The sequence below is a fragment of the Nocardia acidivorans NBRC 108247 genome (assembly GCF_001625085.1).
Lineage (GTDB): Bacteria > Actinomycetota > Actinomycetes > Mycobacteriales > Mycobacteriaceae > Nocardia > Nocardia acidivorans.
This window is the reverse complement of sequence record NZ_BDAW01000037.1, coordinates 1-88,065: the sequence shown is the minus strand read 5'-3', so window position 1 is coordinate 88,065 and position 88,065 is coordinate 1. Positions and strand designations below refer to the sequence as shown.

Sequence of the window (88,065 nt, the reverse complement as noted above, 5' to 3'; positions counted from 1 at the left end):
CTGCGGGCCGCCGCGAGCGTCGGACTGCCGGAGTCGGCGGAGCGACGGCGGCGCGGAGCCTTTCTGCGACAGAGCAATCCGGATACCGCTGGGCGGCCTCGGCCGCGAGCGCCGGGGGTCTGCCCGGCCTGATCGTGTGCGCACGATCGGGTTCGCGGCTGCCCCGAATCGCTCCACCCGCGTCAGGACGCGGGTGCCTCGCAGTGAGGTTTTCCCATGCTCGACTTCATCTACTACCCCGTCTCCGGTGTGCTCTGGTTGTGGCACACGGCTTTCGCGGCGATGCTCGGCACCTCCAGCGGATTGGCCTGGGTGCTGGCCATCGTCTTCCTCGTCCTGACCCTGCGGGCGCTGCTCATCCGCCCGTTCCTGGCGCAGCTGAGATTCCAGCGCACCCTCGCCAAGATCGCTCCGGAAATGCGGGAGATCCAGCGCAAGTACCAGGACGACCGGCAGCGGCAGGCCGAGGAGGTGCGCAAGCTACAGCAGGAGCACAGCTTCAATCCGCTGCTCGGTTTCCTGCCGATGATCGGTCAGCTCCTGGTCTTCATCGGCCTGTTCCACGTGCTGAATTCCTTCCACGCGGGCGTGGCGAACTACGTGTTCTCGACCGAACAGGTGCGGTCGTTCCTCCGGGCGGAACTCTTCGGCGCACCCCTGTCGCTGAGCCTGTCCCATGCCGGGGACGCTCTCGGTTCGGTTGCCGTGGTGGCGATTCCGCTGGTGGTCATCGCCGCGATCGCCACGCACTGCACGGCGCGCTTCTCCGTGGCTCGACAGCGTGAAACCGCTCCCGAGACGGCTCAGATCCGGGTGATGAACCTGCTGTCCATGTGGGTCTTCCCCCTCGGAACCCTCCTGACGGGCGTGCTGTGGCCGGTCGCGATCCTGCTGTACTTCCTCGCCCAGAACGCCTGGACATTCGCGCAACAGAATCTGGTCTACCGCCGATTCGACGCGGAAATACCTGCGCCGTAGCCGAGCGGGGCGGTCTGGCGGTAAACCGGTGGCACCGACCCGATAGTCTGGTAGCTGGTCGCGGGCCGTTTCGACGGTCCGGCGGACCCCTTCGATGATCAGCACAGACAAGGACTTGACAGCGCTATGACAAGCCGCATCGAGCTCGCCCGCGTGGATCTGCGCGGACGTACTCCCACTGCTGCCGAACTGCGCGCGGCACTGCCGCGTGGAGGCGTCGACGTGGACTCGGTGCTGCATCATGTGCGACCGGTCGTGGAGGCCATCCGCGATCGGGGCGTCGAGGCCGCGCTGGAGTTCAGCGAGAAGTTCGACGGTGTGCGGCCCGCCTCGGTGCGCGTGCCCGCCGCCGAACTCGACCGGGCCCTGGCAGAACTCGATCCCACCGTGCGCACCGCCCTCGAAGTCGCCATCGAACGCACCCGCAAGGTGCACGCCGATCAGCGGCGCACCGATAAGACCACCCAGGTGGTGCCCGGCGGCACCGTCACCGAACGCTGGATTCCGGTCGAACGGGTCGGGCTGTACGTACCCGGCGGCAATGCCGTCTACCCGTCCAGCGTGGTCATGAATGTGGTGCCCGCGCAGACCGCGGGCGTCGATTCGCTGGTGGTGGCCTCACCGCCGCAGGCGCAGTTCGGCGGATTGCCGCACCCGACGATTCTGGCGGCGGCCACACTGCTCGGCGTCGAGGAGGTCTGGGCGGTCGGCGGCGCACAGGCGGTCGCACTGCTCACCTACGGCGGTATCGATACCGGCGGCGCGCAGCTGGAACCGGTCGACATGATCACCGGGCCGGGCAATATCTATGTCACCGCGGCCAAGCGGCTGTGCCGCGGTCTGGTGGGCATCGATGCCGAGGCCGGGCCCACCGAGATCGCCATTCTGGCCGATGCCACCGCCGATCCGGCGCATGTGGCGGCGGATCTCATCTCACAGGCCGAACACGATGTGCTGGCCGCGAGCGTGCTCGTCACCGACAGCGTCGAACTCGCCGATGCGGTGGACACCGCGCTCACCGCGCAGATGGCCGTGGTCAAACACCACGATCGGGTGAACGAGGCGCTGTCCGGTAAGCAGTCCGGCACCGTGCTGGTCGATGACATCACCCAGGGGCTGCGCGTGGTCAACGCCTACGCGGCCGAACACCTGGAGATCCAGACCGCCGACGCCTCCGCCGTGGCCGCCCGAGTACGCAGTGCCGGAGCGGTTTTCGTCGGCGCGTGGTCCCCGGTCAGCCTGGGCGACTACTGCGCGGGCTCCAATCACGTGCTGCCCACCGCCGGATGTGCCCGGCACTCTTCGGGTTTGAGCGTGCAGACCTTCCTGCGCGGCATCCATGTCGTGGACTACTCCGAGGCGGCGCTGAAAGACGTTGCCGGATATGTGGTCGCACTCGCCAACGCCGAGGACCTGCCCGCCCACGGTCAGGCCGTCCAGGCGCGATTCGGAGAACTGCGGTGAATGCTGTGACCGTCCCCGGATCCGCCCTCTCGCTGGACGATCTGCCGCTGCGGGAGAACCTGCGCGGTAAAAGCCCTTACGGCGCACCGCAATTGACGGTGCCCGTGCAGCTGAACACCAATGAGAACCCGCACCCGCCGAGTAAGGCGCTGGTCGACGATGTGGCCGAATCCGTGCGCGCCGCCGCCGCCGACCTGCACCGCTACCCGGATCGCGATGCGGTCGGCCTGCGCACCGATCTGGCCGCCTACCTGACCCGGCAGACCGGCGTCGCGGTGGATGTGTCGAATGTATGGGCCGCCAACGGTTCCAATGAGATCCTGCAGCAGCTGTTGCAGGCTTTCGGCGGACCCGGCCGCAGCGCACTGGGTTTCGTGCCGTCGTACTCGATGCATCCGATCATCTCCGAGGGCATCGACACCGAATGGGTCGAGGCCAAGCGCAATGGCGACTTCTCCCTCGATATCGACTACGCGATCCTGGTGATCGCCGAGAAGCGACCCGATGTGGTCTTCGTGACCAGCCCCAATAATCCGACCGGGCACAGCATTCCGATCGCCGACCTGGAGCGGATCCTCGATGCCGCGCCCGGCATCGTGGTGGTGGACGAGGCGTACGGGGAATTCTCCAGCGCGCCCAGCGCCATCTCGCTGATCGACCGGTTCCCGGCGAAACTCGTTGTCAGCCGCACCATGTCGAAGGCGTTCGCCTTCGCGGGCGGGCGGCTCGGATATCTGGCGGCCGCGCCCGCGGTCATCGACGCCATGCTGCTGGTGCGGTTGCCGTACCACCTGTCCGTGGTCACCCAGGCCGCGGCGCGGGCGGCGCTGCGCCATGCCGACGAAACCCTGGGCAGTGTCGCGGAATTGGCGACGCAGCGCGATCGTGTCATGGCCGCGCTCACCGACATGGGTTACGACGTCATCCCTTCCGACGCCAACTTCGTGCTCTTCGGCCGCTTCACCGAGGCCCCGCGCGCCTGGCAGCACTACCTCGACGAGGGTGTGCTCATTCGCGATGTCGGCATCCCGGGCTATCTGCGCACCACCATCGGCCTGGCCGCCGAGAACGACGAATTCCTGCGCGTGAGCGCGAAACTTATTGCGACCGAGGTGGTTGCCCGATGAGCACGGAAGCGAGCATGGACCGAATCGCCCGGGTGGAACGCACCACCCGTGAATCCAGCATCGTGGTCGAGTTGAACCTCGACGGCTCCGGTAAGACCGATATCTCCACCGGCGTCCCGTTCTACGATCACATGCTCACCGCCTTCGGCCAGCACGGCAGCTTCGACCTGACCGTGCAGGCCCAGGGCGATATCGAGATCGAGGCGCACCACACCGTCGAGGACACCGCCATCGTGCTCGGCCAGGCGCTCGCGCAGGCGCTGGGCGACAAGAAGGGCATCCGCCGGTTCGGTGACTCCTTCATCCCCATGGACGAGACCCTCGCCCAGGCCATCGTCGATGTCTCGGGCCGCCCCTACTGCGTGCACACCGGAGAGCCGGAACACCTGCTGCACACCGTGATTCCCTCCGCCGGTCCGGGCGCCTCCTACTCGACGGTCCTGAATCGCCATGTCTTCGAATCGATCGCGCTCAACGCCCGCATCGCCCTGCACGTGCGGGTGCTGTACGGCCGCGACCAGCACCACATCACCGAGGCCGAATTCAAGGCTGTCGCACGGGCTTTGCGCGCCGCGGTGGAGCTGGACCCGCGGGTGACCGGCATCCCCTCCACGAAGGGAAGCCTGTGACCAAGAAGCTGGCCCTGCTGGACTACGGCTCGGGCAATCTGCACTCCGCCGCGCGCGCCCTGGCGCGCACCGGCGCGGAGGTCACCGTCACCGCCGATCCCGACATCGCCTTGAACGCCGACGGTTTGGTCGTGCCCGGCGTCGGCGCGTACGCCGCCTGCATGGCGGGTCTGCTGGGCGTGCGCGGTGATCGCATCATCGGCAAGCGCCTGGCCGGCGGCCGTCCGGTACTGGGCATCTGCGTCGGCATGCAGATCCTGTTCGAACGCGGCGTCGAATTCGGCGTCGAAACCGCGGGCTGCGCCGAATGGCCCGGCGTCGTAGAGCGTTTGGACGCCACCATCCTGCCGCATATGGGCTGGAACACCGTCAAGGCACCGCAGGACAGCGTCCTGTTCGGCGGAATGGACGAAGCCACCCGCTTCTACTTCGTCCATTCCTATGCCGCGCAGAACTGGGAACTCGACGACAGCGGCCCGCTGACCCCGGCCAAACTCACCTGGGCCGAGCACGGCGTCCCGTTCCTGGCCGCGGTCGAGAACGGACCCCTGAGCGCGACCCAATTCCACCCCGAGAAGTCCGGCGACGCCGGAGCTCAGCTGCTGCGCAACTGGGTCGACTCGCTCTGATTCGCCGACCGCGCGGACTGTTGGTTCCACCAACAAGAGTTGTAGATTGCTCGCTATGGACAATGCGCGGATCGGGGGCTCCGGCAGGTTGCGCGCGCTGCCGACCCGGCTGGTCGGCCAGGTCGCCATCCTCGCCAATCGCGCCACCGAACGTGCCCTGGAGCCCACCGGCTCGCGTCGCTACCATTACGCGCTGCTCGCCACCCTCGACGAACACGGCCCGCTCAGTCAGGCCGAGGTCGGCCGCCGCACCGGCATCGATCGCAGTGATGTGGTGGCCGCGGTCAACGACCTCGCCGACCGCGGCTACCTCACCCGTACCCCCGACCCGTCGGACCGCCGCCGCAACACCCTCGCTCTCACTCCGGCCGGCCGCACCCACCTGCACGACCTCGACACCCGCCTCGAAGCCGCCCAATCCGAACTCCTGCCCGGCTTCACCCCTGCCGAACGAGCCAACTTCGTCCTCACCCTCACCCGCATCCTGGAACTGCACGCCCGCGACTGAATCAGTGGGTGGGTTCGGGGTGGAATGCGGGTTGATTCCGGATCCGGCTGCCGGGGCATGCGGCCTAGCGTCGAGGTTCGAGGAGGTCGTCATGAAATCCACCACCGCGCCGCTCCGGATCTCCGGAAACTATGCGACGGTCGCCTGTTTCGCCTTCGCGACCACCGCGGCGGACACAATGCTGCTGTACCCCAATATCTTTCACGATATCCCGGACTCGCTGGCGCTCACCCAGCAGTTCATGGGCACGGTCGCGGCCGGTGACATCATGCGTCCCCTCGGTGGTCTCCTGACCCTGTGCGCCCTGCCCGCCGCATACATCGCCGTGCGCTACCGCACCGCCCGCGCGTGGACCGCCGCCTCACCGGCCTTCATGATCACCGGCCAATTCCTGCTCTCGATCCTGTACCGGTGGCCGCGGGCCAATGTCCTGTTCGACGACCGGATCAGTACACCCGCGCGGAAATAGACCGAGCCGCAAGGGAATTCCTGATCGGCCAGGGCTTCCGCATCGCCGCCGGCCTGGCCGCCGCCATTCTCGCCGTCGCGGCCGCACCCACCTGGTTTCGAGCTCGCGTCCTGGGCGATATCGACCGCCTCCCGCCGCGGTCTCAGCTCGCATAAGGTCCCGGTAGCGATTTCCGCACCGGCGGCCGGCTCCGTCCGCGATGACATCCGGCCGATCGGGCAAGCGCGGGGCGACGGTGGGGGACCGGTCGGTAACCACTAGGATGCTCCCGTGAGTCTTGTGCTGCTACCTGCCGTCGATGTCGCCAATGGGGAGGCCGTGCGCCTGGTTCAGGGGGAGGCGGGGAGTGAGACCAGTTACGGGTCGCCTCGGGACGCCGCCCTGGCTTGGCAGCACGACGGGGCCGAGTGGGTGCATCTGGTGGATCTGGATGCCGCGTTCGGCAAGGGATCCAATCGCGAGCTGCTGGCCGATGTGATCGGTGAGCTCGATGTGAAGGTGGAGCTCTCCGGCGGTATCCGCGATGACGAATCGCTGAAGGCGGCGCTGGCCACCGGGTGCGCGCGGGTGAATCTGGGCACCGCGGCGCTGGAGAATCCGGAATGGTGCCGGCGCGCCATCGGCGAGTACGGCGACAAGATCGCGGTCGGTCTGGACGTCAAGATGATCGACGGCGAATACCGGCTGCGCGGGCGCGGCTGGGTCACCGACGGCGGTGATCTGTGGGAGGTGCTCGAGCGGCTCGAGCGCGACGGCTGCTCGCGGTACGTGGTCACCGATGTCAGCAAGGACGGCACGCTGACCGGGCCGAATCTGATTCTACTTCGCGATGTCGCCAATGCCACCGACTCGCCGGTAGTGGCCTCGGGCGGTATCTCCACCCTCGACGATCTGCGCGCCATCGCCACCCTCACCGAGGACGGTGTGGAGGGTTCCATCATCGGCAAGGCCCTGTACGCGGGCCGTTTCACCCTGCCCGAAGCTCTCGCAGCGGTGCGCTGATATCTGATGGCCGCCGAACTCGCCGAGCTGCTCACCATCGCCCGTGACGTACTCGACGCCGCCGCACCGCGTTTCGTGGAGGGCGTCGGCGCGCCCAGCGCGGTCGACAAGGGTCGCGGCGACTTCGCCACCGAACTCGACCTGGAGCTGGAGCGGACCCTCTCGCAGCAGCTGACCGAGCGCACCGGATTCGAGGTGCACGGTGAGGAATTCGGCGGCCCCCAGCTCGCCACCGGAACCGCCTGGGTGCTCGACCCCATCGACGGCACCTTCAATTACTCTGCGGGACACCCGCTTTCGGGCATGCTGCTGGCGCTGGTGCGTGAGGGCGAACCTGTCATCGGCCTGACCTGGCTGCCCGGTCTCAATCAGCGCTACGCCGCCACCGTCGACGGCCCGGTCCTGTTGAACGGCCAGCCGCTGCCGAAACTGGAGCGCGGCAAGCTCTCCGCCGCCATGATCGGCTTCGGCGCCTTCAATATCGATGGGGCGGGCCGGATTCCGGGCATCTTCCGCTTCAACCTGCTGGGCGCGCTGAGCCGGCTCTCCGGCCGGGTGCGCATGCACGGCTCGACCGGAATCGACCTGGCGTACACCGCATCCGGGGTGCTGGGCGGCGCGGTCGTCTTCGGTCATCACCCCTGGGACAATGCCGCGGGCGTGGCGCTGGTGCGCGCCGCGGGCGGCGTGGTCACCGATCTGCTCGGCCGCGACTGGACCATCGAATCGAAGTCGGTGCTGGCCGCCGCGCCCGGCGTGCACGAGGAACTACTGGACATGATCGGCGAGACCGTCAGGGCCGCCGAAGCGTCCGAGGAGAGGTAGAGCAATGACGTTGGCAGTGCGGGTCATCCCGTGCCTGGATGTGGACGCGGGCCGCGTGGTCAAGGGCGTCAACTTCGAAAACCTGCGTGACGCGGGCGATCCCGTCGAACTCGCCGCCACCTACGACGCCCAGGGCGCCGACGAACTCACCTTCCTGGACGTCACCGCTTCCACCGGCGACCGCGGCACCATGATCGACGTGGTCACCCGCACCGCCGAACAGATCTTCATTCCGCTCACCGTCGGCGGCGGCGTCCGCACGGTGGCCGATGTGGACCGCCTGCTGCGCGCGGGCGCCGACAAGGTCTCGGTCAACACCGCCGCCATCGCCAATCCCGAAGTCCTGCGCGAGATGTCGGAGCGTTTCGGCTCCCAGTGCATCGTGCTGTCCGTGGACGCCCGCACCGTCCCCGCGGGCCAGCCCCCCACCCCGTCGGGCTGGGAGGTCACCACCCACGGCGGTAAACGCGGCACCGGTATCGACGCCGTCGAATGGGCCGTGCGCGGCGCCGAACTCGGCGTAGGGGAGATCCTGCTCAACTCGATGGACGCCGACGGCACCAAAGCCGGGTTCGACCTCACCATGATCCGCGCCGTCCGCGCCGCGGTCTCGGTCCCGGTCATCGCCTCCGGCGGCGCGGGCAAGGTGGGCGACTTCGCCCCCGCGGTCCAGGCGGGCGCCGACGCGGTCCTGGCGGCCAGCGTCTTCCACTTCGGCGACCTCACCATCGGCCAGGTCAAAACCGCCATGCGCGACGAAGGTATCGTGGTCCGGTGAGTCTCGATCCCGCAATCGCCGCCCGCCTCAAGCGCAATGAGGACGGACTGTTCGCCGCCGTCGCGCAGGAGCGCGGTACCGGTGACGTGCTGATGATGGCGTGGATGGATGACGAGGCGCTGGCACGGACGCTGGAAACCCGCAAGGGGACCTACTATTCGCGGTCGCGGCAGCAGTACTGGGTGAAGGGGGAGACCTCGGGGCATACCCAGTACGTGCACGAGGTTCGGCTCGATTGCGATGGCGATACCGTGCTGCTCATCGTGGATCAGGAGGGCGCGGCCTGCCATACCGGGACGCACACCTGCTTCGATACCGATGTGCTGCTCGCGCGCGGGGACAAGCTGCTCGCAAGCGACGACTGAGAGGTGAGAGCCGCTGGGTGTCAGCGGTTTTCGCGGCGGTCGAAATCCAGATGGGAATTGGGCCGCCCGGAGCGGCCCACGCCCCGGGCCATACCCTTGTCGAGTTGCTGGAGCATGGCCTCGCCGAGTTCGAGGAGTTCGGTGGTCTGGTCCTTGTCGAGCCCGTCGAAGACGAGGCCGCGGACGGTTTCCAGATAGCCGGGGGCGGCCTCGGTGACCTTGCGGAAGCCTTCGTCGGTGAGGACCGCTTGCGCCCCACGGCGTCCGGAGATCGAGACACGCTCGGCCCAGCCCAATCGCTCGAGCTTGGAAATGACGTGCGAGAGTCGCGATAGCGATGCGTTTGCCTTTTGCGCAAGCTCACTCAGTTGCAACCGGTGGCCGGGTTCTTCGGAGAGCAGAGTCATCACGAAGTATTCGAAATGGGTAATCCCGGACTCGCGTTGAAGCTGGGTATCCAGGGCGGCGGGGAGCCGGGTCGTCAGCGCTATGACGGTACGCCAAGCTCGCTGTTCCATGGGGTTCAACCACTTCGTCACCGTGCCAGCCCTCTCGTAGCAGCCAAGTGACATATTGCGCTGGTCAGTCCGGCAGTCGGTGGAGCATCAACAGCGAGTCACCCGCAAAGCAAAGTTTGCCACGATTTCGCTCGTCAGTCACGGTGTTCATGAATGACGTGACATCGATCACGCGTGTCGCACGCCGAAATCAGTACGCGCCGGGTTCTGGAGGATTTGGCGGAGTGTCGACCGCAACCCGTGGCTTTTCCGGCCGCACCTGCTGCCGCACGGCGCGATGTTTGCGGATTCGCCTGCGCACCAACAGAAATGCCACCAGTAGGAAGAGCACCGCGGCCGCGATCGCACCCGTCAGCGCTGCGCCGCGAAATGCCGGAGCGTCGACGTCGAGAATGCGCTCCCCGGCGTGTGCGGCATTGGAGTTGCCCAGGACGACCGTCAGCGTCATCAAATTCGGGATGGCCGTGATCAGGGCGAGTAAGGCGGCGGCGCCCGCAATAAACGGACCGCCCCGTTTGCGCCAGGTCATTCCCGCGAACAACAGCAGGAAAAGCGGCAATGCGGTACAAACCGCACCCATCACCAATCCGGACCAGATGCCTTTGGAGAAACTCCCGTGCACGTTCTCGGCAATCCGCTGCGCCCACCACCGCGGAATGAATGCCGCCAGAATCAGATACGCCACCCACAGCACCACCGCCGCGATAACCAGCGCGATGATGCGATTGCGCCATGTGACGAACGACGATCGCTGGCGCTCGGGCAGTTCCTCACTCGGCGTCGTGCTGGGCATAGTCATAGCCACAGCGTATGCCGCCCGGTGCGGCGTGTCAGGGAGCGCCACTCCGGACTGAACGGATGAAAACGACACGGGCGAGAGGGCCGGCGCATCCGGCCCGGACAACTCGCCACGGTGCGGCGCAGTTCGACGGCGTGCGCCGGACGTCCGCCCCCGAAACGAAATCAGCCGCGTGCGCGCAGGAATTCCAGCGCCTCGTCCGCGTGCACATTCGCGCGCAGCTCGCTGTTGATCACCTTGGCGATGGTGCGATCCGGGTTGATGATGAAGGTCGTCCGCTTCACCGGCATGATCCCGCCGAGCAGTCCGCGTTTGACCCCGAACTCGGCCGCCACCTTCGCGCCCTGGTCGGACAGCAGCGGATAGCCCAGACCCTGCTTCTCGGCGAAGCCGGACTGCACCGCGACATCATCGGCGCTGATCCCCACGCACGAGGCGCCCAGCGCCTTGAATTCCCCTGCCAGATCCCGGAAGTGGCACGCCTCGGCGGTGCACACCGGCGTATTGGCGGCGGGGTAGAAGAACAACACCACGGGCCCGTCCGCGAGGAGTGCGTCGAGGGATCGGACGGTGCCGGACTGATCGGGAAGCTCGAACCGCGGGGCGAGCTGACCTGGCTTCATACGCAGCAGATTACGTGATTGCCCCCGCGCACGAATCAGCCCGTGGACGGACCTGTCTGTACGGTCCCGCCACGGGCTGTCCGAGAACGCCGGGTACACCCTGGAATCACACACCGATGAGCGCTGCGACCTCAGGATTCTTGATTTCCATGACATCGAGGATGCCGTGTGCGCGCAGGAACGGCTTGAGCTCCCGAATGCGATCGGTGTGCTCGGCGTACTCGTCCGGGAAACGCCGCGGATCGAGCGCCTCCATCGCCTTCACATAGGTGACGAACGAGGCGATGGCGCTGTACTTGCCGCCCTGCTGCTGGTTCATATTCATCATCCGCGGCGGCTGGCCGGGCATCGAGCCCTGACCCACCTGCGGAGCTGCGTGCCGTGGACCCTCCGGTGCTACCGGTTGCGAGGGGTACATCTGTGTTGAACTCCTCTCGATCGGGATACCGCGTGCGACCTCTCCATCTGCTGGAGGAGCAGAGTGCGGCGAGTGTGGTGATGAGCGCATCGAGTATTCGCCGCCGCCGGGCCTTCGGCTCTGTCCAACTTGCCCTTGGCTTCGCTACGGGCGGGTTCGCGGCCCCCGAAGCCGCGAAGGTGGATGTGGGCCTGGAATGATGGGTGGATGCCCAGCGCGTCTATCACCTCCACCACCTCCCGCGAACAGTTCCGGTTGCTCGCGGCCGATCATCGGGTTGTTCCGGTGACTCGAAAGGTGTTGGCGGACTCGGAGACTCCTCTCTCCGCCTACCGCAAACTGGCGGGGGACCGGGCGGGAACCTTCCTGCTCGAGTCCGCCGAGAACGGGCGCTCCTGGTCGCGATGGTCCTTTATCGGCGCGGGCAGTCCGACCGCGTTGAGCGTGGTCGATGGTGAGGCGGCGTGGCTCGGACAGAGTCCGGCGGATGCGCCGTCCGGTGGTGACCCGCTGCTCGCACTGCGCGAAACCCTGGAGTTGCTGCGCACCGAGCGACTGCCCGGTCTGCCGCCGTTGACCGGTGGCATGGTCGGCTACCTCGGCTATGACGCGGTGCGCCGGATGGAACGACTGCCCACCCTCGCCGCCGACGATCTCGAACTGCCGGAGATGGTGCTGCTGCTGGCCACCGACCTCGCGGCCTTCGACCATCACGAGGGTGCGATCACCCTCATCGCGAACGCGGTCAACTGGAACGGCACCGATGAGCGCGTCGACGAGGCGTACGACGATGCGCTGGCCCGCCTGGACCGCATGACCGAGGCGCTGGCCGCGCCCGCCGACTCCACCGTATCGGTCTTCGATCGCCCGGAACCGGACTTCCGCCGCCAGCGCACCTCCGACGAATTCGGCGCGGGCGTGCGCCGCCTGGTCAAGGAGATCGAGGCGGGCGAGGCCTTCCAGGTGGTGCTGTCGCAGCGCTTCGAGATCGAGTACGGCGGAACGCCGATCGACCTGTATCGCATGCTGCGCGCGTCGAATCCGAGCCCGTACATGTACCTCATGCACATTCCGGACGGCTCCGGCGGCACGGCGTTCTCCATCGTGGGCTCCAGCCCGGAATCGCTGGTGACGGTGAAGGACGGCGTGGCCACCACGCACCCCATCGCGGGCACCCGCTGGCGCGGGGCCACCGAGGAGGACGATCTGCTGCTCGAGAAGGGCCTGCTCGCCGATGAGAAGGAGAACGCCGAGCACCTCATGCTCGTCGATCTGGGCCGCAACGATCTGGGCCGCGTCTGCGAGCCCGGTACGGTGCGCGTCACCGAATACCGGCATATCGAGCGCTACAGCCATGTGATGCACCTGGTTTCGACGGTCTCGGGCCGTCTGGCCGCAGGGAAGATCGCCTACGACGCGGTGCAGGCGTGCTTCCCCGCGGGCACCCTCTCGGGAGCCCCGAAGGTGCGCGCCATGGAGCTCATCGAGGAGCTCGAACCCACCCGCCGCGGTATCTACGGCGGTGTGGTCGGCTACCTGGACTTCGCCGGTGACGCCGATACCGCGATCTGCATTCGCACCGCCCTGCTCAAGAACGGCACCGCGTACGTCCAGGCGGGCGCGGGCGTGGTCGCCGACTCCGATCCCGATTACGAGGACGTCGAATCCCGCAACAAGGCCATGGCCGTGCTCAAGGCCGTGGCCGCGGCGGAGACCCTGCGCGCCTACCGTCCGAACGGCAGCGATGATGACTGATTCGGAGCCCGACCCGAAAACCCCGGCGGCACAGCCGGATCCGGCGCCCGCTGCCGGGAAGCCCAAACCGATCGGCGCGGTGGCCCTGCTGGCCCTGGCCGCCGCACTGCTGTGGGTCTCCTCGCGCATGACCTGGGTGACCCTGGATGTGACCAGTGAACTCGGTACCGGTCGGACCGCGCACCTCAATGGCAGCACCTGGTTCGGCGCGCTGACCCCGCTGGCGCTGGTGCTGGTCGCCACGATCGCCGCGGTGTTCGCCGCGCGCGGCTGGTGGCGGCGCGGACTCGGCGTCATCGTGGCGGTGCTGGCGGCCGTCGCCGCGGTGCCCGCGTACGCGCTGCTCGAGGGGGCCGGGAAAACCGCGGACCGGGCCGGTCGGCTGGCCGAATTGCGCGACTGGGAACATGTATCGGGGGTGCAGACCTCCACACTGCCCGCGGTACTGACCATCGTCGGTGCGCTGGCGGCGTTCGGGGCCGGTGTGCTGCTCACGCGCATGCCATCGGAGAGCTCCGCACCCCTGTCGGGAAAGTACGACAATCCGGTCTTCCGGAAGTCGGAGGCGGCCGAACAGGTTGCCGAACATCACGCGGTCAAGCGCGCTGCGGAACCCGGGTCACAGTCGACCCCTGCCGAGCCCCTGTCGGGTCGTGTCCTGTGGGATGCGCTCGACGCCGGCGCGGACCCGACCGACGAGCAAACCAATACCCCTGCCGCACACGATGATCCAGAGCGCGGCAGCTCGGGCCACAAGCCCGCCTGAACAGTGATCAGGAGCAGTGTCGCTCCAGGTTCCGGCCCCGCCGACAGTGACGGGAACATAGCCATTTACTCTTTATCAGCATCGGTGAGACAGCGCCTGGGGGGATTCTCAGGCAGCAAGTCCGTCTCCCCAGAAAGGATTCGAGCCAGATGACGGTACTCGACTCGATTCTCGACGGGGTCCGCGCGGATGTGGCCGCTCGGGAAGCCCTCCTGGATTTCCAGGCTGTCAAGAAGGCCGCCGCGGCGGCGAAATCTCCACGTGACGCCAAGGCGGCGCTGCACGAAGAGGGTATCGGCGTGATCGCCGAGGTGAAGCGGTCTTCTCCTTCCAAGGGCGCCCTGGCAGACATTCCGGACCCGGCCGTACTGGCCCGCGCGTACGAGGACGGTGGCGCGCGCATCATCAGCGTGTTGACCGAGCAGCGTCGCTTCGGCGGATCGCTCGCGGATCTCGACGCGGTGCGCGCCGCGGTCGACATCCCGATCCTGCGCAAGGACTTCATCGTCGGCCCGTACCAGATCCACGAAGCCCGCGCCCACGGCGCGGATGTGATCCTGCTGATCGTGGCGGCGCTGCCGCAGGACGTGCTGTCCTCGCTCATCGACCGCACCGAATCGCTCGGGATGACCGCGCTGGTCGAGGTGCACACCGAGGAAGAGGCGGACCGCGCCCTCGAGGCCGGCGCCACCGTGATCGGTGTGAACGCCCGTAACCTCAAGACCCTCGAGGTGGATCGGGATGTGTTCGCGCGCATCGCCCCCGGCCTGCCCAGCGATGTCATTCGCATTGCCGAATCCGGTATCCGCGGCACCGCGGACCTGCTGGCCTACGCCGGTGCGGGCGCGGACGCCGTGCTCGTCGGCGAGGGCCTGGTGACCAGCGGCGATCCGCGTGCCGCGGTGGCCGAGCTGGTGACCGCCGGAACCCATCCGTCCTGCCCGAAGCCGGTTCGCCGGGGCCGGTGAAAGAGCCGATGACACAGACCAACGAATTGGGCAAGAACACGCTCGGCCTGCCGCAGGCCAGCGCGGGCGTCGCGCACAAGAGCGCGCACGAGCCGGACCTGGGTGGACACTTCGGTGTGTACGGCGGCCGGCATGTGCCCGAGGCGCTCATGGCCGTGATCGAAGAGGTCACCGCCGAGTACGACAAGGTGCGCGTCGACCCCAACTTCCTGAACGAACTGGACCGATTGCAGCGCGATTACACCGGGCGTCCCTCGCCGGTGTTCGAATGCAGGAACCTCGCCAAGCATGCGGGCGGGGCGCGCATCGTGCTCAAGCGAGAAGACCTGAACCACACCGGTTCTCACAAAATCAATAATGTGCTCGGGCAGGCTCTGCTGGCCAAGCGCATGGGCAAGACGCGCGTCATCGCGGAGACCGGCGCGGGCCAGCACGGCGTCGCCACCGCCACCGCGTGCGCGCTGCTGGGCCTCGAGTGCGTCATCTACATGGGCGCGGTCGACACCGCCCGACAGGCGTTGAACGTGGCCCGCATGCGGCTGCTCGGCGCCGAAGTCATCAGTGTGACAACGGGTTCGCAGACCCTCAAGGACGCTATCAACGAGGCGCTGCGGGACTGGGTCACCAATGCCGACGAGACCTACTACTGCTTCGGCACCGCCGCGGGCCCGCATCCGTTCCCGCTCATGGTGCGCGACTTCCAGCGCATCGTGGGCATGGAGGCGCGGGTGCAGATCCAGGCGCTGACCGGTCGGCTGCCCGATGCCGTAACCGCCTGTGTCGGTGGCGGTTCCAATGCCATCGGCATCTTCCACCCCTTCATCGACGATGCGGGCGTGCGCCTGATCGGTTACGAGGCGGCGGGTGACGGTGTCGAAACCGGCCGTCACGCGGCCACTTTCGCGGGTGGACGGCCCGGGGCGTTCCAGGGCGCGTACTCGTACCTGCTGCAGGACGAAGACGGTCAGACCATCGAATCGCATTCCATCTCAGCCGGTTTGGACTATCCGGGCGTCGGCCCGGAGCACGCCCACCTCAAGGACATCGGCCGCGCCGAATACCGGCCCATCACCGATGCCGAGGCCATGGACGCGCTCCTGCTGCTGAGCCGCACCGAGGGCATCATCCCGGCCATCGAATCCGCGCACGCCGTCGCGGGTGCGCTGAAGCTGGGGCGGGAATTGGGCGAGGGCGCGATCATCCTGGTGAACCTGTCCGGTCGGGGCGACAAGGATATGGACACCGCCGCCCGCTGGTTCGGGCTCTTCGACAAGAACGAGGGGGCCGAATGAGCCAGCAGTCCCGTCTCGCCAATACCTTCGCGGCCTGCCGCGAGGAGAACCGCGCGGCGCTGATCGGCTACCTGCCCGCCGGATACCCGGATCTGCGGGGCAGTATCGAAGTCTGCCGCGCCATGGTCGAATCCGGTTGCGACATCATCGAAGTCGGCGTCGCCTACTCCGATCCGGTGATGGACGGCCCGACCATCCAGGCCGCCGCCGAACAGGCGCTGGCCGGTGGTGTGCGGGTGCGCGATGTCTTCAAGGTCGTCGAGGCCATCACTCAGGCCGGTGGTAAGGCCGTGGTCATGACCTACTGGAATCCGGTGCTGCAGTACGGCGTCGACACCTTCTCCCGCGATCTGGCGGCGGCGGGCGGCCTCGGGCTGATCACGCCGAACCTGATTCCGGAGGAGGCCGACGACTGGTTCGTGGCCTCGTCCACCTACAACCTGGACCGCATCTTCCTGGTCGCGCCCTCCTCCACCGAGGAGCGGCTGGTCAAGACCCTGGAAGCCTCGCGCGGATTCGTCTACGCGGCGTCGACGATGGGCGTCACCGGCGCCCGTGACGCGGTCTCGGATATGGCTCCGGCGCTGTGCGCCCGGGTGCGCGCGCATTCGGATATTCCGATCGGCGTGGGCCTGGGTGTGCGCAATGGCGCGCAGGCGGCCGAAATCGCCTCGTACGCGGACGGTGTCATTGTCGGCTCGGCCCTGGTGAGCGCCGCGGCGCAGGGCCTGGGCGCGGTGCGGACGCTGACCGAGGAGCTCGCGCTCGGCGTGCGTTCGGCGGCCGTCGCCTCCTGACGAACAACCAATAGCATTGGGCGCGTATCGAATTCGGTACGCGCCCAATGCTATTGCGGTCCTTGCCGGTCGGCGCGCCCGCAAGCGACCGCGCCGCGCGCCCGCACTCTGCCGCCCGTCCCGATGTACGCGGCTCGCGGGGACTTCGCCCCGCGCCCGTTACCTGCGGCCATGAATTCGCCCGTCCGCCGCGAGCGTTGTTCGCCCGGGGTGTTCGCGGCGCGCCACCCGGGGCACATGCCCGCGCGGCGAATTCCGCTACGGTGGGGACTCGTGACCATTCGAGCCCTGGCCGACCAGCTTCCGGCCTCCGACGTGCTGGCCTACATTCCCAGTCCGCCTCGCGGCGTATGGGATATCGGTCCTTTCCCGCTGCGGGCCTATGCCATCTGCATCATCATCGGCATTGTCGTGGCCATCTGGCTGGGGGAGAAGCGGTGGCAGCAGCGCGGCGGTCAGCAGGGCATGGTGCTGGATGTGGCCATGTTCGCGGTGCCGCTGGGTTTGATCGGCGGGCGGCTCTATCACGTGGCCACCGACTGGTCGACGTACTTCGGGCCCGGCGGCAATTCGGGCGACTGGTGGAAGATCTGGCAGGGCGGCCTCGGCATCTGGGGTGCGGTACTGCTGGGCGCGGTCGGCGCGTGGATCGGCTGCCGGGTCTACAAGATTCCGCTGCCCGCCTTCGGTGACGCCATCGCGCCCGGCATTCTGCTGGCGCAGGGTATCGGGCGGATCGGCAATTACTTCAATCAGGAACTCTTCGGTCGCGCGACCACCATGCCCTGGGGTCTGGAGATCTACGACCGCTTCGACGCCAACGGCGGTCCGTCGCCGATGAACGGCAGCGCCGCAGGTCCGCCGGTCGCCATCGTGCAGCCGACCTTCCTGTACGAGCTGATCTGGAATCTGCTGGGCGTGGCGGCGCTGCTCTGGGCCGATCGCAAGTACCGGATCGGGCACGGGCGGTTGTTCGCGCTGTACGTGGCGATCTACTGCTTCGGGCGGTTCTTCGTGGAATTGCTGCGCGATGATCACGCCACGCATATCGCGGGGATCCGGATCAACTCGTTCACCTCGGCGATCGTATTCCTGTGCGCCATCGCCTATTTCATTTTCGCGACCAAGGGACGCGAGACGGCCGAGCAGGTGCGCGCGGGCGTGGAGCGACCGTGGCCGTGGCAGTTCGGCGCACTGCGCGCCTACGGTGCGGCGAGTGCCGGGACCGAGGTCGTGGTGGCCGAGTCCGGTGCTACCGCAGTCGATCTCGATAAGCCTAAATCGTCTGACTCGTCGGAATTGTCGGAATCCGAATCGGTCGGGACATCCGGCGATGACTCCGACTCCGAATCCTCTTCGGAAGGCAACGAATCCGCCGAGGTCCGCGATAACTCTTCAGAATCCGGCGATTCCGAGCCGGCGATCACGCTCGACGCGACGAAAGCGGTCGACTCGGGCAAGAATGGCTCCTGACCGCCGCGTATCGCAGTCGCACGGCGGGTTCAGCACACAGGGGGCCGTGCGGCCCGCGATTCAGGAGGACGCGAGTGACCGATCCATTCAACAAGCAGCCCGAGCAGGGCGGCCCGCAATACGGGGCGCCCGGCACCGGGCCGCAGTACGGCCAGCCCCAGCCGGGGTACGGCCAGCAGCCCGGATACGGTCAGCCGCAGCCGGGTTACGGTGAGCCGCAGCCCGGATACGGTCAGCCGCAGCCGGGTTATGGTCAGCCCCAGCCCGGTTACGGTCAGCAGCCCTACGGTGCGCAGCCCGCGTACGGTCAGCCCGGTGGGTTCGGTCAGCCGATGCCGTACGGCGCGGATGCCGAGGCCCCCTTCGGCCGCGATCCGTACGGCGTGCCCTACTCGGACAAGTCCAAGCTGACTGCGGGCCTGCTGCAGATTCTGATCGGCGGATTGGGTATCGGCCGCTTCTACCTCGGGTACACCACCATCGGTGTGCTGCAACTGATCACCTGCGGCGGGTTCGGCATCTGGTCGCTCATCGACGGCATTCTCATCCTCACCGGCAAGGTGCCGGACCCGCAGGGTCGTCCGCTCAAGGACTGAGCTCGGGTATAGCGACACACCGACTCCGGCGGGCACCACTGGGCAGGGAGGTGCCCGCCCGCCGCTATCATCACCGTCGTAATCGCACAAGGTTTGCGCGCATCCTGATGGTTGGCGTGCCACCCGGTCGGTATCCGGCGTACCCTTTGTCGGTTGTTCGTCGCGTGGGTCGACCACGCTCGAGGAGAGGTAGTCCCCGTGCGCCGTAAGCTGTTCGCCGCCGTACTCGCCGTAGTCGCCGCCACCGCGGCACTCACCGCGTGCAGCAGCAATGACGACCCGAATGTTCTCGCGGTCGGCACCGAGGGCACCTACTCTCCCTTCAGCTACCAGGACGGCGGCAGCCTCACCGGCTACGACGTCGAGGTCATCAAGGCCGTCGGCGACAAGCTCGGCCGCAAGGTGAAATTCGTGCAGACCCCCTGGGACGCCATCTTCGCGGGCCTGGAGTCCAAGCGCTTCGATCTGGTCGCGAACCAGGTCACCGTGAATCCCGATCGCGCGCAGAAGTATTCGCTCTCGCAGCCGTACACCACCTCCGAGGGCGTCATCGTCACCAAGACCGACAACGCCGGTATCCACGCGCTCACCGATCTGAGCGGTAAGACCTGCGCGCAGTCGGTCACCAGCAACTGGAACAAGGTCGCCGAGGGCGCGGGCTGCAAGGTCGAGGGCGTGGAGGGCTTCGTGCAGGCCATCCAGCTGCTCAAGAACGGTCGCGTCGACGCCACGGTCAACGACACCCTCGCGGTCGGCGAGTACACCAAGAAGACCAATGACGCCACCGTGCACGTAGCGGGCAAGACCGGTGAGACCAGCAAGCAGGCGTTCGCCGCGCGCAAGGATTCACAGGCCCTGACCGATCAGATCAATACCGCGCTCGATCAGCTGCGCGGGGACGGCACCCTGGCCAAGATCTCCGAGAAGTACTTCGGCACCGACGTCAGCAAGTAAGCGGCACAGGGCGATTGGACTGCTGAGCGACTAGACGATGAACGCCGCCACCTGGGAGCTGATCCGGGCGAATCTGTGGCCGATGCTCGTGGCCACGGTCGAGAAGACGCTGCCGCTGACCGCGATCAGCTTCGCGATCGGATTGGTGCTGGCGCTGTTCGTGGCGCTGGCCCGTATGTCGAAGCTGTGGCCGGTATCGGCGGCGGCCCGGTTCTACATCTCGATCATTCGCGGGACGCCGCTGCTGGTGCAGCTGTTCATCGTCTTCTACGCGCTACCGCAGTTCCACCTCGTCATCGACCCGTTCCCGGCGGCGGTGATCGCGTTCAGCCTCAATGTCGGCGGCTATGCGGCCGAAGTCATTCGCGCCGCTATTCTTTCGGTCGCGCACGGGCAGTGGGAGGCGTCCTATGCGGTGGGTATGACCTATGCGCAGGCACTGCGTTTGATCATCCTGCCGCAGGCCTCCCGCATCGCGGTGCCACCGCTGAGCAACACCCTCATCTCGTTGGTGAAGGACACCTCACTGGCCTCCACCATCCTCGTCACCGAACTGTTGCGGACCGCCCAACTGGCCGCCGCCCCGACCTTCGACTTCTTCGCGCTCTACGGTGTGGCGGCCCTCTACTACTGGGTCATCTGCCTGATTCTCGGCTTCGGCCAGACCCGTCTGGAAACCCGCCTCGCACGCCACGTCGCGCGTTAACCGAGCGGTAAGTTCGCGGCCCGCCCCGGGTCTGGACTGACGCAGCGGGGGAGCGAAGCGGAGCAGCGGAGGAGGGAAGACCCGAGGTCACGAGGGCCGCGAACAGCCGCAGTGCAGCGGAGGCAAATGAGACACAGCACGCTGACCGGCTGTTAGCTGAACGGGATGTGTATATCTTTCTTCGAGGTGTGTGCCCGTTCAGCGGGACACATGCGGCAGGTCTAGGGTTGATGCCGTGATGCGACGAACGAAGATTGTGTGCACTCTCGGACCGGCTGTGTCGTCCGAGGACCGTATTCGTGAACTCGTTGAGAGTGGAATGGACGTGGCGCGGCTGAATTTCAGCCATGGCGAACACTCCGACCATGCCGACAATTACAAGAAGGTGCGTCAGGCCAGCGATCTGCTGGGCCGCGCGGTGGGAATTCTCGCCGATCTCCAGGGACCGAAGATCCGATTGGGCCGGTTCATCGAGGGTAAGACCGTCTGGGCGACGGGTGAAGAAATCCGCATCACGGTCGACGACATCGAAGGCACTCACGACCGAGTTTCGACCACTTACAAGCAACTGGCGCAGGACGCCAAGGCCGGCGATCGACTGCTCGTCGACGACGGCAAGATCGGGATGACCGTCGAGCGCGTCGAGGGCAATGACGTGATCTGCCGGGTCACCGAGGGCGGCCCCATCTCCAACAACAAGGGCGTCTCGCTGCCGGGCATGGATGTGTCCGTTCCGGCCCTGTCCGAGAAGGACATCGACGATCTCGAGTTCGCGCTGAACCTGGGCGTGGACTTCATCGCGCTGTCCTTCGTGCGCTCGCCGTCCGATGTCGAGCTGGTGCACGAGATCATGGATCGCGTGGGCCGCCGGGTGCCGGTCATCGGCAAGCTCGAAAAGCCCGAGGCCATCGACAATTTGGAGGCCATCGTGCTGGCCTTCGACGCCATCATGGTGGCGCGCGGCGACCTCGGCGTGGAACTTCCGCTCGAGCAGGTGCCGCTGGTGCAGAAGCGGGCCATCCAGATGGCGCGCGAGAACGCCAAGCCGGTCATCGTGGCCACCCAGATGCTGGAATCGATGATCACCAACTCGCGGCCGACGCGCGCCGAGGCGTCCGATGTGGCGAACGCGGTGCTCGACGGCGCGGACGCGGTGATGCTGTCGGGTGAGACCTCGGTCGGCGACTACCCGATCGAGACCGTGCGCACCATGGCCCGCATCGTGCACGCGGTGGAGTCGGAGTCCTCGACCCGGGTGCCGCCGCTGACCCATGTGCCGCGCACCAAGCGCGGTGTCATCTCCTACGCGGCACGCGATATCGGCGAGCGGTTGAACGCCAAGGCGCTGGTCGCCTTCACCCAGTCCGGTGACACCGTGCGCCGCCTGGCCCGTCTGCACACCCCGCTGCCGCTGCTGGCATTCACCCCGAATCCCGCGATTCGCAGTCAGCTGGCCTTGACGTGGGGCACTGAAACGTTCATCGTCCCCACCGTCGATACCACTGACGAGATGATTCATCAGGTGGACACCGCGCTGCTGTCGATCGGCCGGTACAAGAAGGGCGATCTCGTGGTGATCGTGGCGGGCTCCCCGCCCGGTACTGTCGGGTCCACCAATCTGATCCACGTGCACCGCATCGGCGAGGAGGACCACTAAGTTGAGCGCGTCGCTTGGCGAGACCGCAACCGGGGCAGCGAAATCCGCCCCGGCCGATGATCTACGGGTGCTGCTCGAGCTGCTCGATCTCGAGGAGCACGGCCCGGACATCTTCATCGGACAGCACCCGGAGAAGGTGTGGAGTCGCACCTTCGGCGGGCAGCTGGTCTCCCAGGCGATCATCGCCGCGGGGCGCACGGTCGGCCCCGGCCGGCCGGTGCACGCGGTGAACGCGCACTTCGTGCGGGGCGGCGATCCTAAGAAGCCGATCGAATACCACGTCGATCGGCATCGGGACGGGCGCGCCTTCGCCAATCGCACGGTGACCGCACTGCAGGACGATCAGGAGCTGTTCGTCATGCTCGCGGCCTTCCAGGACTGGGGCAAGGGGCTCGAGCACAGCGCACCGCAGCCCGAGGTCGCCGATCCGGAAGACCTTCCGCGCGTGGAGGAGTCCTTCGTCGGGCTGGAGGACAAGCTCGAAATGTTCGTGAAGGCACCGCGTCCCATCGATATGCGGTACACGAACGATCCGGCCTGGATCCTCAAGGGCACGGGGGAGAAGCTCAACCACAATCGGGTCTGGATGCGCACCGACGGCGCACTGCCCGACGATCCGCTGATTCACGTTGCGGCGCTGGCGTATTCGTCCGACACCACGGTGCTGGACTCGATCATCACCACGCACGGACTGTCCTGGGGGCATGACCGGATCCTGGCGGCCACGGTGAACCACTCCATCTGGTTCCACCGGCCGTTCCGCTTCGACGACTGGGCGCTGTACGCCACCGAGTCGCCGGTGGCCTCGGGTTCGCGCGGTCTGGCCCGCGGGCATTTCTACTCGCGCGGCGGCGATCTGCTCGCCACCACGGTGCAGGAAGGCGTGATCCGGCATTTCCCGGGGCGCACCTGAGCCGACGGTAGCGAACTCTTTTCAGGCTGTACCTCGCTGAGGTACAGCCTGTTTCGTATTCACGAACCGGTGCGAACCGCTAGATGAGTTCGCGGTTCTCTTCGAGTTCGAAGTTCTCCCGCTGCAACGCGTGCACGATGTAGGGGATGGGCTCATCGGCCGACAGTTCCAGGACCAGCCGTTGCTCCAGGCGCGCGATTCCGGCCTTGGTGAGCTGGCGCGCCTCGCCGACCAGGCTGAGCGCTATCTCGTATGTGCGGCGCTCACCCGGGTCGGCGTCGGGATGATCCAGCCGCCACTGGGTTTCGAGCACCGTATGGGTGGGGTCGTCGCACTCCACCGGAAGGGTGAAGCGCCACGCGAAGATGTCGCGATCGTCCACGTATTCGTCCACGACGCGGCACACCGTTTCGGTGACGCGGTGGAGGATCTGCGGTGTGACGAAAACATGGAGCGAAACATCCGAAATGCGCTTCGGCATGTCCTGAGTCCTGTTCCTGTGTCGAACCACCGGCGGTGGTGTTCCGCGCGGAAGTGTAATCCCTTACCGGACTTAGCGGGCAGACAGGTGTATTGACACGCAGGACCCAGCGTAATCCTGGTTACGCCACAAAGGAAGTAGGACCGCGGGTTCGGTGACCGGAATCGGTGATCGGGTGGCCGAATTTCGCGCTGCGTCGATGGCCGGAATCCGCTCCTATCCGGCCGATTCCACCGAATGATGTCCGGGTTCGGCTGACCGCTTGGGCAATTCGGGTTGCGCGCCGGTATCGGCGCGTCCGCCGGGGAGCACCAGCAGGGCGGGGCGATGGGTTCCGGTATCGGTGACCGCCGAGCGGTGAATCGTGGCCTGCGGGTACTGATGTGCGTGCAGCGCGAGCAGCAGCGGCACCAGCGCCTCGGCGATGCGATCGCCGACCTCGCAGAACTGCTGGGCCTTGAGGCCGACCGGATCGGAGATGTTCTCGCGCCCCACATACGCCAGATCGTCGCGCGCGGCATGCAATCCGACCACGGTGCGCGCACCGCTGACCTTCGCGATGCGGTACGCCTCGAGCAGGGTGAAGGTGCGGGGGAGCGCCTCGGGCACCAGGTCGCGGATCTGGTCGCGGATCTTGTCCGTCATGGTGAGCACCAGGTCGGCGCGGTGCACCATCTCGGGTTTGATGCGCCGGGCCTTGAATCCGCTCGGATCGCCGCCGAGGCCGATGATCGTCTGGGCCGCAAGCGGTTCCACCGGGAAGCCGACCAGCGCCCGCACGCCCGCGCTCTCGGCGGACAGCTCTTGGAGACCGTGTTCGGCGGCCACCGCCAGCGTGAGGCGCTCGGCGATGACAGACCGGCAAACGTTTCCGCTGCACACGAAGAGCACATGCATGGGAGCAACGTATGCCCACGGCGGCGACACGAAAACGCCTGGAAGACCGAATCACACGTTTCGAGCGGTAAGTTCATCTTTCGGCCGAATGTCGGTCGCCTGCTGTTCGCTCGCGGGTACCGGATCGCTTCGCGGGCGAAGGGTCAATGCCCCTGGAATGTGAGCTTGCTGGTTTTCCGCCAGCAAATCAACAGTGCCGCGGGTTTGCTCGGCTAACGATTCGGATTCGATTGCGGCGCTGGAATGTTCGTCCTAGTGCCGGGGCTGTTCCGGCTCGCCGTAATACTCGTCCTCCTCGACCACCGAGGTGACCAACGGGGCCGCATCGCGCACCCGCTGCCGGGTCGAGAACATCCGGCCGCGCGCGGGCACCATCGGCGCGAAGCGGGTCAGGCCCGAGACCGGGGACATATCGTCGTACACCGAATCGATGCCGCCGCGCGCGAAGTACGCCTCATGCCAGAAGCCGGTGCCGCCGGAGTCCTTCAGGAAATCGCGCCACCAGATCCGATGCGGATCCGAGCGCGTCCAGCGCTCCAGGCTCTCCAGATCGCGCCAGTACTGGCGCGCGCCCCAGTGCGGTGGGAACAGTGACCAGATCACATCCTCGTGGGAGAGCAGTCCGTCGGGGCGATCACGATGCGATCGATAGAGTTTGGGTCCGACGCCCAGCAGGCGCAGTATCCCGCGTGGTTTGTGGACCCGCATTCCCAGCAGCACCACCACCAGATCCGGATATTGCGACAGATCCGCCGTCACCCTGTTCACCCGCATGCGCAGAGACCTCCACTCGACCCGAGGCCGTCGTCAGGTCTGTCTGTGCGGATGTACGAGATACCCACCGCGACGGTTCGGGCCTTCTTCAGTTACCCCTCATGGCCCAGCATGCTCCCCCGCCGCGAATCCGGCTATGCATCCGCCCGGTCTGTTCCGTCGTGTTCGCTCCGGATTGTCGGGGACTCCCGGGCGATTGTCAGGGACTCCCAGGTCGAGAGTGCCCTAATGCCATGCGGGGCCTGCTCCACCTTGGCTAATGTCCGGTAGGTGAGCTCCGAACCCGCCCCGCGTTCCTACTCCCTGCGCGATCTGGCAGAGACCTATGTACTCGCCCAAGCGAACTGGACAGACCCCGTCGGCGGCTACGACAAGGAGAACACCGCCTACAACGCCGCCCTCCGCAAGTACCGCGAGCGGCTGCTGGCGGCGCTGGAAGACCTCTACGGGCTGAAGCTCGATATGCGGGAAATGGTCGAGATCCCACGCGGGACAGTCCTTTTCATGCATTTCAAGCGCACGGTCAGCTCCTGCCTGGCGCTGCGTTCCCCCGGCTCGGCCTTCCTCGAACCGGGCCTACTACTACGTTCGCTGGAGGCAGCGGGCGAGCCGGGCCGCCGGGTGATGGACACCTCCGCCCGCATCGACAAACTCATGAATCTCTCCCGCGATGCGCACCTCGACATCCTGGAGGATCTACTACGTATCCTGGTGGGCGGCAACGCGGACCTGGTCTTCACCGCCGAGGAGGTGGGCTCCCTGGGCGTCGAGGCGGCACCGCCCGCGCTCGAGGAGTATGCCGCGGTCGCGGAGTGATCCCGGGTATCAGCCCTGCCAATCCATTACCGGCGCAAGGGCTTTGAACTGCGCCGCGGACGGGATCAGCCGCAGGGCGGTATCGCGCAGGCGGACCGCCAGTGGTGAGCCGAGCTGGGCTACCCGGCCGATTCCGTTCGACCGGGCCGCGATCATCTGCGTGCGCGGGCGGCGTTCGGCGTCGTAGCGGGTGAGGTCCCCGTCTTGGGCGGCGACGCGGGCCGGCACCGCCGCGTCCTCCAGGGCCTGGCACGCGCCCTGGCCGAGATTCGGGGTCATGGCGTGGGCGGTGTCGCCGAGCAGGGCGATGCGACCCTTGACGTAGGACTTCAGTGCGGGCAGTTCATAGATGTCGTTGTGCAGGACCGCGTCCGGGTCGGCCGCGGTCAGCAGGCTCGGAATCGGGTCGTGCCAGGCGGCGAAGCGCTGGCGTAGTTCGGGCAGGCCGGTGCTGGGTGTTCCGGCGGGCACGGTGGCGGTGGCGAAACAGATGCCGCCGCCGAGTATCCTGATAACGCATCGGTGGTGGTCCGACTCGGCGTCGAGGCTGAGGATGCGTTGCCTGCCCGTCAGGTGGGGGTGACCGCGCTGCGGGCGGCGATTCACAGCGTCGGCGACGGAACGCCCGGCTGGGAGGAGATGATCGAACGGATGGCTCAAGATCTTCGGATCGACATCGACGCGTGCGATAAATCCGACGAAAGTACATCTTGCACCTGAAGGGTTCGGGCGGATCGAACTCACGGCCCCCGCAACATATTTCGATCCCCAGCGAGATAGCTACCGAATCACCCGCGCGCTGTCGGCCGCTGTCGGGTGACGAGTTGGTCTGGTATGCGGCGTACGGGTCGAATCTGCTCGAGGCTCGGTTTCGCTTCTACCTCGAGGGTGGGATGCCGGAGGGGACCACGCGGAATTACTCCGGATTTCGCGATCGGCGGCCGCCGCGGCTTACGCGGGCGCTGATGTTGCCGGGTGCCGTCTACTTCGGTGGGGAGTCCAGCGTGTGGGGTGGCGGTATGGCTTTCTATGCCCCCGAGCCCCCGACTGGGTGGCCTCGCACTGCGGCGGCGCGCGGATATCTGCTCACCGCAGGGCAATTCGCCGATCTGGTGGCGCAGGAGATGCATCGGGCCGCGGACGGTGACCTGGATCTGACCCCGGTGCTCCGGCACGGGCGGGACATGCTGGGTTCGGGTCGCTACGAAACATTGGTCCGCGCGGGCGATCTCGACGGGCATCCGATTCTGACCTGCACCGCGCCGGGCGATCCGGCCGCCGCCGAACTTCGCGCGCCGAGCGCACGCTATGTGGGGATGATCGCGGCCGGTCTGTATCGAACCTTCGATTGGTCCGTGGGCCATATTCACGAGTATCTGGCGGCACTGCCGGGCATCGATGCGGTCTGGGACCGTGGCGAACTCACCGCCGTCATCGAGGATATGCATCAATCAGGTTGTCGGTAGCGGGTTTTCGGGTTGGCGTGCGGTGCGTGCTTCTACCATCGAAGTGCTCGAGTTTCAAGTCCTCGGAGGTCATCACATGGACGCTCATCTGAGTGTCGGACAACCCGCCGCGATATATGAATCGGCGCGCGCATTCCGGCACAACGTCTATACCGATATCCCCGGCAACCACCCCTATCACTATTCCTGGCACCAGAATTCGCTGATCGTCGTCGGAACCGGCGGCGGCCAACATCGGAACTTCACCTGCGCCATCAGCAACCGATTCGTGGTCACGCTACCGCAGCTCGGTGGCGCACTACCCGTGGGCGCGGGCGGCATCAACGTCGCCGCCCTGCTCACCAATGTCACCGCCATGCTCCACACCCGATTCCGCCTGCTGATCCAGACCGCGGCCTTCAACAACCTCGGCAGATCCCACCATCACCTGACCTTCCACAACAACGAACTGGTCAACCGCCACGAGACCCGAAAATTGCGCATCGGCAACACCACCATCGACCCCGGCCGCTCCCACACCTTCGCCGCCGGCACGATGAACGGCTTCACCGTCTTCCGCCACCTCCCCGGCCTGGACACCTACTACCGCAACTACGACTTCAACGAAACCACCGACGCCGCGGTAGACGAGCGCCTCCGCATCCAATACAACCCCGTAGTCCTCAACGGCACCCTCGCCCCCGCCAACTACAACATCCAATTACTCTGACCCGAAACATCTTTCGGGCTGCCCGGCCCACCCGTCGTAAGGCCTCGAACGCTGTCGCAGCGGCCACCTCACTCGGGCAGTAGTCGCCTGTCGAACCCGGCTTCAACCAAGCGCGAGAAGGCTTCCCGCACGCCGTCGCCCATCAGCTGCTCGACGGCCCACCCGAGCGCGGCATAGACGGGCACTTCCCGGTCCTGACTTCCGAGCCCGATCCCGACATCCACCGGCCGCGGCTCATGATGCATTCGGCCGTAGTCCCAAAGCGTTTCGAGGTCGCCGCGAAGTTCCGGAGGGACGATCGTCCTCAGCACGGCTCTCCCTACTTGGGAAACTCGAAGTCGTAGGTCCAAGCGAACCGCGATGCGGCGTAGATGCCCCTTGCGAACCCCACGATGAGGTCATCGGCGGTATGTCCGATGTTCGAGGACGATGAAGCGGCGATGAACGTGGTGACCGTCGCCAATCTCTCGCGAGAGATGTTGATGCCGGGAAGAATGATTCCATGAGCGATCTCGTGTTGACCGCAGAACGCCGTGACGAACTGGCTGCGTTGCTGGAGGATGCGCGGGGCCTCCGATCCAGGTTTCCGAGGGTGGCGGACTATCTCGAGACGGCGCCGATGCTTTCCGGCAGTGGGAATGTTCAGGCGGACAACGCGTTTGATCTCCGGTTCGTGAATTTCATGACCGGCGGTCCGTCGCTGAGCGGGAATCCCTACTGGGACATTGTCGAACCGTCGCTGTCCATCCGCGACGGCAACCGGCGGGTCGATGGTGGTCGGCCGAATGGGAGCGCGCGGCTCGGGTACGCACAGACGATTCTCCAAGCCGTCTACGCGTACGCCATCCCGGGACCGGAGACGCTCGCCTGGATCTCCGATTTCTGTGCTGGTCGGCCCCTCGTGGAACTTGGTGCGGGCCGCGGATATTGGGCCGCGCAGCTGGCCGGGTGCGGGCTGGTCATCGACGCCTACGATTCCGAGCCGCCGGACCGAGCGGAGAATCTCTCTTTCCCCGGGGCTGCCGGTCAGCAGGATGTCTGGTACCCGGTAGGCGACCTCGCGGAGTTCTCGGCACGTGTCGATGATCGCCCCGATCATGTGCTGTTGCTGTGCTGGCCTCCAGGGTGGGGCAGCACGATGGCATCGCAGGCGCTTGCGGAGTTCGAGCGCTCCGGTGGCGAGCGGTTGATATTCGTCGGAGAACCGAAGGGAGGAAAGACCGGTGACGACACCTTCTTCGATGCGCTCACCGCGGGCTGGCGGCTGGAATCGCAAGATCGTCAATATGTTTCGTGGTGGAACCTGTCGGATGTCGCTCAGGGCTGGGTGCGTCGCTGAGCGCCGCTCTCGGCCGGTGACTGCTTCGGCGGGCTGGTGAGGGCCATCCTGGAGACGAACGCGTCGTAGCGGTCATGCGGGTAGGAGATGTCCGAGATCATCAGCACCTGATCATCGGTCCCGAGGTAGCGCTGACGTACCACCTTGACGAGACCGCCCGTAGGTGTGCGAAGCCATTCGCCGTGCACGCTGGACGGGAGCCGATCGGCGACGGTTTCCTCCAGGAACAGTGCGGCTGAGATGTCTGGAACGCCGATCGGCCGGTAGGTGTCCGAGATGGAGATCGGTCGCCCGTTTTCCAGTGCGCGAGTGACGATGTGGGTCAGCTCCGAGTCGGAGTCGATTGCGAACTCCTCGGCCAGCTGCGGGGTCGCTCGCATACGTTCGCTCTCGCGCTCAAGTCGGATATCGCCGCCCGATTCGTGTCTGAAAGTGTCTTCGGGGTCCTCCATTTGACGTTCGGGGGCAACCCGAACCAGGTTGGGATGATCGGTCACGAAGGTGCCACGACTCGGGACAGTTCGAACGAGCCCCTGCCTCTCCAGCAGGCGAATGGCCTCGATGATCACGATCTTCGAAACGCTGTGCCGTTCCACCATCTCGTTGAGACTCCGCAACTGCGTTCCAGCGGGCAGTGAGCCGCTGCGGATCTGGTGGGCATAGTCCGCCGCGATCGCGACATACGCGGGATCCGTCACGGTTCGAGTCCTTCCGGTCAAGGCTTGAGTCGATCTCTTATTGAAAGTCATTCCAAGCATGCACAGCCGTGCATGTACGCGATGTTACCCAGTCTATCGGCTCTGCCCGGCGTTGTGCTTGTACATGTACAGTTGTGTATATACGATCTGATAGTCAGATCTGGTTTGGAATCTCGGAGGACCTGGGGTGTTGGATGATGGGAAGCGAGCGGACTTCTCGTTCGATGCGAGACGGCGATGGTTCGGCCTGGGTTCACGATGACTGCGAGAAGGGCTACGTCTACTCGATCGGTCGTGAACGCGCCGAAGGCATTTTGCGGATTCATGCCTCGTGCGAGCCTCCGTGTCCGCGCAAGCGAGCCGCCGGAGAGTATCTGGAGAGCGGTCTTTCAGCGTCGGGGGATTGAAGAATGTTGTCCGGCTTCGGGTTCGGGCGATCCGCGAGCAGGACTCGGGGGGGCGGCCGTGAAACGCGAAAGGGGTCTCTCGGAAAATCCGGGAGACCCCTGTGGTGCCGAGTGTGGGAATCGAACCCACACGTCCTTTCGGACAACGGTTTTTGAGACCGTCGCGTCTGCCTATTCCGCCAACTCGGCGCACCGCGTTGGAGAGCATAGCGGGTGGGGTGGCGGAAAGCCTAACCGGGGCGCGCGGGGGTGGGGGTGAGAACTACAGGTTTGTGATACTGGTCGGTTTGCGCTGGGTACGTGGGTTGTGAGCGGGGGCGGACGGTACTCTTTGGGTACTCGGGTACGTGCCGATCCGTCGAGGGTGGCTTCGGACCGATGTACGTCGGGTGTTGGTATCGGAGCGACAGGGGTTCATCTATGGGAACGACAGCAGGGGGCGGTTCGAAGAAGGACGGGGCGGCATCGGCACCCAAGCGGGTGGTGGTTGCCGAGGACGAAGCCCTCATCCGGATGGACCTGGTGGAGATGCTCTCCGAGGAGGGCTATCACGTGGTGGGTGAGGCGGGGGACGGTCAGCAGGCCGTGGACCTCGCCGAGGAGATGCGTCCCGATCTGGTGATCATGGATGTGAAGATGCCGCGTCGCGACGGTATCGACGCCGCGGCCGAGATCGCCTCCAAACGTCTTGCGCCGGTGGTCATTCTGACCGCCTTCAGCCAGCGCGACCTGGTCGAGCGGGCACGCGACGCGGGCGCCATGGCATACCTGGTGAAGCCGTTCACCAAGTCCGACCTGGTTCCGGCCATCGAATTGGCCGCCAGCCGCTTCCACGAGATCGCCGCGCTGGAGAGCGAAGTCGCGAATCTGTCCGATCGCCTGGAAACACGCAAGCTGGTGGAGCGTGCCAAGGGTGTGCTCATGCAGACCCAGGGCCTCTCGGAACCGCAGGCGTTCAAGTGGATTCAGCGCACCGCAATGGACCGCCGCACCACGATGAAGGCGGTCGCGGAGGTTGTGCTGGAAAATCTCGCCCCCAAGTAACATCGCTCGTCTGAGCGTTGCCCCTCTGTTGCCGCGAATGCGCTAGCGCAATTAACTCGCGAGTAACACGAGGGGCGCTTTCGTTTGTTGCGATGTCACATGAATGATGCGAATGTGATGCGGAGCTAACCTGGCGGGGATATGTTCTGTCCGGGCCGATCGATGGGGCGGCCCTCCTCGGCGAGCCGAGGGAGCACAGAACATAGAGGTGAATCGTGCTTGGTTCAGTGACAAACACGCGAGGCCCAGTGGCTCGCGCGGTAGTCATCGGAGCTGCCGCAGTACTTGCGCTTGGCATTGCCGGATGCAGCAGCAAGTCCACCGACAACAACAGTGGCGGTGGTGGAAACGGTGGTAGCAGTCTGACCATTTCGCCCCTTGTCCAGATCGACAAGGACGGCAAGGAAGTCGCCGGCGCCGACAATTCCGCCGCAGCGAATCCCGCCAGTGACGGCAAGGACAAGTGCGCGCCGCAGACGATCGCCATGTCGGGCCCGCTCACCGGCCCGAACGCCAACCTGGGCCTCAATATCGTGCGCGGTGTGAAGCTCGCACTGGACCAGCACAACAAGGCCAACCCGAACTGCCAGGTGGCGGTGAAGGAATTCGATACCGAGGGTGATCCGCAGAAGGCCACCCAGGTGATCCCGACGATCATCAACGATCCGTCCATCGTCGCCATGATCGGCCCGACCTTCTCGGGCGAGACCAAGGCGACCGGTCAGGTCGTCAGCGATGCGGGTCTGCTGTCGCTGACCCCGTCCGCCACCAATGTCACCCTCACCACCAATGGCTGGAAGACCTTCTTCCGCGGCCTCGGCAATGACGGTGTGCAGGGTCCGGCGGTCGCGAAGTACCTCGCGGGCACCGGTAAGTACAAGAAGATCTGTGTCGCGCAGGACAACTCCGATTACGGCACCGGTCTGGCCAAGACGCTGACCGAGGGCCTGGGCGCGATCGCCGATCCGAGCTGCTCGGTGCAGCTCAAGGCCGGTGACAAGGACTTCTCCGCCGCGGTCTCCAAGCTGGCTTCGGCCAAGCCGGACGCCATCTTCTACGCCGGGTACTACGCCGAGGCATCCCCGTTCGTGCAGCAGCTGCGCTCGGGCGGCGTGACCGCGACCTTCATCTCCGATGACGGCACCAAGGACGTCGAGTTCGTGAAGCAGGCGGGCGATTCGTCCAAGGGCGCGCTGCTGTCCTGCCCGTGTGGTCCGGCTCCGGACAAATTCGCCACCGACTACAAGGCGTTCAGCGGTTATGACGCCGGCACCTACTCGACCGAGGGCTACGACCTCACCACGATCGTGCTCAAGGGCATTGCCGCCGGCAAGGTTTCGCGCCCAGATCTGGTCGAGTACGTGAAGACCTACCAGGGTCAGGGCCTGGCCCGCGAATACAAGTGGGATGCCCAGGGTGAATTGGCGAATGCGCTGATCTGGATGTACGAGGTCAAGTAGTCACCTCCGACTCGAAGCGGCGCGGCCGGATTCACGGCGGGTCACAAACCCGTTCCGGCCCGCCGCTTCCCCTACGGCGAGAGTTTTGAATGTCTTCATCCCTATTGGCCGATGCGGCTCTGCTTGCCAACGGGTCCATCGATTTCAACGTCTCGGGTGTGGTCGACCAATTCTGGCGGCTCACCGTGGACGGTTTGGCTTACGGTTCGATCTATGCCCTGGTCGCGGTCGGCTATACCCTGGTATACGGTGTGCTGCGACTGATCAATTTCGCCCATTCGGAAATTTTCATGGTGGGCATGTTCGGTCAGTACATCGGTCTGATGGTGGTCGGTTTCAGTCCCAGCGGAAATGTGTACTCCGAAGGCATTGTCCTCACCGTCGTCTATCTGTTGGTGGCCATGATCTTCGGCATGCTGGTCTCGGGTGCGACCGCGGTCGGCCTGGAGCGCATCGCCTATCGCCCGCTGCGTAGACGCGGGGCCAAACCACTCATCTTCCTGATCACCGCGATCGGCATGTCGTTCGTGCTGCAGGAATTCGTGCACTATGTGCTGCCGAAGATCTCCACCAAACTCGGCGGGACGAATGCGCAGCAGCCGATCATGCTGGTGCGCCAGACCGAACAGTTCACGATTTTCGGGGCCTCGGTCACCAATGTGACCCTGGTGATCATCGTGGCCGCGATCATCCTGGCCGCGACCACCGAAATCCTCATCAACAGAACGAAATTCGGCCGCGGTATTCGCGCCGTGGCGCAGGATCCCGATACCGCGACCCTGATGGGCGTCTCGCGCGAGCGGATCATCATGCTCACCTTCCTGCTCGGCGGTCTGCTCGCCGGTGCGGCGGCCATGCTGTACACCCTGAAGATCCCGAACGGCATCATCTACTCGGGCGGATTCATCTTGGGCATCAAGGCATTCAGCGCCGCGGTGCTCGGCGGTATCGGCAATCTGCGCGGTGCGCTGCTGGGTGGTCTGCTGCTCGGCTTGGCGGAGAACTACGGGCAGATCCTGTTCGGCACCCAGTGGCGTGACGTGGTCGCGTTCGTGGTGCTGGTGGCCGTGCTCATGTTCCGCCCGACCGGCATTCTCGGCGAGAGCCTGGGGAGGGCGCGGGTATGACGCTATCGAAATCCGCCGCACCACAACCGAAGTCGCCGCCCGCCAAGTCCAAGGGCCGCGGTATCGGCGATTCACTGCGTGATTGGTGGGGCGGGCTGTCCCGTCCGGCGCAGTGGGGCCTCGGCGTGCCGGTCATCATCCTGCTCGCACTGCTCCCGTTGTTCCCGCCACCGCTGCTCGATACGCCGGGCACCAGTTTCTCCGGTGTGATGGCGCAGTTCGCCATGACGGCCCTGATCGCCGTCGGCCTGAATGTCGTTGTCGGCCAAGCCGGTCTGCTCGATCTCGGCTATGTCGGCTTCTATGCCGTCGGTGCGTACACCGTCGGCCTGCTCACCAGTCCGAACAGCCCGTGGAATCAAACCGACGGCTGGTTGAAGCCGAGCTGGGCGTGGATCGTCTGTGTTCCCTTGGCAATTGGCGTCACGGCCGTCTCCGGTCTGATCCTGGGCACGCCGACGCTGCGCCTGCGCGGTGACTACCTGGCCATCGTCACCCTCGGTTTCGGTGAGATCGTGCGCCTGCTCGCCGACAATCTCGGCGATATCACCAATGGCAGTCTCGGTCTCTCGCGGATCGCGTATCCGCGCGTCGGTGTCTCCGACTCGCATCCGGACGGGTATTTCTCCTCCGGCAATCTCGGCGACAGGCACAGCTGGAATCTGCTGGACCGCGCCAATTCCGGAGCCTGGTGGTTCTGGATCGGTATGGCCCTGGTGATCATCGTGCTGCTGTTCGTCGGCAATCTGGAGCGCAGCCGGGTCGGCCGCGCCTGGGTGGCGATTCGCGAGGACGAGGACGTCGCCGAGATGATGGGCGTCCCGACCTTCAAATTCAAACTATGGGCGTTCATGATCGGCGCGGGCATCGGCGGTATGTCGGGTGCGCTCTATGCCGGTCAGGTGCAGTTCATCAATCCGACCGGATTCAACATCATCAATTCGATGTTGTTCCTGTGCGCGGTGGTGATCGGCGGTCAGGGTAATAAACTGGGCGTCATCGTCGGTGCGTTCCTGATCGTGTATCTGCCGAACCGGTTCATGTCGGTGAATATCAGCGGCCAGTCGCTCGGCGATTACAAGTATCTGTTCTACGGCGTCACGCTGGTGGTGGTCATGATCTTCCGGCCGCAGGGTTTGTTCCCGGTGCGACAGAAACTGCTCGCCTACGGGCGCACGGTCTACCGCGCGGTGCATCGCACCCCCGAAACCCCTGGAGGACAGCGATGACCGGGCCGGGCGCGGGTGGCGCGCTGTTCGACAATGAGGATATGGGGGCGGGCTATACCGCCGACGAGGTCCGCGAGGCGGCGGGCACCCTGGATGTCACCGAGGTACTGCCGATCTTCGCCGATGCCGAGGTCGTCGCGGAAGTCGTTGCGCCGCATCGGGAAATCGAGACCGCAGTGGGTGCGCCGCTGCTGCGCACCGACGGGCTGACGGTGAAATTCGGTGGCCTCACCGCACTGGACAATGTCAGCTTCGAGATCCGCCGCGGTGAGATCCTGGGCATGATCGGACCCAATGGCGCGGGCAAGACCACCTGCTTCAACGCCATCACCGGCGTCTACCGGCCCACCTCGGGCACGGTGTCGTTCGACGGTCAGCCGCTCACCAAATCCAAGCGCAATGAGATCACCCGCCTGGGCATCGCCCGCACCTTCCAGAATGTGCGGCTGTTCCAGGAGATGACGGCGCTGGAGAACGTGGTGGTGGGAACCGATGCGCGGCACCACACGTCGATTCCCGGCGCGGTCTTCCGAAGCGCCCGGCATCGCCGTGAGGAGAAGGACGCCATCGAACGCGGTATGGCGCTGTTGGAGTTCGTCGGCATCGCCCCGCGCGCGGTGGAGAAGGCGCGCAACCTCTCCTACGGCGATCAGCGCCGCCTGGAGATCGCGCGCGCCCTGGCGACCGAACCGAAACTGCTGTGCCTGGACGAGCCCGCGGCCGGATTCAATCCGAGCGAGAAGTCCGCACTCATGGATCTGATCCGCAGGATCCGCGACGACGGGTTCACCGTGCTGCTCATCGAGCACGATATGCGCCTGGTCATGGGCGTCACCGATCGCATCGTGGTGCTCGAGTTCGGCCGCAAGATCGCCGACGGCCTGCCCGCGGAGATCCGCGACAATCCCAAGGTGATCGCCGCCTACCTGGGCGTCCCCGATGACGAAGTGGAGGCAGCACAGTGACCCCGCCGACCCCGCCGACCCCGCCGCAGGCCGAGGGCGAGCAGCCCGGTACGGATTCCGAACCGCTGTTGCAGGTCGACGATATGGTCGTCAGCTACGGCAGAATCCAAGCGCTGCACGGTATTTCGCTCACGGTCGCACCCGGTGAACTGGTCACCCTGCTCGGCGCCAATGGCGCGGGCAAGACCACCACCATGCGTGCGCTGTCCGGTCTGCTTCCGCTGGGTGGCGGCCGAATCCTGTTCGAGGGCCGCGATATCACCCGGGTGAAGGCGCATGAACGCGTCGGCCTGGGCCTGATCCAGGCTCCGGAAGGTCGCGGCGTCTTCCCCGGTATGACGGTTCAGGAGAATCTCGATATGGGCTGCTACTCACGCCCATTCAAGACCAAGGCCGAGTACAACGAAACCTTGGAGTGGGTCTTCTCCCTCTTCCCCCGGGTCAAGGAACGCCAGAAGCAGGTCGGCGGCACCCTGTCCGGCGGCGAACAGCAGATGGTCGCCATCGCCCGCTCCCTGATGGCCCGTCCCAAGCTCCTGCTGCTCGATGAGCCGTCAATGGGCTTGGCCCCCATGGTCATCCGCCAGATCTTCCAGATCATCGCCGATATCAACGCCCAGGGCACCACGGTCCTGCTGGTCGAACAGAACGCCCAGCAGGCCCTGACCCGCAGCGACCGCGCCTACATCCTGGAGACCGGCGAGGTGACCAAAACCGGCTTCGGCCGCGACCTGCTGCACGACCCGGCGGTCAAATCCGCCTACCTCGGCGTCGGCTGAATCAGCCTGCGCGGGAAAGCATTCGGGCCGGTCACCCAGTGGGTGACCGGCCCGAAGTATTGCAGGGGCGACAGGACTTGAACCTGCAACCTGCGGTTTTGGAGACCGCTGCTCTGCCAGTTGAGCTACGCCCCTTGGCGTGTTGTGCGCGGCAAGATTATCAGCACCGGCCGCCGACGCGAAATCGGATTTGCGGGGGCGGGTCCTGCCCGGGTGTCGGCCGGTGGACGCGGCGAAAGTGCCCGCTTCCCCCATGTGTCGGTGCACGTCCCTAGACTCTCCTGCGTGACCCCTGCCTCTACCGATCAGCGGCCGAGCGCCGTCTCCGTCCCCGGCGCCTCCGAGGCGCAGCCCACGCTGCTGCTGTTGGATGGGCATTCGCTGGCCTATCGCGCCTTCTACGCGCTGCCGGCGGAGAACTTCAAGACGGCGGGTGGGCAGACCACCAATGCGGTGTACGGGTTCACCGCCATGCTCATCAATCTGCTGCGCGATGAGAAGCCCACGCATGTGGCGGCGGCATTCGATGTGAGCCGTAAGACGTTCCGGACCGAGGCGTATCCGGAGTACAAGGCGAATCGGGCCACCACCCCGGACGAGTTCCGGGGGCAGGTGGAGACCACCCAGGAAGTGCTGGGGGCGCTGGGGATTCCGGTCATGGCCATCGACGGGTACGAGGCCGACGATGTGATCGCCACCCTGGTCACGCAGGCGGAGCCGCAGGGCTTCCGGGTGCTCATCGTCACCGGCGACCGCGATTCGCTCCAGTTGGTCAGCGATAACGTCACCGTGCTCTACCCGAAGAAGGGCGTCTCGGAGCTGACCAGGTTCACCCCGGCGGCGGTGGAGGAGAAGTACGGGCTCACCCCGGCGCAGTACCCGGATTTCGCGGCGCTGCGCGGTGACCCGAGTGACAATCTGCCCGGTATTCCGGGCGTGGGGGAGAAGACCGCCACCAAGTGGATTCGCGAATACGGCGATCTCACCGCACTGGTGGACAAGGTCGACACGGTCAAGGGCAAGGTCGGAGATGCCTTGCGCGCCAACCTGTCCAGCGTGATCCTGAACCGGCAGCTCACCGAGATGGTGAAGGAGGTGCCGCTGCCGTACACCCCGGACCAGTTGAGCATGCAGCCGTGGGATCGGGACAAGATCCACCGGCTCTTCGACGAACTCGAATTCCGGGTGCTGCGCGATCGGCTCTTCGACACCCTCGCCCCGGTCGAGGCCGAAGCCGAGATGGGCTTCGAGATCAGCGGTGCGGCCGTCGCGCCCGGCGCACTCGCCGCCTGGCTGGCCGAGCATGCCAAAGCCGGTGCCCGGCACGGCGTTTCGGTCGTCGGCGTGGGCACCCCGGTACACGGTGACGTGAAGGCCATCGCCCTGGCCGCCGCCGACGGTGAGGGCGGCTACCTCGACGTGCACACCCTGACCCCCGAGGACGAGGCCGCGCTGGGCGCCTGGCTCGCCGATCCGGAGACCCCGAAAGCCCTGCACGAGGCCAAATCCGCCATGCACGCGCTGCGCGGGCGCGGCTGGACCCTGGGCGGGCTCAGCAGCGATACCGCCATCGCGGCGTACCTGGTCCGCCCCGGCCAGCGCACGTTCAATCTCGACGATCTCTCGCTGCGCTACCTGAGCCGCGAACTGCGCGTGGAGGACAGCGGCGAAACCCAGCTGTCCCTGCTCGATGACGAGGATCAGGTCGACGAGGAGATCGCCAAGGCCGAAATGCTGCGCGCCCGCGCGGTTTTCGACCTCGCCGACGCCTTCGACGCCGAACTCGAGCGCATCGAATCCACCGCCCTGCTCGGCGATATGGAGCTGCCGCTGCTGAGCGTGCTGGCCGATCTGGAGGCCGCCGGAATCGCCGTCGACTCCGCACAGCTCGAGGAACTCCAGGGCGAGTTCGCCGACCGCGTCGCCGAGGCCGCGCAGGCCGCCTACGGGGTCATCGGCAAGCAGATCAACCTGGGCTCGCCCAAACAGCTCCAGGTGGTGCTGTTCGACGAACTCGATATGCCCAAGACCAAGCGCACCAAGACCGGCTACACCACCGATGCCGATGCGCTGGAAGGGCTTTACGAGAAGACCCAGCACCCGTTCCTGCAACATCTGCTCGAACACCGCGATGCGACGCGGCTGAAGGTGACCGTCGACGGCCTGCTCAAAGCGGTCGCGGATGACGGGCGAATTCACACCACCTTCAATCAGACCGTCGCCGCGACCGGACGCCTGTCCTCGACCGAGCCGAATCTGCAGAACATTCCGATCAGGACCGATATGGGCCGCCGCATTCGCGATACCTTCGTGGTCGGCCCCGGCTTCGAATCGCTCATGACGGCGGATTACAGCCAGATCGAAATGCGAATCATGGCGCACCTGTCCAAGGACGAGGGGCTCATCGAAGCCTTCAACTCCGGCGAGGATCTGCACAATTTCGTGGCCTCCAAGGCGTTCGACATTCCGATCACCGAGGTCGATCCGGAGCTGCGCCGCCGCATCAAGGCCATGTCCTACGGCCTGGCGTACGGCCTGTCGGCCTACGGCCTGTCCCAGCAGCTCAAGATCAGCGCCGAGGAAGCCAAGGCGCAGATGGACGTCTACTTCGAGCGGTTCGGCGCGATTCGCGAATACCTGCGCGAGGCAGTGGAATTGGCCCGCAAGACCGGCTACACCGAAACCCTCTTCGGCCGCCGCCGCTACCTGCCGGACCTGGACTCCTCGAACCGTCAGCGCCGCGAGGCCGCCGAACGGATGGCCCTGAACGCCCCCATCCAGGGCACGGCCGCCGACATCATCAAGGTCGCCATGATCGACACCCAGCGCGCCATCGCCGCCGCAGGCCTCAAATCCCGCATGCTGCTCCAGGTCCACGACGAACTCATCTTCGAAGTGGCCTCCGGCGAACGCGAACAACTCGAAGCCCTTGCCCGCGAACACATGTCGAACGCCATCGAACTCTCGGTCCCGCTGGAAGTCTCCGTCGGCGTAGGCCGCAGCTGGGACTCCGCCGCCCACTAGTCCCGCGCCGTCACAACCAGGCCCCGTCATCCCGGCATGCTTTCGGCCGGGAACCACACCCGCAGGTGCTGCGCTGATCGTGTGGATCCCGGCCGAAAACGCGTCGGCTGACGAAGGGTCAGTCCGCGAGCTGAGCAGCGAGGGTTGTCAGTACGTCGGCGGTCTCGCGGCAGGTGCGGGCGCAGATCTTCTCGTCGAGCTGTTCACAGCTCTCGGCGGTGGCCGTGCACACCTGGGCGGTGAGCTCGCACAGCGCCGGCGCCCAGGGGGAGCGCCGATCCAGGATGTCGGCGGTGAGCCGGCAGATGGCCGCGCAGTCCATCAATTGCGCGATATGCGCACGCGCCGCGTGATCCCCGCTCAAATCCAGGGATTCCCCGGTTTGCCGGACGCAGGTGCGGTGACAGCCGAACAAATGATTGATGGTGCTCATGATCTTCGGATCGGTCATCGTATGGCTCCCGGGTGTTCACGGAGGATTGGAGCGAGCGTCCGGCACGGTTTGCCCATTGTGACATCCGCCGGTGCCCTCGCCCGGAACCATGGATGCCGTGCCACACGAGGCTGGTTGCTGTGCTTGCCGACACCGAGCGGTATCGCCCGCACCACACACCTGATGACCTGCGACAAAGTTACCCGTGGGTCGAATGCGAATATGGTTGCCAATGCGAGGGTCTGCCCTTATGCTCGGTGCCGTGCCGAATCCCCTCAACAGCCGCAACGCTGCGCTCGAAGTCGCCGACCGCGACCGCGCCGCGATTGTTCCGCTCACCGCGACGGTGGCTGTCGAGCGCGTACTCGTAGTTCTCCGCCGTAGCGGGGTCTGATTCGGACCGGCCCCTCGCTGCGGCCGTTTAGAACTTTTTTTGCGCTGGTCCCCTCTGCCAATTTCTGAGAAGAAGTCGGGAAGACCTAGTTCAATGACACTCACCATCGATACACGCGCGTTCATTGCCGCTGCCCCCGCGAGCCTGCGGGCCGAGAGCGCCGGTCTGAGCCCCGCCGAGTTCCACGATCGCTACTGCCGTGACACGGGTGCGATCAAACTCGGCGAATGGACTCACCTCTGCGCCGCGGAATTCACCGCGACCCTGGAGTTCGCCGATCACCTGCGTACCGTCACCTCGTCGGGGAGCCCGGTCGCGGCGCTCACCTCGGCCCTGTACGACGAGGGCTTTCCGGTCGAGATCCTGCAATTCCATCAGCGCCGCACCGAATCCGGCACCGCCACCTTCGTGCTGTGCGAATTCAACGGCCGGCGCGGCTGGGGTGCGGCCATCGCCGACGACAGTGCGGAGTCCACCATCCGCGCCATGATCGCCGGAATCAACACCTTCGCGTAAACGAATGCGCCGCAACCCTTTCCAGGGTCGCGGCGCATTCGATGCGTGAATCACCGGCGACGTCAGTGCTTTTCGGCATCCGAGCCGAAGCTCAAGCCTTGGCCTGCTGCTCGGCGAGCTGCTTGCGGACCTCGTCCATATCGAGCTCCTTCACCTGCCCGATGAGATCCTCGAGCGCGGCGGGCGGCAGCGCACCGGGCTGTGCGAACACCAGCACGCCCTCGCGGAAAGCCATGATGGTCGGAATCGACCGGATATTCGCGGCGGCGGCCAGGCCCTGCTCGGCCTCGGTGTCGACCTTGCCGTGCACCACATCGGGGTGCTTCTCCGAGGAAGACTCGAAGGTCGGGGCGAACGAACGGCACGGACCGCACCACGCAGCCCAGAAGTCGACGAGAACCACGTCGCTCTTGGTGACGATGTCATCGAAGTTCTGCTCGGTCAGTGTCTGGGTGGCCATGACGTCCTCTCATGTCGATTTTCCCGGTCCAACACCGGGCCGTCGCGTTCTCTTCCCTTTACCCACTACGGTAGCGGCCAACCGCGTGCCGCCGTATGGCCGCCGTGGCGTTTGCGCGAGGATGACTGCCATGAGTGACAGCGAGACTCGGCTCCGGCTGGGCCTGATCGAGGGTGACGGCATCGGCCCGGAGATCGTGCGGGCGACCCGCGATGTGGTGGACGACGCCTTCGCGGTGGTCGGGCTGACTCCGGTGGAATGGGTGCCGTTGCCGATCGGTCACGCCGCCATCGCGGAATTCGGTGACCCCATGCCCGAGTCCACGCTGAAGACCCTCGAGGGTCTCGAGGGCTGGATCATGGGCCCGCACGACAATGCCTCGTACGCGGCCGAGCATCGCCTCGGCCTGCCGCCCGGGGGCGCGGTGCGCAAGCGTTTCGGTCTGTATGGAAACCTGCGCCCCTCGCGCACCATCGAGGGTGTGCGGTCGGTCGCGCCGGAGATGGATCTGGTCATCGTGCGGGAGAACAGCGAGGGCCTGTACGCCGATCGCAATATGTTCACCGGCTCCGGCGAGTTCCGTCCGACCGCCGATATGGCGATGTCCATCGGCGTGTTCACCCGCACGGCCATCGAGCGTGTCGCGCGGCTGGCCTTCGACGGCGCGAGCAATCGCCGCAAACGGGTCACCATCGTGCACAAGGCGAATGTGCTGCCGGTGACCATGGGCCTGTTCCGGGACGTGTGCTACGAGATCGCCACGGAGTATCCCGATATCGAGGTGAACGATGAGCACGTCGATGCCGCGGCGGCGCATCTGGTGCGCGCGCCGGGGGATTACGACGTGATCGTCACCGAGAACCTCTTCGGCGACATCCTCTCGGATCTGGCCGGGGAGCTGAGCGGTTCACTGGGTCTGGCCGCCTCGCTGAACTGTTCAGATGACCAGGCCATGGCGCAGGCCGTGCACGGCGCCGCGCCCACCCTCACCGGGCACAATCGCGCGAATCCGGTGGCGCTCATGCTCTCTGCGGCGCTGCTGCTGCGCTGGCTGGCGACCCGCTATTCGCACAGTGCGCTGCGACGGGTGGCCGAGCGAATCGAACATGGGGTTGCGGAGACGTTGCGGGCCGGAGTCGCCACATCCGATTTGGGTGGGTTAGCATCTACCACCGAATTCACCGAGCAGGTGCGCGCCCGGCTGCACCGCTGGTGAAGCGCACTTCCGGAACCGGGCGTGTATCGGCCACGCTACGGCGTGTCGCCGATTAATGTTCGGTTACCGACCGGCATGGAATGTACGACTCGCCTACATTTCAAAACGGCGGGCGACGTCCGGATGTCGCGTGACCGAACTGTGGAGGACTGCTGTGTCTGTTCGTAACTCTCTCCGCGGGCGTGCCCTGCGGGCCGTCTGCGTGCTCGCGGGCGGCGCCCTGGTGCTGACCGCGTGTACCAGCAACTCGGATTCCAACGCGCCCGATGTGGCCAAGGTGGATGTGACCAAGGTCGACAGCATCGCGGCCAAGGTCCCCGCGGACATCAAGAACGCGGGCAAGCTGCTGGTCGGCGTGAACACCCCGTATTCGCCGAACGAGTACAAGGATCCGGGCACCGGCAAGATCGTCGGCTACGACGTGGATTTGATGGACGCGGTCGCCAAGGTGCTCGGCCTCTCGGCCGAGTACAAGGAAGCCGACTTCGAGAAGATCATCCCGGGTATCGAGGCCGGTACCTACAACCTCGGCATGTCCTCGTTCACCGATAACAAGGAACGCGAGAAGACCGCCGACTTCGTCACCTACTTCACCGCGGGCAGCCAGTGGGCCCAGCAGAAGGGCAAGACGATCGACCCGAACAACGCCTGCGGTAAGCGAGTCGCGGTGCAGCGCACCACCGTTCAGGACACCGACGAGATTCCGGCCAAGAGCGCGGCCTGCGTCGCCGCCGGTAAGCCGGAGATCACCAAGGTCGCCTACGACGAGCAGAGCGCCGCGGCCACCGCACTGGTCAACGGTCAGGTCGACGCCATGTCCGCCGACTCCCCGGTGACCGCGTACGCGATCAAGCAGAACCAGGACACCATCGAGGCCTCGGGCGCCATGTTCGACTCCGCACCGTACGGCTGGCCGGTCAAGAAGGGCTCCGCACTGGGCCCGGTGCTGCAGGAGGCGGTGCAGTACCTGATCGACAACGGTCAGTACAAGAAGATCGCCGAGAACTGGGGCGTGCAGGACGGTGTGATCGCCAAGTCGGTCATCAACGGAGCGCAGGGCTGATAACCCACCATGTCGCAGGACGAGAGTAATTCCGCAGCCTCGGCTGTGACGATGTCGAAATCCACCGAGCCCGAGCCGATCAAAGCGATTCCGCTGCGCCGGCCGGGCCGGTGGATCGCCGCGGCGGTGCTGCTGATCCTGGTGGGACTGTTCCTCTACGGCGCCGGGACCAATCCCGCGTATCACTGGGACACCTACTGGAAGTACTTGCGGGACAGCAAGATCGCCTCCGGTGCCATGGTGACCCTGGAGCTCACCGTGCTGGCCATGGCCATCGGCGGGCTGCTCGGTGTGGTGCTGGCCGTCATGCGGCTCTCGCCCAATCCGGTGCTGCGCTCGGTGGCGTGGGTGTATCTGTGGATCTTCCGCGGGACGCCCGTCTACGTGCAATTGGTTTTCTGGGGCCTGTTCCCGTCGCTGTACAAGACGATCACCGTCGGCGTGCCGTTCGGACCGTCGTTCACGCACTTCGATGTGCAGCACTGGTCCGCGCCGTTCTTCTTCGCCATGGTCGGCCTGGGTTTGAACGAGGCCGCGTATATGGCCGAAATCGTCCGTGCCGGAATCAATTCCGTAGACGACGGGCAGCGCGAGGCCTCGACGGCGCTGGGCATGTCGTGGTCGCAGACCATGACCCGCACGGTGCTGCCGCAGGCCATGCGGGTGATCATCCCGCCCACCGGCAATGAGCTGATCTCCATGCTCAAGACCACCTCGCTGGTCACCGCCATCCCGCTCACCACCGATCTGTACGGCCGGGCGCGCGATATCTACGGTGTGAACTTCCAGCCGATTCCGCTGCTGCTGGTCGCGGCCACCTGGTACCTCGCGGTCACCAGTGTGCTCATGGTGGGCCAGTTCTACCTGGAGCGGTACTACTCGCGCGGTTCCTCGCGCAAGCTGACCGGTAAGCAGTTGAAGGCATTGGCTGCCGTGCAGCAGCGTTCGGGGGTGGAAGGGCATTGAGCGGCAACGATTTTCCGAGTACCGGCGACTCGTCGACGCCCATGGTGCGCGCCGATCGGGTGTGCAAGAACTTCGGCGCGCTCAATGTGCTGAAGGGGATCTCGCTCGAGGTGGAGCGCGGTGAGGTGATGTGCCTGATCGGGCCGTCCGGCTCGGGCAAGTCCACCTTCCTGCGGTGCATCAACCATCTGGAGGATGTGAACGCCGGAAGGCTCTATGTCGACGGTGAACTCGTCGGCTATCGCGAGAAGGCGGGCAAGCTCTACGAACTGCATCCCCGTGAGGCCGCCCGGCAGCGCCGCGATATCGGCATGGTGTTCCAGCACTTCAACCTCTTCCCGCACCGGACCGTCCTCCAGAATGTCATCGAGGCGCCGACCCAGGTGAAGAAGGTCAAGAAGGCCGACGCCGTGACACGCGCGCGCACGCTGCTGGATCGAGTCGGCTTGGCGGACAAGGCCGATTCGTATCCGGCGCAGCTGTCGGGCGGACAGCAGCAGCGCGTCGCCATCGCGCGCGCACTGGCCATGGATCCCAAACTGATGCTGTTCGACGAGCCCACCTCGGCGCTGGATCCCGAGCTCGTCGGTGAGGTGCTGGGTGTCATGCGCGAACTGGCGGCCGACGGTATGACCATGATCGTGGTGACGCACGAAATGGGCTTCGCCCGCGAGGTCGCCGACCAGCTGGTCTTCATGGACGCGGGCGTGGTGGTCGAAGCGGGCAACCCGCGCGAGGTGCTCGCCAACCCGCAGCACGATCGCACAAAGGCGTTCCTGTCCCGCATCCTGTAGCAGGACAACACCTTTCAGCCCCCGCTCCGAGATTCGGAGCGGGGGCTGGGGTGTGCGAGCAGGAAGTCCAGCACGGTATCGGTCTGATCGAGAATGGCGTGACCCACGCCGGGCAGCATGCGCACCGTGGCGTCGGGGACGAAACGGTGTATGCGGCGGGCGGTTTCGGCCGAGTCGAACATGACATCGCGATCGCCGACGAGGACCAGCACCGGCATGCTGAGGCCGCGCAATTGCGCATCGGTGAACAGCGGCAGCCGTTCCCGGCGCGGATTGAAGTGGGTGAAGGTCGAGGCGATCTCATCCACCACCGCGTCGAGGTGCGCACCCTCGAGGCCGGTGACCGTGCGCGCCGAGCTGCGCGGATCGTGGCGGCCGAGCAGGCGCGGGATGATGGCCTTCAGAATCCATCCGTAGCGCTGTTTGCCGACACCGCCGGGGCACAGCAGCGCCAATTGGGTAATGCGTTCGGGGCGGCGAATGGCGTAATCCAGTGCGGTCCAGCCGCCGAGCGAGATCGCCGCCATGGCGGTGCTCGAAATACCTAGGCCCGCAAGGACATCGTCGAGCCAGAGTGCGACCGCTTCGGAGCCCAGGGCGGGGCGGGACGGTGCGCTGCCGCCGGGCTCGCCGACCATATCGACGGCATACACCCGGAATTCCCTTGCCCAGGAGGCGATATCGCCCCGCCACATGCCCGAGTTGGCCCCCGATCCGTGCAGCAGCACCAGCGGCAGCGCTTCGCGCGGGCCGCTGACAAGGACGAAGGTGTCACCCTCGCGGGTCGGCACCAGGATCTGTTCGGCGGGAATCGGCCAGTCGCGCAGGACCTCTCGATACCGCTCCGCGATGGCGGCCGCGCCGGCGGCGGATTTGTAGATGGGCGCGACCGGTCGCACGGTGTTGTCCGTCGTGCTCGTGGTGTCGTCTGTCGTGCTCATGAGGCGAGCACTCCTTCCAGGTATTCGAGCAGCCGGGCGGTCTCGCCCAGGCTGCCCACGATGATGATCTTGAGTCGAGCGCGTTCGGCGTCGTAGAAGGTCTGGAATCGCAGGGGTTCGTCACCGGCCTGCCGGTTCCCCGTCGCGCCGGTGAGCAGGGACGACACTCGATCCACCGTCGCCCGATCCACCGCGTCGACCTCGACAATGCTCGACACCTCGGCATGACGCTCACGAGAGACGCTCTCGCGCAGCGCATCCGGGACCGGGCGGCCGGTGAATGCCTCCAGATCCGCCTGCGCGATGCGGTACTGCTTGCCGATGCGCACCGCCGGGAGCTTTCCGTCGCGGACGTAGCCGCGCACGGTCCGCACATGTAGGCCCAAGCGTTCGGCGACTTCCTCCACGGAGTACAGACGATCGTTCACGTGAACTACTCTAAACAACCCTATCAGACTTCTCAATAGGGTCGTTTAGGGAAATATTGGTAACCAAATGTGAGATCGCTATCGCTCGACGAAAATGGTCTCCTCGCCCTTCCAGCCGCCCATGGCGATCCGGACCTGCCCCAACAGCACCTTCGCGGCCGGACTCAGTGGCCGATCCCGGTTCCACGCCAGCGCCAGCCGCCCGCGCATCGGGGGATCGATATCGAGCATGCGCACCCCGAGCGCGACCGCGTCCGCCTCGCGCAGCGGCGGCACCACCGCCACACCGAGTCCATAGCGGGCCAGGCGCAGCAGCAGTGGCGGGGCGGCGCCCTCGAAGGCCACCTCCGGCGTCAAACCGGCCGCCGCACAGGAGTTTTCGAGCACCCCTCGAATACCGGTGCCGCGCGGCAGGCAGATGAGCTGATGCTCGCACAGTTCGGCGAGGGTGATGCGATCACCGAATCCGGTGGCATCGGCCGCCACCGCCGCGACGATCACCGAGTCGAAGACCGTCTCCAGCGCGACCGCCGGATCCGGGAGGTCGCGGGTGATTCCGAGCAGCGCGATATCGAGTTCGCCGTGCCGCAGCGCGGCGTACATGTTCTCGGAGGTGTCCTCGGTGAGTGAGATGGCGATCTGCGGATGGTCGCGATGGTAATCGGCCAGCACCCGGGCGAAATCGACCTCGTCATTGGCGGCGCCGGAGATCATCCCGACGCGTACGTGCCCGCGCAGCAGGCCGGTGAATTCGTCCACCGTATGGCCGATGCGCTCGGCGGCCTCCAGGGCGGCCCTGGCATGCGGCAGTACCGCCGCGCCCACCGGAGTGAGACTGACCGTGCGCGTAGAGCGATCCAGAAGTTGTTGTCCCAGTTCGCGTTCCAGCTGCCGTATCTGTGCGCTCAACCCCGGCTGGGCCAGATGCAGCCGGGCCGCGGCGCGGGTGAAATTGGCCTCCTCGACAACGGTGACGAAGTAGCGCAGCTGCCGAAGTTCCATAACTGTTGATTCTAGCTACTAGAAAAACTATCTGTTGGAGTTCTCAATCTGATCGGAGCAGAGTCGTTGACATGACGAAGAACGCGAAGATCGAACTGCCCACCACCACCGGCCCGGTGCGACAGCCGGGCGACAGCGGGTACGACGCCGAGATCGCCGGTTTTCAGACCGCGTACACCCACCGCCCAGCGCTCGTCGTCACCGCCGCGCACGCCGAGGATGTCCGCGCCGCCGTGGAGTACGCGGCCCGCCATGGCCTCCCGGTCGCCGTGCAGGCCACCGGACACGGCCTGTCTGTGCCCGCCGATGGGGGAGTACTCGTCAATACCCGTCGCTTGACCGATATCAAGATCGACCCCGCTACCCGCACCGCCCGCGTCGCGGCCGGGGTGCAGGCCGGTCAGCTCATCGAGGCGGCTGTGGCGCACGGACTCGCGCCGCTGAACGGCTCCTCGAACACCGTCGGCGTCGTCGGCTACACCCTCGGCGGCGGGCTCGGCCTGCTGGCCCGCGAATTCGGTTATGCCGCAGACCATGTGCGCGCCATCGAGATGGTCACCGCGGACGGCCGCCTGCGCCGCCTGGAGCCCGGGGACGAACCCTTCGGCGCGGTGCTGGGCACCGGTGGCAATTTCGGCATCGTCACCGCACTCGAACTCGAATTGGTGCCGGTGACAACGGTGTACGGCGGCCAACTGCAATTCGACGCGGCACTGGTGCCGCAGGCCCTGGAAGGCTGGCGGGTGTGGACCCAGGACCTGCCCGAACAGCTCACCTCCGCCTTCAACATGATGACCATGCCCGATATCCCGCAGCTCCCGCCGCACCTGCGCGGGCGCTACCTGGGGACGATCAATATCGCCTGCACCGGCTCCGAGGCCGAGGGTGAGCGCCTGGTCGCACCGCTGCGCGCGATCGGCGCGCGCTTCACCGACAACCTGAAGGTCATGCCGTATCTGGATACCCATGCCATCCACAGCGATCCGCCGCAGCCGCATCCGTACACCGGCACCGACGCACTGCTCTCGGAGCTGCCCGCCGATGCCACCGACGCCTTCCTGGAGGCCACCGGTCCGGGGTCGGACCTGCCGGTCGTCGCCGGATTCCGGCATCTGGGCGGGGCCCTGGGTCGTCCCGGGCCCTACGAGACCGCGGTCGATCATCGCGATGCCCACTACGTCGCCCGCGCCATCGCCCTGCCCGGCGCGGACGACCGGAGCATCGCCGATGGTCTGGCCCGCATCCGAAAGACCTTGGAGCCCTGGACGATTGGAACAAACCTCAACTTCCTCTACGGCGGCGGCGATCGCGGCGAGGCCGAAACCCGTGCGGCCTACCGCGATTCCACCTATGACCTGCTGACCGCCCTGAAGTCCGAGTACGACCCGCACAACCTCTTCCGCTTCAACCGCAATATCCCGCCGCGCTGACCGGCCCGCGTCGGTGAAACCCCGTGCCCGCGATCGAATCCGATCGCGGGCACGGCCTCGTCGATGGCGAGACCCGTCGTCACCGCGATCAGCGGTGGCGCTCCGGCGGCGCACAAGGGCGCGCCGGCGCTCATGGTCGGCGGCAGTGAGGCCGCCTTCGGGGCACCGTGCGCGCCCGTTCTCCGGTTTCGCCTGGCAGGCTCGGGTGTGGACGGAACCTCGGCGACAGCGGCGTGGGCCTTGACGGGCTCGTGTTCCGCGGCCCGCCTCCTCGCGATATAGCATGCGGCGGTATCGGATTCATGCGATCGCGACAGCGCTGATCACCTGGGTCGCGACCTCGGCGGGGTGCGTGAGCTGCGGGTAGTGCCCGGCCCCGGGGATTTCGATCACCGGGTGGTCGACGGTGGCGGTCAGTGGATCGAGCGAGCCGGTGATGATCCGGACCGGCACGCGCACCCGATCGAGTAGTGCGCGCGATCGCGAGCGGTCGGCGATATCGGCGCGCAGTGCGGCGAGTACCCGGCGGGCTACGCCCGGACGGCCCAGATCCGCTGCGGCGCTGCGCACTTCCTCGCCCCCCGGAATCTCCAGCGTGCGCGCCAGCCGTTCGGCGGATAGGCGGCGCAGCATCGGCGCGGACCAGCGGGTGAGCCATCCGGCGGGTTTCTGGAGAAAGGCGGGGGAGATCAGGACCAGTCCACCGAGGCGGTCCGGATGTTCGGCCGCGAAGCGCAGGGCGGGCGCGCAGGCGGCGGAATGCGCGATGAGCACCGGGCGGGTCCGTACCGGACCGAGCAGATCCACCAGCCACGCATCAACCGAAGGGGCGGCGGACGAGCGACCTTGACCGGGCAGATCGGCGGCCAGGACCGGGCCCGGCAGTTGCGCCGCGAGGGACTCCCACAGGTCGGCGTTCATCGGCAGGCCGTGCAGCAGCACATATTCGGGGCGTTCGCGCTCGCCGATCACCCAGGTGCGACTGCCCGCCACCTCGTGAAATCCGTAGGGGCTCAGCCATGGTGCGGCGGCCCCGAAGCGAGCGGCCACCAGTTCATCGGCCCATTCGCGCAAAGCGACTGCGGCGGAGGGCATTTCCAGGCCCGCGTCGGCGGCGAGCGCGCGGGCGGAGGCGGTCGGATAGCGGTCGGTCGACAGGAATGACAGCGTCTCGGGATCCGCACCGGTCAGTGCGCGCGGCAGGCGGCGCAGCAGCCCGACGGGAATATGTCCCCGTGGTGCTGGCACGCCGAGGTGTTCGGCGACCGTCACGATCAGCTCGGGGAGTGCGGGGGTGGTGTCGTCGAGCACCCAATAATGTTCCCCCGCAGGCGATCCGGGGATTTCGGGGAGGAATTGCGCCAGATAGTCGACCGTGACGATCGGCACGAAGGTGTCGGGACCGCCGGGCAGGGCGGGCAACCGCCCGCCCCACAGCTGTTCGATGAGGGTCGCGGGGCCGATGTACTGGCCCGGGCCGATCACCGCGCTGGGATTGGCGATGGTCAGCGGCACCCCGAGCTGGTGCGCCCGGGCGCGCAGCGCCAGATCGCCCTCGAACTTGGACGCCTCGTACGCGCCCAGCCGGGCATAGTCGGGCTCACCCGTGGCCGCGCTCACCCGGTAGCCGCTGATATGCACCAGTCGTCGCAGCTCGGGAAGTGTTGCGGCCCATTCCAGTACGTGCAGTGCACCGGTGACATTGGTCGCCCGGGCCGCGGTCGCGTCGAGTCCGAAGGCATAGCGGCCCGCGGTGTTGTAGACGTCGCGGACCTCGGGCAATCCGGTGAGCGGATGCCGGATATCCGCGGTGACGAGCGTCAATCCTCCGATATCGCCGCCCCGGTCGAGCAGCCAGGGTGTGAGGGTGTCGGTGCGCACCGCGGCCGCCACCCGCTGTCCGCGCGCCAGTAGTTCGGCGACCAGGGAACGCCCGAGAAAGCCGGTGGCGCCGAAGACGAGTGCATCCATCGCATGTCCTTAATAGATCGGTCTACATATTTTGTGACGAACAAGCGGCCCGCCGGTGCGGGCGGGCTCAGCTCAGTAGGGTGTTCAGTTGGCGGGCAACGCTGTTCAGTGGTTCCCGGCTCCGGTGCGCACGGGCGAGCAGTAGCGCGCCCTCGATCAGCGCGAGGAGGGTGACCGCGAGGTCCTCGGCATCCGGGCGGTCCGCCAGTCGGGTGCGCAGCGTGGTCTCCCAGTCGGTGTAGACCTCCGAAACCGCCTGTTGCAGTGGGTCATTGGTGGCCGCGGTCTCGAGGGCGACGGTCGCCACCGGACAGCCCTTGCGCCAGCCGGAGTCCTCCAGCCGGTCGCCGAGTTGGCGCAGGATCGCCGCCAGGAATTCCCGAGCCGAGCCGGTGGTGTCGGCCAGGGCGGTGAGGCTGTCCCCGATCGCCGTTCCGGCCCGCCGGATCGAGGCGCCGACCATCTGGTCCTTACCGCCGGGGAAGTGGAAGTACAGCGAACCGCGCGGTGCGCCGCTGGCCGCGACGACCTGATTGAGTCCGGCACCGAAATATCCGGAGGTCTCCATCAACTCCTGCGTCGCGTCCAGTAGTCGGTCCCGCGTTTCGGCGCCCTTCTGTCCCATAGCGGAAAACTAGACCGATCTACATATTTTGGCAACCCGCCGTCCGGGAACGCCCTTGGCGGCGACCCGTTCGCGCGCTATCGTCGTGATATCACTTCGATACTAGGAGAGTGTCATGGAGATGCGTCGGGCGTTCCGCGTGAACGGGTTTCTGATGCTGGGCTTGTTCATACTTTTCGGGGTGCTGATCGTCGTCGCGCTGTCGGTGATCGGCAAGAACGCGAACGGTGAGGGTGGTGCGGCGCCCGCCGGGATCGCCCTGCTGATCATCGGCATACTCGGGGCCATCGTTGTCCTGACCGGGTTCATCGTGGTGAATCCCAACCAGGCCAAGGTGGTTCAGTTCTTCGGCCGGTACATCGGCTCGGTGAGCGAGCCCGGCTTCCACTGGGTGACGCCGTTCAGCAGCCGGCGCGGCATCTCACTGCGGGTCCGGAACTTCGAGACCCAGAAGCTGAAGGTCAATGAGGCCGACGGCAATCCGGTGGAGATCGCCTGCGTCGTGGTCTACCGCGTCGTCGACAGCTTCAAGGCCGCCTTCGCCGTCGATGATTACGAGCAGTACGTGGAGACCCAGTCCGAGGCCGCGGTCCGCCACCTCGCCACCACGCACCCGTATGACGCGCACGACGACAGCACCCGGATCAGCCTGCGCGACGGCGCGACCGTGGCCGAGGAGCTGACCGTCGAATTGCGCGAGCGCACCGAGCTCGCGGGTATCGAGGTGCTGGAGGCCCGCATCACCCACCTCGCGTACGCCCCGGAGATCGCGCAGGCCATGCTCGTTCGCCAGCAGGCCTCGCAGATCGTCGCGGCCCGCACCCGTATCGTCGAGGGCGCGGTCGGCATGGTCGGCCTGGCCCTGGATCGCCTCGCCGAACAGGGCATGGTCGAACTCGACGAGGAGCGCAAGGCGGCAATGGTCTCCAACCTGCTGGTGGTCCTGTGCGGCGATCGCGCCGCCCAGCCCGTCGTCAACACCGGCACCCTCTACAGCTGATGTCGGCGGCCAAACGCGAGCCGAAGCGAGTCCTGCTGCGGCTGGACCCCGCCGTCCACGACGCCATCGCCAAATGGGCCGCCGACGACCTCCGCAGCATCAACGCCCAAATCGAGTACGCCCTCCGCGCAGCTCTCAAAGCCGCTGGGCGAGAAGCGAAATAGCGGAATCCGACGCCCCGTCGCACCCATCGTGCGGCGGGGTTCTTCCCGGTGTGCGGCCGGTGCCGACCTCCGGCCGTACCGGCTCGCGGCCGATCGGTGCACGAACTGGGCCTGCCGCACCGGCGGTCAGGAAATCGGGTCGGCACTGTCGATCACGAGTGTGTCGCCAGTGCGCACCAGATGGGCGCGGCGCTGTTCGGCGGCGGCCGGTGTGCCATTGTTGTAGCGGAACGACAGGCGATAGGTGACCGTCATCGAATTCGGATCGGCGGTCACATCCGAGATCGTGACGGAATCGACTGTGCCCCAGAAGGATCGGTAGACATCGTAGCCGCCGATATAGCCTTGGTAGCGCGGGGTCAGCCGCGCCCATGCCGCCGCCGGATCCCCCGGCAGCAGGGCGTAATGCCCCCGGACGAAATCGGCCAGGGCGCTCGCGGTATCGGCCGGGGGCGGGGTGATCACGGGGCTCGCCCCGGTCAGCGGACCCGTACCGGGGGCCGCGCTCCCGGTGTGCACCGGACTCGGGGGAACCATGGTGGTGGCCTGAGGACCGGGCGCGGTCGCGGAATTCGATGAGGTCGAGCCCTGGCGCACCATGGGGACCACGACCACCCCGATCGCGATGAGCACCGCCATGGCGGTGGCGGCCCACAGCAGCGCGCTGAACGAGCGCTTGGCCGGGTCGGGGGCGGCCGCGCGCACCACCTGGGTGTCGGCGGTCGAGACGGGTGTGGTGTGCGGCCCGACCCGCGGTGGCTGAAGCGAATTGACCTGCGTGACAGCGGTATTCGGCTCCGGCGCGGCGAACCCGGCAGCAGACCGCCGCGCCGCGATGCGCGCCGCCTCGGCCAGCGCGCCCGCCGTCGGATAGCGATCGGCCGGATTCTTGGCCATACCGCGGGCGATGACCGCGTCGAAGTCGACGGCGATGCCCGGGCCGCTCACCGAGGGCCTGGGCGGCGGCGCGGACAGGTGGGCGGCGATCTGGCGTTCGACGCTGTTGCCCGGAAACGGTTTCGAGCCCGCCAGGCATTCGTACAGCACGCAGGCGAGCGAGTACACATCCGCGCGACCGTCGTACGCGTCATTGGCGAGCCGCTCGGGAGCCATATAGGCGAAGGTGCCGATGGCCGCGCCCATGGTGGTCAGGTCGGAGTCGTTCTCGCCCCGGGCGATTCCGAAATCGATCAGGTAGGCGAACCCGTCCGGGGTGGTGAGGATGTTGGAGGGCTTCACATCTCGATGCACCAGACCGGCTCGATGCGCGGCATCGAGGGCGGCGGCGATCTGCGCGAGGGTCTCGACGGCGCGCACGGGGGCGAGCCGTCCGGAATCGGCGAGCACCGTCGCCAGGTCGATCCCCTCGACCAGCCGCATATCCAGGAAGAGTCGCCCGTCGATCTCCCCGTACCCGTGGATCGGAATGATGTGCGGTTCGCTCAGCCGCGCCGCCGCCTGTGCCTCGCGCCGGAACCGCTCCCGGTACACCGGATCATGCGCGAACTGCGGCGGCAGCACCTTGAGCGCCACCACCCGCTCGGTCTCATTGTCGAAGGCGCGGTAGACCCGCCCCATACCCCCTTCGCCGAGCAGCCCGAGAAGCCGATACCGCCCGAACGGACTTTCCTGCACCTGGTACGCCTACCACACCCGGGCTCGACACGGCAGTCCCGGCGCGATGGCCGGGATCGTTCAAGCGGGTTTCTCGGTGACGAAAATGGCTGTGCCGGGGAAGATCTCACCCCGCAGCGGACTCCACTGACCCCATTCGCGCTCCAGCCACTCCGGCCATTCGGGTTCGATGATGTCGACCAAAGTCAGTCCGGCGGAGACGATCTCGCGCACCCGATCGCCGATGGTGCGGTGATGCTCGACATAGGTGGGCTCCCCGTCCCCGTCCAACTCCACGTACGGCGTGCGGTCGAAGTACGGGATGGTGGCGCGCAGCCCCTCCGGTCCGGGATCGTCCGGGAAGATCCAGCGCATGGGGTGGTTGACGGAGAACACCCACCGCCCACCCGGCCGCAGCACCCGCGCCACCTCGCTCATGACCTGTCCCGAGTCGGCCACGAACGGCACTCCGCCGAAGGCCGAGCACGCCAGATCGAAGCTGGCGTCCGTGAACGGCAGCGCCTCCGCGCCCGCCTGCACCAGCGGCACCCGCGGACCGCCCGCCGCCATGGCGCTCCTGCCGCGTTCGAGCATCTGCCGCGAGATGTCGAGTCCGACCGGATGCGCCCCGTGCGCGGCGAGCCAGCGCGAGCACGGCGCGGACCCGCAGCCGATCTCCAATATGTGCTTGTCCACAATGTCGCCGAGCAGTCGCCAGTCACCCTCGTGCATGCCCTCCGGACACCAGATGAACTCGCCCGCAGCCGAATCCACGCCCAGGAAATCCGCGTGCGTCTCGTGGTAGGCCGCGGCGTCCGCGTCCCACCATCGGCGACTGGCTCTTTCGCTGGCGGTGGAGTCAATCTTGGTGCGCGCCACTCCCACCGTTCCGAGCAGGGAATTCGCCTCGGCATGACGGGTATCATCGGGGGGCGTGGGGAGATCTTCGGCCATTGCGTAACCCTATCGACTCGCGCCGGGGGACCCGTGTTTGCTTGGTACAACAGACCTCGCGTACGCTGTTTCCCGCGAGTGTCTTCTGTACTCGATTCTCTGGGGTAACTCACGGGGGCGAGCAGAGCAGACAATCGTGCTGTGAGTCCGCATGCTTTTCAGGGCAGCGTTGTGCTCCGCCACAGCGATGTGCTGTCGCATGACCAACGTTAGTTCCATCAGCTGTGTGTTCGCAGCAATACCGAAAGCCCACATGCCCACTACCGACCACAATCCGTCCGGAGCAACCTCACACATGCCCACTACTGTGACCTCGCCGCAGGTAGCCGTTAATGACATCGGCACTGCCGAGGACTTCCTCGCCGCTATCGACAAGACGATCAAGTACTTCAACGACGGCGATATCGTCGAAGGCACCATTGTCAAGGTCGATCGTGACGAGGTCCTTCTCGACATCGGTTACAAGACCGAAGGCGTCATCCCCTCTCGCGAACTCTCCATCAAGCACGATGTCGACCCGAATGAGGTCGTTTCCGTGGGTGATGAGGTCGAGGCCCTCGTTCTCACCAAGGAGGACAAGGAAGGCCGCCTGATCCTGTCGAAGAAGCGCGCGCAGTACGAGCGGGCTTGGGGCACGATCGAGGAGCTCAAGGAGAAGGACGAGGCCGTCAAGGGCACCGTCATCGAGGTCGTCAAGGGCGGCCTGATCCTCGACATCGGTCTCCGCGGCTTCCTCCCCGCTTCGCTCGTCGAGATGCGTCGTGTCCGCGACCTCCAGCCGTACGTCGGCAAGGAGATCGAGGCCAAGATCATCGAGCTCGACAAGAACCGCAACAACGTGGTGCTCTCGCGTCGCGCTTGGCTGGAGCAGACCCAGTCCGAGGTCCGCTCCGAGTTCCTGCACCAGCTGCAGAAGGGCCAGGTCCGCAAGGGCGTCGTGTCCTCCATCGTCAACTTCGGCGCCTTCGTGGACCTGGGTGGCGTCGACGGCCTGGTGCACGTCTCCGAGCTGTCCTGGAAGCACATCGATCACCCGTCCGAGGTTGTCGAGGTCGGCAACGAGGTCACCGTCGAGGTGCTCGACGTCGACCTGGACCGCGAGCGTGTCTCCCTGTCGCTCAAGGCGACTCAGGAAGACCCGTGGCGTCAGTTCGCCCGGACCCACGCGATCGGTCAGATCGTCCCGGGCAAGGTCACCAAGCTGGTTCCGTTCGGCGCTTTCGTGCGCGTCGAAGAGGGCATCGAGGGCCTGGTGCACATCTCCGAGCTGGCCGAGCGCCACGTCGAGGTCCCGGACCAGGTTGTCGCAGTCGGCGACGACGCGATGGTCAAGGTCATCGACATCGACCTCGAGCGTCGTCGTATCTCGCTGTCGCTGAAGCAGGCGAACGAGGACTACAACGCCGAGTTCGATCCGTCCAAGTACGGCATGGCGGACAGCTACGACGACCAGGGCAACTACATCTTCCCCGAGGGCTTCGATCCCGAGACCAACGAATGGCTCGAGGGCTTCGACAAGCAGCGTGAAGAGTGGGAAGGCCGGTACGCCGAGGCCGAGCGTCGCCACAAGATGCACACCGCTCAGATGGAGAAGATGGCGGCCGACGCCGCCGCTGAGGCCGCCAACGGCGGACCGCAGAACTACTCCTCCGAGACCGGTTCGCAGGCCGCCGCTTCGTCGTCGTCCTCCTCGCCGACCGAATCCGCCGGTGGCTCGCTCGCGAGCGACGCCCAGCTGGCCGCACTGCGTGAGAAGCTGTCGGGCAACGCCTGATTCGCAGCTGACGCGGTAACGCGATAGTCGACAAGTCCCCGAGTCCCTTTGGACTCGGGGACTTTCGCTGTTCGCACCGCGGTGAGAGGTAGCTCTCGCCCCGGGAAACCCCGGGGATACCGGGGATTCGCTGTCCGGACATCGCCGGCGGGTTGGATGCAGGTGTCGTGCCGGGACCGAAGGGACTCGGCACGCTAACGTGTCTCTGATTCTGGCTTCTCAGGAAAGGCGCTACCGAAGCATGGGTGTGTTCGACGGCATCAACAGGCGTGACTTCATGGCCAAGGCCATGGTCGCGGGCGGGGCGGGAATGCTGGCCTCCTGGGCCAATCCGATTATCGATCGCGCGTACGCCGCCGATCCCGCGGGGATGGGCGGACTCGGCGATATCGAGCACTTCGTGCTGCTGATGCAGGAGAACCGATCCTTCGATCACTACTTCGGAACCCTTTCCGGCGTACGCGGATTCGACGATCCGTCACCGGCGTGGAACCAGTACGGGTACGCGCCCGGGGTGGGGCCCACCCCAGACGGTTTCATCAACCCGTTCCGGCTGGACACCGAACGCGGCCCGTCCCTGGACGGTGAGTGCATCAACGATCCCGACCACACCTGGGCGGGCATGCACAGGGCGTGGAACAACGGGAAGAACGACGGCTGGATGCCGATGTCCATCGCCTCGGTCGGCGCGGCGAACGGTCCCGCGGCCATGGGCTACTACACCCGCGCCGATATTCCGGTGCACTACGATCTCGCCGACGCCTTCACCATCGCCGACAACTACCACTGCTCGGTGCTCGGACCCACCGATCCCAATCGGCTGTACTGGGTTTCGGCCACCATCGACCCGGACGGCGTGGCCGGTGGACCGCTGCTCGAGACGCCCACCATGATTCCGCAGAACGCGTACAGCTGGCGGACCATGCCGGAGAACCTCTCCGATGCCGGGGTGAGCTGGAAGATCTACAACAATCGCGATGTGGGGCCGTTGTCCTCGGTGATCCTGGACGGCATGATGGGGTGCTTCAAACAGGCCGCCGATCCGGCCTCGGAGCTGGCGCGCCGGGGTAAGGCCCCGGTGTACCCGAGCGATTTCGCCGCCGATGTGGCCGCGGATCAGCTGCCCAATGTCTCCTGGGTGATTCCGTCCCTGCTCAATTGCGAACATCCCGCGCTGCCACCGGCTTTGGGCGCGGTCGGCATCATGCAGGTGCTGGACATCCTCACCTCGAATCCGAAGGTGTGGGAGAAGACCGCGCTGATCGTCAGCTATGACGAGAACGGCGGCTTCTTCGATCACGTGACGCCACCGACCCCGCCGCCGGGAACCGCCGGTGAATACCTGACCGTTCCCCTGGACCAGGCGCACAAATCCGAGGGCATCGCCGGACCGATCGGCCTGGGCTATCGCGTGCCGTGCTTTGTCATCTCGCCGTACAGCCGCGGTGGACTCGTCGCCTCGGAGACCTTCGACCACACCTCGCAGCTGCGGCTGCTGGAGCGCCGCTTCGGGGTGGACGTGCCGAACCTGACCGCCTGGCGGCGCGGTGTCACCGGCGATATGACCTCGACCTTCGACTTCCGGTCGTCGCCGGACGCGGCGAAGCCCGCCGTCGGCCCGGCGGACCGAAAGCTGAATGCCGCACTGGCGCAGTGTGGTCCGAACCTCGCCCTGGGTACGGCGAATGCCGGTACGCCGTATCCGGTGCCGCCCAACGCCATGCCCGCGCAGGAGCCGGGGACCCGTCGCAGGCCCAGCGGTCTGGTCTGACCCCGCGCCGCGCACGCGTTAGTGGCCCAGTCCCGGAAGGGGCTGGGCCACAAGCGCTTTCGCACGTCAGACGGCGGTGGCGGGTACCCATTGGACGGCGGCGGGGCGCTCGGCGCGTTTTCGCATGGAGGCGAAGCTGTGCCGGGCGGGGCTGAGCAAAGCGGAAAGCCAACCGCGGCGATGCTCGGCGAGCGCCGCTGCGACCGCGGGGATCTCGATGCAGTGCATCATGCCCGGCAGTCCCAGACGGTGCCGACCCGTCTGGATGTTTCTGGTGCCCAATGGTGTTCCTTCTCCTACGTGTTTCCCGGCCCTGGATCGCCTGCGGCGAACCTTAGCGGAACAAAAGTGTGCGACGCCGTATTTTGCACGACATTCGCCCCGGCGTGTCGGAATGTTGCCGACAAACGGTTCGGATTGGCCGAAATAGTTGCGAATTGGTCTCGTGAATATCACGGAATGGGCAAACTCTCCGCCCGGTGGTGAATTCGCCCGAGTCACTGGGTAATCGGTACTTTCGGCAGGTGAGGGGTGGTGTGCGCGATCACGGGCGCGGCTGTCAGACTTGTCGAATGTTGCGAATCGGTCTCACCGGAGGCATGGGAGCGGGCAAATCCACCGTGGCCCGCATTCTCGTCGAACACGGCGCGTTGCTGGTGGACAGCGACCTTATCGCGCGCGAAGTAGTGGCGCCCGGCACCCCGGGATTGGCGGCCTTGGTCGCCGCATTCGGGGACGATATCCTCGCCGCCGACGGCAGCCTGGACCGACCGGCCCTGGCAGCCAAGGCCTTCGCCAGCGACGAGGCCCGTGCGACCCTCAACGGCATCACCCATCCGCTGGTCGGTCAGCGCACCAACGAACTGGTCGCCTCGGCTCCCGCGGACGGCATTGTAGTGCAGGACATTCCGCTGCTGGTGGAGAACGGGCTCGCCCCCTTCATGAATCTGGTGGTGGTGGTGGACGCCGCGCAGGAACTGCGATTGCGCCGCCTGGTGGAGTTCCGCGGGGTCGACGAGGCCGATGCGCGGAGTCGAATCGCCGCGCAGGCCACCGATGCGCAGCGCCGGGCCGTCGCCGATGTGCTGCTGGACAACAATGGCGACGAGGGGGCGGTCGCCCCCGCGGTGCACGCGCTCTGGACCGAGCGGCTCATCCCCTTCGAACGCAATCTGCGCACCCGCACCCCCGCCGCCCGTCCGGCGGAATCGGCTGTGGTCGAGGCCAATCCGGGGTGGCCGGTCCAGGCCGAGCGCATCATCGCGCGGCTCGCGGTGGCCTGTGCGGCCGATGCGCTGCGCATCGAACATGTGGGGCCCACCGCCGTCGCGGGCAAGCCCGCCGAGGATATCCTCGATATCCGTATCACCGTCGCCGATGCGACCGTGGCCGAGGGGCTGCGAGATCGGTTGGCCGATGCCGGGTTCCCGCGCGACACCGGTCGCCCGGCCGCTGCGGGGGAGTGGCCGCACGCCGGCGCCGACCCGGGGCGGCTGGTGAATGTGGTTGTCGCCGTGGGTAACTGACGCACGCGACAACCGATACGAGGTCGCCGTGGCGCACTCGGCCGCGGCTAACCGGAACTACATCCACGTCAGGGTGATATCCCGTGCGCGCAGCCAGTCCTCGAAACTGTGCCCGTGCGCGGCGATTCCGTCGATGACGGTGGTCGCGGTCTCGATGGCGCGCTGCGCCTCGGTGAGTTCGAGATAGCCCGCGGCGTGCGCGGCGAGCAGTTCGTCCACATCGAGCAGCTCGACCTCGCGGCTGCTGCGCACCACCAGATCCAGGTAGTGGTCGACCGATCTCCACTTCTTCGGGGCGACCTGCGCGTATTCACCGATATCGATGTAGTAGTCCTGATCGCGCAGGTGCGCCGGGGTGAAGTGGAAGACCGTCGCGCGAATGGACAGGCTTGGCAGCAGCCAGGATTCGATGTAGTGGAACTCGGGGTGATCCGAGGTGCGCGCCATGTACAGCCCCCACGGTTCGACGTGGTAGCGCTCGACCTGTCGCACGAAGCCCTTGGGGTCGATATTGGTGAGTTCCTCGACATTGAAGTACTCAACCTTGGGTCGGTGGAGGTCAACCGCGGAAGACTGAGTCATGCGGTAAGCATTGCGTGTCGCGGCGGCATCGTCCAGGGGACGGTGACGGATTCGGCCGAGTTTCGGCGAAACCCAAATGTGAAACACTGCCTTCCGTTACGGTGCGGCTACCCATAACTGCCGTGGGTAGTTCGAATCAAGGGAAGTAATGATGAAGGTACAGAGCGTTCGCGCTCGCCGGGCCGGGATGGGAGTCACCGCCTTCGGCGTGATGGCCGCCACCATGGTCCTGGCCGCACCCCAGGCCGGCGCGTGGGTCGGCAACCTCGAGGTCTCCGGGGGGTCCGAACACAAGACCGGATGCAGCTACACCATTACCGCATCGGTCGAGATCGACCGGCTCTCGACGGTGAAGTTCACCGACAACGGCGCGGACATCCCGGGCAGCCCGGTCGCCCCGTCGCTGCTGAGCAATAAGGTCACCATCAAGTGGACCCCCGCCACCGCGGGCAACCACAGGCTGGAGGCCCGGCAGATTCTGATCAGCGACTCGATCGACGTCCAGGTGACCGCGGGCAGCGGCACCGGCAGCCTGGGCTGCGGCGGCGGACTCGGCGGACTGCTCCCCAGCTTCTCCGGCTAACCGCGCGCGAGAACCTGCCGCACGCGAAAGCCGCCCGGGCCGAACACAATACGAACCGGGTGGTTTTTCGTGCGTAGCGGGCCCAAGCGCCCCTTACAGCCAGCTCAGCGCGAGTCCGTGGGTGGCGAGCCAGCGATCCACATCGTGACCGCATCCGGCGATACCGTCCACCACCGCCGCGGCCCGCTCGATGGCCAGGTGCGTGCGGACGGTGTCGAAGTGCCCGGCGGCGTGGGCGGTGAGCAGCTCGTCGATGCCCAGGAGTTCGGGCACCTGCCCGGGCCGCGCCACCACGTGCAGGTAGTGCCCCTCGGCACGCCACTTCTTCGGTCCGACCGGGCCGTAATCACCGATATCCAGGTAGTAGGTCTGACCGCGATCGTGACCGGGTCGCAGATGATAGACCGTCACGCGCAGGTGAAGTTCCGGCAGCAACCAGGATTCGATGTAGTGGAAACGGGGATTGTCCACTATCCGCTCCATGTACAGCCCCCACGGTTCGGCGTGCAGCCGTTCCACCGAGTGCACGTAACCGTGATAGTCGGTCCAGCACAAGTCCGCCAGATTGAAAAACTCGAGCTTGGGGCGATGCGGGGTCGCCGGGGGAGCGGTACGACTGATCCCGCGGGGATCAGCGCCGTTGGTGGAATTGCGCTGTGGCATATGCAGACCGGTCATGGCCTTGCCTCTTTTCCGACTCGTCCGAACCGCCAGCCCAGGTTACACCTGGACGCCGTGAAACGGACCTTCCTGTGCCACGCGGAAATTCGGTGTTCGTCACATGGGAATTCTTTGAACTTCCTTGGGACAAACGATAATTCAGACAATTAGTACATGAGAAAGAGGAACGCTCCTGCGTCACGACGAGCGCGGTGTGGAGGGCGGCCGTCCGCGGGCCGCTCCGGAGCGCCCGGGCGACCCCTCGACCAGTGGGCCGCGCTCCGCGTGAACCTGTCGGTGGGTCGTCCTAGGCTGTGAACATGGCATTCGCAACCGAGATCCCGGACGATCGGCCGCTGGCACATTCGGACTTCCGGCCCATCGGCGATATCGAGCGGGTCGAGGGTCGGTTCCAGGTCGTCAGCGAGCACGTTCCCGCAGGTGACCAGCCCGCCGCAATCGCGGAGCTGGAAAAGCGCATCAACGCCGGTGAGCGTGATGTGGTGCTGCTGGGCGCCACCGGCACCGGTAAATCGGCCACCACGGCCTGGCTCATCGAGAAGTTGCAGCGGCCGACCCTGGTCATGGCCCCCAACAAGACCCTGGCCGCACAGCTGGCCAATGAGCTGCGCGAGATGCTGCCGCACAATGCCGTCGAGTACTTCGTCTCGTACTACGACTACTACCAGCCCGAGGCGTATATCGCGCAGACCGACACCTATATCGAGAAGGACAGCTCGATCAACGACGATGTGGAGCGGCTGCGCCATTCGGCCACTTCCAGCCTGCTGTCGCGGCGCGATGTCGTGGTGGTGGCATCGGTATCGTGCATCTACGGTCTCGGCACCCCGCAGTCCTATCTGGATCGCTCGGTCATGCTCGAGGTCGGGCACGAGGTGGAGCGGGACAAACTGCTGCGACTGCTGGTCGATGTGCAGTACACGCGCAATGACATGTCCTTCACCCGCGGCAGTTTCCGGGTGCGCGGTGACACCGTCGAAATCATTCCCTCCTATGAGGAATTGGCGATCCGGATCGAATTCTTCGGTGACGAGATCGAGGCGCTCTATTATCTGCATCCGCTCACCGGTGACGTGGTGCGGCAGGTGGATATGGTTCGCATTTTCCCGGCCACCCATTATGTGGCGGGCCCGGAGCGAATGGAACGCGCGGTCCGCGATATCGAGGCCGAACTCGAAACGCGACTGGCCGAATTGGAGAAGCAGGGCAAACTGCTCGAGGCGCAGCGTTTGCGCATGCGCACCCAATACGATCTGGAGATGATTCGCCAGGTCGGTTTCTGTTCCGGAATCGAGAATTACTCGCGCCATATCGACGGCCGCGACGCCGGTTCCGCGCCCGCCACCCTCATCGATTACTTCCCGGACGATTTCCTGCTGGTCATCGACGAATCGCATGTGACGGTGCCGCAGATCGGCAGCATGTACGAGGGCGATATGTCCCGCAAGCGGAATCTGGTGGAGTTCGGTTTCCGGTTGCCGTCCGCGGTGGACAATCGCCCGCTCACCTGGGAGGAGTTCGCCGACCGCATCGGGCAGACGGTGTACCTCTCGGCGACCCCGGGCAAGTACGAATTGGGCCAGACCGGCGGTGAATTCGTCGAACAGGTGATTCGCCCGACCGGCCTGGTGGATCCGCACGTGGTGGTGAAGCCGACCAAGGGCCAGATCGACGATCTGGTGGGGGAGATCCGCAAGCGCACCGAGCGCGATGAGCGGGTGCTGGTCACCACCCTCACCAAGAAGATGTCCGAGGACCTCACCGATTACCTACTCGGCCTTGGCATTCGGGTGCGCTACCTGCATTCGGAGATCGATACGCTGCGCCGGGTGGAGCTGCTGCGGCAGCTGCGCCTGGGCGAGTACGACGTCCTGGTCGGCATCAACCTGCTGCGCGAGGGCCTGGACCTGCCGGAGGTCTCACTGGTCGCGATTCTCGATGCCGATAAGGAGGGCTTCCTGCGCAGCGGCACCAGCCTCATCCAGACCATCGGCCGCGCGGCCCGCAATGTCTCGGGCGAGGTGCACATGTACGCGGACAAGATCACCGACTCCATGGCGCACGCCATCAGCGAGACCGAGCGCCGCCGCGCCAAGCAGATCGCCTACAACGAAGAGCGCGGTATCGATCCGAAACCGTTGCGCAAGAAGATCAATGACATTCTCGACACGGTCTACCGCGAGGCCGAGGAAACCGAGGTCGAGGTCGGCGGTTCGGGCCGCAATGCCAGTCGTGGCCGTCGCGCCCAGGGTGAACCCGGCCGCGCCGTCTCGGCCGGTGTCTACGAGGGCCGCGATATCAAGTCCATGCCGCGCGCCGAACTTGCGGACCTGGTCAAGGATATGACCGCGCAGATGATGAACGCCGCCCGCGAGCTCCAGTTCGAGCTCGCAGGTCGCCTTCGCGACGAGATCGCCGATCTCAAGAAGGAATTGCGCGGTATGGACGCCGCCGGATTGCAATGAGCACGGGGTAATGGGATCCGCCGTCACGGCATTCGACTCGCCCCGTGCGACAGTGCCCGCCCGCGCCGCCGAGGCGGTATTCGCATACCGCTCCGGCCGCACGATCGAGCGGCCGGTGAGCTCAGCCCTGCTGCGCCATCCATTCGTTGACGCGGCGCTCGGCCTCCTCGCGGGAGACCTCCTCGACCCGGGTCATACAGACCCAGCGGTAGCCGAAGGGGTCGTAGAGCACGGCGTAGCGGTCCCCGGTGACGAAGGTGGCCGGTTCGTCGGCGATGCGCGCACCGAAGCCCCGGGCTCGCTCGATGACGGCGTCCACATCGGGGTTGTAATGCACGATGCTGGTGTTCAGCCATTCGCCATTGGGGGCGAGCAGGCCGTTCTCCGGCATTTCCATGCCGATCTGCAGGGTGGAATCGCCGATCAGCAGTTCGGCATGGGCGGGCTGGCCGTCGGGAAGGTCATTGCGGCTCAGCACCTTCGCGCCGAAAACGGTCGAGTAGAAGTCGATGGCCTTATTGCCGTCGGGAACGGCCAGGAAGCAGGTGATGGAGTGGTAGTTCTCCGGAATGGGATTCACTTTCTCGCTCATGAGCACCACTCTGCCCATCCGGCCGCCGTGGATCTTGTAAGAAAGCGACACCGTCATGCCCGGCGCTGATCCCGCGCCGATCCACCGCCGGCCGGTGCCGCCGCCGGAGACCGCGAAGGGCATTCTGCGCCCGCGCGAACATCAGGCGGCCAGCAATCACCGTCGATTGCCCGCGGGGGAGCAGGTCGCCCGCTATGTCGAGTTCTACTGGTCCGTGCGCTGGGATCGTCGCGGTCTGCCGCCGTATTCGGCGGAGGTGCTCGGCTTTCCGGTGGTCAATATGACTTTCGAGAAGGAGCGGGGCCGCCGCGGCGGTTTCGTCACCGGCGTCTGGACCACCAAGTACGTGCGCGAATTGGCCGGCGTCGGTGAGACATTCGGGGTGAAATTCCGCTCCGGCGGCTTCGGCGCCTGCATCGGGATGGATGTGGGCGCGCTGCGTGATACCGCGCTGCCGCTCATCGAGGTGCTGCCCGAGGCGGAGGGGCTGGCCGACAAGGTGCTGGCCACCCCGGAGCTGGAGCAGCGCCGAATCCTGGTGGAGGACTTCCTCATCGAGGCCATCACCCGCCGCGGCGTCGCCGATGACGCCTCCTACCACCTGGTGCTGCGCATCATCGACGCCATGGAGCTCGACCGCGAGCTGGCCCGCGTGGACCAGGTCACCGAGCGTTTCGACATCCCCATTCGTACCCTGCAGCGCCTGTTCCGCCGCTATGTCGGGGTCGGCCCGAAATGGGTGCTGCGCCGGTTCCGGCTCCAGGACGGCGCGCAGCTGCTCGCCGAGGGTCGCACCTCGGATCTGGCGGCGCTCGCGCTGGACCTGGGTTACTTCGATCAGGCGCATTTCTCCCGCGAGTTCGCCGCCGAGATCGGAATGCCTCCGCTGGAATATGCCCGATCCTCGCTAATGTCCTGAACAGCACAACGATCGGGAATAAGCTTCTCCCACAGGCGGTTGGTTGCCATGTCACCAACATGGCGATCATCGCAATCGAGCAAGGAGCAGGCCATGGATGTGCTGGTTTTGATCGGACGCATTCTGTTCGTCCTTCTGTTTCTCTCCTCCGGCGTCGGGCACCTCACCCAGACCGACGCGATGGCGCAGTACGCGCAATTCAAAGGTGTTCCGGCGGCCAAACTCTCGGTGCTGGGCTCCGGGGTCCTGCTGGCGCTCGGCGGGCTGAGCGTGCTGCTCGGCGTCTGGGCCGATCTCGGCGCCCTGCTCCTGTTCATCTTCCTGGCGCCGACCGCGTTCCTCATGCACGCGTTCTGGAAGGAGACCGATCCGCAGGCCAGGCAGACCGAGATGATCTCGTTCAATAAGGACCTGTCGCTGGCGGGCGCGGCGCTCATGCTCTTCGCCTTCTTCGCCTATGTCGGCCACGACCTCGGATTGACGCTGACCGGACCGCTTTTCAGCCTCTGAGCAGGGGCCGGACGCGCTACTATTGCGCGTCATCGATCGGCCCGTGGCGACAGGAGTGAGGATGACCATCCTCTGCGTGATTCTCGGCTGGATCTGGGCCGACTATCGCTCGCTGTGAGGTAGCGGTTTCACGGCCCATCCGGTGCGCGCCGCGTACCGGATGGGCCGCCCCGTATCCCCGGAAAAATCGGATCTGTGACGAAAGTCCCAGGCGCGCAATACCGTTGGCGAATTCTGGGAAGTATCACAACTATCCGGGAATTCGCTGGTAGCCAGGGTTGTATCCGGCCACGTCACAGAATGTGTGGTTGCGCCGACACGGCGCGTGAGTGTGATGTGTTGCGATATCGAAAATTTCCGCCTGTTATGCCGCTATTGTCAGGCGAAGTTGCCGCGGCGGTAACCATGAAAGTGGACGCTGCGGCCCCGACCTTTGTACTTGGAGGAGAGAATGACCGCCTACCGGACGATTGTCGTCGGTACCGATGGCTCGGACTCGTCGTATGTAGCCGTTGAGCGGGCCGCTGCTCTGGCAGGTTCCGAGGGGGCGACCCTGTACATCGCCTGCGCGTACTACCCGACCGACGACCGCGATGTGGCCGCCGCCGCCGATGTGCTCAAGGACGAGGCCTACCAGGTGCGCGGTTCCGCACCCACCAGTGAGATCCTGCGCGTCGCCCGTGACAAGGCCGTCGCCGCCGGAGCCGTCAACGTGGTCGAGAAGGCCGTTGTCGGTGAGCCCGTCGAATCCCTGCTCGCCCTGCTCAAGGAGGTCGACGCCGATCTCCTGGTGGTCGGCAACCGGGGTCTGAACACCCTCGCGGGCCGCCTGCTCGGCTCCGTCCCCTCGGACGTGGCCCGCAAGTCCCGCAGCGATGTGCTGATCGTGCACACCGTGCGGTAAGAAGCACCGACCGGTGAAGTGGCCGTGCCCAGTTGGGCACGGCCACTTCGCTTTTGCGCGGCTTTGCCGGGGTGGGTGTGTCAGCCCCATTTCCGATCTCACTCCAGCCGCCGCAGGACCGCGGGGAGGTCCTCGGTGTGCACCACGGCCAGGCGCTGGGTGGCGCGGGTCAGGGCGACGTAGAGGTCGTTCATACCGCGCGGGGACTCGGCGAGGATGTCCTGGGGCTCGACCAGGATGACGGCGTCGAATTCCAGGCCCTTCACCTCGTGCACGGTGAGTACACGCGCCGAATCCACGCTCAGGTGGGCTAGTTTCGACGCCAGGTCGTGCGGCACGATGACCGCGGTGGTGCCGGGATGCGCGGCCTCGGTCTCCACCAGGCGGGCGACCTCATCGGCCAGCTGTCCGGCGGTGACCCGGTGTGCGGCGGGCGCGAAGCCCGAATCGCGCACCGAGCGCGGGATGGCCGCGCCCGGATCGATCTCGGCGAGCACATCCGCGGCGACCGCCATGATCTCGGCGGGGGTGCGGTAGTTGACGGTCAACTCGGTGAGCTTCCACCGTTTGGCCACATACGGTTCCAGCACCTGCTGCCAGGAGGAGGCCCCGGCCGGATCGCCGGTCTGCGCCACATCCCCGACCGCGGTGATCCAACGATTCGGGATGCGCCGCATGACCATTCGCCACGCCATCTCCGAAAGCTCCTGCGCCTCATCGACGATCACATGCCCGTAGGTCCAGGTGCGATCCCCGGCGGCGCGTTCGGCGGTGGTCTGGCTGGTGCGCACCTGCTGGCGTTCGGCGAGCTGACTGGCGTCGATGAGGTCGTACGCCATGAGCAGTTCGGGATCGAGCTCGTCCTCGAGATCCTGTGGCGCGGAACCGGTCAGGATGTCCAGGGCGTCCTGCGCCTCGGCGATCTGGGCTCGCCAGCGCCGGCGCGAGCGCTCGCGCTCCTCACTGTCGTCGATGCCGAGCAGTTCGGCGAGTTCGTCCAGCAGCGGCGCGTCGGCATCACTGAATTCACCACTGTCGGCGCGCCGCAACTCGGCCCGGTCCTCGGCGCTGAGATGCCCTGCGGCACTGGCCAATCGCTTGGGGTCGGCCCACAGTCCGCCCAGCACGTCCTGCGGGGTGAGCAGCGGCCACAGTCCGGCGATGGCGCGCTGGATATCGGCGTCGGCCCGCATCTCATCGCGGATCTCGGTGAGATCGGTCTGGCTCAACAGGTTCCGTCCGCCCAGCGGATCCGAGCCGATGATCTCGGCCAGCTGATCGGTGAGCGCGTCCACCACGCCCGCGGCGAAGATGGGCCTGGCCAGGTTGTGCGGGCGGCGCGAGGAGCGGGCGCGCCCGCGCGCCTTGGTGACAATGCGCCGGTCCAGGGTGAGTTCGCGCCCGTCGAAATGCAGCCGGATCGGATTCTTGGGAATCTCCTGCCATTCCCGCACGGCCTTCTTGAGTACCTCGAGCATGTCCAGGGAGCCCTTGAGTTCGCCCGCGCGCAGCGAATCCTCCAGGGTGGCCCGCACTCCCGGATACAGATCGCCGATGGTGGACAGCAGCACACCGGTCTCACCGAGCGAGGGCAGCACCTGTCCGATGTAGTCCAGGAAGGTCGAATTCGGCCCGATGATGAGCACACCGGCCTTGTCCAGCTGCTGTCGATAGGTGTACAGCAGATACGCCGCGCGATGCAGGGCGACCGCGGTCTTGCCGGTGCCCGGGCCGCCCTGCACCACGAGCACGCTCTTGTGCTCGGAGCGGATGATGGCGTCCTGTTCGCTCTGAATGGTCTCGACGATGTCGTTCATATGCCCGGTGCGGGCGGCGTTCAGCGCCGCCAGCAGCGCGCTCTCACTACCCACCCCGCCGTCGCCGTTGATGACGCCGTCGCGGCGCGCGGTCTCCAGATCCAGGTACTCGTCATTGACCGAGGTGACCTTGCGATTGCGGGTGCGGATATGCCGCCGCCGGGTGACGCCGTCCGGTGCGGCGGTGGTGGCGAGGTAGAACGGCCGCGCCAGGGGCGCACGCCAATCCAGCAGCAGCGTCTCGTAATCGGCGGATTCGTCGAGAATGCCGATACGCCCGATGTACCGCTTCTCGGCCTCGCCGCCGGAGCCGTTCGCGTTCGCTCCGCCGCCGTCCTCGGCCTCGGGCGCGAGATCGATTCGGCCGAAACACAATCCATGTTCGGCCGCATCGTACTTGGATAGGTCTTCGGAATAGAGCTGGGTGAACGATTCGCGTTCACTGCGGGCCTGCGGCGTCCCGCCGGTCTCCAGCAGCACGGTGCGCAGCCGTCGCTGCGCGTATTCGCGCATTCCGTCGAGCCGCTCGTAGAGCAGGGTCAGGTGCTGCTGTTCGCGCTCCAGATCCGCCGTGGTCTTGGCATCGGAGGTGGACGCGGACACAGAACGCTCCTCGGTGAGGTCGGGCAAAACGGAACTCCTTGTCACCACGCGGTGCCGTACGCGCACTGCGCGCGAACCATCGAGAACAGAGTTATCGAGTCTAGTTCGCGTTTGCCCGACTCGCCGTACCGGCAGGTCAACCGTGCCGTGCGCGTCGGCCCGCGCGGTATCGGGCCAGTTCAGGAGGCGTGCGTGGAATCGCTTCTGCGACTCAGCGTGCTGTCCCGGTGCCCGGGCGGTTTGGCCCGGTACATGGCCAGATCCGCATCGTGCAGGACCGCTTCGGGGGTGCGGCCGTCACCGGGATGCAGCGGTGTGATGCCGACCGAGGCGTTGACCTGGATGCGATGCCCGCGCGCGATGATCGGCTCGGCCATGGTTTGGCGCAGCCGGGTGATCAGCGCCTCCAGATCCTCGCCGAGTGTGCGCCCGGAGAGCAGTACCAGGAATTCGTCGCCGCCGATGCGCCCGACGATATCGTCCGAGCGCAGTCCGCGCTGGAGCCGCTGCGCCACGATCTGCAGCACGGTATCGCCGATGGCATGTCCGAGCGTGTCATTGATGCTCTTGAATCCGTCCAGATCGATGAACAGCACGGTGGAGACCGGCAGCGATTCGCTGGTGCCCAGCGCCGCCGCCAACCGCGACAGCACCAGTGACCGATTGGCCAGCCCGGTCAGTGGATCATGGGTGGCCTGATACTCCAATTGCCTTCTGCTGGCCCGGAATTCGGTGATGTCATTGAACGACGACACCGCCGCGGAGTTCGGATCCTCGGGATTGAGCAATCGACTGCTCGCCGACAACCAGCGCCGCTGCCCATCGGGGCGATCCACCCCGAAGACGAAGCGCGTCACCGTCTCTCCGGTCGCCAGCGTGCGGATCACCGGATACCAGGACGGCGACATGGGCTGGGCGTTGGCGTCCAGCAGACACAGCGGAATGTCATTGATATGGGTGCCGACGAGATCGTCCGCGTCGTACCCGAATATGCGCCGGGCCGCGGGATTCGCCGATTCGATGCGCCCCTCCCGGTCGATCACGACCACGCCCTCCTCCAGTTGCGACACCACGGTGGTGAAGAACTGTTCGGCCCGCGCCTGGGCGGCCTCGGCGCGCCGCTGCGGGGTGAGGTCGTGCACCACCACCTGATAGGCGAGCCGATCGTGCCAGGCGGTGAGCACCGACACGGTCTCGGCCTCGACGGTGCTGCCGTCGCAGCGCACGAGCACCAATTCGGCGGGCTCGGAAGCGGTTCCGGCAATGGTGAGCCGGCGGATGCGCTCCAGCATGGCGGGCACATCGCGCGCCATCACGAAATTGGCGACCGGCTGGCCGATGACCTCGTCGTTCCGCTCGGCGCCGAGCAGTCGCAGCATGGCCGGATTGGCGTACACGATCGTGCCGCGTTCGTGGACCACAACCCCGTCGGGGCTGTGCTCCACCAGCGTGCGGTACCGCTGGGCCAGCTGTTCGGCATCGGTCGGGGTATTTGCCCGATCGTTACCAACCACCTCAAGCACCCCCTGATCGTCGTTGAAACACGTCGCTGGAGCACGGCACTAAAGTGTGAGCGGCAGGGTTTGCTGGAAACCCCGCCGAACCTATTGGATCAATCACAGCCCCGCACAGCATCGGCCTGCTGATGGTGATCATTACAGGCAGAGGCTCTGGGAAGGAGCGATGCAATGCCTGGCACCAACCCCGTCCCGAACACTGCGGTAGAGCACCAAGATCATATGACCATTGCCGGAATTGGCGCCGTCACCGGGTACGGCTGGGGTCGAGACACCCTCTGGGAGGGTTTGCTGAGCGGTAAGCCCGCAGCCCGGCTCCATCCAGGGTACGGCCCCGAACGCGATCGGCATGGATGGGTTGCCCGCGTGCCGGACGGCGGCGATCCCGAGTTGGGACCCAGTCGCTATGTGCGCGCGGTACAGGAATCGGTGCGCGAGGCGGTCGCCGACGCGACCGCCCGTGGCTGGCGGCCCGGTCGCACCGTGGGTCTGCTGCACGCCATCGTGCTGGGCAATGTGTACGAATGGCGGGACTTCTACGTCGAGGATCACGGGCGCCGGCGTGCCCGGGACTATCTGCGATTACTTCCCTCGACGCCGATTTCGAATCTGATGGGGGAGTTCGGTTTCCACGGCCCGGCCATGAATGTGACCGCGGCCTGTTCCTCGGCCAATGCCGGGTTGATCACCGCGCGGATGTGGCTGGCGCAGGGTGTCGCCGACGATGTGGTGGTGGTCGCCACCGATCTGTCCGGCACGCCCGACATGGTGGAGCATTTCGAGGCGCTGGGGGCCGCGGTCACCGATGTGGAGCCGCTGGTGGCCTGCCGCCCGTTCCAGGAGGGCAGTCGCGGCTTCAGTTGGGGCGAGGCCTCGACCGCGTTCGTGGTGACCCGCGAGGCCGATCGGCCCTACGCGGCGCTGCTGGGCGGGGCCATGACCAATGACGGCTATCACGTGATCTCGGTGGATCCCTCGTACGAGCAGATCTTCGAATGCGTCCGGCGCGCGCTCGCCGGCGCCGATGTGCGGCCCGAGGAGGTGGCGTATCTGAATTCGCACGGCTCGGGCACCCAGCAGTGTGATGACGCCGAAACCGCGCTGCTGGCGGACCTTTTCGGCAATCGTCCGCTGGTCTGCGCGATCAAGCCGTTGACCGGGCACTGTCAGGCGGCGTCGGCGGGGGTCGAAGTGGCCGCGGTGGCAATGGGTTACGAACGCGGCGTGGTGGTCTCCGCCCCGGTCGTCGCGCCCGCGCACGCCCGGCTGGTGGACGGGGTGATCCCCGGCGGTGCGGGGATCACCGTGAAGATCGCACTCGGTATGGGCGGCAACAACTCCGCGCTGGTGCTGGGTCCCGTCGGCTGAGTTCCGGTCCGCCACTGGTCAATGCAGGGGGACCGACCAGTGCAGTTTGGTGCCGGTCTGATCGCCGTCGGTGTCCCGCCGCGGATACACCGCCAGCCGCCCGCCGGACTCCTCGGCGCGGAACGCGAGATTGGTGAGCCCGCTGGGGGTGATGCCCTCGGGAATCCCGCAGCCGTTGTCCGCGACCACGATGGTGAGATCGTCCGCCACCCCGATATCGACGGTGATGGTATCCGCGCCGGAATGTCGCACGGCATTGCTGACCGCCTCGCGCACAACGGCTTCCGCGTGGTCGGCGAGTGCGGGCTCCACCACCGACAGCGGTCCGGTGACATGCATGAGCGCGCGGATCTCGGTGGCGGTGGTCTGCTGTTTGATGGCGCGCTCCAGCCGCTGGCGCAGCCGCGTGCTGTGCCCGTTGCCGCCGTGCAGATCGAAGATGGAGGTACGGATCTCCTCCACCACGTCCTGGAGATCGTTGATGGTGTCGGTGAGGCGCTGCGCCACTTCGGGAACGCGCGTCCGAGGCACCGTGCCCTGTAGTGAGAGTCCGATGGCGAACAGGCGCTGGATCACATGATCGTGCAGGTCCCGGGCGATGCGATCCCGATCGGTGAGAATGTCGAGTTCGCGCATACGGCGCTGCGCCACCGCCAATTGCATTGCCAGCGCGGCCTGATCGGTGAAGGCCGCGATCAACTCCACCAATTCGTCGGTGTACGGGGCGGATTCGGCCGAGCGCAGCGTAATCAGCACGCCCAGTGTGGAATCCGGGGTGTGCAGCGGCAGCAACAGCGCGGGGCCGATGACCGCGATGCGCGCGCCCAGACGCACCCGCCGGGAATTCTCGAAGCGCAGCGGTGTGCGGGTGGTGAGCGCCTCGCCGATGGCGGTGCCCACCGTGTCCACGGTCGCGCCGACCGGATTGTCCCCGGGTCCGGACCACTGCGAAATCACCATTTCGGTGACCTCCTCCGGCGGCGTCTCGGGATCGGCCACCACCGCCAGCAGCGCCTGATGTGAGGCGGTGAGTTCGCGCGCGTGCTCCACCACGTGGGCGAGCACGGTGCCGGGATCGGTGTCGGCCAGGAATTCGGTGGCGATATCGCGGGTGGCCTCGATCCACGCCTGCCGGGTGCGCGCGGATTCGTAGAGCCGGGCATTGTCGACGGCGATGCCGGCGGCCGCGGCCAGCGCCTGCATGAGCACCTCGTCGTCCTCGGTGAAGGGATGCCCGCCGGATTTCTCGGCCAGATACAGATTGCCGAACATCTCCCCGCGAATGCGCACCGGCACGCCGAGGAAGGTGTGCATGGGCGGATGGTGCATGGGGAAGCCGATGGCGTCCGGATGTCGCGTAAGGTCTTCCAGCCGAACGGGTTCGGACTGTCCGACCACGAGTCCGAGGACGCCTTTGCCCTCCGGTGGCGCGCCGATGTGCACCCGGGTCCGATCGTCGATGCCGTGCGAGATGAACTGGGTCAGCTGTTGATCGTGACCGCGCACCGCGAGCGCGCCGTAGCGGGCGTCGACCAGACTGGTGGCCACCCGCACGATGGTGCGCAGGGTCTGATCCAGGTCCAGCCCGGAGGTGACCGCGAGCATGGCTTCCACCAGCCCGTCGATGCGGTCGCGGGCGTCGATGATCTGCTCGACCCGATCCTTGACCTCGGTCAGTAGTTCGCGTAATCGCAGCTGCGACAGCGTGTCACGTACGGAGTAGGGACCGGTGCGATGAGCGTCATGCATGGTGGTCCTGGCTGTCCGGCGGATGCGCACACGGCACCCGGAATGGTACTCGCGGGCTGTTGCCGAAAGGTTGTCGTTGCGGATGCACTTGCAGCGCAGCCGAATTCATCCCATGCAACCATCCGCCAACTTTTTAACGGAAGAATTTCCAAAAAATAGCCCGGATTGGGACCTTCGCCCCTGTTCGCCGTCGCGACCGGCGTGTTGTCATAGGAGCGGGTTGCCGGGTCGGAATCGGGAAAGTGGGTCGGCTATGGGCGGGTTCGATGTGTGGTCGAGTGGAACCGATGAGGATTTCGTGGTGACCACCCGCGGACCGGTCCCGGCCGCCGAGGTCACCCGTGTGGTGCGCGGACTGGGCAGAATCCTGCGCCGCCACGGGGTGGAAGGGCCGGTGCGGGCACGCCTGCACTGGCCCGACTCCGACGAGGAGCACACCCTCGCGCAAATATCGATCCGGACGCTGGGGAAGGCGTTCCGGGTACAGGTCGCCGGGCCGGGACGCTTCGCGACCACCTTCGCCTTGGAACGCCTCGACCTGCGGCTTGGCACTCCACCGGAGGAAGCTTCCCGGCCCTGGCCCGACCCGGCACGGCCGACCCTGGCCGTGGTCACCGGTCCGCGCCCCATCGTGCGGCGCAAGGACTGTCGATTACAGGTGGCCACGGCCGGGGCGGCCGCGCTGACCCTCGATGCCATGGACTATGACGCGCATCTCTACATCGACGCCGAGACCGGTGCGGATGCCGTGGTCTGCTGGAGCGGGCCGCTCGGTGCGCGCCCGCTGCGCCGGCATCGCGACGGCGTCCCGGCGCTGCACGAGGACGAAGCCGCCGCGCGGCTGTGCCTGGGCGGGGTGCCGTACCTGTTCTTCACCGATCCCGACACCCGCCGGGGCCGTCTCCTCTATCGCCGATTCGACGGCGACCTGGCCTTGGTGACGGCCGCGGGGTCCGAGGACCGCTCGCGCGAGCGGTCGACACCATTGCGCGCGGTAACAGGATGTGTGCGCCGCACCACAATTGGACCGGTCGGTCTGATCAAGGCCACAGAGCCTTTGGTGTAATTCGTTTGCCCAGGTGAAGAGTGATTTCGTTCCGATCGGGGTAACTTCGGGGGTACCCCCGAAACCGGCGACGCTCGTGAACCGGTGGCACGCGTGCCCGATAGTTTTGGCTCTTAGCCGTGCGCTGAAGTTCCGGAGAGGCGGAATTGTCGGTGGGCGCGCCTAGCATGGCGTCGCGGGGGCTATGTCTTGATGCCGAAACGTTGGAAGGATGGCCGGTGGCGGATCGCCTGACGGTGCGTGGAGCGCGGGAACACAATCTCAAAGGGGTCGATCTCGACCTACCCCGCGACAGTCTCATCGTGTTCACCGGTCTGTCCGGGTCCGGTAAGTCGTCGCTGGCGTTCGACACCATCTTCGCCGAGGGTCAGCGGCGATATGTGGAATCGCTGTCGGCGTACGCCCGGCAATTCCTCGGGCAGATGGACAAGCCCGATGTGGACTTCATCGAGGGCCTCTCGCCCGCGGTGTCGATCGATCAGAAGTCGACCAACCGCAATCCGCGGTCGACCGTGGGCACCATCACCGAGGTCTACGACTATCTGCGCTTGTTGTTCGCGCGCGCGGGCACACCGCACTGCCCGACCTGCGGTCACCTCATCGAGAAGCAGTCGCCGCAGCAGATCGTGGATCAGGTGCTCGCCATGGAGGAGGGCATCAAATTCCAGGTGCTCGCACCCGTGGTGCGCACCCGTAAGGGCGAATTCGTCGACCTCTTCGAATCGCTGAACGGGCAGGGCTACTCGCGTGTGCGGGTCGACGGCGTGGTGTATCCGCTGACCGAACCGCCCAAGCTGAAGAAGCAGGAGAAGCACGATGTCGAGGTGGTCGTCGACCGTCTCGCCGTGAAGCCCACTTCCAAACAGCGCCTGACCGATTCGATCGAGACCGCGCTGCGGCTGGCCGACGGCATCGTGGTGCTGGACTTCGTGGATCGCGATGAGCACGCGCACGATCGGGAGCGGCGCTTCTCCGAGCGGCTGGCCTGCCCGAACGGGCATCCCCTGGATATCGAGGATCTCGAACCGCGCTCGTTCTCGTTCAACTCGCCCTACGGCGCGTGCCCGGACTGCACCGGTCTCGGCATTCGCAAGGAGGTCGATCCGGATCTCGTGGTGCCCGATACCGAATTGAGCCTCGGTGAGGGCGCCATCGCGCCCTGGTCGCGCGGCCAGACCGCCGAATACTTCACCCGACTGCTGTCGGGATTGGCCGAGGCCATGGGGTTCTCCATGGACACCGCCTGGCAGGATCTGCCGCCCAAGGCGCGAAAGGCCGTGCTGGAGGGCAGTTCCGAACAGGTGCACGTCTCGTACACCAACCGGTACGGCCGCAAGCGTTCGTACTACGCCGATTTCGAAGGCGTCATGCCGTTCCTACAGCGGCGCATGGAGAACACCGAATCGGAATCGGCCAAGGAGTACTACGACGGGTATATGCGGGATATCCCGTGCCCGGTCTGCAATGGCGCGCGGCTGCGGCCGGAGATTCTCGCGGTCACGCTGCGAGCGGGCGACGCGGACAAGTCGATTGCCGATATCTCCGATCTGTCCATCGGCGACGCCGCGGACTTCCTGAACTCGCTCACCCTGGACGAGCGGCAGGCCGCGATCGCCGCGCAGGTGATCAAGGAGATTCAGGCGCGACTGGGCTTCCTGCTCGATGTCGGCCTGCAATATCTGACGCTCTCGCGGGCGGCGGCCACGCTGTCCGGCGGTGAGGCGCAGCGTATTCGGCTCGCCACGCAGATCGGCTCGGGTCTGGTCGGTGTGCTGTACGTACTGGACGAGCCGTCCATCGGACTGCATCAGCGCGATAATCGGCGGCTCATCGAAACCCTTACGCGGCTCAAGAAACTCGGCAATACGCTGATCGTGGTCGAGCACGACGAGGACACCATCCACGCCTCGGACTGGGTGGTCGATATCGGCCCGCTCGCCGGTGAGCACGGCGGTGAGGTGGTGTACTCAGGGCCGTACCCGGGGCTGCTGACCGATAAGCGATCCCTCACCGGCGCTTATCTTTCCGGGCGCGAAAGCATCGAGATTCCGCTGGTGCGGCGGCCCATGGACAAGAAGAAGCAGCTCACCGTGGTCGGCGCGGTCGAACACAATCTGCGCAATATCGATGTGAGCTTCCCGCTGGGCATTCTCACCTCGATCACCGGCGTCTCCGGCTCGGGTAAGTCGACGCTGGTGAACGACATTCTGGCAACCGTGCTGGCGAACAAACTCAATGGCGCGCGCCAGGTTCCGGGCCGCCACACCCGGGTGAACGGGCTCGATCATCTGGACAAGCTGGTGCAGGTGGATCAGTCGCCCATCGGCCGCACCCCACGCTCGAACGCGGCCACCTACACCGGTGTGTTCGACAAGATCCGCACCCTGTTCGCCGCCACCACCGAGGCCAAGGTGCGCGGCTATCAGCCCGGCCGCTTCTCCTTCAATGTGAAGGGCGGTCGCTGCGAAGCATGTTCGGGCGACGGCACTTTGAAGATCGAGATGAACTTCCTGCCGGACGTGTACGTCCCGTGCGAGGTCTGCCACGGCGCGCGCTACAACCGGGAAACCCTCGAGGTGCACTACAAGGGCAAGACCATTGCCGAGGTCCTGGATATGCCCATCGAGGAGGCCGCCGAATTCTTCGAACCGGTCACCTCCATCCACCGGTATCTCGCGACCCTGGTGGACGTCGGCCTCGGCTATGTGCGCCTGGGCCAGCCCGCACCGACCCTGTCCGGCGGTGAGGCCCAGCGGGTGAAGTTGGCCGCCGAACTCCAGAAGCGTTCGACCGGCCGCACCATCTACATTCTCGACGAGCCCACCACCGGTCTGCACTTCGAAGACATCCGCAAACTCCTCAAGGTCATCAACGGCCTCGTCGACAAGGGCAATTCGGTCATCGTCATCGAACACAACCTGGACGTCATCAAAACCTCCGACTGGGTCATCGATATGGGCCCCGAAGGCGGTTCCGGTGGCGGCATGGTCATTGCCGAAGGCACCCCGGAAGACATTGCCGCCGTAGCGGACAGTTACACCGGCCAATTCCTCAAGGGCGTCCTGGAAGCCCGGCCCGCGGCCCCCGCCAAGGCCGCCCCCGCCAAGAAGGCCCCGGCCAAAAAGGCGACCACCAAGGCCACCGCGAGCAACGGCACTACCGCCAAGAAGTCCACCGCGGCCGAGAAGAAGCCCGCCGACGCCGCGGCGAAGAAGGCCGCCGCAGCCCGCCGCAAGGCCGCCGCCCTCCGCTGACCACCGCATCGGAAAGCACGCCACACCCGTAAACCGACGAGCGGCATGCCGCCACTCCTCACCCCGGCGAGACGCACCTCCCCTCGCAGACCCGCCGCGTGGCGTGCTTTGCCTGGTCATCCCGTCGCGCGGCGTGCTTCCCCCGTCATCCCGGCGCGCTTTTGGCCGGGATCCACACCCACGGCGGATCAGCCGACCGGCTGGATCCCGGCCAAACCCATGCCGATGACGAAGTGGGTTCTCCCACCAACGTGCATGTACTCACGCGGGCAAACGTCGAGAGGACCCCTGCGCCGGTACATGCACGTCCAGGCGGAGGCGGCTACAGCATGGCTGCGGGGGTGGCGGCGGCCAACTGCTCGGGCTCGCACGGCGCGGCATGGCCCGCCCACAGGTCGCCCTGAAACTTGCGACCCGCGCTCGGGACCTCATGCGTGGCACGCCGCCGGGTCGAATTCATGCTCTCATTGCAGTACGCGAGGCGCAGGCGTACGGACTCCCGTGTGAGCGTTCAGCATTCGAGCGCGCCATTGCCACCGCATGGCGAGAGATGGATCAGGCATCCGATCTCGAGCCTCTCGACGAGTGTCCGCGCTGGCTGTGGGCCGTCACCCCGGCCGAGATCGCCGCGCACGAGGCGCGAGGCCGTGCCGAATTCGAGGACTACGACCGTGCGATAGCGCTGTTCGACTCGGTCGCAGACATCGAGCGCTTTCCGCGAAATGCGAACAACATTGCCGCCTGGCGAGCGGTCATCCGGGCGCGCGCCGGTGATCTTCGCGGGGCCGTCGCCGAGGCGGTGCCAGTCCTCGACACGCTGAACGGTCTGACGTCGATTCGCACGCTGCGTAACCTGGAGCCCATCCGTGCATCCGTCGATGAGAACCCCGCCGGCGGCGAGTTTTCCGACATGTTCGACGCCCTCCTGACGAAAGCAACCACAGCATGACTACTCTGCCCGTCGGCCTGGAATTCGAGCACCACGACAAGGCACAGGCGCGCGAGGTGCGCGCCGTCGTCGAAGTCATCTACCGGCGGTAATACGTCGAGGCCATCGCATCCGGCGACACGTTCGACGACCCCGAGTCATTCATGGCCCGATCCGATGCGTACACCAACCCGGCCCAGATGTCGCGACTCGAGTTGGTCATCGCGCGAATTGATGGCGAACCAGTCGGCCAGACTTGGGGCTGGCCGCTTCGCCCCAACGCTGCATGGTGGGGCAATCTCGAACTCGACGATCCAGACGCCGACCGTGACGAGTTCATCGCCGAAACCGGTAGGCGCACATTCGCACTCAGCGAACTCATGGTGTGCGCCGAGCACCAAGGCCACGGAATCGCACGCGCCCTCCTTGATGATCTACTCAATCGCCGACCCGAGGAACGAGCGACACTGCTTGTCGAACCGGACAATTCGCGCGCATACGCCAAATGCCTCAAATGGGGCTGGCGTCGAGTGGGCACGTTGCGCCCACGATGGCCCGATGCCCCACGCCTTGACGTTCTGATTCGCGACCTGGGGTGAGACGCGACCGGCCACTGCGGAGCCGGGCCGTACAGTCAGGTCAGAGCAAGTTTCCGTAAGCCGCTGGTCTGGGGTCATGTAGCGGTTAACAGACATGTCACCCCGGCGAGCAGTGCGACCTCCTCCCGGCGCAGCCCGGGGGTGCGTCGGGTGCCCGCCGGTGGGAGACCGACGTCGCCGGGCGTCAGGCGCGCCCGGCGGGTTCGCGGGAAGTCGCGGAGCTGTTCCCGCTGCTGTCGCACTGCCGATGATTCGCTGACCATGCGGTGCGCAACAGCGGCGGGGCCGGTGTTACTCCGCGCCGGGGGCCAGTGCGGCCGTGGCGCTCGCCTCGGTGAGCTTGCCGAAGTCGAGTTTGACCAGTTGGTCGGCGAGGTGGAAGTAGCGATCGTCGTGCGTGATGACGATGACCGTCTTGTTGCGCGCCTTCAACTCGGCCAGGATCTCGGTGTAGAACACATCGCGGAATTTGGGTTCCTGATCGGCGGCCCACTCGTCGAAGAGATAGATCGAGCGATCTTCCAGCAATGCGGTCAACAGCGCCAACCGCTTGCGCTGCCCCTGCGACAGATCGATGGTCGACAGTTTGCCGTCCTGCACGGTCACCTTGTGCGCGATCTGCAGCTCTTGGAGATAGTGCCGCACCTCCTCGTCGATGCCGGGGCGATCGAAGCCCAGGTAATCCTCGAAGAGATGGAAGTCGGTGAAGATGGCCGAGGCGTTCTGCCGGAACCACTCGATGTTCTCGTGGTCGATCAGTTCGTCGTTCAGCTTCACCGTGCCGGTGCGCGGCACGTACAGCCCGGTGATGAGCTTGGCGAGCGTGGACTTCCCACTGCCGTTACCGCCCACGATGAAGGTGATCTGACCGGGTTCGAAGGTGAGATCGATGGGCCCCAAACGGAATCCGTCGCCCTCACCCGCCTCCGGCATCGCGGTCATCGGCACCGGCCGGGCATCGCGTCCACCGTGATCGACCCAGCGGTGCCCGTTCACATCCGGTCCGGTGGGATGCCCACCGCGCCGCGGCGGACCGCCGGGCCGATGCGCGCCCACACCACCGGGATGGCTGCCCGGCGCGCCACCGGGATGTCCCGGATGTGGCGGCGCCCCTTCGGGTTTCGCGTCCTCGGGATGCGGTCCAGCGGGCGGCGCGCCCGCCCGATCGGGCCGTGCGCCCGGCCGCGCCGCCCGCCCACCCGGATGCTGTCCGGTCCCCGGCGGCGGTGCGCCGGGCCCCTCGTCCAGCGGTGACGGCGCTTCGAACCGGTAGTGGTATCCGACTCCCACCAGTTCCAGCCGCGCCTCGGTGGCCGGGGCCCGATCGGTGTAGGGCAGCAGATCCTCGTTGTGCATGGTCTCCATGGACAGGTTCATGCCGCGGATCTTGGCCAGTGCCACATCACCCCGGAGCAGGTCCGGAATGCGATGCATGAAGTTCTGCATGGGCATGGCCAGGAACGTGGTGACCAGGACGTAGCCGACCATCACATCCTGTTTCACGCCAAGGGATTTCGCGACGGCGAACAGGATCAGCGCCATGGTGGCCAGCTGGAGCGCCTGGCCGAGTCCCTGGCCGATGGAGAACCGTGATCCGGCCTCCACATTCTGATCCCGCAGTGCCCGAGCGGATCCGAGCAGATGCCGCTCCATGAAATCGCGCCGCCGCCCGCGATGAAGTTTGAGTTCCTTGATGCCGAGCGTCACCGCCTGGAACGACCGCAGCAGCGCGTCGTCGTTCTCCCGCGCCTCGCGGTAGAGCACCCGCACTCGCTTGAGGAACAGCTCCACCGAGGAGATGCCGATTATGGTGCCCACCAACGTGATCGCGAAGATCGGCCCCGAGAGCACCACCAGGAAGACGAAGCAGCCGATGATGGTCGCCACATCGACGGCAATGCTCGGAATCGCGGTGACCGCCTGCGACAGCGAGCGCACATCCTCGGTGAGGGTGGCCATCAGCCGGTGCATGCCGAGGCGTTCGAGGTGCTCCAGCGGAGCCGAGACGATGCCCGAACTCAGCTCCGCCCGAAGCCGGTAGATGGCGTCCTGGGCCAGTCGCACCAGCAGCACCTGCGAGAGCACGCCGCTCACCAGGATCACCAGTCCGGTGAGCGCGAAGCTCGCGATGGTGACCCGCGGATTCGGTTCGGGCGATACGACACCGCGGATCAGGGTCACCAGGTACGTGTTGGCCGCGCCGCAGATCAGACCGGCGGCGATGACGGCCACGATCCGCATCCACGAGATGGAGATGAGGAATCTGATGAGTTGCATGACTTGCTCTCTGAAAGATGCTGTGCGCGAATACGTTCAGCGGACGATGTCGAAGATGACGCCTTCGAGCGTCACTCCCGGCGCGAAGGAGAACGCGACGCCGGTGGAGAGGGGCTTGGGCGAATCCGCCTGGCGCGCCATCTCTTCCAGCACGAAGATCAGCGAGACGCTCAGCATATTGCCGTAGCGCGCCAGCACGTCCCAGCTCACCGCGGCCTGTTCGACCGGGATGCCGAGCGAGGCGGCGGACTGCTCGATGATCTTGGGTCCACCCGGGTGGATGGCCCACAGGTCGATATCGGACTTGTCGAGTCCGTTGCGCCGCAATACCTCCGAGACCACCGGATCGACCCCGCGCAGAATGTACTGCGGCAGGTTCTCGGACAGCTCGCAGGTGATGCCGTTATCGTTGACGCCCAGCACGATGCCGTCCTCGGCCCCGTCGAACAGGTAGCTGAAGCTGTCCCGGATGACGATCTTGCCGGGGGCGAGCTGCTGATGCGGCTGGCCCGCGCCGATCACGACGGCTCCGCAGCCGTCGCCGAAGAGGCTGTGCGTGATGACATCATTGATATCGTCGTCGAAAACCGCGTTCACCGAGCTGATTTCGATGCAGATGAGCATGGCCTTCTTGTCCGGATGGGCCCGGACGTAATCCACGGCGGTCCGCATACCGTTCATGGCGGCGGCGCAACCCATGAAATTGACCACCACGCGGCTCACCGCGGGGGATAGGCCGAGTGCCTTGACCACGGCCACATCCACACCGGGCGCGATGAATCCGGTGCTGGTCACGAAGATCAGCTGCCCGATCTGCGCGGCCGGATCGTCGAGTCCGGCGACCGCGCGCCGGGCCACATCGATGGCCAGCGGTGCGGCGTGCTCGTAGAACAGATTCATCCGCTCGCGAATGGTCGCGGGCTGGGAGCTGAACGGCAGGAACTCCGCGTCCAGCGGATCGATGGCCAGGCGGCGGGTGTCGATCCGGGTTTTCTGATAGATCCGCGGAATGCGGACCTGCTGTGCGGGATCGCTGAAGCGTTCGGCGACCCGCAGCGCCGCCTCGGCCTGATCGATGACCGGCAACGGCGATCCCGTCGCAATGGCCTCGATCACCCCGACGGTGGTCGGCGGGGCCGGCGGCAGTGCCGTCCCGACCATGCCGTACCCGCGCTGACCCCCCGTGAACGGAGTGGTCTCTACAGGCGCGGCGCCCCCCTCGTTGAATGTGATAGTCACGAAATTACTCCCCTTCTTTCGGTGAAAATGTGTGCGCGCCGGTCCACGAAATCGGTTCAGACCGTGCCGATTCCGGTGAATCCCTGGACGGTGTAGACCGCACAGGTCTTCAGGGCCGACGGCGCGAAATGCTCGCGGAAGAACCCCCAGTTCTGTTCCTTCGCATCGTCCGAGGCCGAGAGCAGATAGGTCCGGATCTGCTTCGGGAAACGATCGGTGAAGAAACTCTTCGCGGGCAGCCATTCGACCCCGAATTTGGCTGCCTCCTCCCGCAAGACGTCTTCGGTGGCGATATTGGCGAAACCGCTGCGCTGATAAGGCAATACGTGGTGCACGCGGTGCGAGCTGAGCCCGGCCGACAGGAAGCAGTCCACGTAGCGGTTGCCGATCACCTTCAGGTCATAAGCCTGTTCGATCTGGTTGATACCCCAGTCCTCGGTATCGACCTCGATCTCCTCGACCTCCTCCTCGAAGTCGTGGCTGGCCACCACCAGGAAGGTGCTGATCCACAGGGAGATCACGAATTGCAATGCCCAGGCCCAGAAGTCGCCCATGATGATGAAGGCGATCAATTCGCCGAGCAGCAGGAAGCGCACGCCGAACGAGCCGATGAAGTGCGGCAGCGCCCCGCCCCAGGTGCCGTACATATCCTTGATGCCGACCTTTCGGGTGAGGCGGCAGACATCGAGCAGCCGGATGGTCATACCCGTGACCGTGTGCCCGAACTTGTGGATGGTGTGGATCGGCATCCGGTAGAGCCGGGGGATGCGCGTCATCATGGTGAAGACGTTCTTCTTGATGTCGACTTCACTCTGGGTGTGCGGATGGTGCAGCAGTGCATGGCCGTCCGCGGTCACGAAAGCCAGTGCGACATAATTGAAGTCGAAGGCATTCGTGTAGATCTTGTTCATGCCCTTCTGGGCGCGATGGATGGCGTAGTGCCCGAAACCGGCCAGCGAACTGCGCAGCAGCACCATGGCGATCACGAATATCGGCAGCGGCATCCAGCTGCGCTCGAACAGCCGCAGCCCCTGCACCGCGAAGTACGAAATCGCAAGCAGCGCAACGACGATATTGAAGAGCCGGTCCATCCGCTTGATGCGGGCGGCCAATTCGGGTTCCTTGAGCCGCTTCTTGACCTGGTGCAGCAGGTCGTCCTTGTTGTCGAAGCGGTACTTGGGGGTGTCGCGCCAGCTGTCGAACCCCTCGGTGAACAGAAAATCCGGCGCGTTGGCCTTGGGGTGGATATCCTCGGGCAGCGCGACCCGATCGAGTGAGTAGCGCTCGATCAGCTTGCCGATGCCCTCCGGATTCTTGTGGTACGAACCGATAATCGAGGTGATGTCACGGTTTTTCGTTCGCCCGATGAAGAACTCGCCGCCCGGATGCTTGGAAATCCAGTCGCTCAGGTCGTAGGCTTTGCCGTTGTAAACCCACACGTTCGAGATCGGAGGTGGGCCGTCCGGCGGAGGTTGACGGAGTTCCCGCTCCTCGATTTCTGGGCGGTCGTCGGTCGTCATCTCATTCCTCCATGTCTGATCGGCTGCTGCTCGGCCGATCAGGTTCATCGCTGCCCCCGGAAAGCCATACGCACACACAGCGTTTGAGCGTTGTGTAGGTATCGTCCGTGCTGAGGCTTGCATTTCACTGAAAAACTTCTTAAGCGAGACGTGCGCTGCGAGCGTGTCGAGACGTTACTCGAGAGTCGCCCAGACGCGACCGGTCCGGGACCGCGGACGGCGTCATTGCCGCCGTTCGCTTTCCCGGACCGGGGTAGAGCTCGATAGCCGATCTGGTGCCGCGGTTTATCCCGCGGGCTTGACCACGTTCACGGACTTGCCCCAACCCGAGAGGGTCAGGTTCACATTGCCGGAATCCTTGGTGACGATGGCGCGCACCAGGTTCGGGCCGGTGCCCGGCGAGGCCGCCGAGGACGGCAGTGCCGAGGCCGAGGTGGTCGGCGGGGCGACATCGGCGATCCACAGCGTGATGGGCAGGACGCCGCCGGCCTGGCCGATACGCGGCACGACCGGGTCGATGACCGCGGTGTCGATGGTGCCGGTGACCTTGACGGTGTTCACGCCGTTGATGGTCTCGCGGGATTCCACCTTCGGGTTCTGCACCTCGGCGATGACGTGCGCCAAACCCTTGTCCTTGTCCAGGATTACGCCCGGATCGTAGATCTTCTCGGCGGGGCCGACGGGGGCGTACTTGGTGCCGTCACCGGCGTACAGGGTCTTGTCCACGACCAGGAACTTGGTCTCGGTCCAGTTCGGATCGCCCTCCTTGACCTTGACCTTGGCCTCGCCGACGGCCTGACCGCTGCCCTGGGGCTGATTGGTGATGTCGGCCTTGACATAGTCGACCGGCAGGTTCTCCAGGCCGGTGGCCTTGAGATCCAGGTGCACCGACTGCAGGGTCTGGGTGGTGCGCGAGCATTCGGCGACCAGCTGACCGCCATCGGGCAGCGGACCGGTGGCGGGCGCGGCGGCCGTGGTGGTGGAATCGGTGGAATCGGAAGAGGAGCAACCGGTTACGAGGGCGCCGAACAGGGCGGCCGCCGCGATCATGGCCGGGACGAGTGCCCGGCGTCGCCGGTGCACGGAGATTTCGTGTGGAATCGAGTCGAGCATGTACAACCCCCGAAGGTTCGTGATCCGTGACGGACAGCTTGCGCTGCCCGCGTCGTAGTATGCAGCCTTCACTGATACAGCGCTTGGTCGGCGCTACTCCGGCATCCAACCAGCACTGCGCTTGTGACGCCACGACTTTCCATCGCGAAATCGCCAAACATCGTTTACGCGAAAAGGTTTCGCTCGGAGACTACAAACCAGCAACCGATTCGCTAACTGCCGGTTAGCTATTCCCTTCACTCGCTTCCCGCGCTCTTCGAGCCGGGCGGGCAAAGGCAACTGTCGAGCAACGCGCACAGTGAATTCACAGCAGATCGTGACGAATCGGGCCCGGAATCCGGTACCGTGCGTCAGAATCAAAACTGAGACCGGACCGGACCACATTGATTTCACGAGGGACGACAACGATGACGACACCCCGCCGAAGCCCGTGCCGCACGGTCATGTTCATGGCGGCGCTCGCCGCGCTCACCGCCGCCGCGATCCCGCCCGCCGGAGCCGCCCCGGCCGACG

The 88,065-nt window shown here is 66.0% G+C and carries 88 protein-coding genes, 2 tRNA genes and 2 pseudogenes; 58 read left to right on the top strand and 34 right to left on the bottom strand.

Going from position 1 to position 88,065, the window contains the following annotated elements:
- The 12 genes from NA10_RS39205 to hisI all read left to right on the top strand — a co-directional run bounded on the left by NA10_RS39205 (window position 1) and on the right by hisI (window position 8,774).
- A complete protein-coding gene (locus NA10_RS39205) occupies window positions 1-132 on the top strand; it encodes a DUF6412 domain-containing protein (protein ID WP_307188406.1) in 132 nt (43 codons plus the stop codon).
- 84 nt (window positions 133-216) lie between these two features.
- Complete coding sequence (gene yidC, locus NA10_RS21195; RefSeq protein ID WP_067570643.1) at window positions 217-978, top strand: membrane protein insertase YidC; 762 nt, start codon at window positions 217-219, stop codon at window positions 976-978.
- A gap of 126 nt (window positions 979-1,104) precedes the next feature.
- A complete protein-coding gene (gene hisD / locus NA10_RS21190; protein ID WP_067570642.1) occupies window positions 1,105-2,442 on the top strand; it encodes a histidinol dehydrogenase in 1,338 nt (445 codons plus the stop codon).
- Window positions 2,439-3,569, top strand: a complete 1,131-nt coding sequence (locus NA10_RS21185; RefSeq protein ID WP_067570641.1) for a histidinol-phosphate transaminase — start codon at window positions 2,439-2,441, stop codon at window positions 3,567-3,569. The genes hisD and NA10_RS21185 overlap by 4 nt, the downstream gene beginning before the upstream one ends.
- Window positions 3,566-4,198 carry an imidazoleglycerol-phosphate dehydratase HisB gene (hisB, locus tag NA10_RS21180; RefSeq protein ID WP_067570640.1) on the top strand — a complete coding sequence of 211 codons (633 nt, stop codon included), beginning with the start codon at window positions 3,566-3,568 and terminating at the stop codon, window positions 4,196-4,198. The genes NA10_RS21185 and hisB overlap by 4 nt, the downstream gene beginning before the upstream one ends.
- Window positions 4,195-4,827: an imidazole glycerol phosphate synthase subunit HisH gene (hisH, locus tag NA10_RS21175; RefSeq protein WP_067570639.1), complete on the top strand. Its 633-nt coding sequence runs from the start codon at window positions 4,195-4,197 to the stop codon at window positions 4,825-4,827. Before hisB ends, hisH begins: the two co-directional genes overlap by 4 nt.
- A 55-nt stretch (window positions 4,828-4,882) precedes the next feature.
- Window positions 4,883-5,335 (top strand): MarR family winged helix-turn-helix transcriptional regulator, encoded by a 453-nt coding sequence (locus NA10_RS21170; RefSeq protein WP_067570638.1) that lies wholly within the window; start codon window positions 4,883-4,885, stop codon window positions 5,333-5,335.
- 91 nt (window positions 5,336-5,426) lie between these two features.
- Window positions 5,427-5,804 carry a hypothetical protein gene (locus NA10_RS21165; RefSeq protein WP_067570637.1) on the top strand — a complete coding sequence of 126 codons (378 nt, stop codon included), beginning with the start codon at window positions 5,427-5,429 and terminating at the stop codon, window positions 5,802-5,804.
- A gap of 270 nt (window positions 5,805-6,074) precedes the next feature.
- Window positions 6,075-6,806: a bifunctional 1-(5-phosphoribosyl)-5-((5-phosphoribosylamino)methylideneamino)imidazole-4-carboxamide isomerase/phosphoribosylanthranilate isomerase PriA gene (gene priA / locus NA10_RS21160; protein WP_067570636.1), complete on the top strand. Its 732-nt coding sequence runs from the start codon at window positions 6,075-6,077 to the stop codon at window positions 6,804-6,806.
- A 6-nt stretch (window positions 6,807-6,812) separates the two neighbouring features.
- Entirely contained in the window at window positions 6,813-7,631 is an 819-nt protein-coding gene (locus tag NA10_RS21155; protein ID WP_067570635.1) for an inositol monophosphatase family protein, read from the top strand.
- Between the two features lie 4 nt (window positions 7,632-7,635).
- Entirely contained in the window at window positions 7,636-8,409 is a 774-nt protein-coding gene (gene hisF, locus NA10_RS21150) for an imidazole glycerol phosphate synthase subunit HisF (RefSeq protein ID WP_067570634.1), read from the top strand.
- Window positions 8,406-8,774 (top strand): phosphoribosyl-AMP cyclohydrolase, encoded by a 369-nt coding sequence (gene hisI / locus NA10_RS21145; protein WP_067570633.1) that lies wholly within the window; start codon window positions 8,406-8,408, stop codon window positions 8,772-8,774. Before hisF ends, hisI begins: the two co-directional genes overlap by 4 nt.
- Window positions 8,775-8,794: 20 nt before the next feature.
- On the opposite strand, the gene NA10_RS21140 is transcribed toward hisI, so the two are convergent.
- The 4 genes from NA10_RS21140 to NA10_RS21125 all read right to left on the bottom strand — a co-directional run bounded on the left by NA10_RS21140 (window position 8,795) and on the right by NA10_RS21125 (window position 11,033).
- Window positions 8,795-9,292 (bottom strand): MarR family winged helix-turn-helix transcriptional regulator, encoded by a 498-nt coding sequence (locus NA10_RS21140; RefSeq protein ID WP_245677627.1) that lies wholly within the window; start codon window positions 9,290-9,292, stop codon window positions 8,795-8,797.
- Between the two features lie 190 nt (window positions 9,293-9,482).
- Window positions 9,483-10,085, bottom strand: a complete 603-nt coding sequence (locus NA10_RS21135) for a permease (RefSeq protein ID WP_067570631.1) — start codon at window positions 10,083-10,085, stop codon at window positions 9,483-9,485.
- A gap of 170 nt (window positions 10,086-10,255) precedes the next feature.
- Entirely contained in the window at window positions 10,256-10,714 is a 459-nt protein-coding gene (locus tag NA10_RS21130; RefSeq protein WP_067570629.1) for a peroxiredoxin, read from the bottom strand.
- Window positions 10,715-10,820: 106 nt separating this feature from the next.
- Window positions 10,821-11,033 (bottom strand): hypothetical protein, encoded by a 213-nt coding sequence (locus tag NA10_RS21125; protein WP_245677626.1) that lies wholly within the window; start codon window positions 11,031-11,033, stop codon window positions 10,821-10,823.
- Between the two features lie 131 nt (window positions 11,034-11,164).
- Here NA10_RS21125 and NA10_RS36950 point away from each other — a divergent pair, with 131 nt between their 5' ends.
- The 12 genes from NA10_RS36950 to NA10_RS21070 all read left to right on the top strand — a co-directional run bounded on the left by NA10_RS36950 (window position 11,165) and on the right by NA10_RS21070 (window position 23,009).
- Window positions 11,165-11,332, top strand: coding sequence for a hypothetical protein (locus tag NA10_RS36950; RefSeq protein WP_157556653.1), 168 nt, complete (start codon window positions 11,165-11,167; stop codon window positions 11,330-11,332).
- A 7-nt stretch (window positions 11,333-11,339) separates the two neighbouring features.
- Window positions 11,340-12,887, top strand: a complete 1,548-nt coding sequence (locus NA10_RS21120) for an anthranilate synthase component I (RefSeq protein WP_067570650.1) — start codon at window positions 11,340-11,342, stop codon at window positions 12,885-12,887.
- Window positions 12,880-13,653: a TIGR02234 family membrane protein gene (locus tag NA10_RS21115; RefSeq protein ID WP_067570625.1), complete on the top strand. Its 774-nt coding sequence runs from the start codon at window positions 12,880-12,882 to the stop codon at window positions 13,651-13,653. The genes NA10_RS21120 and NA10_RS21115 overlap by 8 nt, the downstream gene beginning before the upstream one ends.
- A 149-nt stretch (window positions 13,654-13,802) precedes the next feature.
- On the top strand, window positions 13,803-14,621 hold the full coding sequence (gene trpC, locus NA10_RS21110; RefSeq protein WP_067570623.1) for an indole-3-glycerol phosphate synthase TrpC: 819 nt from the start codon (window positions 13,803-13,805) through the stop codon (window positions 14,619-14,621).
- Between the two features lie 8 nt (window positions 14,622-14,629).
- Window positions 14,630-15,913, top strand: a complete 1,284-nt coding sequence (trpB, locus tag NA10_RS21105) for a tryptophan synthase subunit beta (protein WP_067570621.1) — start codon at window positions 14,630-14,632, stop codon at window positions 15,911-15,913.
- The gene (trpA, locus tag NA10_RS21100; RefSeq protein ID WP_067570619.1) at window positions 15,910-16,710 is read left to right on the top strand and encodes a tryptophan synthase subunit alpha; all 801 of its coding nucleotides are present in this window, start codon (window positions 15,910-15,912) and stop codon (window positions 16,708-16,710) included. Before trpB ends, trpA begins: the two co-directional genes overlap by 4 nt.
- A 273-nt stretch (window positions 16,711-16,983) precedes the next feature.
- Window positions 16,984-18,183 (top strand): prolipoprotein diacylglyceryl transferase, encoded by a 1,200-nt coding sequence (gene lgt / locus NA10_RS21095; protein WP_067570617.1) that lies wholly within the window; start codon window positions 16,984-16,986, stop codon window positions 18,181-18,183.
- A 74-nt stretch (window positions 18,184-18,257) separates the two neighbouring features.
- Complete coding sequence (locus tag NA10_RS21090) at window positions 18,258-18,779, top strand: TM2 domain-containing protein (RefSeq protein ID WP_067570615.1); 522 nt, start codon at window positions 18,258-18,260, stop codon at window positions 18,777-18,779.
- 198 nt (window positions 18,780-18,977) lie between these two features.
- Window positions 18,978-19,733, top strand: a complete 756-nt coding sequence (locus NA10_RS21085) for a transporter substrate-binding domain-containing protein (RefSeq protein ID WP_067570613.1) — start codon at window positions 18,978-18,980, stop codon at window positions 19,731-19,733.
- Window positions 19,734-19,770: 37 nt separating this feature from the next.
- Window positions 19,771-20,439: an amino acid ABC transporter permease gene (locus NA10_RS21080; protein WP_067570611.1), complete on the top strand. Its 669-nt coding sequence runs from the start codon at window positions 19,771-19,773 to the stop codon at window positions 20,437-20,439.
- 235 nt (window positions 20,440-20,674) lie between these two features.
- Window positions 20,675-22,096, top strand: a complete 1,422-nt coding sequence (pyk, locus tag NA10_RS21075) for a pyruvate kinase (protein ID WP_084515069.1) — start codon at window positions 20,675-20,677, stop codon at window positions 22,094-22,096.
- A gap of 1 nt (window position 22,097) precedes the next feature.
- Entirely contained in the window at window positions 22,098-23,009 is a 912-nt protein-coding gene (locus NA10_RS21070; RefSeq protein ID WP_067570607.1) for an acyl-CoA thioesterase, read from the top strand.
- Between the two features lie 79 nt (window positions 23,010-23,088).
- Here NA10_RS21070 and NA10_RS21065 read toward each other — a convergent pair whose 3' ends face one another.
- From NA10_RS21065 to NA10_RS21055, 3 genes are all read right to left on the bottom strand, one after another.
- On the bottom strand, window positions 23,089-23,490 hold the full coding sequence (locus tag NA10_RS21065) for a hypothetical protein (protein WP_067570605.1): 402 nt from the start codon (window positions 23,488-23,490) through the stop codon (window positions 23,089-23,091).
- Window positions 23,491-23,706: 216 nt separating this feature from the next.
- Window positions 23,707-24,387: an arsenate reductase/protein-tyrosine-phosphatase family protein gene (locus NA10_RS21060; RefSeq protein ID WP_067570603.1), complete on the bottom strand. Its 681-nt coding sequence runs from the start codon at window positions 24,385-24,387 to the stop codon at window positions 23,707-23,709.
- Between the two features lie 252 nt (window positions 24,388-24,639).
- Complete coding sequence (locus NA10_RS21055; RefSeq protein WP_067570601.1) at window positions 24,640-25,161, bottom strand: monooxygenase family protein; 522 nt, start codon at window positions 25,159-25,161, stop codon at window positions 24,640-24,642.
- Window positions 25,162-25,431: 270 nt separating this feature from the next.
- On the opposite strand from NA10_RS21055, the gene NA10_RS21050 reads away from it, so the two are divergent.
- Entirely contained in the window at window positions 25,432-25,977 is a 546-nt protein-coding gene (locus NA10_RS21050; RefSeq protein ID WP_067570599.1) for a hypothetical protein, read from the top strand.
- Between the two features lie 9 nt (window positions 25,978-25,986).
- Here NA10_RS21050 and NA10_RS38785 read toward each other — a convergent pair whose 3' ends face one another.
- Window positions 25,987-26,448: an FAD-dependent monooxygenase gene (locus tag NA10_RS38785; RefSeq protein WP_067570597.1), complete on the bottom strand. Its 462-nt coding sequence runs from the start codon at window positions 26,446-26,448 to the stop codon at window positions 25,987-25,989.
- A 51-nt stretch (window positions 26,449-26,499) separates the two neighbouring features.
- On the opposite strand from NA10_RS38785, the gene NA10_RS38780 reads away from it, so the two are divergent.
- The 3 genes from NA10_RS38780 to NA10_RS21030 all read left to right on the top strand — a co-directional run bounded on the left by NA10_RS38780 (window position 26,500) and on the right by NA10_RS21030 (window position 28,152).
- Window positions 26,500-26,697 (top strand): hypothetical protein, encoded by a 198-nt coding sequence (locus NA10_RS38780; protein ID WP_245677625.1) that lies wholly within the window; start codon window positions 26,500-26,502, stop codon window positions 26,695-26,697.
- Window positions 26,698-26,942: 245 nt separating this feature from the next.
- Complete coding sequence (locus tag NA10_RS21035) at window positions 26,943-27,443, top strand: histone deacetylase (protein WP_157556651.1); 501 nt, start codon at window positions 26,943-26,945, stop codon at window positions 27,441-27,443.
- A gap of 76 nt (window positions 27,444-27,519) precedes the next feature.
- Window positions 27,520-28,152: a hypothetical protein gene (locus NA10_RS21030; RefSeq protein WP_067570593.1), complete on the top strand. Its 633-nt coding sequence runs from the start codon at window positions 27,520-27,522 to the stop codon at window positions 28,150-28,152.
- A gap of 68 nt (window positions 28,153-28,220) precedes the next feature.
- On the opposite strand, the gene NA10_RS37980 is transcribed toward NA10_RS21030, so the two are convergent.
- A complete protein-coding gene (locus NA10_RS37980; protein WP_067570591.1) occupies window positions 28,221-28,463 on the bottom strand; it encodes a hypothetical protein in 243 nt (80 codons plus the stop codon).
- Between the two features lie 191 nt (window positions 28,464-28,654).
- On the opposite strand from NA10_RS37980, the gene NA10_RS21020 reads away from it, so the two are divergent.
- Complete coding sequence (locus NA10_RS21020; protein ID WP_067570589.1) at window positions 28,655-29,491, top strand: hypothetical protein; 837 nt, start codon at window positions 28,655-28,657, stop codon at window positions 29,489-29,491.
- Here the strand turns inward: NA10_RS21020 and NA10_RS21015 are convergent.
- Together NA10_RS21015 and NA10_RS21010 are read right to left on the bottom strand one after the other, a co-directional pair.
- Window positions 29,470-30,189, bottom strand: a complete 720-nt coding sequence (locus NA10_RS21015) for a GntR family transcriptional regulator (RefSeq protein WP_067570587.1) — start codon at window positions 30,187-30,189, stop codon at window positions 29,470-29,472. The two genes, NA10_RS21020 and NA10_RS21015, sit on opposite strands and share 22 nt — an antisense overlap.
- A gap of 509 nt (window positions 30,190-30,698) precedes the next feature.
- Window positions 30,699-30,785 (bottom strand) — tRNA-Leu (locus NA10_RS21010).
- 231 nt (window positions 30,786-31,016) lie between these two features.
- On the opposite strand from NA10_RS21010, the gene NA10_RS21005 reads away from it, so the two are divergent.
- The 6 genes from NA10_RS21005 to NA10_RS20980 all read left to right on the top strand — a co-directional run bounded on the left by NA10_RS21005 (window position 31,017) and on the right by NA10_RS20980 (window position 37,200).
- Entirely contained in the window at window positions 31,017-31,640 is a 624-nt protein-coding gene (locus tag NA10_RS21005; protein ID WP_067570586.1) for an ANTAR domain-containing response regulator, read from the top strand.
- 248 nt (window positions 31,641-31,888) lie between these two features.
- Complete coding sequence (locus NA10_RS21000) at window positions 31,889-33,100, top strand: branched-chain amino acid ABC transporter substrate-binding protein (RefSeq protein ID WP_067570584.1); 1,212 nt, start codon at window positions 31,889-31,891, stop codon at window positions 33,098-33,100.
- A gap of 89 nt (window positions 33,101-33,189) precedes the next feature.
- Window positions 33,190-34,227 (top strand): branched-chain amino acid ABC transporter permease, encoded by a 1,038-nt coding sequence (locus tag NA10_RS20995; protein WP_067570582.1) that lies wholly within the window; start codon window positions 33,190-33,192, stop codon window positions 34,225-34,227.
- Window positions 34,224-35,456 carry a branched-chain amino acid ABC transporter permease gene (locus NA10_RS20990; protein ID WP_067570580.1) on the top strand — a complete coding sequence of 411 codons (1,233 nt, stop codon included), beginning with the start codon at window positions 34,224-34,226 and terminating at the stop codon, window positions 35,454-35,456. The genes NA10_RS20995 and NA10_RS20990 overlap by 4 nt, the downstream gene beginning before the upstream one ends.
- The gene (locus tag NA10_RS20985; RefSeq protein ID WP_067570577.1) at window positions 35,453-36,421 is read left to right on the top strand and encodes an ABC transporter ATP-binding protein; all 969 of its coding nucleotides are present in this window, start codon (window positions 35,453-35,455) and stop codon (window positions 36,419-36,421) included. The genes NA10_RS20990 and NA10_RS20985 overlap by 4 nt, the downstream gene beginning before the upstream one ends.
- 83 nt (window positions 36,422-36,504) lie before the next feature.
- The gene (locus tag NA10_RS20980; RefSeq protein ID WP_067570648.1) at window positions 36,505-37,200 is read left to right on the top strand and encodes an ABC transporter ATP-binding protein; all 696 of its coding nucleotides are present in this window, start codon (window positions 36,505-36,507) and stop codon (window positions 37,198-37,200) included.
- Window positions 37,201-37,262: 62 nt separating this feature from the next.
- On the opposite strand, the gene NA10_RS20975 is transcribed toward NA10_RS20980, so the two are convergent.
- Window positions 37,263-37,335 (bottom strand) — tRNA-Trp (locus NA10_RS20975).
- A 150-nt stretch (window positions 37,336-37,485) separates the two neighbouring features.
- Here NA10_RS20975 and polA point away from each other — a divergent pair.
- A complete protein-coding gene (gene polA / locus NA10_RS20970; protein WP_067570575.1) occupies window positions 37,486-40,224 on the top strand; it encodes a DNA polymerase I in 2,739 nt (912 codons plus the stop codon).
- 118 nt (window positions 40,225-40,342) lie between these two features.
- Here the strand turns inward: polA and NA10_RS20965 are convergent, their stop codons facing one another.
- On the bottom strand, window positions 40,343-40,675 hold the full coding sequence (locus NA10_RS20965) for a four-helix bundle copper-binding protein (RefSeq protein WP_067570573.1): 333 nt from the start codon (window positions 40,673-40,675) through the stop codon (window positions 40,343-40,345).
- Between the two features lie 244 nt (window positions 40,676-40,919).
- Here NA10_RS20965 and NA10_RS39200 point away from each other — a divergent pair, with 244 nt between their 5' ends.
- Entirely contained in the window at window positions 40,920-41,051 is a 132-nt protein-coding gene (locus NA10_RS39200) for a hypothetical protein (protein ID WP_281180216.1), read from the top strand.
- 93 nt (window positions 41,052-41,144) lie between these two features.
- A complete protein-coding gene (locus tag NA10_RS20960) occupies window positions 41,145-41,567 on the top strand; it encodes a 2-isopropylmalate synthase (RefSeq protein ID WP_067570571.1) in 423 nt (140 codons plus the stop codon).
- Window positions 41,568-41,658: 91 nt separating this feature from the next.
- On the opposite strand, the gene trxA is transcribed toward NA10_RS20960, so the two are convergent.
- Complete coding sequence (trxA, locus tag NA10_RS20955) at window positions 41,659-42,027, bottom strand: thioredoxin (protein WP_067570569.1); 369 nt, start codon at window positions 42,025-42,027, stop codon at window positions 41,659-41,661.
- Between the two features lie 130 nt (window positions 42,028-42,157).
- On the opposite strand from trxA, the gene NA10_RS20950 reads away from it, so the two are divergent.
- The 4 genes from NA10_RS20950 to NA10_RS20935 all read left to right on the top strand — a co-directional run bounded on the left by NA10_RS20950 (window position 42,158) and on the right by NA10_RS20935 (window position 46,066).
- A complete protein-coding gene (locus tag NA10_RS20950) occupies window positions 42,158-43,243 on the top strand; it encodes an isocitrate/isopropylmalate dehydrogenase family protein (protein ID WP_067570567.1) in 1,086 nt (361 codons plus the stop codon).
- A gap of 154 nt (window positions 43,244-43,397) precedes the next feature.
- Window positions 43,398-44,306, top strand: coding sequence for an ABC transporter substrate-binding protein (locus NA10_RS20945; RefSeq protein ID WP_067570565.1), 909 nt, complete (start codon window positions 43,398-43,400; stop codon window positions 44,304-44,306).
- 51 nt (window positions 44,307-44,357) lie between these two features.
- Complete coding sequence (locus tag NA10_RS20940) at window positions 44,358-45,272, top strand: amino acid ABC transporter permease (protein ID WP_157556649.1); 915 nt, start codon at window positions 44,358-44,360, stop codon at window positions 45,270-45,272.
- A gap of 41 nt (window positions 45,273-45,313) precedes the next feature.
- Entirely contained in the window at window positions 45,314-46,066 is a 753-nt protein-coding gene (locus NA10_RS20935) for an amino acid ABC transporter ATP-binding protein (protein WP_067570561.1), read from the top strand.
- A gap of 14 nt (window positions 46,067-46,080) precedes the next feature.
- Here NA10_RS20935 and NA10_RS20930 read toward each other — a convergent pair whose 3' ends face one another.
- The 3 genes from NA10_RS20930 to NA10_RS20920 form a co-directional block, all read right to left on the bottom strand.
- Window positions 46,081-47,007: an alpha/beta fold hydrolase gene (locus NA10_RS20930; protein WP_067570559.1), complete on the bottom strand. Its 927-nt coding sequence runs from the start codon at window positions 47,005-47,007 to the stop codon at window positions 46,081-46,083.
- Window positions 47,004-47,435, bottom strand: a complete 432-nt coding sequence (locus tag NA10_RS20925) for a helix-turn-helix domain-containing protein (protein ID WP_067570557.1) — start codon at window positions 47,433-47,435, stop codon at window positions 47,004-47,006. The genes NA10_RS20930 and NA10_RS20925 overlap by 4 nt, the downstream gene beginning before the upstream one ends.
- A gap of 78 nt (window positions 47,436-47,513) precedes the next feature.
- On the bottom strand, window positions 47,514-48,437 hold the full coding sequence (locus tag NA10_RS20920) for a LysR family transcriptional regulator (protein WP_067570555.1): 924 nt from the start codon (window positions 48,435-48,437) through the stop codon (window positions 47,514-47,516).
- Window positions 48,438-48,508: 71 nt separating this feature from the next.
- On the opposite strand from NA10_RS20920, the gene NA10_RS20915 reads away from it, so the two are divergent.
- A complete protein-coding gene (locus tag NA10_RS20915) occupies window positions 48,509-49,867 on the top strand; it encodes an FAD-binding oxidoreductase (protein ID WP_067570553.1) in 1,359 nt (452 codons plus the stop codon).
- A 300-nt stretch (window positions 49,868-50,167) separates the two neighbouring features.
- Here the strand turns inward: NA10_RS20915 and NA10_RS20905 are convergent, their stop codons facing one another.
- Complete coding sequence (locus NA10_RS20905; RefSeq protein ID WP_067570550.1) at window positions 50,168-51,838, bottom strand: alpha/beta fold hydrolase; 1,671 nt, start codon at window positions 51,836-51,838, stop codon at window positions 50,168-50,170.
- A 67-nt stretch (window positions 51,839-51,905) separates the two neighbouring features.
- On the bottom strand, window positions 51,906-52,463 hold the full coding sequence (locus NA10_RS20900) for a TetR/AcrR family transcriptional regulator (RefSeq protein WP_067570548.1): 558 nt from the start codon (window positions 52,461-52,463) through the stop codon (window positions 51,906-51,908).
- Between the two features lie 115 nt (window positions 52,464-52,578).
- Here NA10_RS20900 and NA10_RS20895 point away from each other — a divergent pair, with 115 nt between their 5' ends.
- Window positions 52,579-53,463, top strand: coding sequence for an SPFH domain-containing protein (locus NA10_RS20895; RefSeq protein WP_067570546.1), 885 nt, complete (start codon window positions 52,579-52,581; stop codon window positions 53,461-53,463).
- Window positions 53,463-53,627, top strand: coding sequence for a type II toxin-antitoxin system antitoxin (locus NA10_RS39760; RefSeq protein ID WP_507763261.1), 165 nt, complete (start codon window positions 53,463-53,465; stop codon window positions 53,625-53,627). Before NA10_RS20895 ends, NA10_RS39760 begins: the two co-directional genes overlap by 1 nt.
- Before the next feature lie 126 nt (window positions 53,628-53,753).
- On the opposite strand, the gene NA10_RS20890 is transcribed toward NA10_RS39760, so the two are convergent.
- Both NA10_RS20890 and NA10_RS20885 read right to left on the bottom strand, forming a co-directional pair.
- Complete coding sequence (locus tag NA10_RS20890; RefSeq protein ID WP_084515063.1) at window positions 53,754-55,262, bottom strand: serine/threonine-protein kinase; 1,509 nt, start codon at window positions 55,260-55,262, stop codon at window positions 53,754-53,756.
- A 60-nt stretch (window positions 55,263-55,322) separates the two neighbouring features.
- Window positions 55,323-56,195, bottom strand: a complete 873-nt coding sequence (locus tag NA10_RS20885; RefSeq protein WP_067570542.1) for a class I SAM-dependent methyltransferase — start codon at window positions 56,193-56,195, stop codon at window positions 55,323-55,325.
- A gap of 295 nt (window positions 56,196-56,490) precedes the next feature.
- Here NA10_RS20885 and rpsA point away from each other — a divergent pair, with 295 nt between their 5' ends.
- Window positions 56,491-57,969 (top strand): 30S ribosomal protein S1, encoded by a 1,479-nt coding sequence (rpsA, locus tag NA10_RS20880; RefSeq protein ID WP_067570540.1) that lies wholly within the window; start codon window positions 56,491-56,493, stop codon window positions 57,967-57,969.
- 241 nt (window positions 57,970-58,210) lie between these two features.
- Window positions 58,211-59,740: a phospholipase C gene (locus tag NA10_RS20875; RefSeq protein WP_067570538.1), complete on the top strand. Its 1,530-nt coding sequence runs from the start codon at window positions 58,211-58,213 to the stop codon at window positions 59,738-59,740.
- A gap of 66 nt (window positions 59,741-59,806) precedes the next feature.
- Here NA10_RS20875 and NA10_RS36935 read toward each other — a convergent pair whose 3' ends face one another.
- Window positions 59,807-60,022 (bottom strand): hypothetical protein, encoded by a 216-nt coding sequence (locus tag NA10_RS36935; protein WP_157556648.1) that lies wholly within the window; start codon window positions 60,020-60,022, stop codon window positions 59,807-59,809.
- Window positions 60,023-60,312: 290 nt separating this feature from the next.
- Between NA10_RS36935 and coaE the strand changes: the two are divergent.
- A pseudogene (gene coaE / locus NA10_RS20870) lies at window positions 60,313-61,257 on the top strand (dephospho-CoA kinase); the annotation flags it as partial.
- 66 nt (window positions 61,258-61,323) lie between these two features.
- Here coaE and NA10_RS20865 read toward each other — a convergent pair.
- Complete coding sequence (locus NA10_RS20865; protein WP_067570536.1) at window positions 61,324-61,848, bottom strand: ribonuclease FAU-1 family protein; 525 nt, start codon at window positions 61,846-61,848, stop codon at window positions 61,324-61,326.
- 151 nt (window positions 61,849-61,999) lie between these two features.
- Here NA10_RS20865 and NA10_RS20860 point away from each other — a divergent pair, with 151 nt between their 5' ends.
- Window positions 62,000-62,431 carry a hypothetical protein gene (locus tag NA10_RS20860; protein WP_067570647.1) on the top strand — a complete coding sequence of 144 codons (432 nt, stop codon included), beginning with the start codon at window positions 62,000-62,002 and terminating at the stop codon, window positions 62,429-62,431.
- 93 nt (window positions 62,432-62,524) lie between these two features.
- On the opposite strand, the gene NA10_RS20855 is transcribed toward NA10_RS20860, so the two are convergent.
- Window positions 62,525-63,109, bottom strand: a complete 585-nt coding sequence (locus tag NA10_RS20855) for a DUF402 domain-containing protein (RefSeq protein WP_245677624.1) — start codon at window positions 63,107-63,109, stop codon at window positions 62,525-62,527.
- 302 nt (window positions 63,110-63,411) lie between these two features.
- Between NA10_RS20855 and uvrB the strand changes: the two genes are divergently transcribed.
- On the top strand, window positions 63,412-65,577 hold the full coding sequence (uvrB, locus tag NA10_RS20850; RefSeq protein ID WP_067570534.1) for an excinuclease ABC subunit UvrB: 2,166 nt from the start codon (window positions 63,412-63,414) through the stop codon (window positions 65,575-65,577).
- A gap of 121 nt (window positions 65,578-65,698) precedes the next feature.
- Here the strand turns inward: uvrB and NA10_RS20845 are convergent, their stop codons facing one another.
- Window positions 65,699-66,169 (bottom strand): VOC family protein, encoded by a 471-nt coding sequence (locus tag NA10_RS20845; RefSeq protein ID WP_067570645.1) that lies wholly within the window; start codon window positions 66,167-66,169, stop codon window positions 65,699-65,701.
- Window positions 66,170-66,224: 55 nt separating this feature from the next.
- Between NA10_RS20845 and NA10_RS20840 the strand changes: the two genes are divergently transcribed.
- The 3 genes from NA10_RS20840 to NA10_RS20830 all read left to right on the top strand — a co-directional run bounded on the left by NA10_RS20840 (window position 66,225) and on the right by NA10_RS20830 (window position 68,502).
- Entirely contained in the window at window positions 66,225-67,088 is an 864-nt protein-coding gene (locus tag NA10_RS20840; RefSeq protein WP_067570531.1) for an AraC family transcriptional regulator, read from the top strand.
- Window positions 67,089-67,181: 93 nt separating this feature from the next.
- The gene (locus NA10_RS20835; RefSeq protein WP_067570529.1) at window positions 67,182-67,598 is read left to right on the top strand and encodes a DoxX family protein; all 417 of its coding nucleotides are present in this window, start codon (window positions 67,182-67,184) and stop codon (window positions 67,596-67,598) included.
- Between the two features lie 451 nt (window positions 67,599-68,049).
- Window positions 68,050-68,502 carry a universal stress protein gene (locus NA10_RS20830; protein ID WP_067570527.1) on the top strand — a complete coding sequence of 151 codons (453 nt, stop codon included), beginning with the start codon at window positions 68,050-68,052 and terminating at the stop codon, window positions 68,500-68,502.
- A 98-nt stretch (window positions 68,503-68,600) separates the two neighbouring features.
- Here NA10_RS20830 and NA10_RS20825 read toward each other — a convergent pair whose 3' ends face one another.
- Both NA10_RS20825 and NA10_RS20820 read right to left on the bottom strand, forming a co-directional pair.
- Window positions 68,601-70,922, bottom strand: coding sequence for a HelD family protein (locus NA10_RS20825; protein WP_067570525.1), 2,322 nt, complete (start codon window positions 70,920-70,922; stop codon window positions 68,601-68,603).
- Window positions 70,923-71,101: 179 nt separating this feature from the next.
- Complete coding sequence (locus NA10_RS20820; RefSeq protein WP_067570523.1) at window positions 71,102-72,445, bottom strand: diguanylate cyclase domain-containing protein; 1,344 nt, start codon at window positions 72,443-72,445, stop codon at window positions 71,102-71,104.
- Between the two features lie 165 nt (window positions 72,446-72,610).
- Between NA10_RS20820 and NA10_RS20815 the strand changes: the two genes are divergently transcribed.
- Entirely contained in the window at window positions 72,611-73,807 is a 1,197-nt protein-coding gene (locus NA10_RS20815; RefSeq protein ID WP_245677623.1) for a beta-ketoacyl synthase N-terminal-like domain-containing protein, read from the top strand.
- An 18-nt stretch (window positions 73,808-73,825) separates the two neighbouring features.
- Here the strand turns inward: NA10_RS20815 and NA10_RS20810 are convergent, their stop codons facing one another.
- Window positions 73,826-75,556: a sensor histidine kinase gene (locus NA10_RS20810; RefSeq protein WP_067570644.1), complete on the bottom strand. Its 1,731-nt coding sequence runs from the start codon at window positions 75,554-75,556 to the stop codon at window positions 73,826-73,828.
- A 253-nt stretch (window positions 75,557-75,809) separates the two neighbouring features.
- Between NA10_RS20810 and NA10_RS20805 the strand changes: the two genes are divergently transcribed.
- Together NA10_RS20805 and uvrA are read left to right on the top strand one after the other, a co-directional pair.
- Entirely contained in the window at window positions 75,810-76,622 is an 813-nt protein-coding gene (locus NA10_RS20805; protein ID WP_067570519.1) for a sigma 54 modulation/S30EA ribosomal C-terminal domain-containing protein, read from the top strand.
- A gap of 218 nt (window positions 76,623-76,840) precedes the next feature.
- Complete coding sequence (uvrA, locus tag NA10_RS20800; RefSeq protein WP_174562538.1) at window positions 76,841-79,876, top strand: excinuclease ABC subunit UvrA; 3,036 nt, start codon at window positions 76,841-76,843, stop codon at window positions 79,874-79,876.
- A gap of 322 nt (window positions 79,877-80,198) precedes the next feature.
- Here the strand turns inward: uvrA and NA10_RS36930 are convergent, their stop codons facing one another.
- Window positions 80,199-80,336 (bottom strand): hypothetical protein, encoded by a 138-nt coding sequence (locus tag NA10_RS36930; RefSeq protein WP_157556647.1) that lies wholly within the window; start codon window positions 80,334-80,336, stop codon window positions 80,199-80,201.
- 90 nt (window positions 80,337-80,426) lie between these two features.
- Between NA10_RS36930 and NA10_RS20795 the strand changes: the two genes are divergently transcribed.
- On the top strand, window positions 80,427-80,825 hold the full coding sequence (locus tag NA10_RS20795) for a hypothetical protein (protein ID WP_067570515.1): 399 nt from the start codon (window positions 80,427-80,429) through the stop codon (window positions 80,823-80,825).
- A 143-nt stretch (window positions 80,826-80,968) separates the two neighbouring features.
- Window positions 80,969-81,403, top strand: a complete 435-nt coding sequence (locus tag NA10_RS20790) for a GNAT family N-acetyltransferase (protein WP_245677622.1) — start codon at window positions 80,969-80,971, stop codon at window positions 81,401-81,403.
- Window positions 81,404-81,498: 95 nt separating this feature from the next.
- Here the strand turns inward: NA10_RS20790 and NA10_RS38775 are convergent.
- The 5 genes and pseudogenes from NA10_RS38775 to NA10_RS20770 all read right to left on the bottom strand — a co-directional run.
- Window positions 81,499-81,666: pseudogene (locus tag NA10_RS38775) on the bottom strand (helix-turn-helix transcriptional regulator); the annotation flags it as partial.
- 28 nt (window positions 81,667-81,694) lie between these two features.
- Window positions 81,695-83,680: an ATP-binding cassette domain-containing protein gene (locus NA10_RS20785; protein ID WP_067570513.1), complete on the bottom strand. Its 1,986-nt coding sequence runs from the start codon at window positions 83,678-83,680 to the stop codon at window positions 81,695-81,697.
- Between the two features lie 36 nt (window positions 83,681-83,716).
- Window positions 83,717-84,841, bottom strand: a complete 1,125-nt coding sequence (locus NA10_RS20780) for a type III polyketide synthase (protein WP_067570511.1) — start codon at window positions 84,839-84,841, stop codon at window positions 83,717-83,719.
- Between the two features lie 134 nt (window positions 84,842-84,975).
- Window positions 84,976-86,439 (bottom strand): fatty acid desaturase, encoded by a 1,464-nt coding sequence (locus tag NA10_RS20775; RefSeq protein WP_067570509.1) that lies wholly within the window; start codon window positions 86,437-86,439, stop codon window positions 84,976-84,978.
- 285 nt (window positions 86,440-86,724) lie between these two features.
- Window positions 86,725-87,552, bottom strand: coding sequence for an LppX_LprAFG lipoprotein (locus NA10_RS20770; protein ID WP_084515074.1), 828 nt, complete (start codon window positions 87,550-87,552; stop codon window positions 86,725-86,727).
- Window positions 87,553-88,065 lie beyond the last annotated feature (513 nt).

Coding starts and splice junctions, on each gene's coding strand:
- yidC (WP_067570643.1), top strand. CDS start 217: ATGCTCGACTTCATCTACTACCCCGTCTCCGGTGTGCTCTGGTTGTGG.
- hisD (WP_067570642.1), top strand. CDS start 1,105: ATGACAAGCCGCATCGAGCTCGCCCGCGTGGATCTGCGCGGACGTACT.
- hisB (WP_067570640.1), top strand. CDS start 3,566: ATGAGCACGGAAGCGAGCATGGACCGAATCGCCCGGGTGGAACGCACC.
- NA10_RS21170 (WP_067570638.1), top strand. CDS start 4,883: ATGGACAATGCGCGGATCGGGGGCTCCGGCAGGTTGCGCGCGCTGCCG.
- NA10_RS21165 (WP_067570637.1), top strand. CDS start 5,427: ATGAAATCCACCACCGCGCCGCTCCGGATCTCCGGAAACTATGCGACG.
- NA10_RS21155 (WP_067570635.1), top strand. CDS start 6,813: ATGGCCGCCGAACTCGCCGAGCTGCTCACCATCGCCCGTGACGTACTC.
- hisF (WP_067570634.1), top strand. CDS start 7,636: ATGACGTTGGCAGTGCGGGTCATCCCGTGCCTGGATGTGGACGCGGGC.
- NA10_RS21140 (WP_245677627.1), bottom strand. CDS start 9,292: ATGGAACAGCGAGCTTGGCGTACCGTCATAGCGCTGACGACCCGGCTC.
- NA10_RS21135 (WP_067570631.1), bottom strand. CDS start 10,085: ATGCCCAGCACGACGCCGAGTGAGGAACTGCCCGAGCGCCAGCGATCG.
- NA10_RS21130 (WP_067570629.1), bottom strand. CDS start 10,714: ATGAAGCCAGGTCAGCTCGCCCCGCGGTTCGAGCTTCCCGATCAGTCC.
- NA10_RS21125 (WP_245677626.1), bottom strand. CDS start 11,033: ATGAACCAGCAGCAGGGCGGCAAGTACAGCGCCATCGCCTCGTTCGTC.
- NA10_RS21120 (WP_067570650.1), top strand. CDS start 11,340: ATGCCCAGCGCGTCTATCACCTCCACCACCTCCCGCGAACAGTTCCGG.
- NA10_RS21115 (WP_067570625.1), top strand. CDS start 12,880: ATGACTGATTCGGAGCCCGACCCGAAAACCCCGGCGGCACAGCCGGAT.
- trpC (WP_067570623.1), top strand. CDS start 13,803: ATGACGGTACTCGACTCGATTCTCGACGGGGTCCGCGCGGATGTGGCC.
- trpB (WP_067570621.1), top strand. CDS start 14,630: ATGACACAGACCAACGAATTGGGCAAGAACACGCTCGGCCTGCCGCAG.
- trpA (WP_067570619.1), top strand. CDS start 15,910: ATGAGCCAGCAGTCCCGTCTCGCCAATACCTTCGCGGCCTGCCGCGAG.
- NA10_RS21080 (WP_067570611.1), top strand. CDS start 19,771: ATGAACGCCGCCACCTGGGAGCTGATCCGGGCGAATCTGTGGCCGATG.
- NA10_RS21065 (WP_067570605.1), bottom strand. CDS start 23,490: ATGCCGAAGCGCATTTCGGATGTTTCGCTCCATGTTTTCGTCACACCG.
- NA10_RS21060 (WP_067570603.1), bottom strand. CDS start 24,387: ATGCATGTGCTCTTCGTGTGCAGCGGAAACGTTTGCCGGTCTGTCATC.
- NA10_RS21055 (WP_067570601.1), bottom strand. CDS start 25,161: ATGCGGGTGAACAGGGTGACGGCGGATCTGTCGCAATATCCGGATCTG.
- NA10_RS21035 (WP_157556651.1), top strand. CDS start 26,943: ATGTTGCCGGGTGCCGTCTACTTCGGTGGGGAGTCCAGCGTGTGGGGT.
- NA10_RS21030 (WP_067570593.1), top strand. CDS start 27,520: ATGGACGCTCATCTGAGTGTCGGACAACCCGCCGCGATATATGAATCG.
- NA10_RS21020 (WP_067570589.1), top strand. CDS start 28,655: ATGAGCGATCTCGTGTTGACCGCAGAACGCCGTGACGAACTGGCTGCG.
- NA10_RS21005 (WP_067570586.1), top strand. CDS start 31,017: ATGGGAACGACAGCAGGGGGCGGTTCGAAGAAGGACGGGGCGGCATCG.
- NA10_RS20995 (WP_067570582.1), top strand. CDS start 33,190: ATGTCTTCATCCCTATTGGCCGATGCGGCTCTGCTTGCCAACGGGTCC.
- NA10_RS20990 (WP_067570580.1), top strand. CDS start 34,224: ATGACGCTATCGAAATCCGCCGCACCACAACCGAAGTCGCCGCCCGCC.
- NA10_RS20985 (WP_067570577.1), top strand. CDS start 35,453: ATGACCGGGCCGGGCGCGGGTGGCGCGCTGTTCGACAATGAGGATATG.
- NA10_RS20980 (WP_067570648.1), top strand. CDS start 36,505: ATGGTCGTCAGCTACGGCAGAATCCAAGCGCTGCACGGTATTTCGCTC.
- NA10_RS20965 (WP_067570573.1), bottom strand. CDS start 40,675: ATGACCGATCCGAAGATCATGAGCACCATCAATCATTTGTTCGGCTGT.
- NA10_RS20960 (WP_067570571.1), top strand. CDS start 41,145: ATGACACTCACCATCGATACACGCGCGTTCATTGCCGCTGCCCCCGCG.
- trxA (WP_067570569.1), bottom strand. CDS start 42,027: ATGGCCACCCAGACACTGACCGAGCAGAACTTCGATGACATCGTCACC.
- NA10_RS20950 (WP_067570567.1), top strand. CDS start 42,158: ATGAGTGACAGCGAGACTCGGCTCCGGCTGGGCCTGATCGAGGGTGAC.
- NA10_RS20940 (WP_157556649.1), top strand. CDS start 44,358: ATGTCGAAATCCACCGAGCCCGAGCCGATCAAAGCGATTCCGCTGCGC.
- NA10_RS20935 (WP_067570561.1), top strand. CDS start 45,314: ATGGTGCGCGCCGATCGGGTGTGCAAGAACTTCGGCGCGCTCAATGTG.
- NA10_RS20930 (WP_067570559.1), bottom strand. CDS start 47,007: ATGAGCACGACAGACGACACCACGAGCACGACGGACAACACCGTGCGA.
- NA10_RS20920 (WP_067570555.1), bottom strand. CDS start 48,437: ATGGAACTTCGGCAGCTGCGCTACTTCGTCACCGTTGTCGAGGAGGCC.
- NA10_RS20915 (WP_067570553.1), top strand. CDS start 48,509: ATGACGAAGAACGCGAAGATCGAACTGCCCACCACCACCGGCCCGGTG.
- NA10_RS20905 (WP_067570550.1), bottom strand. CDS start 51,838: ATGGATGCACTCGTCTTCGGCGCCACCGGCTTTCTCGGGCGTTCCCTG.
- NA10_RS20900 (WP_067570548.1), bottom strand. CDS start 52,463: ATGGGACAGAAGGGCGCCGAAACGCGGGACCGACTACTGGACGCGACG.
- NA10_RS20895 (WP_067570546.1), top strand. CDS start 52,579: ATGGAGATGCGTCGGGCGTTCCGCGTGAACGGGTTTCTGATGCTGGGC.
- NA10_RS39760 (WP_507763261.1), top strand. CDS start 53,463: ATGTCGGCGGCCAAACGCGAGCCGAAGCGAGTCCTGCTGCGGCTGGAC.
- NA10_RS20885 (WP_067570542.1), bottom strand. CDS start 56,195: ATGGCCGAAGATCTCCCCACGCCCCCCGATGATACCCGTCATGCCGAG.
- rpsA (WP_067570540.1), top strand. CDS start 56,491: ATGCCCACTACTGTGACCTCGCCGCAGGTAGCCGTTAATGACATCGGC.
- NA10_RS20875 (WP_067570538.1), top strand. CDS start 58,211: ATGGGTGTGTTCGACGGCATCAACAGGCGTGACTTCATGGCCAAGGCC.
- NA10_RS20865 (WP_067570536.1), bottom strand. CDS start 61,848: ATGACTCAGTCTTCCGCGGTTGACCTCCACCGACCCAAGGTTGAGTAC.
- NA10_RS20860 (WP_067570647.1), top strand. CDS start 62,000: ATGAAGGTACAGAGCGTTCGCGCTCGCCGGGCCGGGATGGGAGTCACC.
- NA10_RS20855 (WP_245677624.1), bottom strand. CDS start 63,109: ATGACCGGTCTGCATATGCCACAGCGCAATTCCACCAACGGCGCTGAT.
- uvrB (WP_067570534.1), top strand. CDS start 63,412: ATGGCATTCGCAACCGAGATCCCGGACGATCGGCCGCTGGCACATTCG.
- NA10_RS20845 (WP_067570645.1), bottom strand. CDS start 66,169: ATGAGCGAGAAAGTGAATCCCATTCCGGAGAACTACCACTCCATCACC.
- NA10_RS20840 (WP_067570531.1), top strand. CDS start 66,225: ATGCCCGGCGCTGATCCCGCGCCGATCCACCGCCGGCCGGTGCCGCCG.
- NA10_RS20835 (WP_067570529.1), top strand. CDS start 67,182: ATGGATGTGCTGGTTTTGATCGGACGCATTCTGTTCGTCCTTCTGTTT.
- NA10_RS20830 (WP_067570527.1), top strand. CDS start 68,050: ATGACCGCCTACCGGACGATTGTCGTCGGTACCGATGGCTCGGACTCG.
- NA10_RS20815 (WP_245677623.1), top strand. CDS start 72,611: ATGCCTGGCACCAACCCCGTCCCGAACACTGCGGTAGAGCACCAAGAT.
- NA10_RS20810 (WP_067570644.1), bottom strand. CDS start 75,556: ATGCATGACGCTCATCGCACCGGTCCCTACTCCGTACGTGACACGCTG.
- NA10_RS20805 (WP_067570519.1), top strand. CDS start 75,810: ATGGGCGGGTTCGATGTGTGGTCGAGTGGAACCGATGAGGATTTCGTG.
- NA10_RS36930 (WP_157556647.1), bottom strand. CDS start 80,336: ATGAATTCGACCCGGCGGCGTGCCACGCATGAGGTCCCGAGCGCGGGT.
- NA10_RS20795 (WP_067570515.1), top strand. CDS start 80,427: ATGGATCAGGCATCCGATCTCGAGCCTCTCGACGAGTGTCCGCGCTGG.
- NA10_RS20790 (WP_245677622.1), top strand. CDS start 80,969: ATGGCCCGATCCGATGCGTACACCAACCCGGCCCAGATGTCGCGACTC.
- NA10_RS20785 (WP_067570513.1), bottom strand. CDS start 83,680: ATGCAACTCATCAGATTCCTCATCTCCATCTCGTGGATGCGGATCGTG.
- NA10_RS20780 (WP_067570511.1), bottom strand. CDS start 84,841: ATGGTCGGGACGGCACTGCCGCCGGCCCCGCCGACCACCGTCGGGGTG.
- NA10_RS20775 (WP_067570509.1), bottom strand. CDS start 86,439: ATGACGACCGACGACCGCCCAGAAATCGAGGAGCGGGAACTCCGTCAA.
- NA10_RS20770 (WP_084515074.1), bottom strand. CDS start 87,552: ATGCTCGACTCGATTCCACACGAAATCTCCGTGCACCGGCGACGCCGG.